Below are 114660 nucleotides of genomic sequence, written 5' to 3'. Positions count from 1 at the left end.
TCGTGACGCCGAAGGGCTGCCGAGCTATGTCGAACCCGCCTACGGCGACATACCAGACTGGGCACCGCTGGAAGAGAACGGCGTGAAATTCGCGGCTCCGATTCTGCAAGGCCAGAAAACCGGCTGGTTCTACGACCACCGCATGAACCGCGCCCGGCTGGCGCCTTACGTCAAGGGCAAGCGGGTGCTGGATCTGTTCAGCTATATCGGCGGCTGGGGCGTGCAGGCGGCCGCGTTCGGCGCCAGCGAAGTGATGTGCGTGGATGCTTCCGGCTTCGCCCTGGATGGCGCCGAACGCAATGCCACGCTCAATGGAGTGGCCGAGAAACTGATTTGCGTGGAAGGCGACGTATTCGAGGCGATCAAGGAACTGAAACTCGTCGACGAACGCTTCGATGTGGTGATCGCCGACCCACCGGCCTTCATCAAGCGCAAAAAAGACCTGAAGAACGGCGAAGCTGCCTACCGCCGCCTCAACGAGCAGGCCATGCGCTTGCTCAACAAGGACGGCATCCTGGTCAGCGCTTCCTGCTCCATGCACCTACCGGAAGATGATCTGCAGAACATCCTGCTCGGCAGCGCCCGTCACCTGGATCGCAACATCCAGCTGCTGGAACGCGGCGCTCAGGGGCCGGACCACCCGGTACACCCGGCCATCGCCGAAACCCGCTACATCAAGAGCCTGATCTGCCGGCTGTTGCCGAGCTGAGCGCGCTCAGACCAGTTCCAGCCTGACCTTATGCTGCCCCAGCAACGCGCCCAGGCCTGCCGCCGGCTGGGCATCGGTGAACAGCCGGTCGATCTCGGCAATGGAGCCTAAGCGAACCATGGCGTTGCGGCCAAACTTGCTCGAATCGGCGGCGAGAAAGACCTCCCGGGCATTGTCGAGAATGGCCTTGGAGGCGCGGACTTCCTGGAAATCGAAATCCAGCAGGCTGCCATCCTCGTCGATGCCGCTGATTCCGACCAGGGCGTAGTCGACTCGGAACTGCTCGATGAAATCCACCGTGGCCTGCCCGACGATGCCTCCGTCGCTACGTACCTTGCCGCCAGCCACCAGCACTTCGAAATCCTCCCGGGTGCTGAGGATTCCCGCCACGTGCAGATCGTTGGTGATGACCTTCAAGGCACTGTGCCTGAGCAGGGCACGGGCGATGGCCTGGGTGGTGGTGCCGATATTGATGAACAGCGAGGCATTGTTCGGTACTGCGCCAGCCACGGCCTCGGCAATACGCTGCTTTTCCTCGCGCATCTGCGCGGCACGCATGGAATAGGCCGTGTTTTCCACGCTGGAATCGGACGCCGCGCCGCCATGGTAGCGGCGCAAAAGGCCGCGTTCGGCCAGTTGATTGATATCGCGGCGGATGGTCTGTGGCGTCACGGCGAAGGCCAGGGACAGTTCTTCGATGCTGACGTAGCTGCGGTCACGGACCAGTTCGAGGATGTTCTGTTGGCGGGTGCTCATGGCTTGTTCCTTGTGCGCGCCGGCGAACCTATCACAGCCAGAAGAAATGCTCACTCATCCTCGTCCACGAGCCAGCGCTGGCTGCGGCGCACCGCCTTTTTCCAGCCAGCAGTGAGCCTCTGGCGCTCCTCGGCAGAGCAGGCCGGCTCGAATACCCGTTCGATCTTCGCCTTGCCGCGCAGCTCGTCAATGCTGCTCCAGAAGCCGGTGGCCAACCCGGCCAGGTAGGCCGCGCCAAGTGCGGTCATCTCCCGCTGCTCCGGCCGCTCCACCGTCGTGCCGAGCACGTCGGCCTGGAATTGCATGAGAAAGTTATTGTTCACCGCCCCGCCATCGACCCGCAGAGACTTGAGCCGCTCGCCGGCGTCCTGCTGCATGGCATCGAGCACGTCGCAGGTCTGGTAGGCGATGGATTCGAGCGCAGCGCGGATCAGGTGATCGGCCTTGACGCCACGCGAGAGGCCGAACACGGCACCGCGTGCATAAGGGTCCCAGTAAGGTGCGCCCAGCCCGGTGAAGGCCGGCACCAGGTAGACGCCATGGCTGTCCTTGACCTTGGTCGCGAAATATTCGGAATCGAACGAATCATTGATCAGCTTGAGTTCGTCGCGCAGCCACTGGATGGTGGAGCCGCCATTGAAGATGGCACCTTCCAGGGCATAGTTGACTTCCCCTTTCGGGCCACAAGCGATGGTGGTGAGCAGGCCGTGAGCCGACTGCACGGCCTTGTCGCCGGTATTCATCAAGAGGAAACAGCCGGTGCCGTAGGTATTCTTGCCCTGACCCGGCGCCACGCACATGTGGCCGAACAGCGAGGCCTGCTGATCGCCGGCGATCCCGGCGATGGGGATGCCGCTGTCATCGCCACAGCCGGGAATGAAGGCATGGCCGTAAACCTCGCAGGAAGAGCGCACCGTGGGCAGCATCGCCCGTGGAATATCCAGCGCATCCAGCAGGCGCGTATCCCATTCCAGCGTATGGATGTCGAAGAGCATGGTGCGGGCGGCATTGGTGTAGTCGGTTACATGCACCTTGCCCTGGGTCATCTTCCAGACCAGCCAGGAATCGATGGTGCCGAACAGCACCTCGCCACGCCGGGCCCGCTCTCGACTGCCTTCGACGTGATCGAGAATCCACTTGATCTTGGTGGCGGAAAAATACGGGTCGATGACCAGCCCCGTGCGCGCCCGAACATGCTCTTCCAGCCCGTCGCGCTTGAGCTGTTCGCAGATCGCTGCGCTGCGCCGGCATTGCCAGACGATCGCGTTATGGATCGGGCGACCGGTCTGCTTGTCCCAGATCACCGTCGTCTCACGCTGGTTGGTGATGCCGATGGCAGCGACCTGCTGATTGGAGATACCAGCCTGGGTCAGGGCTTCGGTCAGGGTCGCGCTCTGCGTGGCCCAGATTTCAATGGGGTCGTGCTCGACCCAGCCCGCCTGCGGATAAATCTGGGTGAATTCGAGCTGCGCCACACTGACGATATTGGCATCACGGTCGAGCACGATGGCTCGTGAGCTGGTGGTGCCCTGATCCAGGGCGACGATGTATTGCTTGTGGTTGGTCCGGGTCATGCCATTGGCCTCTGCGAAGCAAGAAATGATCAAGCCCGGGCCGTTCCGGAAAATCCGGGGCGGCCGCAAACGGGCAGCGAGGAAACATGCATGTCGTTCATGGGCAGCATGCCTTTCTTGTTTCCTTTTTATATTTGTTATCGAGCGTCATAAGGGAATTTTTTCTTTTTCGAAAAACCCTATGCAATACGCTAAGGAATGCCCTGGCCTGCAGGCCGGAGCATGACCGCACCCTGTCATATTCGCTCTCTACGCTAAGGCTCGAATTGCAACGGCTAGCGATCTACCGTTTGTCATACGAAAAAGGCAAAGGTTCGAAAACCCTGGAAACAGCATGGAATTGTTTGTTTTACCGTTCTATCATTTTCAAATACGAAAATAAATATTCGTTTAAACACAGGTACCCATACCATGAGCCGCCTTCAACAGCCTCCAGCAGAACTCTATGATCTCGCCGTCATCGGTGGCGGTATCAACGGTGCAGGTATCGCCGCCGATGCGGCAGGTCGCGGTCTGTCGGTCTTTCTTTGCGAACAGCACGATCTGGCCCGGTATACCTCCTCGGCCAGCAGCAAGCTGATCCATGGTGGCCTGCGCTATCTCGAACACTACGAATTCCGCCTGGTACGCGAGGCGCTCGCCGAACGCGAGGTATTGCTGGCCAAAGCGCCGCATATCGTCAAGCCGATGCGCTTCGTCCTGCCGCATCGTCCGCACTTGCGGCCAGCCTGGATGATCCGGGCCGGGCTGTTCCTCTACGATCATCTGGGCAAGCGAAAAAAACTGCCCGCTTCACGTGGTCTGCGCTTCGGCGCGGACAGCCCGCTCAAGGCGGATATCACCAAGGGCTTCGAATACTCCGACTGCTGGGTCGACGACGCGCGCCTGGTTGTACTCAACGCGATGGCCGCGCGTGAACAGGGCGCTCATATCCAGACCCATACCCGCTGCATTGGTGCCAGGCGCGACCAGGGTGTCTGGGAAGTAAAACTGGAACAGGCCGGCCAGTCGTTCACGATTCGCGCCAAGGCGCTGGTGAATGCGGCCGGCCCCTGGGTCGACCGCTTCATCAAGGACGACCTGCAGCAGAAGGCGCCGTACGGGATTCGCCTGATCCAGGGCAGCCACCTGATCGTGCCGCGCCTGTACGACGGCGAGCATGCCTATATCCTGCAAAACGAGGATCGGCGCATCGTCTTCGTCATTCCTTACCTGGAGCGCTTCAGCATCGTCGGCACCACCGACCGCGAATACCAGGGCGATCCGGCCAAGGTCCGCATTACCGAGGCAGAAACCGCTTATCTGCTGGCCATCGTCAACCAGCACTTCAAACACCACTTGAGCCCGGACGACATCCTCCATACCTATGCCGGCGTACGTCCGCTGTGCAACGACGAGTCGGACAATCCTTCGGCCGTGACCCGCGACTACACCCTGGCACTGTCGGCCGAGACCGGCGAAGCGCCGCTGCTTTCCGTGTTCGGCGGCAAGCTGACCACCTATCGCAAGCTGGCCGAAGCGGCGTTGGCGCAACTCGCGCCCTTCTTTCCCCGAATGGGGCCGGCCTGGACCGCGACAGCGCCCTTGCCGGGCGGCGAACAGATGACCGACCGCAACGCGCTGACCAGCCAACTGAGCCAACGCTATCCCTGGCTCTCCCCGGAACTGGCGGCACGCTGGGCTGGCAGCTACGGCAGCCGGACCTGGAAACTGCTCAAGGGCGTCAACTGCCTCGCCGATCTCGGGGAACATTTCGGCGCGACGCTCTATGCCCGGGAAGTGGATTACCTGCGCGAGCAGGAATGGGCTGAAAATGCCGACGACATTCTCTGGCGGCGCAGCAAACTCGGGCTGTTCCTTTCAGCGGTAGAGCAGGACAAGCTGCGCGCCTATCTGGCCGGAGCGGTCGAACCGGCGGCAGAACCGCTACAAGAATTGGGCTAGAGCTCCGGGGCGCGACATGCAGAGCGCCCCGAACCTGCAGCAGTCCACGTCCCGGTTTCAGCATGCTGGAGCCAGGCAGCGCACTGGCACCCCGCCGGAGCCCCGCGTAAACTGCCTGCATCCATTTGCCGCCCGGCTCGGCGGTGTCATGAGCTCCGTGCCGCACGGGCGGTGATCCCGCTCCGAACGCGGCCTGTCGGCCCGACCCTGCGACAAATTGCATCGCGTCGGCGCTATGCTCAACATAATGCCCAATAAGAGTCCGTCCAAGAACCCGCCAGCCAAGGTCGCCCGACCGCCGCCTGGCAGCTCCCGGGCAGGCTCCCAAACCTGATTAGCTGCAGGAAATATCCATGCCCGACTATCGTTCGAAAACCTCCACCCATGGCCGCAACATGGCTGGTGCCCGCTCCCTGTGGCGCGCCACCGGCATGAAGGACGAAGACTTCAAAAAACCGATCATCGCCATCGCCAATTCCTTCACCCAGTTCGTCCCCGGCCACGTACACCTGAAGGATCTGGGCCAGTTGGTCGCCCGCGAGATCGAGCGCGTCGGCGGCGTGGCCAAGGAATTCAACACCATCGCCGTGGACGACGGCATCGCCATGGGCCATGACGGCATGCTCTATTCGCTGCCCAGCCGGGAAATCATCGCCGATTCCGTGGAGTACATGGTCAACGCCCACTGTGCCGATGCCATCGTCTGCATTTCCAACTGCGACAAGATCACCCCCGGCATGCTGATGGCGTCCCTGCGTCTGAACATCCCCGTGGTGTTCGTCTCCGGCGGGCCGATGGAGGCAGGCAAGACCAAACTGTCTGCCCACGGCCTGGATCTGGTCGATGCGATGGTCATTGCTGCCGACAGCAGCGCCTCCGACGAAAAGGTCGAGGAATACGAGCGTAGCGCCTGTCCGACCTGCGGCTCCTGCTCCGGCATGTTTACCGCCAACTCGATGAACTGCCTGACCGAAGCCTTGGGCCTGGCGTTGCCGGGCAACGGTACCCTGGTGGCGACCCATGCCGACCGCCAGGAGCTGTTCCTGGAAGCCGGCCGCACCATCGTCGAGTTGTGCCGCCGCTATTACCAGGAGGGCGACGAATCCGTGCTGCCGCGTGCCATCGCTTCGCGTCAAGCCTTCGAAAACGCCATGACCCTGGACATCGCCATGGGCGGCTCCACCAATACTATCCTGCACCTGCTCGCCGCTGCCCAGGAAGCCGAGGTGGACTTCGACCTGCGCGCCATCGACGCGCTGTCGCGCCAGGTGCCGCAATTGTGCAAAGTGTCGCCGAATACGCCCAAGTACCATATCGAGGACGTGCATCGCGCCGGCGGGATCGTTGCCATCCTCGGTGAACTGGCACGTGCCGGCCTGCTGCACACCGATGTGCCTACCGTGCACAGCAACACCCTTGGCGCAGCACTGGAGAAGTGGGATGTCGTGGTCAACCAGGACGCGGCCGTGCAGACCTTCTTCAAGGCCGGTCCGGCCGGTATTCCCTCGCAGGAAGCGTTCAGCCAGAACGAACGCTGGGCCAGCCTCGACCTGGACCGCGCCGAAGGCTGCATCCGTAACCTCGAACATGCCTTCTCGAAAGAAGGTGGCCTGGCGGTGCTCTACGGCAATATCGCCCTGGACGGCTGCGTGGTGAAAACGGCGGGCGTGGATGAATCCATCCTGGTCTTCGAGGGCAGCGCCAAGGTCTTCGAAAGCCAGGACGCGGCGGTCAAGGGCATTCTCGGCGACGAAGTGAAGGCCGGCGACGTGGTGATCATCCGCTACGAAGGCCCGAAAGGCGGCCCGGGCATGCAGGAAATGCTCTACCCGACCTCGTACCTGAAATCCAAGGGCCTGGGCAAACAGTGCGCCTTGCTCACCGATGGACGCTTCTCCGGCGGCACCTCCGGCCTGTCCATCGGCCACGCCTCGCCGGAAGCGGCAGCCGGTGGCGCCATTGGTCTGGTCCGCGACGGCGACAAAATTCTGATCGATATTCCCCAGCGCAGCATCAATCTGCTGGTCAGCGACGAAGAGTTGTCCCGGCGCCGCACCGAACAGGACCAGCAAGGCTGGAAGCCAGCCCAGCCACGTGCGCGCAAGGTGACCAGCGCGCTCAAGGCCTATGCCCTGCTGGCCACCAGTGCCGACAAGGGCGCGGTGCGCAACAAGGCCTTGCTGGGCGACTGAATCGCACTCCAGCCCGCCTCGCCAAGCAGAGCCCGCTCCGCCCGGGCTCTGGCTTTTCGGCCCCACAGGCGCACCCAAAGGATTGACCGGCATGGCCATGAACGATGAAAAACGGATATGGGTTGCCACACCGGACGCTATTGCCGAAGTCCACCACCTGCGCATCGAGGTCATCCATGGCGGTAAGCCTGCCTCGGTCATCGTCATTCGTTACCAGGGCCAATACCTGGCCTACTTGAATCGTTGCGTGCATATGCCACGGGAACTGGACTGCGAACACGACATGATCTTCGATGCCGGGACGGAAAAACTGCGCTGCTCCATGCACGGCATCCAGTACGACCCGCTGACCGGCCAGTCACTGAGTGCCATGTGCCCTGGCGAAGCCCTCCAATCCATTCGTCTAAGTGAGGATGAAGTTGGTCTCTGGATTCGGGACAAGCGGGTCAAGCCGTTGGCTACGTAGCCGCTGGCCATAGTGTGGCTCACTCACACCCCGAGAGCCGGTTTTTACCAAACCGGCTCTCGGTTCTATTGAATATTAAAGGGGCATGCTGCGTGCCAGCAGCTTCGCCACGTCCACGCCGCACGGCAAGGTGCCATAGACTCGGCCGCCCTCGCCGAGGCGGCTATGGATAAAGGCATCCGCCACCGTCGTCTCGCCAGCTTCCAGCAGCAGTCCGGCTTGCAGGGTCACGGCCAGTTCCTCGACCAGCCGGCGGGCACGGTAGTGGATCTCGGTCTGGTCGGCCAGCGCCTTGCGCAGCCATTCGATGCGCGCCCGAAGTCGTACATCGCCATGGCCCTCGCCCAACTCGACGAATAGCGCCGCGAAGGTTTCCGGCTCCTTGCCGAGGACGCGCAGCACGTCCAGGCACTGCACATTGCCCGAGCCTTCCCAGATGGAGTTGACCGGTGCCTCGCGGTACAACCGCGGCAGGATGCTCTCTTCGACATAGCCGGCGCCGCCCAGGCACTCGGCGGCTTCGCCGATCATTTCCGGAGTACGCTTGCAGATCCAGTACTTGCCGACCGCCGTGAGCAACCGGGCGAGGCGTCGCTCGCCCTCGTCCTCGCCATGGTCCAGCGCCCGCGCCAGGCGCAGGGTCAGGGCCAGCGCGGCCTCGCTCTCCAGGGCCAGATCAGCCAGTACGTTCTGCATCAGCGCATGCTCGGCCAACACCTGGCCGCCGACCAGACGGTGTGCGCAATGGTGCAGGGCCTGAGTCAACGCCTGGCGCATCAACGCGCTGGAGCCGATCATGCAGTCGAAGCGGGTCAGAGCGACCATTTCCAGGATGGTCCGCACGCCACGTCCCTCCTCGCCAACCATCCAGGCCAGGGCGCCGCGGTACTCCACCTCGGCGGAGGCGTTCGACCAATTACCCAGCTTGTTCTTCAGACGCTGGATGTAGAGCTGGTTGCGGCTGCCGTCCGGACGGTGGCGCGACAGCAGGAAGCAGGACAACCCACCGCTGCTATAGGCCAGGGTAAGGAAAGCATCGCTCATCGGTGCCGAGCAGAACCACTTGTGACCAAGCAGTTCATAAGCCTGTCCCGACCCCGCCGCACCGACCGGCCAGGCGCGGCTGGTATTGGCACGCACGTCGCTGCCGCCCTGTTTCTCGGTCATCGCCATACCGAGGGTGAGCCCGACCTTCTTCTCCATCGGCAGGTTGCGCGGGTCGTACGTGCCGGCCAGCACTCCGGGTAGCCAGTGTTCGGCGATCTCCGATTGCCGCCGCAGCGTTGCCACGCTGGCAAACGTCATGGTCAGGGGGCAGGCTGTACCGGCCTCGACCTGATTGTGCAGGTACATCAACCCCGCGCGAGCGACCTGAGCGCCGGGGCGTGGCTCGCGCCAAGGCAGCGTCGGCAAGTCGTGGGCAATGGCCGTAGCCATCAGCTCGTGATAAGCGGGATGAAAGTCCACCTGATCGATACGGTGCCCGTAGCGGTCGTGGCTGCGGAACACCGGGCGATTTTCGTTGGCAGCAAAGCCCGCCGCCAGCAGTGGCCCACCGGCCAGTGCACCGTAGGCATCCAATCGTGGCTCCGCCCAGTCAGCGTCGTAGCGGCGCAGCCATTCCTGCAGCGGCCGGTCGATGCGGTACAGGTTGGCCCCCTCCAAAGGCGGCACCTGGTTGATCACCTCGTGGGTTTCAGCGTACTGGTGCAGGTCCATGGCGCTTCTCCTCAACGATGCATATCCTGTTGAGTTGAGTGAAGCAGGTGCGGGGCGATAGGCGTGAATACCTCTGATAGAAGGCGGCACTGTCGCCCTCGATCAAGACCGGCACAAGCCGGATCTTTCGTGGGTACCGATAAGGCTTCAATATGAGCACACACCTTGGAGCCAACTATGCCAACCTCGGTCATTTTCAAGATCGGCGTGATCTCCGATACCCACGGGCTACTGCGTCCCGAGGCCATTCAGGCGTTGCGCGGTTGCGACCGGCTGATTCATGCCGGAGACATCGGCAGGCCGGAAATTCTCGACGCGCTCGCAGCCATCGCCCCACTCTCGGTCATTCGTGGCAATAACGACGAGGGTGAATGGGCCAAGCGAATTCCGTTGAGCCTCGATCTACTGATCGGCGGACTGCGGATTCATGTGTTGCATGATCTCAACGCATTCAATCCGGCCAGCCCAGACGTCGACGTGGTGATTGCCGGTCATTCGCACAAACCCACTATCGAAAGAAAAGACGGCGTGCTCTATTTCAACCCTGGCAGCGCCGGCCCGCGCCGATTCAAATTGCCGATCAGCATGGGCTATCTCCATCTTCAGGGAAAACACGTTCGAGGCGAACTGGTAACGCTCGGCTAAATTCAGCCTGCCAGGCGCTCCCAGACTTCGCAGGCATAGGCCGGACGGCCTTCCTCGGCGACATGCTCCACACAGGAAACCCGCTGCCAGGCAGCCTGGTTCCAGTCGGGAAAGAACACATCGCCTTCCGGCGCCAGCGCCACGCGGGTCAGGTAGAGTCGCCCGGCCAATGGCAAGGCTTCGGCGAACAATTGCGCCCCGCCGATCAGCATGATTTCGCTGGCGCCCTGCTCGCGCGCCCATTGCCCGGCGCGGTCAAGGGCATCCGGCAGACTGCTGAAAGCCTCGGCTCCCTCACAATGCAGCCCGACCTGATGGCTGACCACGAGATTCAACCGCCCTGGCAACGGCCGGCCCAGCGAGTCCCACGTCTTGCGCCCCATGACGACCGGCTTGCCAAGAGTGACGGATTTGAAATAACGCAGCTCCGCCGGCAAATGCCAAGGGAGCCGGTTGTCGATGCCGATGACACCGTTTTCAGCAACGGCGACGATCAGTGCGAGAGGTAGGGTCGTATCCATGCTAATAAGGATAGCAGAGCAGCCACCCTCCCGGCGGCCCGAGATGGACAGGATGAAAGGTGGGTTAAAGATCCCAGCGCGTCGTCAGCATCATATTGCGCGGGTCGCCATAGGCTCGCTGAGAATAAAAGCCTATGTTAGTAAAATAATACTTGTCGAACAGGTTGTTGATATTAAGCGTTGTCGACAGATTCTTGGTAATTTGATACTTAGTCATCAGGTTGGCCAGCCAATAAGCATTCTGATGATACTGCTCTGATGCGTAGCCCTTACCCGGATTGCTGACATCTCGCCAAGTTGAACCATGATATTCAGCGCCCCCGCCAATAGTCACTCCATTAAGCTTGCCTGGGAGTCGATAAGTCGTGAAAAGTTTGAATAAATTCTCTGGTGATTCAGTTGATATTTTCTTGTTATTGTCATCTCGCCTGATAACATTATATGTGTAACCAGTTTGAATATTCCAACCAGGTGAAAGTTCTCCAGACAGTTCTATTTCTATACCCTTCGTTTTAGCTTTTAAGGCCTCATAAATTCCTTGATTTTAATCGGCCATTAAACCACTCCCCTTTAATCCCCGCCTCGTAGCTATCTCCTTTATCCGGTTCAAGGACCTTCCCGCTTCGGTCTTTATTGGGGGTAGGCATGAAAATCTCGGTGTAACTAGCGTATAAGGAATAATTGTCGTTAAGATCGTAGACAACCCCAGCGAAAGGCGTCATCTCTCCCGTCTCCCTGGCATTGTTATCGCGAGTCAAGTGATAATTGGTAACCCGGGTGCCCAGGATCAACGACAAATCGTCGGTAGGCTTGAAGCGGAAGGTGGCATAGGCCGCACGCTGCTGGGTGAGCTCGTCTTGACGAGCAGAAACCGAGCCCCAATCCGGTTTCTGGATCTCACCTTTCCATTGGTTGTAATTGGGAATAGCGGTGGTGCCGGATGTTGTATAATCCCACCAGCTCTTGCCTTTCCAATGATTTCGATAATAGCTGACGCCTAAGACTAACTCGTGTTCGCGGCCAAATAATTCGAATGGCCCACTGGCATAAATCTCCCCGGCATGGCTTTTTGTCTTGCCTCGGTATTGGCCTGCAGATAATCCGCTTGAGCCTCCATCTGCTACATCAGGTACTGACCAGGCCGAACCCAGTTCGGCATCATAACCATTGACCTGAAAGGTATAATAAGCTCGTGATATCCAACCGTTATCGTAGTGACGATCCCATTGGGTAAAAAATGACTGGCTGTATTGTTCCCAGGTACTCCATGAGGCGCCGGGGTTAAATGATCGGCTGACATGCACACGGTTACCTTCGGAATCGAATATCGGCACGCCACCCCAGCTCGAACCGGTTGGAATACTTTTATTGTAATCGAACCCCATGGTCAGCAAATCTTGCGGGGAAAGATCGAACTCCATGATTCCGTAATACGCTTTGTTGATACGTTTGTAATGATCCTGGAATGATTGCTTGTCTTGAAAAGAGCCGGCAATCCGGCCTCGGATAGTGCCGCTTTCATTCAACGCATTGCCGATATCCAACTCGGTACGGTAATTATCCCAGGTACCAGCTTCTGCCGTGACATGGCCAGATAAGTAGGCGGTCGGTTTTTTACGGACCAAGTTCAGGGTTGCGCCAGGCGTACCTGCGCCAGTGGTCAAGCCGCTGGCACCTTTGATTACTTCGACACGGTCATAAACGATCATGTCGCTTAAGGTATTACCCGACGAATAGGCAGAGTTACGCTGAATCGGGATCCCATCGTATTGGAAATTGGTAATGGCAAAGCCGCGCGCGTAGTAATCACTGCGCTCACTGTCCAATGTCGACCGAGAAATACCCGGCGTATGGTCCATCACCTTGTCAATATTGGTGAGGTTGAAGTCATCCATATGCTGCCGGGTGACGACGGTGACGGTTTGCGGGGTTTCCCGCGGCGTCAGCACCAGGCGAGTAGCGGTAGCGATTGTTCCGGGCGTATAGGACTTGGTGTTTTCGGTGATGGTGCCCAGCTGGTTATCCACCACAGTCATGGCGTCCAGGTTGATCGTGGAATTCAGCTCCACGGGCTTTTCCAGGGTGACCGTATTGTCATCGATAAAACGCGACACCAGACCGCTGCCGGCCAGCAGCCGGCTCAGTGCCGCGCTGCGTCCATAGCTACCCTGCAGCCCGGGAGAGGCCACGTCACGAGTCAGCTCGCCAGAGACCAGAACCTGGATGCGCGTCGTTCGGGAAAACGCGGCCAGGGCATCATCCAGCGGCTGTGCGGCAATATCGAAATCATAGACCCGGTTTTCCAACTGGCCGGAACCCGCACTTTGGGCCTGTACCGGAACAGGCAACCCGGCACTGCTCAGAGCGATGGCAAGGGCAAGTAGCGAGGGCAACCCTGGTTGCCGCCAGGTAATGCTTGAATCGTGCATGATGCAAAAATCCCTGATGATCGGAGTCATATGGGGCGCAGCACTATTTGCCATACATAAATGGAAATAGTTATTTTTCGCGCCTTCTGAACTCAAGGACGACCGTTCGGGAAAAAACCCTGAAAAATTTCCTGATTTTTTTGTGCAGCCGATCAGGAGGAGACTGTGCGCTCCCGGAGCAATTGCAGATAAGAGGTATAACGCTCGACGCGCAGGCCCAGCGTGTGCTCCAGCGCCTTGAAGACAGCTTCAGGCTTGTCGATCTCGAAGACCCCCGAAACCACATGCGTACGTAGCGCTTCATCGACAATGAAGATATGGCCCGGCCAGTAGCGATTGAGTTCGGCCACCACCTTGGCCAGTGGTTGCTGGCGGAATACCAGTTGCCGCTGCAACCAGGCGAAATCGGTATGCCGATCAAACGTCTCTATCGCCGCTAGATACTGGCCTTGATACCTCACCGACTCACCGGCCTTGAGAGAAACCGGCGGCGCACCATCACCAGACGAGACATCGACCTGCCCATCAGCTGCCTTGATCCGGGTTTCGCCATCCAGCCGCGCCATGCTGAACCGAGTGCTGCGCACCCTGGCCCAGCCGTCGGCGGAATGCACCACGAACGGGCGGTCATGATCGTTGGCAACGTCGAACCAGACCTCTCCCCGCATCAGCCAAACCTGCCGCTCGCCATCGGCCAGATCGACCTGTACGGCGCTGTCGGTATTGAGGTGCAGCCGCGAGCCATCGGCCAACTCTACCAGCCGCAATTCACCGATCGAGGTGACGTAATCGGCGCCTAGGCGGTCATACCAGGGGGTCTGGCTGAAGCCCAGGGCCACAGCCAGCACCAGAACGGCGGCACTGGCCCAGCGCGCCAGGGCGGTACGACGCTTGCGCACCGACCGACGCGGTTCGCCGGCATGCAGTTGGCGAGCGGGCTCATGCAGAGCGCCCAGCAGGTTCTGCACCTCACTCCAGGCCTGCTCGTGCGCTGCGCCCGAGGCAATCCAGGCGGAGCAGGCAGCCCGCTCCGCCGGCGTGACATCCTCGGCCTGCAGGCGGAAATGCCAGTACGTCGCTTCGGCGAACAACGCATCGTCGTTGTCATTGTTCCGGGGATGGTGCATAGCAATTCCATAAGGGCGAGAAGGGCAAGCAACGCCTGGCTTTCGTTCTATCCATGGCTGCCTAGGTGCAGCTGCTGGCCAGGCGTGCCTTGATATGGCTGCGACAATCGATCAACGCCCGCCGCAAGTGGTATTCGACACTGCGCGGAGTGATCCCGAGACAGGCAGCAATGTCCTTATAAGAGTGCTCCTCGATATGGTAAAGCAGAAAAATCTGCCGGGTCATCGCGGGCAGAGCGGCTATGGCATCGCGTAGCAGCGTTTCCTCTTGCAGGTAAGCGAGCTGATCTTCCGCCGTCCGCACAGGACATGGCAGGTCTTCGCCCGGTTCGCCGCTTTCCCGCTGTTCATGACGAATGGCCTGACGCTGGTAATCGCGGATCAGGTTGCTGGCGATGGTGAAGAGAAAAGCCGGCAGATTGTCGATCTTCTGATCGGAAGACATCCGGGCCAGCCGTAAAAACGCTTCCTGGGAGAGATCGGCAGCCACTTGCGAACTCCCCGTGCGTCGGGTGATGAATGCCTCCAGCGCTTTTTTCTGCTCGCCGAATAGACGTATAAGCTGCATATTCCAGGAGGACAAGAGGCACCCAGAGCCAGGAAATCGGATGCCCTCGAACATAACAAAGATGAGACTTATTCGCAATTAATAACTGCATCAAAACAAGCGCCAGAACATCAGCTGTCGTCATCGAATCATCATGTTCCACACACCAAGTCGCCACCGAACCGTCATCGAAACCCGGCAGGCTCATGCTATTCCACCTCAGCAGGAGTCATGTCGATGTCCACCTCCATTCATGTCTTGCGCCATGGCCTGTTGGCCTGCAGCCTGATCATGCCGTTCGCCGCCCAGGGCGAAACCAGCGCCAGCGACACATCCGTGCAATCGGCCATCGACTGGGCCGGGCAGAAAACGCCAGGCCGCCACAAAGGCAAAGTTCCCGACCAGGCCGCACCGCTGGTCGTCGGTCATCGCGGTGCCAGTGGTTATGTCCCCGAGCACACACTGGCATCCTATGCCCTGGCCATTCTGCAGGGCGCGGATTACGTCGAACCGGATCTGGTGATGACGCGTGACGGCAAGCTGGTCGCCCGCCACGACAACGAACTGGGCCTGACTACCGACGTGAAGCAACATCCGGAATTCGCCGATCGCAAACGCACCAAGGAAATCGACGGCAAGCCCCTGGAGGGCTGGTTCAGCGAGGATTTCACCCTGGAAGAAATCAAGCAGTTGCGCGCCATCGAACGGATTCCTAACATCCGGCCCGGCAATGTCCGCCTGGATGGCGCCTTCGAAGTGCCGACCTTCCAGGAAATCATCGATCTGGTGAAGGCCATGCAATTGAGCGAAGGCCGGCGCATCGGCATCTATATCGAAACCAAGCATCCCACTCACTTCCAGCAGCTTGGCCTGGCCATGGAGCGGCCGCTGGTGGATACGCTCAAGCGTAACGGCTATGTCACTGCCAAGGCGCCGATCTATATCCAGTCGTTCGAGGTGGAAAACCTCAAGACCTTGAACAACCTCACGCCGTTGCGCCTGGTGCAGCTGTTCGACGCCGGCCAGCCCTACGATCAGCAGGTAAAAGGTACCGATCTCACCTACGCCAAGATGGCCACCGCCGAAGGATTGCAGAATATCGCCCGCTATGCCGAGGGCGTCGGCCCGGAAAAAAGCTACGTCATTCCCCGCGATGCCAGCGGCAATCTGGGCAGCCCCACGGATTTCGTCCCCAACGCCCACGCGGCCGGCCTGACCGTGCATCCCTTTACCTTCCGTGCAGAAAACAACTTCCTGCCGACCAACCTGCGCAGCAGCGAAAAACTCGACGAGCGCGGTGACATCGATACAGAAATCCGGGCCTTCCTCGATGCCGGTATCGATGGTCTCTTCATCGATCAGCCGGACATCGCCGTGCGTCTGCGTGAGACAATAAGCGAGCAGCATTAGATCTTTCCATCAAATGTGCCACCGGGTGCGCTTGTCGCACCCGGAAACTCGAATCGACCTGCTGCAACGGTTATCCTCATGGCAGTAATCGACATCGAGAATTCTTGTGATCGCGACACCTCCCCCCTCACTGAACGCTTTCGACCGCCTCTGGCTGACCGAAGCGGTCCGTCTGCGCGAAGAACATGCCGGACCGCTGGAAGATGACGAAGCCAATCGCCAGGCTCGCGCCACAGGCGGCGACTTTTCCACCCTCATCGAACACCGCGCACTCTGGCTGGCCCGCCGCGACGGCTTGCTCGAAGCCCTGCGCCACTGGCACCAGGGTGCCAGGCTGGCCGGCATCCTGCTGATCGTGCTGGCGGTCTTCAGCGGTGCCGGCCTGGCCGCGACGGCCCTGGGCGATAGCCAGCGACCGGTCAACGTATTCTGGGCGCTGGGCAGCCTGCTCGGCCTGAATTTGCTGACGTTGCTCACCTGGTTCGGCAGTTCCCGCTTCAGCCGGGATAGCGGCGGCGCCCTCGGTCGCCTGTGGTTGTGGCTGAGCGAAAAATTCGCCCGCGACGCCCATGCCGTGCAACTGGTCCCGGCCCTGCTCGTCGTGCTGCAGGAAAACCGCCTGACCCGCTGGCTGCTGGGTTCTGCCGTCCACGGCCTGTGGTCCGTCGCCATGACCAGTACCCTGGTGACCATGCTGGCGATGCTGGCCACCCATCGCTATGGTTTCGTCTGGGAAACCACCATCCTCAACGACAATACGTTCATCGGCCTGACTCATATGCTCGGTCTGCTGCCCGGACTGCTCGGCTTCGATCTGCCGACAATCGAGCAGATTCGCGCCAGTGGCGCCGTCCATGCCGACCTGGAAAGCGCCCGCCAGGCGTGGGCCAGTTGGATGGTCGGTGTGCTGCTGGCCTACGGCCTGCTGCCGCGCCTGGTGCTCGCTGGTCTCTGCTACTGGCGCTGGCGACGTGGCCGCACAGCGCTGCGCCTGGATCTGCAACGCCCGGCCTTCCGGCTGCTGCGCAACCGCCTGCAACCGGCTGAACGCCTCGGCATCAGTGATCCGGCACCGGCCAGCCTGCCAACGCAGGAATACGCTGTGCGCTCCAGTGCCGGTACCGGCGCGCTACTGGTCGCCATCGAACTGGACAGTACCTATCCCTGGCCACCACAACTTCCCACGGGGGTAGGCGATGCCGGCATTCTCGATGATCGCCAGCAGCGCCGGGAACTGCTCGAGCAACTCACCCGCAATCCACCCGCCCGCCTGGCCATCGCCTGCGATCCGCGCCGCTCGGCAGATCGCGGCACTCTGGCACTGATCGGCGAACTATCGCGCTGTGCCGTCGAGACTCGCGTCTGGCTGCTACCAGCGCCACCTGGCGAACAACTGGACGGTGATCGCCTGAGCGACTGGCGCGAAGCGTTGAATCGCATGGGTATCGTGCATACCGACAGCAACCTGTCGACCTGGCTGGAGAGCGGACATGATTAAACTTGCCGTGGTCGGCCATACCAACGTAGGCAAGACCTCATTATTGCGCACCCTGACCCGCGACGCCGGTTTCGGCGAAGTCTCGCACCGGCCGAGCACGACCCGTCATATCGAAGGCGCACGGCTTTCGGTCGACGGCGAGGCGCTGCTCGAACTCTACGACACACCTGGTCTGGAAGATGCCATTTCCCTGCTGGACTATCTCGAGCGCCAGGAACAGCCAGGCGAACGCCTGGACGGCCCGGCACGGATCGAGCTCTTCCTGAAAAGCAGCGAGGCTCGACACCGCTTCGAGCAGGAAGCCAAGGTGTTACGCCAACTGCTCGCCTCCGATGCCGGTCTATACATCATCGACGCCCGTGAACCGGTGCTGGCCAAATATCGGGACGAGCTGGAAATCCTGGCCATGTGCGGCAAGCCACTGCTGCCGGTGCTCAATTTCGTCGCCAGTGCCAACGGCACACGCGAGAATGAATGGCGTGAAGCCATGTCGCGCCTTGGCCTGCATGCCATGGTGCGTTTTGACAGCGTGGCACCGCCGCAGGATGGAGAACGCCGCTTGTACGAAAGCCTGGCGCTATTGAAGGAAAAGGATCGCCCCATTCTGGAGCGGCTGATTTTCGACCAGGAAGCCCAGAACGCTGGCCGTCTGCAGGCTGGTGCCCGGCTAATTGCCGAGCTACTGATCGACGTGGCTGCCTGCCGACGCAGCGTAGTGGCCGAGCAGGAAGTCGAACGCACGGCTATCCGCGACCTGCACGATGCAGTGCGTAGCCGTGAACAGCGCTGCGTTGAAGCCTTGTTGCGCCTCTACGCCTTCCGCCCGGGCGACGCGACCACTGACGACCTGCCCTTGCTGAATGGTCGCTGGGGTAACGACCTGTTCAATCCGGAAACCCTGAAACAATTGGGCGTACGCGTTGGCAGCGGCATGGCGGCCGGCGCCGCCGCAGGTGCCGGAGTCGATCTGTTCGTCGGTGGCCTGACCCTGGGGGCCGCCACGCTGATCGGTGCCCTGGCCGGTGGCGGCGCGCAGACCGCACGCCACTACGGCAATCGCCTGCTCGGTAAATTCAAGGGCAAACGCGAGCTGACTGTCGATGAAGCCGTACTACGCCTGCTCGCCCTGCGTCAACGCCAGCTACTCGCCGCCCTCACTGCCCGCGGCCACGCGGCCCAGCAGACCATCAAGTTCGATGCCCCGACGGACAAGAGCTGGCAACAGGGCAAGCTGCCCGCTCCGTTGAACCATGCCCGCGCCCACCCTGAATGGTCCTCGCTCAACCCCAGGCCCAAGCTGGAACAGAGCGAGCGCCAGCAGGAACTGGAATCACTGGCAGCGTATTTGCTAAAGCCGGCAAAAGAATGAGTCCATCCATCCAGCTCAAATCATAAAAAAACGGGCTCCAGGAGCCCGTTTTCGCTTTGCGACGCGATCACTGAATGATCGGCCCAATAGTCGAGCAGGAAGCATTACCGGCATACTTCTGCAGGATCGGCAACTGCGGGCGAGCAGCACTGCTTTCCACATCCAGCGACAGTGGGTAATTGACCCACCATGGACCGGCAGCCCAATAGGTCATCGGGATGCAATTCTCGCCGAGATACTTCAGCAGATTATCCATGGACACCATTGCCGACGTTGAGTAATCCGGTACGCCGTGCTCACCCAGGAAGCCACGCAGCTTGTTCTGCTTCAGCCACTCCACAAAGGGTTTGACAAGGTTCACGCCAAGCATCGGGGCGAATGTTTCGGAGCGATCGAAGTAGTTACCGGAAAAATCCTTGTCGATGTACATGTGCGCTTCGTACACCAGCTTGTTGTTGGGATCGCGCATCCAGGGATCTGCAATCAGTTGGCTGTTGAAATCAGGCCAATGGTAGGCGCTTGACCAGCGATCGCCGGCGACGAAAATCCAGCGATTCGTGTCCACCGTACGCACCGCTTTCGCAGCAGCCAGGGCAGCCTGCGGCCAATAGCCATTGGTATCGTGCGGCTCGTTCATCAGACCATAGCCATAGACAGCCGGATGGTTGACCACCTTTTGGGCAATACGCTGCCAGAGATTGGCGAAGGCGCTGATCGGTACGTCACTGGAAGCGATCTGCTTATCGTAGTAACGGTAGTAGTTATGTACGTCCAGGATCACCTTCACCCCATACTTCTGCGCATAATCCAGACTCTGCATGAGGCGCGTCAGCTCGGCACTTTGCAGTTCGGTATTGAGTGTCGGCTGGATACGCTCCCACAGGAAAAACAGGCGAACCAGTTTCATCCCCATGTCCGCATATTTCTTGAAGTACGACTCTTCCGGGTAGATGTAGTGGACACCGTACACACCTGGATACACCGAACCGCTGAAACCAGCACCGGACAGGTTGATCCCCACCATATTGATCGAATTGTCGACAGGCGTCGGCGGGATAGGATTTGAGCCGGAAGATCCACCAATACTTACGGAATTGGGATACCCCACCGTGTTGCCGTCGAGCAGACCGCCGTCGACATAGACGCTCATGCTGTTTCCGACCACGAAGACCATGGTGACCTGACGCACCTGGCCGTCGGCAAACCGGACCGAAGCACCCGGGATGAATGCTGCCTGGTTCGCGGTACTCGATGGAATCGAGAAACCTGCAGAGTTTCTCCACACGCCCTTCAACCAGTCGGAACTGGTGAAATCATTGATACTTGCCGTAATCCCGATTGAGGGCTCAGGGGTTGGGGTGGGCGTTGGCGTTGGCGTTGGCGTTGGCGTTGGCGTTGGCGTTGGCACTGTATCGCTGGATCCAATGCTTACGGAACGGGGATAACCCACCGTGTTGCCGTCGAGCAGACCGCCGTCGACATAGACACTCATGCTGTTTCCGACCAGGAAGACCATGGTGATATTGCGCACCTGACCATCGGCGAATTTGACCGAAGCACCCGGGGTGAATGCCGCCTGGTTCGCGGTACTCGATGGAATCGAGAAACCTGCAGAGCTTCTCCACACACCGTTCAGCCAGTCGGAACTGGTGAAATCATTGATATTTGCCGTAACTGTGGGGGTGGGAGCAGGAGTTGGTTCTGGTACTGGTGTCGGCGTAGGGACAGAGGCTGGACTGGTAGTGGTATTGACGGCATGCGGATGGCCCACCGTGTTGCTGTCGAGCAAGGCACCGTCGACATAAACCCCCAAGTTGTTTCCGACAACGACAACCTGAGTGATCCTGCGTACTTGGTCATCAGTAAATTTAACCGAAACTCCCGGTACGAATGCCGCCTGGGTCGAAGCCGTTGATGAAATCAGGAAACTCGCCGACTGCCTCCCAATCCCTTTCAACCAATCCGAATCGGTGACGCCATTGATGTAGGCCGTAGCAGCTCGGACATCGATAGAGTAACCACTCAAAACTACTATAAGTATTACAGAAATGAAAAATAGTTTACGAACACCCGCAAAGGCATGAATGTACATTCGATTTCTCCAGAACTTAATACAACAAAGGGCGATTTGCCTTTTAAAAAGTCGGGAGCATCGATTTGCTTTAATACGTCGTCCATGAAGCCGCAGCAAATCAAGCAACCAGATAACAGCACGGTCTATTCCGAACTAGAGGACTTGTTGTTCGGGATAAATCGTTGCATGAGGGCGCTTTATAAATGCTGTAGCTAAAATAGTGAATTATTATGGCGTCAGTATTTCGTCAAATCTTCCATGAACGATGACTACTGCCAAGATGTCGACTCGCCATGATGGCTCCTTGACATTTCATTAGGCTGTTGATTTAAATCCTTTCATAGCCAATATTTTAACGTCAAAATACCGTCAAAACAGCCTACAAAATCCGACGAACGGTGAAAAGAAAACAAACGGATTCCCAGGAAATCCATAGGTCATTCCGATCTTCATATTCGGAAAACCAACCCTGGCTACAACAAGGCTTTCAGGCATTTCCATACAGAGCAAAGCAGACATTTCAGAATTTGCCAGGCAGAAATAAACATTAATTTATTGCAACCGAGATGGCTCGATCACGTAGAGCGCCAGGTTTATATCGACAATATTCAGTCATAAACCAGACATGGATCCTGCTTTAAGCGATGGCATCACGCCTGACCATGCGAAAATACGCTTCGTAGAGCCGATACTGATTGGAAGTTCAAGACTGAATCATGACGCCTCAATATCGTGTTTCAGACATTTGAGAGTAAGGCCATCTTTGAAAACAAGAAGCCCGGTATTAATATCCTAACTAACCGGTCAAATAATAATCCTGCCAACCTCTGTATTTCATATAGATCGAACAACTACCTGGTTAATTAGATACTTGCTCTAACGAACCCTATAGCAGGAAAATATTTCAGCTAATCGGCCAGATAATAATTCGATCTATTTATAGATCCGATATCGACCGGGCAACTACCAATCGCAATCAATAGTTGTCCAATCGATTATGTTTAGCAGGAAATTCTGTATCGATAGTTTGTTTGAACATCACCGGAGACTGGACAAAAGACCTTTCCTGTTCGGCTTCGAGACCTCAGGCCGATTCGATCTTCAGCTCACCGCTTACGCAACCCTCAGCCGTTGTGCTCCAACAGATCGTGCAGTTCGACGAACTGCTGGCTCAACTTGTGACGTGGATCGAGGTGGATCAGCGGTATGCAGCTCTGGTGCGATTCACGCATTTTTACCGAACTCATCAGATACACCGGCAACACCGGTAACCCTTCGGCAATCAGTTCGTCGATCATTGCTTGCGGCAGCGATGCCCGTGGCTGGAATTGATTGACCACGATTCCTTCGACTTCCAGTGCTTCGTTATGGTCTTCCTTCAACTCAGCGATCTCATCGAGCAGGCCATACAGAGCCAGACGCGAGAAGCTGTCGCAATCAAAGGGAATCAAGCAACGATCTGCCGCGATCAGGGCGGATACGGTGTAGAAATTCAAGGCAGGTGGCGTATCCAGATAAATCCGGTCATAGTCCTCGGACAACGTGTCCAGCAGTTTGCGCAGCTTGTTGATCTTGTGCTTGGCCTCCAGCTTCGGCTGCAGGTCGGCCAATTCAGCGCAAGCCGTGATCAGGTGCAGGTGCTCGAAAGGCGTTTCCAGTACGGTGGGCCGCGCCTTCTTGGCAACGGGTCCGGACGCGAGGATCTGCTTGAAGAAATCGGCGATACCAGTGGGGATATCGTCGCCTTTCAGCCCGGTCAGGTAATGGCTGGAGTTGGCCTGGGCATCGAGATCCACCAGCAGGGTGCTGTAGCCCTGCGCGGCACTCACTGCCGCCAGGTTGCAGGCGATACTGGATTTACCCACGCCGCCCTTTCGATTGAACACCACTCGCCGCATGGCATCGCTCCTTGTCTCGAATAGTCACCTGCTCCGAGTCTACACAGAGAAGGTGACAAGTCGTGTCGGGATTTTCGATTCAGGCGCGCTCGGAAAAACACGCCCTGCCGTAGGGCAATTGGTCGCTAGCGGAAAATCACACCGCGACCGGAGCCTTGATATGCGGATGAGACTGGTAGTTCTGCAGTTCGAAATCCTCGAAACGGAAGGCGAACAAATCCTTCACGGCAGGGTTCAGGCGCATCTGCGGCAACAGCAACGGCTCCCGTGAAAGCTGCAGGTCGGCCTGCTCCAAGTGATTCGAATACAGGTGACAGTCGCCGCCAGTCCAGATGAATTCGCCGGGCCGGTAGCCGGTCACCTGCGCCACCATCATGGTCAGCAGCGCATAGCTGGCGATGTTGAAGGGAACGCCCAGGAAGATATCCGCCGAACGCTGGTAGAGTTGGCAGGAGATACGACCATCGGCAATATAGAATTGGAACAGCGCGTGACAGGGCGGCAGTTTCATCGCGTCGACCTGCGCCGGATTCCAGGCGGAAACGATCAACCGGCGCGAATCGGGGCTTTTTTCGATCATGTCCAACAGCTTGCCGATCTGGTCGATGGATTCGCCGTTCGGTGCCGGCCAGCTGCGCCATTGATAGCCGTATACCGGGCCTAGCTCGCCGCTTTCATCAGCCCATTCGTCCCAGATGGATACGCCGTTTTCCTTGAGGTAACGAATATTGGTCTCGCCCCGCAGAAACCATAGCAACTCGTGAATAATGGATTTCAGGTGACATTTCTTGGTGGTGACCAACGGAAAGCCTTCGGCCAGATTGAAGCGCATCTGGTGACCGAACACGCTATAGGTCCCTGTACCAGTGCGATCGCTCTTGAAGGTGCCGCACTCGCGCACATGGCGCATCAGGTCGAGATATTGTTTCATCGGGCGGCTCCCGGCAGCGGTTGGCGATGATAGGCCCAGGCGATCAGGCCGGCACCGATCAGGATCATCGGCAAGCAGAGGACCTGTCCCATGGTCAGCCAGCCGAAGGCCAGGTAACCGAGCTGCGGGTCCGGCATCCGGACGAATTCGACGATAAAGCGGAAGATGCCGTAGCACAGCAGGAACATGCCGGAAACGGCCATGGTTGGGCGCGGCCTGCTCGAATAGATCCAGAGGATGGCAAACAATACCAGGCCTTCCAGCACACATTGGTAAAGCTGCGAAGGATGACGCGGCAGTTGCGCCGGATCGGTAGGAAAAATCATTGCCCAAGGTACATCGGTAGGCTTACCCCAGAGCTCGGCATTGATGAAATTGCCGATCCGGCCCATCCCGAGTCCGAGCGGTACCAGCGGCGCGACGAAGTCCATCAGCTCGAAAAAGCCCTTGCCGTTGCGTCGACCGAACAGCCAGCAACACAGCAGGACACCGACCAGGCCGCCGTGGAACGACATGCCACCCTTCCAGATCTGCAGGATCAGCGCAGGATTGTGCAAATAAGCCGATAGATCGTAGAACAACACGTACCCCAGCCGTCCGCCGACAATCACTCCGATAGAGGCCCAGAATACGAGGTCGGAGAGCTTTTCCTTGCTCCAGGTCGGATCGAATGAATTCAAGCGCAGCGATGCCAATGCCCAGGCACCACCGATGCCAACCAGGTACATCAGGCCGTACCAATGCACCTGCAGCGGACCGAGAGAAAAGGCCACAGGATCGATTTGCGGATAGGTCAGCATCCAGCGTTCCTCAGATCAGGAAATTGAGCCCGACGCTGAACAACAGCAGGGCGAAAAGGCGTTTGAGCAATCGCGGCGACAAGCGATGGGCCAGGTTGGCGCCGAAGTGGGCGAAATACATGCTGGTGATAGCGATACCGAGCATGGCGGGCAGATAGACAAAACCAAGGCTCCATTCGGGTAGGCCGGGCTCACCCCAACCGACCACCATGAAGCTGATCGCTCCGGAAATGGCGATTGGCAAACCACAAGCCGAGGAAGTCGCCACGGCTTGCTGTATGGGCATGCTGCGCCAGACCAGAAACGGCACGGTCAGCGAACCACCACCGATACCGAAGATCGCCGACGCCCAGCCAATCAACACACCGGCAATGCCGAGGCCGGTTCGACCAGGCACATCCCGAGTGGACTTTGGCTTTAGCTCCAACGCCATCTGGATCGCTATCAGAATGGCGAAGACACCGATGATCTTTTGCAAGATCGGTCCCTTGATCGCCGCAGCGGTCAGGGCGCCAAGCGCCGCACCGGCGATAATGCCGATGGTCATCCAGAGGACGATGGACCAGCGCACCGCACCTTTGCGCTGGTGCGCCAGAATCGCATTGATGGAGGTGAAAACAATGGTGGCCAGCGATGTTCCCACCGCCATATGGGTCGAGACCGAAGCATCGATGCCCTGGGCAGCGAGGCTGTATACCAGGACCGGAACGATGACTATGCCACCACCGATACCGAAGAGCCCGGCAAACACACCGGCGAAAGCGCCAAGCACCAGGTAAAGCAGCAATTCCATGAACCCGCTCCCTGCAAAAAGACAAACCGGAATGGTAGCGGAAAAAGGAAAAAGTTGTTGCCAGCCTGAAGCGCGGCACCTCAAGCTCAGGAACCAGCCTCCTGCCGGATGAACCCTGTGTGCCTGATCGTTTTCGCCTGGCGTCCGGATCACCCTCTGCCGCTAATCGTCGCCGCCAATCGCGACGAATATCATGACCGCCCGACCTTGCCGCTGGCCCCTTGGGACGATTGTCCTGCCATCGTCGCCGGACGCGACCTGAAAACCCGTGGAACCTGGATGGGGATTGGTCCCGGCGGGCGCTTTGCGGCACTGACCAATATCCGCGACCCCAGGCACCCTGTCGGTCATGCCTCCCGAGGAGCGCTGCCCGAAGGATTCCTGCGCGGCTCGCAGTCGCCGCTGGAATACCTGCAGCAAATCGTCCCGCAGCGACATTGCTATTCGGGCTTCAACCTGCTGGTCGGCGATGCTCATCAGCTCTGCCATCTCAATTCGCAAGAAGGTCTGGTACGGGTCGTACCGCCAGGCCTCCACGGTCTATCCAACGCGACACTGAATACGCCATGGCCAAAACTGCACAAGGCACGCACGACCCTGGCAGGTCATCTGGCCAAATGGCAGCCGGACGATAGGCCGGGAATCGATGCTTTGCTGAACATTCTGGCCGATACTGAACGCGCGCCCGACGAGGAACTGCCGATGACCGGCATTGCGCTGGAACGGGAACGGATGCTGTCGAGTATTTTCGTACTCGGCACGGACTACGGCACCCGCAGCAGCACGATATTGCTACGCCATGCCGGTGGCGCCTGCGAGATCGTGGAGCGCGGTTTCGACAGACAAGGTACCGAGCAGAGCGAAGTGCGCCTGCACTATGCGGCACCTGGCGACACCGCATAGCAAGCGACCGCGCGGCGAGCGCGCTCAGCCTTTGAGCACCGTGCCCGGATTGATCAAACGGCTGAGGCCGAACTCGCGCAGTGCCAGTTGCAGCGTGCTGCGAATGACTTGCGGATTGTCGACGAGCATGACTTTGGTGAGCAGTTCCTTGGCTTCGGCCATGCCAACCTGACGCAACAACCATTTCACTTTGGGCAGATTGGTCGCATTCATCGACAGGCTGTCGAACCCCATGGCGATCAACAGTACCGCCACCGAGGGATCGCCAGCCATTTCGCCACAGATACTCACCGGCTTGCCCTCGGCATGCGCTTCATTGACCACGCGCTGCAAGGCTTCCAATACCGCCGGATGCAGGTAGTCATAAAGACCGGCGACACGCGGGTTGTTGCGATCGACCGCCAGCAGATACTGGGTCAGATCGTTGGAGCCGACCGAAATGAAATCGGCCTGGCGTGCCAGCTCACGGGTCAGGTAGACGGCGGCAGGCACTTCGATCATCACACCCACCGGCGGCATGGGTACATCGACGCCTTCATCGCGAACCTCGGCCCAGGCGCGATAAATCAGCCGCAGCGCTTCTTCCAGCTCCTGCAGGCCGGAAATCATCGGCAGCAGGATACGCAGGTTGTCCAGCCCTTCGCTGGCCTTGAGCATGGCACGCACCTGCACCAGGAAGATTTCCGGATGGTCCAGCGTTATCCGGATACCGCGCCAGCCGAGGAAGGGATTTTCTTCCTTGATCGGGAAATACGGCAGCGACTTGTCGCCGCCGATATCCAGGGTTCGCATGGTGACCGGCAACGGGTGGAAAGCCTGCAGTTGCTCGCGATAGATCGCCAACTGCTCCTTTTCGCTGGGGAAACGCTCCTTCATCATGAACGGCACTTCAGTGCGGTACAGACCCACGCCTTCGGCACCGCGCTCCTGCGCCCGGACCACATCGGCCAGCAGGCCGGTGTTGACCCACAGCGGAATACGAAAGCCGTCGGTCGTCTCGCACGGCAGTCCGCGCAAAAGATCGAGCCCACGGGAAAGCTGCCGGTCTTCCTCCACCAGAGTCTGGTACTGCTGGCGCAGCACGTCGCCTGGATTGGCAATGATCTCGCCACGATAGCCGTCGACGATCAGTTCTATGCCATCGAGCTTGGAATACGGAAGATCGATAGCCCCCATCACCGTGGGGATACCCAGCGCCCGGGCGAGAATGGCGACATGGGAGTTACCCGATCCGAGCACCGACACCAGACCGACCAGCTTGCCGTCCGGCACGTCACCGAGCATGGTGGGCGATAATTCCTCACTGACCAGGATGGTGTTGTCGGGATAGGTCAAGGTCTGTTGGCGCGCCTGCTGCAGGTAGGCCAGCAGGCGCCGACCGATATCCCGGACATCCGAGGCGCGTTCGCGCAGGTAGGCATCCTCCATCAGCTCGAAGCGCTGCACATGATCGCCAACCACCTGGCGCAGCGCCCCCTGAGCCCACTGGCCGGTACGAATGACCTTGACCACTTCGCCAGCCAGCGCACAATCATCGAGCATCATCAGGTAAACGTCGAACAACGCCCGTTCTTCCCGACGCATCTGGTTGGCCAGCTTGTCGGAGAGCATGCGCATATCGGCCCGCACCGATTCCAGTGCAGCCTGGAACAATGCCAGTTCGTCCTCGATTTCCTTGATCTTCTTGTCCGGCACCACTTCCAGATCAGCGGGCGGCAGCACGACCAGCGCCGAGCCGATGGCCGCACCCGGGGCCCCGGCAATACCACTGAAGCGGGTATCCCGGATGACCTTCTTGCCCTGGCGACCAAGGCCGGCAATGGAGCCGGTCGCCTCGGCGTGTGCGATGACGCCGGCCAGTTGCGCGCTCATGGTGACCAGAAAGGCTTCCTCGCCTTCGTCGAAATGGCGGCGCTCCTTTTCCTGGACCACCAACACGCCCAACAGCCGTCGGTGATGGATGATCGGCGCGCCCAGAAACGAGGCATAACGCTCTTCGCCGGTTTCAGCGAAATAGAGGTAGCGCGGATGCTCGGAAGCACGTTCGAGGTTCAACGGCTCCTCGCGGGAGCCGACCAGGCCCACCAGCCCTTCGTTGGGTGCCATGCTGACCTTGCCGATGGCTCGCTTGTTCAGGCCATCGGTGGCCATCAGCACGAAACGGTTGACGTCCTCGTCGAGCAAGTAGACCGAGCAGACCTGGCTGTGCATGGCCTCCTTGACCCTTTGCACAATAATGCCCAGAGCTATCTTGAGGTCCTTGGCAGCGTTGACCTCCTGAACAATCTTGCGCAGCGTGCCGAGCATGCTCAGGGCCGTTTCTCCTATAAATCTCGCACCGTCAGGCGCGGAGCGAGCTCTTTCAAGGCTCGTCGATAAACTTCCCGCTTGAAGGAAACCACCTGCCCCAGCGGGTACCAGTAACTGACCCAGCGCCAGCCGTCGAATTCGGGCTTGCCGGAAAGATCCATGCGCACGCGCTGCTCATCGGAAAGTAGCCGCAGCAGGAACCACTTCTGTTTCTGGCCTATGCACAAGGGCTGGCTGTGAGTACGCACCAGCCGCTGTGGCAGGCGGTAGCGCAGCCAGCCCCGCGTACAGGCGATGATGTTCACATCAGCCTCTTCCAGCCCAATTTCTTCGGTCAACTCGCGATACAGCGCCTCTTCGGGCGATTCCTGCTCGTTGATCCCCCCTTGAGGAAACTGCCAGGCATCCTGATTGATGCGCCTGGCCCACAAGACCTGTCCCGTATCGTTGGTCAGGATGATGCCGACATTCGGGCGAAAACCATCTGAGTCGATCACGGCGCTTGCTCTCGATATCACATAGCAATGCATTGTTCCACAAAAAGGTTGATAGCCGAAAGCGGGGCACATCAGGGTCGATGCTGCTAGATTGTACGTTTGCGTAAAAAGGCACCGACAGGAACGCAAGTAGCAGCGTACGAGGCAGAAAAGGTAGTCTGCTCGGCAAATTTCTGACCAATCGATCTATTTTTACAGGAAGGCGAACCAGCGTCCGGCATGAACGCCTGCGCCCCTGATGTATTCCATCCTTATCGAGTCACGCATGAATAACAGCCGACGCCCGCCCGCGCGCCCCGGATGGTCTTCGCCAGATCGAATTCATTTCGAGCTATCGAAACGGTTGGACTCCGCCGTCGGGCCCATGATACTGGAAGTGGATCTGAGTCTGCAGCGCGGTGAAAGCCTGGCCTTGCTCGGCCCGTCCGGCAGCGGTAAGACGACGCTGCTGCGTCTGCTGGCCGGCCTGCTGCCGGCGGACCGGGGACGCATCGTGGCCTTTGGCCGGATCTGGCTGGACAGTGCGCAGAACATCGAACTGGCGCCACGCCATCGCCGTGCCGGGCTGGTGTTTCAGGACTACGCGTTATTTCCCAACATGAGTGTGCGCGGCAACGTCCGCTTTGCCCTGCCCAAAGGCAGATCCAAGGCGCGAGCCGACGAACTGCTGGAGCTGGTCGGGCTGGCCAGCCTTGCCGAGCGACGACCCGAACGACTGTCCGGCGGCCAGCAACAGCGCCTGGCCCTGGCACGGGCACTGGCAGCAGAGCCGGAGCTGCTGTTGCTGGACGAACCGCTTTGCGCACTCGACGGTACGTTGCGTCGGGAACTGCAAAACGAATTGATCGAACTGCGCCGGCGTCTCGCCCAGACGATGATCATCGTTACCCACGACCCAGGCGAAGCCCTGCGCCTGGCCGAACGGGCCGTGCTTATAGAGGCTGGACAAGTGGTAGCCGATGGCTTGCCGGCCCGACTCTTCGGGCTGGATGCCGGGACGGATGACCACCTGGTTTTGGCCGGACGCGTCATCGGCCAGGAAGCCACCGTCGATGGCAGCCTGCGCTACCTGATCGAAAGCGAAGGGCGGATCTGCCGGGCCCGCGCAGCCGCCGAAAGCTCGATGGAGGTGGGCGACACCGTGTTGATCAGCGCCGGCGAATGGGTCGCGCAGCCGTTGCAGAACCGGAAGGACTCATAGCGAACCTCTGCGAGATTACGCTGCCGCATCGGCCAATTATTCTTTTTTTGGAATAAACCGCACCGAGCGCACATCTCATTGGCATCGATTCAACCAGACAGGATTTAGCAATGACTGATAGCAACCGGACTGGCTTCGGCAATACTGCAGCTAGATTGCTAACCATCGGCGGCCTCATCTCTGCCGTGGCAAGCGCCTTTGCCTGGACCGCCGGCTGGCTCGATCCCACACGGCTGACCCCGCAGCGGCTCATCGATCAGGTGGAACACAATATCGGTGTCCATGCAGGCTATCGCCGCGCCCATGCCAAGGGTATGTGCGTAACCGGTTACTTCGAGGGCAACGGCCAGGCCAGCGCTTATTCTCGCGCCAGCGTGTTTACTGCGGAACGAATACCGGTTCTCGGCCGTTTCGCGACTGCCAATGGCAACCCGCATTCAACGGATGACAGCGTACCGGTACGCAGCCTGGCTCTGCGCTTCGATCTACCCGATGGCCAGCAATGGCGTACCGCAATGAATGCCATTGCCGTAGCCCCCTTCGCGACCCCACAAACCTTCTACGACCAGGCCGTCGCTTCTCGTCCCGATCCGGCGACCGGCAAACCCGATCCTGCCGTCATGCAGGCATTTTTCGACGCTCATCCAGATACTCTGCCCTTCAGAACCTGGATCAAGAGCTTCACGCCATCGTCCAGTTGGGCCAATGGCACCTACAACGGTCTCGATGCCTTTCGCTTGCTCAACGCTCAGGGTAACAGTCAGGCCGTGCGCTGGAGTATGGTCTCCGAACTGCCCTACGCGCCTCTGGCGGACACGGACAAAACCGACCCTGATTTTCTCCACCGGGACCTTCAACGACGCCTGAACCAAGGCGAGCTGCGTTTTCATCTGATCCTCACCCTCGCCGCCGCGAGCGACCCGACCAATAATGCCACCCTGGCCTGGCCTGCCGAGCGGCAGCAGATCGATGCCGGCACCCTGGTGCTGCAACAAGCGATCAGCCAGGATGAAGGTGCCTGCCGCGACGTCAACTACGATCCGACGATTTTGCCGGATGGCATCGCCACTTCGGACGATCCATTGTTGGGCGCCCGTTCTGCGGTGTATTCGGAATCGTTCAACCGCCGGACCTTTGAAAACGCCTCGGCCAGCACGAGTACCCGACCATGAAGAGCCCTGCAACTCACTACTTTCATCCACTCGCCCGGAGCCTGCATTGGTCCATGGCAGTGCTGATCATCGCTATGCTGTTCATTGGCGTCGGTATGGTGGCCTCGGTTTCGCCGCACCACGCTTGGCTCGTTGCCTTGCACAAACCATTGGGCATTGCCTTGCTGGGACTGGCCATGTTGCGCCTGATCGTACGGTTGACGCATTCGACGCCACCCTTACCGACAGACCTGCCCGGCTGGCAGAAACTCGCCGCCAAACTCTCCCATTACCTACTGTATGTGCTGATGTTCGCTCAGCCGCTAGTAGGCTGGGCGATGCTGTCTGCTGGCGGCTACCCGATCATGCTTGGCAGCTCGCTGCAACTGCCACCGTTACTGGCACAGAACATCCAGTCCTATGCCCTGCTGCGCCCGACCCATACCTGGCTCGCCTACCTGTTCTTCGCGACCATCCTGGTGCATGCCGCAGCCGGCCTGTTCCATGGGCTGATCCGCCGCGACGGCGTATTTACCAGCATGACCGGTAGTCGCCACTAATCATTCTGTCGACGATGGATTGCAGGCTTGTTCACGTCCATCGCCATCCAGGAACCGGAGAAGACTCTGGAGAATCCCAAAGTTATCTCCTCTCAGCGAGCAATGCCGTGTCTCTCCAACATCGCAACAAACGCCAGACGCGCGTACTTGGCCAGAAAGCCCTGTACCAGTGTTGTTGCGGCCAGGCCGTGTTTTTCCGCAACAGCATTTGCCTCACCTGCCATACGGCGTTGGGTTTCGATCCATCGCGGGACGAAATATTGCCGCTGGTACCGGCCACCGCGGCAGGTAGTTGGCAAATCGCCGGGAACGAACAGTCACCCCGCTATCGGCGCTGTGCCAACTTCGATACGCCGGCCGGCTGCAACTGGCTGATTCCCGCCGACCACGACGAAACGCTATGCATTGCCTGTCGCCTCAACCGCACCATTCCCGATCTCTCGGTCGAGGGCAATGCCGAACGCTGGCACAAGATCGAAGTGGCCAAGCGCAACCTGATCGCCCAACTGCTGGGTTTGGGTCTGCCGGTGATCAACAAGGCCGACGATCCGCAAACCGGCCTGGCATTCGACTTCCTCGGTACCGATCTACAGGGCAACTCGCCCACAACCGGCCACGCCAGCGGATTGATTACCCTGAATGTGCTGGAAGCCGATGATGCCTACCGGGAGAAGTTGCGCATCCAGATGCATGAACCCTATCGCACCTTGCTCGGCCATTTCCGCCATGAAATCGGGCACTACTACTGGGATCGCTTCATCGCCGATACCCACTGGCTGGAAGATTACCGGCAACTGTTCGGCGACGAGCGCACCGATTACAGCCAGGCCATGCAACGGCATTACCAGCAAGGCGCACCGGCCGACTGGCAACAACACTTCGTCAGTGCCTATGCCAGCATGCATCCCTGGGAAGACTGGGCAGAAACCTGGGCGCATTATCTGCACATGATGGATACCCTGGATACCGCCTTCGGCTTCGGCATGAGCGCCAATAATACCGATCTGGATTTCCAGCCCTTTACCCGCGAGGCACTACACACCCCGGATGATCCGGAAGGCAACGAATTTCTTGCTTTCATCAATGCCTGGATCGAACTGGCAGCGATGCTCAACGAACTGGCCCGCAGCATGGGGCAGCCGGACACCTACCCGTTCATCCTGCCGACAGCGGTCATCGCCAAGCTGCATTTCATCCACAAGGTGGTCAGAAGCAAAGGCGACTCGCCAGTGCTGGCGCGACCGGACTGAACGCACCTGCCAGTCATGCCTCCGTAGCGCACTGGAACACCAGCGCCTTCAACCCACCTTGCGGATCGCAATCGGGGAATTCCGGCGGATTGTCCAGTCGCTCGACGAATGTCAAGGCCGGCGCCTCACAGGCCATGCTCTCGAGCAGAAAATCCGGACCGACAGCGGGATCGTTGATGCAGGCCAGCACCATGCCTTGTTCAGCAAGCAGTTGCGGCAGACGCCGCAGGATCTTCTGGTAGTCCGTGCTCAACACAAAACTGCCTTTCTGGAAGGACGGCGGATCGATGATGATCAGATCGTAAGGGCCGAGTTTCTTCACTTTCCCCCAGGACCTGAACAGCTCGTGCCCGAGAAAATCGACGCACCTGAGATCCTGTCCATTCAGTCGGTGGTTCTCCCGCCCCCGGTTCAACGCCGCCTTGGCCATGTCCAGGTTCACCACCCGCGCCGCGCCCCCAGCCAGCGCCGCCACCGAAAACCCACAGGTATAGGCAAACAGATTCAGTACCCGCTTGCCCGCGCTCTGCTCGCGCACCCAGCGCCGACCGTAGCGCATGTCCAGAAACAGACCGGTATTCTGGTTCTGTCCCAGAGCCAGGCCATAACGCAGGTCATCCTCGCTGATTGTCCATATCCCTTCTGCCTCGCCCAGCAGCCGCTCGGTGGCACTGTCCGACAGATAGCGATGCTGCAACAGCAAGGTATGCGCCCCTGCCTGTCGCCAGGCAGGTGATTCGGCCAAGATCAGCAGCATTTCCCGCAACGCAGCCAGTGCGGATTCGTCTTGCTCTTTGAACAACGCCACCAGCAGCACGCCCTGCAACCAGTCGACCGTGACCTGCTCCAGCCCCGGCCAGCACCGCCCACGTCCATGAAACAGACGACGAGCTTCATTGGGGACAGTATCCAAGGCATCAAGCAGGCGCTGCTGCAAAGTAGCGAGGGTCTCCGGGGTCATTGGCCACCCTCCAGCATCCGAAGGACAAAAGAAATCATTCACCAAGGCCAGTTCGATTTTTCAGTCGCTCAGTGGGCCTGTCCTCGCTGGCTATTGCCACTTGCGTCGGCAGAAAATGACAAATGAACTGGCTACCCTTGCCTGGCAGGCTCTGGATTTCCAGCTTGCCGCGGTGACGCAACAGGACATGCTTGACGATGGCCAGGCCCAGGCCGGTGCCACCGGTATTGCTGGCCCGACTCGAATCCACCCGGTAGAAACGTTCGGTCAGGCGTGGCAGGTGGCCGTTTTCGATACCGATACCGTTGTCCTGCACACACAGGTGCGCACCTTGTTCGTTGCTCCACCAGCGGATGTGGATCTCACCTTCAGCAGGAGTGTATTTGACGGCATTGAAAACCAGGTTGGAAAAAGCACTGCGCAGCTCGGATTCACTGCCCTTGAGCAACAATTTCGGATCGGCTTCGAGCGTGATCCTGTGCTGCTTTTCCGCCGACAGGGAGAGTGCGTCGCTCTTGATCGAATGCAGCATCTGCTCGATTTTCACCGGCTGGTTGCTGGCCGGGTAACTGGTGGTTTCCAGCTTGGTCAGCAGCAACAGATCTTCCAGCAGGTGACGCATCCGCTCGGCCTGCTGCTCCATGCGCTGCAGCGGTTTCAACCAGCGCGGATTGATTTCATCGGCGTGCTCGAGCAGGGTTTCCAGGTAACCGGCGATAACCGTCAACGGCGTGCGTAACTCGTGAGAGACATTGGCCACGAAATCCTTGCGCATCAGCTCCAGCAGGTGCAAATGAGTGACATCGCGCGCCAGCATCAGATGCTCGCCATTGCCGTAGCGGGTCACAGTGATCTGCAGATGCAGTTGGTCGTCGATGGGCGAAGGCAGTTCCAATGGCTCATGGTACTTGCCCTTGTCGAAATACTCCTTGAAGGCCGGATGACGCACCAGATTGGTCACCATCTGCCCAGAATCCTGTGGCGAGCGCAGGCCGAGCAAGGATTGCGCAGCGTTGTTACCCCATTCGAGAACCCCGTTGCTATCCATGAATACCACGGCATCCTTGAGGGCGGCGGTGGATTCCTGCACACGGTCGATGATGGCCTGCAGGCGCCCGCGGATACCTTGCTCGTGGCGCTGCAGCTGGTAAAGGCTATCGAAGACCTCACCCCAGAGACCGCTGGCCTCCGGTGGCGGTTCATCAGACTGCCGCTGCTGCTGGAGCCACCGATGCAAGCGATATAACTGGTAGAGAACCCGGGCCAGATAGGCCGCCAGGAATGCAGCGAAGGACCAGCCGTACTGGCCGCTCAGAATCCCCAGCAGCAGACTGCCTGCCAGGACCAACAGGAGATGGCGCGCCAACCCCATGCGCCAGTTCTGATTCACCGGTTTTGCTCCTCGGACTCGATGCCGCCCGGCATGCACACGGTATCCGGCGGGTTTTGTTTGCGCCGGATCAGCTTTTGGTGGAAAAACGGTAGCCAGTGCCGCGCACCGTTTGCACGAGATTCTCGTAAACCTCGCCGAGCGCCTTGCGCAACCGTCGGATATGCACATCCACGGTACGTTCCTCGACATAAACGTTGCCGCCCCAGACCTGGTCGAGCAATTGACTGCGGGTATAGGCACGCTCCTGATGAGTCATGAAGAACTGTAGCAAGCGATACTCGGTAGGCCCCATTTCGGCCGGCTTGCCGTCGATGGTGACGCGATGGCTCAGCGGATCCAGGATCAACCCATCGACCTCGATGGGCGTTTCGTTGTCGATCGCGCCGGTACGCCGCAACACGGCCTTCAGACGCGCCACCAGCTCGCGGGGTGAAAACGGCTTGGTGATGTAGTCGTCCGCCCCGACTTCGAGGCCCTGGATCTTGTTGTCCTCTTCCGCCTTGGCGGTAAGCATGATGATCGGCGTAGCCATGGTCATCTCGTCCCGCTTCAGGCGACGGGCCAGTTCGATGCCGGAGGTACCGGGCAGCATCCAGTCGAGCAGGATGAGGTCGGGCTGCCGGTCGATGACCAGGGCATGGGCCTGCTGCGTGTTTTCGGCTTCCAGACATTCATATCCTGCCATCTCGAGCGCAACGGCGATCATTTCGCGGATCGGCGCTTCATCGTCGACGATCAAGATGCTCTTGCCATTCATGGATCGATCCTCGGGTCCAATTCTATCTTTATGGATCGGATTAGATAACGGAATTATGACAAGGATGTGACAAAAACAACGGCAGCCATGACCGCCTGACCCCGGTGTGCCGACTCGACGAAGCCGCAACCGGGCGAGCCGGCTCGCTGCGGTGGAACCTTCCTGTTATCGTCAGCTACCGTTCTGCCCTGTTTATTCCCCATGCCTGAATTACCCGAAGTCGAAACGACGCGCCGTGGCATCGAACCGTATCTCGTCGGCCACATGGCCGAGCGTGTGCTGGTCCGCGAGCGCCGCCTGCGCTGGCCGATCCCCGAGGATCTCGATGTACGCCTGTCCGGGCAACGTATCCTGGCGGTCGAGCGCCGGGCCAAATACCTGCTGATTCGTGCCGAGACCGGCTGCCTGATCGTACATCTGGGCATGTCCGGCAGCCTGCGCCTGATTCAAGCAGGGCAGGCGCCAGGCAAGCACGACCATGTGGACCTGCTGCTGGATTCCGGCATGGCTCTGCGCTATACCGATCCACGCCGCTTCGGCGCCTGGCTATGGAGCGAAGATCCCTTCCAGCATGTGCTACTGGCCAGCCTGGGGCCAGAGCCACTAGGTGACGATTTCAGCGGTGATCGGCTGTACCGACTGTCGCGCGGGCGCAGCATGGCGATCAAGCCGTTCATCATGGATAACGCGGTGGTGGTCGGTGTGGGCAATATCTATGCGAGCGAAGCGCTGTTCGCAGCGGGAATCGACCCGCGCAAGGCTGCCGGGAGCATTTCGCGGGCCCGCTATCTGAAGCTGGCCGACGAAATCAGGCGCATCCTGGCTTTTGCCATCGAGTGCGGCGGCACGACCCTGCGGGATTTTGTCGGCGGCGATGGCAAGCCGGGCTATTTCAAGCAGGAACTGTACGTCTATGGCCGCGCCGGTGAATTCTGCAAGTGCTGTGGCGCTACCTTGCGCGAAATCCGCCTGGGCCAGCGGGCCAGCGTGTACTGCGGGCGTTGCCAGCGTTGACAGGCATCACATCGCCAGCAGGCGGACCGCTGCTATAGTCAATACTCAATGCTGGCCGTTTGCCAAGGATCTGCCGTATGAAACCGTTCCGCTCCAATGCCGCTGTCCTGACCATGACTGCCGCACTGCTGGCGCTACCGACCCAGGCGCAGGTCGTCACCCAGAACAGCAGCGGCGACCCGGTCTATATAAGCGACACGCCGAAAGCCTATTCCATGGTTGGCGACCTGTTGGTCGCCCGGCCGTTGCTGATCGGCGCCACCTTCATCGGTACAGTGGCGTTCGTGGTCAGCCTGCCATTCACGGCAGCCAGCGGCGGAGTCGGCAGCGCCGGCCAGGCGCTGGTGCTAGAGCCGGCCGAAGCCGCCTTTGTGCGCTGCCTGGGCTGTACCCGTACCGGCTACGGCGTGGGTGAGTGAGAGGACAGGGACCACCGCCCTCCTTGCCCAGCCTTCAGAAAGTATCAGTTTGCGTTCGCCGGCAATGCCTTGGCAGGATCATCCACCAGTAGGCTGACGCCGACGCCTCGTGGATCACTGGCAGCTTCGACCTTGCCACTTGCCTTGTTCCAGAAAATGACCTGCTGGTTGCCGTAAGGCCGTTCTATCCTTTTCAACGCGTAGCCATTTTTCTCCAGGGCTGCCAGTTGCCGGGCATTGAACGTGCCCTCTTCGTATTCGAGCACATCCGGCAGGTACTGATGATGGTAGCGCGGTACGGCAACCCAGCGGGCGGCCGGCTCGCCTTGCAGATGAGACAGGATCGACAGCAGGTTCATGCTGGGAATCCGGCTGCCGCCGGGCGTGCCGAAGGTGGCAAAGGACTCGGCGCTTTCGATGAAGGTCGGGCTCATGCTGGACAGCGGACGCTTGCCGCCGGAGATGGCATTGGCGCTACTGCCGGCAAGCCCATAGACGTTGCTGCCGGCGATATCAGCGGCAAAATCGTCCATTTCATCATTGAGCAGCACACCCGTGCCCGGCACGGTGAAGGCCGAGCCGAACATCAGATTGAGCGTTATCGTGGCAGCCACGGCGTTACCTTGGGCATCCAGTACGGTGAAGTGCGTGGTGTGCTCGCCTTCGCGCCAGCGTTTGGCCGGTGGCAATTGGCGGCTGGGTGTTGCCTGCTCGGCGTCGATGGTGTCGGCCAGCCCTTTCAGGTAAGCCGCTGACAGCAAGTGCTTGAGTGGCGCCTGAACGAACTCGGGGTCGCCCAGCAAGGCACGGTCGCGGTAGGCGCGGCGCAGCGTTTCCACGACGAAATGCGCACGCTGTACCGGGCCGGCATTTTCCCAGGGCAGGCGCTGCAGCATGCCCAGGCTCTGGGCGATGGCCAGACCGCCGGCAGAAGGTGGCGGCGCGCTGATCAGCTCGCGGCCATCGTCCAGGGCGAAATGCAGCGGTTCGCGTTCGATGACGTGGTACTCGTCCAGATCCTTCTGGGTCCAGATGCCGCCGGCCTGGCGTACGCCGTCCACCAGCCGCCTGGCGAATTCTCCGGCATAGAAGCCATCACGCCCCTGCTCGCCCAGGCGTTGCAGGACAGCGGCCAGTTCCGGCAGGCGCAACCGGTAGCCTTCTGCAGGAATATCGCCGTCAACCAGGAACAGGCGGGCGCTTTCCGGATCGTCGCGCAAGGCTGCCAGTCGCCAACTGGCGCGCTCACGATAAACCTGATCGACCGGGAACCCTTCGCGGGCCAGGCGGATAGCCGGCTTCAAGCTGTCGGCGAAGGGTAGACGCCCACGTCGTTCAGCCAGCTCGACCAGGGCCGCGGGTATGCCTGGAATACCTGTGGCCAGCGGGCCATCCAGCGACAGATCGGGCTGTACCTTGCCGCCTCGGCGATAGAGATCGGGCGTGGCCGCCAATGGGGCGCGTTCGCGGGCATCGAGAAAACGGTAGCGAGTCGTTTCGCCTGTTTCGCGCAGGAGAAAGAACCCTCCCCCGCCGAGACCGGAACCATAGGGCTCGACCACGGCCAGCGCGGCGCTGATGGCCACTGCCGCATCGAAGGCGTTGCCACCGGCGGCAAGAATCTCGCGCCCCGCTTCACTGGCAAGCGGATGAGCGGTGGCCACCGCCTCCTGATCAGGCGGGCGCGCCTGGACCACAAAGCTCAGTGAAAGCAGCAGGACCAGAAAGAGTCCGGGAAATACTTGCACCAACCTGTTGGTGGAACACACAGCGGCAAGTATCCGAATCGCTTCGCTCATCAGGCTTTACCAGTTATCTGCAGGTATTTTTCCATCAATTGTTCCTTGTTCTCGACACGGCTTTCATCGAGCGGAATACAGTCTACCGGGCAGACCTGCTGGCACTGCGGTTCATCGTAGTGACCGACGCATTCGGTACAGAGGCCAGGATCGATGACGTAGATTTCCTCGCCCTGGGAAATGGCACCGTTCGGGCACTCGGGCTCGCATACGTCGCAGTTGATGCAGTCATCGGTAATTTTCAAAGCCATGGGGCAAAACTCCAGCACGTGGCTCGGCCACGGCACAGCAATACGGGACAGGGGCCAGATTGTGCCGTAACCACCTCTGTCGCGCATCCTGCTTGCGCCTGCCGGTCTTGCGTCAGCGTTGGCGGAAACGTTCGGTCAGGGCCGCTGCCACGGCGGGATGGACGAATTTGCCGACGTCGCCGCCGAGGGCTGCGATCTCGCGGACCAAGGTCGAGGAAATATAGGAATAGTGTTCGGAGGGGGTGAGAAACAGGCTTTCCACATCCGGCTCCAGTTGGCGGTTCATGTTGGCCAGCTGGAATTCGTATTCGAAGTCGGATACGGCGCGCAACCCGCGCAGCAGGATATTGGCCTGTTGTTCCTTGGCGAAATGCGCCAGCAAAGTAGTGAAGCCTCGCACCTCGACGTTGGGTATGCCCCTGGTCACTTCGCGGGCAAGTTTGACGCGCTCTTCAAGGGAGAACAGCGGATTTTTCTTCGGGCTCGCCGCCACGGCGATGATGACGTGGTCGAATAACCGCGAAGCGCGCTCGACCATGTCGCCATGGCCTTTGGTGATGGGATCGAAGGTTCCCGGATACAGCACTCGGTTCATCGCGGCGTCCTGACGCAGGCATTAGGGTTTGGATGGTAGCGGCTCAGGGCTGAGGGCGCAAAGCGCAAGAGGCTACCACCATGGTTGGATCGCTTTTCAGCGCTATCGGCTTATCAAGCGGAGGGGAGCTGCTCGCGCTGCCACAGCGCGTAATGCACCTGGCCGGCTTTTTTCTCCCGATGTAACCGCCAGCTGTTCGGCAGGCCGAGCGTGGAAGGTGGTGTTTCGCTTTCGGTGTAGATCCAGGCGCGCTTGGCCAGCCAGCCCCGCTCTTCCAAAAGCTGGCAGCAGGGCAGCAACAGGTTGCGGTTGAACGGCGGGTCGAGAAATACCAGGTCGAACGGGATTGGCGACTGATGCTCCAGGTAGCGCAGGGCATCGCTCTGCAGCAGTTGCCCGTTGCCGCAATGGAGCGTGTCCAGATGCCTGCGCAGGCTGGCGATGGCATTGGCATTGAGATCCAGAGCCAGGGCCATGCCGGCGCCGCGCGACAAGGCCTCCAGATAGAGCGCCCCGCTGCCGGTGAACGGGTCGAGCACACGCGCCCCGGACACATAGGGTGCAAGCCAGTTGAACAGCGTCTCGCGCACGCGATCCGGGGTTGGCCGCAGCCCTTCGGCATCCGGGAAGCCGAAGCGACGGCTGCGCCAGAGCCCGCCGATGATGCGTAACTGGCCCGCTCCGCTACGACTGGCCGCCGCAGGAAGGGAGGATCTGACCATCAATGCTCCGGAACCCCGATGGGCTCTTCGATCGGTTTGTCGCTCGGTGGCGGCAAGGGTTGCTGGTCGACGGTCGGGCCGGCGCTGACGATCACGAAATCGTTCGCCGACAGGTGCCGATTCAGCGCATCTTTCACCTGTTGGACCGTCAACGTCTGGATTTGCGCCATGAAGTCTTCCAGAAAGGTCAGCGGCAGGTTGTAGAAACCGATGCTACCGAGCTGATCAGCGATGTCGGCGTTGCTGGCCATGGACAGCGGGAAGCTGCCGGCGATTTCACGCTTGTTGCGTTCCAGTTCCGCTTGCGTGGGGCCTTGCTCCAGGTAATCGCGAACCAGTTGGCGAACCAGCTCGAGGGTACCTTCGGACTGATCGGCACGGGTCTGCAGGTTGATCATGAACGGACCTTTGGCCGCCATCGGCGTAAAGCCCGAATAGATGCCGTAGGTCAGGCCGCGCTTTTCCCGAACCTCTTCCATCAGGCGCGTGCCAAAGCCGCCGCCCCCGAGAATCTGGTTACCGAGAAACAGTGCCGCATAGTCGGGATCAGCGCGCGTGATACCCAACTGGGCAAACAGCAAATGGGTCTGTTGCGAGGGAAATTCGATTCGGTGGCGCTCGGCTACGGGTTTGGCCGGCTCGGGCAACGGCGGCAATGCCGGACCTTTGGGCAGGGAGCTGGAAACCTGGGCGGCGATGGCCTCGGCTTCCTGGCGATCAAGATCGCCGACCAGCGCAATCACTACATTGCCCGCCGCGTAGGCACGAGCGTAGAAATCCTGCATCTGCTTGATGCCTATGCCCGGAACCGATTCGGGAGTACCGTCGCTCGGGTGGTTGTAGGGATGTGTGCCATAGAGTTGCCTGAACAGATCGTGGCTGGCCAGCTTGGCCGGGTTCTGCTGCTGTTGCTCGAAACCGGCCAGCAGTTGGTTGCGGATACGTACCAGCGACTCTTCAGGAAACGTCGGCTGCCCCAGCACCTGACCGAACAAAGCCAGAGCCGGCTCGCGCTTGTCCGGCATGCTCAGGCTGCGCAGGGAGACCAGTGCCATGTCGCGGTAGGTGCCATTGCTGAAGTCCGCCCCCAGCCCTTCGAAGCCCTCGGCGATGGCCGTCACATCCTTGCCGGGAATGCCTTCGTTGAGCATGGCATTGGTCAGCAGTGCCAGGCCCGGCACATCGCCATCGCGGCTGCTGCCGGCGGCAAACGTCAGGCGTAGGTCGAACATGGGCAGCTCATGCGCTTCGACGAACAGCACCCGAGCGCCTTCCGCAGTTTTCCAATCCTGGATGTCCAGCTTGCGACGAGCCAGGCTGTCCTTGCTCAGGCTGGCTAGGGATTCGAGGCGGTCGGCGGCGACGAAAGCACTCTGGCTGGCGGGTTGGGCCGCAGGCACCGGTTGTTGCACTTCGCTGACGGCAAGCCCGGCATGGGCGGCGAAAATCAGGCCGACGAAGGCGAGTCGCTTATTCATTGGGTTTGCTCTCCAGCGGCAGGACATGCGCGAGGGTCATGCGGGAACGGGTGAAGAAGGTGTTAGCGGCGGCCTGGATATCTTCGGGTGTAACGGCTTCGAGGGCTTGCAGCTCCTGGTCCATCAGGCGCCACGAGAGGCCCACGGTTTCCATCCGGCCGATGGAGGATGCCTGCTGAGTGATGGAATCGCGTTCGTAGACCAGGCCGGCAATGACCTGGGCCCGGACGCGCTCCAGCTCTTGCTGGGTCGGCGGCTTCTGCCTGAGCGCATCCAGTTCGCGCCAGATTCCAGCCTCCACTTCCGCGAGGGTGTGGTTTTTCTGCACGTTTGGCGAAGCGCCGATCACGAACAGGGTATCGCCACGGGTATAGGCGTCGTACCAGGCCGAGACCTGGCTCACCAGCTCTTCGCCGCGCTCCAGATTGGTCGACAGGCGGGCACTGTAACCACCGTCGAGCAACGCCGACAGCAGGCGTAGGGCATTGGCCTGGTGGGCATCCTTGACGGTCGCCAGGCTCGGCACGTTGAAAGCCATCAGCAGGCTGGGCAACTGGGTGCGCACATGCAGAGTCAGGCGGCGCTCACCGGCCTCGTTCAGCTCGAGAGGCTGCTTGGCAACGGGAATAGTGCGTCTCTGCAGCGGGCCGAAATAATGTTCGGCCAGGTTGCGAACGTCGGCGAGCTGGACGTCACCGACCACTACCAGGGTCGCGTTGTTCGGCGCATACCAGGATTGGTACCAGGTTCGCGCATCGTCGATGGTCATGCGTTGCAGATCGCTCGGCCAACCGATGGTGGGGTTGCGGTAGCCGCTGGACGGGTAGGCCAGGCTCTCGAAGCGCTCGAAGGCCAGCGCGCTCGGACGGTCGTCGGTGCGCAGACGGCGCTCTTCGGTCACCACCTCGTGCTCGCGCTTGAACTCGTCGGGCGGCAGGCTCAGGCCGGTCATGCGGTCGGCCTCCAGTTCAAAGGCTACCGGCAGACGATCACGCGCCAGGACCTGGTAATAGGCGGTGAAGTCGGCGCCAGTGAAGGCATTCTCCTCGGCACCCAGCTCGCGCAGGATGCGTGAAGCCTCGCCCGGACCAAGCTTTTTGCTGCCTTTGAACATCATGTGTTCGAGCATATGCGAAAGACCGGTCAGCCCGGAAGTTTCGAAGCTGGAGCCGACCTTGTACCAGAGCTGCGAGACCACCACCGGGGCACGGTGATCTTCACGGACTACCACCTTGAGTCCGTTATCCAGCGTGAATTCATGGGTACGTTGTTCGACGTTCGTGGCTGCCTGCCCCGGCAGGCAGATAGCAGTGAGAAGCAGGGCTACGCTGTAGCGTATCGGTCTGATCATCGGAAAGCCTGTTAGCGGTGGGCGAAAGCGTCTCGCGGACATATGGGTGCCGGCATGGTACTGGCGTGCACCCGTATCAGGCAAAGTACTCTGCGCGAATTCGGCAACTGCTTTGCAATCGCACTTGCGAACCGGCGGGTAAGTCAGCTGCCAGAAATCGAGACCGGTTTTCCGATGGGATGGCCTACGGATCTGCAATGGCCATGCTCGGAAGCTTGGTGGGCTGGCACCAAGCACTGTCAGGATTCACTCGAAACTTGCGTGTCAAGGCACTAGGATATTCCCATTCGGCTGTCGACCTACCCGCCAGCCATCCGCACTCTGAGAAAAGTCCCTGCATGGTTGCTTCAAAAGACGACAAGACACCGCCGGAATCCGACGACAAGAAAGGCTTGTTCGGCTGGCTGCGCAAAAAGCCCCAGGCAACGCCAGCCGATACCTCAAGCGCTGAAACTCAGCCCCACAAGGAACCGGAAGCGGCCACCGTGCCCTCTGTCGGCACAAATGTACCCGCAGCACCGGTCCAGCCTCCGGAAGCTATCGATGTCGATACCGAACCATCCACTGGCAAACCCACCTTCGGCTGGGTCCGCAAGAAGCCGGACGCTTCGCCAGTGGCAGATTCTACCGACGATACCGTGCAGGACGGCACTGCAGCGCCCGAGCCCCCGAGCGCTTCCGCACCGCTAACGTTTGAGCCGGTGACCGAGCTCCAGCTGCCCGCCGAGCGACCTGTTGCCACACAGACCAAGGCCGGCTTCTTCACGCGCCTCAGGCAGGGATTATCGAAGACCAGTGCCAATATCGGCGAAGGCATGGCCGATCTGTTCCTGGGCGAAAAGGCCATCGACGACGATCTGCTGGAAGAGATCGAAACCCGTTTGCTGCTCTCGGATGTCGGCATCGAGGCGACTACGGCAATCCTGCAAAACCTCACCCGGCGCGTGGCACGCAAGGAACTGGCCGACAGTACGGCGTTGTACCGGGCCCTGCAGGAAGAGCTGACCGAGTTGCTGCGACCGGTCGAACAGCCGCTGGCGATTCCCGCCGAAACCCGCCCTTACGTGATTCTGGTGGTCGGCGTGAACGGCGTCGGCAAGACCACCACCATCGGCAAGCTGGCCAGGAAGCTGCAACGCGAAGGCAAGAAAGTCATGCTCGCCGCCGGCGATACCTTCCGCGCAGCGGCAGTGGAACAGTTGCAGATATGGGGTGAACGCAACGATATCCCGGTGATCGCCCAGCATACCGGTGCCGATTCTGCTTCGGTGATCTTCGATGCCGTGCAGGCGGCGGCGGCGCGCGGTGCCGATGTGTTGATCGCCGATACGGCCGGTCGCCTGCACACCAAGGACAATCTCATGGAAGAACTGCGCAAGGTACGCCGGGTCATCGGCCGGCTGGATGCGACAGCGCCTCATGAGGTGCTGCTGGTCCTGGATGCCGGTACCGGGCAGAACGCCATCAGCCAGACCCGTCAGTTCAACCAGGCGGTCGAGTTGACCGGGCTGGCCCTGACCAAGCTGGACGGTACGGCCAAGGGTGGCGTGATCTTCGCGCTGGCCAAGCAGTTCGGCCTGCCGATCCGTTATATCGGGGTCGGCGAGGATATCGACGACCTGCGCACCTTCCAGGCCGAGTCCTTCGTCCAGGCGCTGTTTGCCGGGACTCGGGAATAGACTCGTGAGCAAAGCTACCCGGCAGTGCCCCGCCCCGGTGAAGTCAGCGAACACGCAGCGAGGATGCACCCTGGCATGATTCGTTTCGAACAGGTCGGCAAACGCTACCCCAACGGACATGTCGGCTTGCACGAATTGTCCTTCCATACCGAGCGCGGCGAGTTTCTCTTCGTCACCGGGCATTCCGGCGCCGGCAAGAGCACACTGCTGCGCCTGTTGCTGGCGATGGAACGCCCCACCAGCGGCAAGTTGCTGCTGGCCGGTCAGGACCTGTCGCGCATTTCCAATGCCCAGATACCCTTCTTGCGCCGGCAGATCGGCGTGGTTTTCCAGAACCACCAGCTCTTGTTCGATCGCACAGTGTTCGACAATGTCGCCCTGCCCCTGCAGATTCTCGGCTTGTCGAAACCCCGGATACATCAGCGCGTCCTGACCGCACTGGAGCGGGTCAGCCTGAAGGATCGGGCCCAGCAATACCCTTGCGACCTGTCCACCGGCCAGCAGCAGCGTGTCGGCATCGCCCGCGCCGTGGTGCACCGCCCGGCGTTGCTGCTGGCCGATGAGCCGACCGGCAACCTCGACCCACGCCTGGCAGCGGAAATCATGGGCGTATTCGAAGACATCAATCGGCTGGGAACCACGGTATTGATCGCCAGCCACGATCTGGCGCTGATCGCGCGCATGCGCCATCGCATGCTGACGCTGCAGCGAGGTCGCCTGATCGGCGATGGAGAGGCTGGACAATGAGTGCGACGCGCAACCCCAACCAACAGCCGGCCGAACGGGTCGGAGCCGGGCCCAGAAAAGCTCCCGAGCCGGGCAACGATGGGCCGAGCTTCGGCAGTTTCACCCTGGCCTGGCTGGAAAGCCATCGCGCCAGTCTGATCGACAGCCTCAAGCGCCTGGCCTGGCAGCCCATCGGCAGCTTCTTCACCTGCCTGGTGATGGCCGTGGCCTTGAGTCTGCCCATGGGGTTGGCATTGCTGCTGGATAATGTCGAGCGGCTCGGTGGTTCCTGGCAGCGCGCTGCGCAGATCTCGGTGTTCCTGCGCATGGATGTGGATACCGCTGCCGGCCAGGCATTGCGTGACCAGATCGCAACCATGCCCGATGTGGCCGACGCCGAATGGATCAGTCGCGAACGGGCCCTGGAGGAATTCCAACAGCTTTCGGGTTTCGGCGAAGCCTTGCGCGAGTTGCCGGAAAACCCGTTGCCAAGTGCGGTACGGGTGACCCCGAACGAAGTCGACAAGACTCGCCTGGGTACCCTGCGTGAACGCTTGGCTGCCTTGCCTGGCGTCGAGCTGGCGCAACTGGATCAAGTCTGGGTCGAGCGTCTGAGCGCTATCCTGATGCTTGGCGACCGCTTCGTGTTCGGCCTCGCCATCCTGCTGATCGCCACCTTGCTGCTGGTGGTCGGCAATACCATCAGACTGCACATCGAAAACCGCCGAACCGAAATCGAGGTAGTCAAACTGGTCGGCGGAACGGACAGCTATGTCCGACGTCCGTTTCTCTACATGGGCACGCTCTACGGTATCGGCGCCGGCCTGCTGGCCTGGCTGGTGCTGGCCTACGGCCTGACCTGGCTGAACAAGGCAGTGGTGAAGCTGGCCGGTCTTTACGACAGCGACTTCAGCCTGGCCGGAGTGCCGACCGAGGATGGATTTTCCCTGCTCACAGGCGCTATTCTGCTAGGCTATATCGGTGCCTGGATAGCGGTTGCCAGGCACCTGCGAGAACTTGCACCACGGTAATCAATCTAAAACAAAAACAATGAGTTAACTGGTATTTTTTGAACTCTTCTTCGAATTTGAAGTCTTATTGCGAAGTGCCGTACATGCACTCGCATGCTGGAGGAATCGCATGACAATGTCTCTGCAACCTGTTCAGGCTTTGGTTCCGGGTGCCAACCTGGACGCTTACATGCACACGGTAAACAGCCTTCCGCTGTTATCTGTCGAGCAGGAGCGCGGGCTGGCGGATCGACTCTTCTACCATCAGGATCTCGACGCCGCCCGGCAACTGGTGCTGGCTCACTTGCGCTTTGTCGTTCATATCGCCCGTACCTATTCGGGTTACGGACTGGCCCAGGCCGACCTGATCCAGGAAGGTAACGTCGGGCTGATGAAAGCGGTCAAGCGTTTCAACCCAGAGATGGGGGTACGCCTGGTTTCCTTCGCTGTGCACTGGATTCGTGCCGAAATCCACGAATTCATCTTGCGCAACTGGCGCATCGTGAAGGTGGCGACCACCAAGTCGCAACGTAAGCTGTTTTTCAACCTGCGCAGCCAGAAAAAGCGCCTGGCCTGGCTGAACAATGATGAAGTGAATGCCGTCGCCGAAACTCTTGGGGTCGACCCCAAGGAAGTGCGTGAAATGGAAAGCCGGCTGACCGGCCAGGACATGGCCTTCGATCCGGCCACCGATGCCGATGACGACAGCGCTTATCAGTCGCCGGCGCATTATCTGGAAGACAGCCGCTACGATCCGGCCCGTCAACTCGAAGATGCGGACTGGAGTGACAGCTCCAGCAACAATCTGCACGAGGCTCTCGAAGAACTGGACGAGCGTAGCCGGGATATCCTGCAGCAACGCTGGCTGGCCGAGGACAAGGCGACCTTGCATGAGCTGGCAGCCAAGTACCATGTATCCGCCGAGCGGATTCGTCAGCTGGAAAAAAATGCGCTGAACAAGCTCAAGGGTTCGATCCAGGCTTGATCGGCCAGTTCATGAAATCAGGAGGGCCCGGCATCATATGCCGGGCCTTTTTCGTTTTGCGTTGCCAGTATGCTTAGATGCCTTTCAGTACCTTGTCCAGGGCCTTGAGCAGTTGTGCATCGCTGATCGGCTTGTGCAGCGCGGCGATGTAGCGGTCAGCCATTGGCAAATCACCGATATCCGCCGAGATGATGACGATGGGTAAGGTACTGATTAGCGGGTTGGCACGGATTTCCTCGATCAACTCTTTGCCATTGCCGTCCGGTAGGTGCAGGTCCAGTGTCATGGCCAGGTAGGTTTCCTGGGTGAGCCGTTCCCGGGCCAGGCTGAGGCTCTGGACCCGATCCACCGCATAACCGGCGTTACCGAGCATCAGGTGCAGCAGCCGACCGGTATCCGGCTCGTCCTCCACAATCAGGAACCGAGCACGTCCCTGATCGCCATCGCGGGTATGGTTCTGGATGGGTAGCTCGAACCAGAATGTCGTGCCCCGACTTGGTGCCGTATCGAAACCGATAGCGCCGCCCATGCGTTCGACGAGCTCCTTGCTGATGGCCAGGCCAAGTCCGGTTCCACTTTTCTGACGACTGGCCGAGCCATCGGCCTGGGCAAAGCGCGTGAAGATCCGGTCGATGAACTCTTCAGGAATACCCGCCCCCTGGTCGGTCACACTGATCCTGACCCGGCTGGCTCGGGTCGTACCGATGCTGCAGGCTATGCGTACCACGCCGGCAGTTGGCGAGTTCTTGATGGCATTGGACAGCAGATTCGACAATACCTGTTGCAAGCGCAGGGTATCGACCACCACCTGGACAGTGGAGTCGGGCAATTCATTGTCGAAACTGAAGTGGACGCCATGCTGTTCAGCAAACGAATAGGTGTTCTTCAGCGTTTCCTCGATCAGAGGCAATAGCTGTTGCTGGGTTAATTCGAGGGAGAGCTTGCCAGCATCCATCTTTTCCATATCCAGCAGATCGTTGATCAGATGCGTCAGACGTATGCTGTTTTGATAGGCGATCTCCAGCAAAGGCTGTATCTCCTGAGGGATCTCACCAAGCGTACCGCTGGTGACCAGGCCCAGGGCACCGTAAATGGAAGTCAGCGGCGTGCGCAATTCGTGGCTGACGGTGGAAACGAATTCTTGTTTCATGCGTTCCACGCGCTTGCGCTCGGTCAGATCCATCATAGTGCCGCTCAGGCGTACAGCCTTGCCATTCTCGTCACGCAGGATGTATCCGCGTAAAAGAATCGGCAGCGTATCGCCCTGCTTGCGACGCAATGGAAATTCGGTAGTGAAGTGCTGTTGTCCGGAGCGCAGTATTTCGCTCAGTTTCGTCTTGGCCTTGGGCAGGTCGTCCGTTGTCACCATTTTTTCCCAGAGTCTGGTCTGGAACGTCAGTTCGTCTGGCTGGAAACCGAGCATCTGCCAGGCACGTGGCGAGGCGTAGAAGTTTTCAGTCTGCAAGTTGGCATCCCAGAGGCCATCGTCGCTACCCTTCAGGGCCAGAGCCAGGCGTTCTTTGCTTTGACGCAGCGCTTGACGATTCTGGCGGATGTCTTCCGTCATGCGTAGCGCCATGGCTTCGGCTCGCTGATGCCGGGATGTGAGGGCAAAGATCAGGCAGAACAGCAGTAGGCTGAGGGTGCCACCCAGAAATGCAATCAGCGGATCGTACATGGCGAGGCCGGATTCGAATCCCGGCAGACTGGCCAGGCGCAGGGTCCAGACCGTGCCATAGACATCCAGCGTGCGGGCTATCGAAAACTGGGCCTGCCGATTAGAGGCGTTGCCGATACGCGTATCGAAAATCTTCTTCAGCGGATCTTCCAGGGTTCCGGCATAAATGATCAGGTCGAGACTCAGACCGGCAGCACCACTGATATCCTGCATCAGGTCACCGACCCGATATGAGCTGAACATGAATCCCTGCAATGCCTCTTCTCGCTCACGTGAAGTCTGCAAGGGCCGACCGAGCGCATAAATAGGCAAATAAAGGATAAGCCCCGCCTGCGTCCTGTCTACAGGGTTGAGCAGGGTGAGTTTGTCGGTGATGCTGGTCCGGCCCGTTTCCAAAGCGCGGCGCATGGCCTCACGGCGTGTCGGTTCGGCGTACATATCGTAGCCGAAAGCATTCACGCTTCTATTCTGGGCAGGCTCCAAGTAAGTGATGGCAGTGTAGAACGGGCGCTCGCCGGCAGGGTGAATATCAAAATCAGCTATACCACCACTGATACGGGTTCTGGCAACGAACGTTTCCCGCTCGGCGGGAAGTACGCGCTGACTGAACCCCATGCGCTGGATGCCAGGGTAGTTCTTGTCCAGCTGCAGCCGTTCGACATAGGTGTGAAACTGATTCCACCCGATATGAGGTACGGCATCGAACAGGCCGGCGGCACCGAGCAGAATCTGTTCATAGGTCCCCAAGCGCTTGCCAATGGAGTCGATCACCTTGTCAGACAGTACCTCGAACTGTCGCCTGGCGACCTCTTCCCGCTGGAGGCGCAGGTTCAGTTGAAACGCCAACTGCACGAGTAACGTGAGTACGAGCACGAGCCAGGCCGTTGCGTTGCGCAGGCTGAATAGTTGGCGAAAAGTACTCTTGCGGGACTTGCTCATAGTCGGCATCGTTATGGCGAAAGCGGGATCTATCCAAGTATGGATACAGATAGTGTCGAAGGAATCCCGCTCGTATAACAAGTGCCGTTGAGCTTACGGCTATTGCGTATGGACCTGCGCAGAACGCTTGGGTAGCCTGTCGACCGCCGGTCTTGCGGCCATGGCCGATTGTCCGTACTGCATGCTTGCGGTCGACTGCCAGACGATATTCACCGCCGGTTGCGGCCGCCCAAAACCGTAACCCTGACCAAGATCGCAATGATGTTCGAGCAGAAAGGCCGCCTGCTCGGGGAGTTCGATGCCCTCGGCGACCACGCGCAGGCCGAGATTGTGGGCCAGGGTGATGACCGAGCGGGTGATCGCGACATTGCCGGCATCGTGCGGCAGGCCCTTGACGAACCCCTGATCCAGTTTGAGTTTGTGGACGTTCATGCGCTTGAGGCGCTGCAGTGAGGAATAGCCTGTGCCGAAATCGTCTATCGCCAGGGAGACCCCAAGCTTACGCAGGCGATCCAATTGGATCATGGCGCCTTCGGCGTCTTCCATCACCGCGCTCTCGGTGATTTCCAGGATCAATCGGTGCGCTGGTAGACCGGTCCGGGCCAGAATCTTGGCCACCTGGATATCCAGCTCGCCGCGATGAAACAGACGGCTGGAAATATTCACCGAAATAAAACACAGGTTCCGCCCTTCATTCAGCCATGCCTGTGTCTGACGACAGGCCTGCTCCAGAATTCTCCGATCGATGGCGGCGATCAGCCCAGTTTCCTCGGCTACCGGAATGAAGCGTGCTGGCGATATCAAACCCTGTTCGGGGTGCTGCCAGCGTGCCAGGGCTTCGAAGCCGACGATTTCCCCGCTTTTCAGGTCATGGATCGGCTGGTAATAGGGAACCAGTTGCTGCTGTTCCAGCGCCTGACGCAGGGAGGTGGCCAGTTGAACGCGTTCGCAGGCCTGACTGGTAAGTTCCTGGCTGTAGAAAGCATAGGTCGAGCGGCCGTTGGCTTTGGCCTTGAAGAGTGCCGAGTCGGCATTGCGCAACAGTTGTTCGATATTTTGCGCATCGTATGGATAAAAGGCGATACCGATACTGGCGCTGATGAAAAGCTCCTGTTCCTGCAGGATGAATACCTGATTCAGATCGGCAAGAATTCGCTGGGCCAGGGCTGCTGCACGCTCGGCCGAACACTGCTCGACCAGCAGAGCCAATTCGTCGCCATCGAGCCGGGCGAGCACCATGCCGTTGCTCTGGCAGCGATGCAGGCGAGCAGCGAATTCCTTCAACAAGGCATCGCCGGTGTTGTGCCCGAGGCTCTCATTGATGTTTTTGAAGTGATCGAGATCGATCAGTAGCAAGGCACCGCCAGCTTTGCTGTCCATCGTCAGCGATCGCTCCAGCTGTTGTTTTGCCAGTTCGAGAAACAGCAGGCGGTTGGGCAGATCCAGTAGTTGATCGTAATGGGTCAGATAAGCCAGATCCTCGCGGGAGCGCTTGAGCAAGGTGACATCGGAAAATACCCCGATGTAATGGGTAAGCCGGTCGTTGTCGTCATAGACGGCGCGGATAGTCTGCCATTGCGCATAAAGCTCGCCGCTTTTGCGGCGGTTCCATATTTCCCCGCTCCAGAACCGCCGTTCGCTGAGGGCATGCCACATATCCTGGTAAAAATCACTGTTGTGCAGGCCCGAGGAAAACAAGCTCGGAGTTCGTCCCAAGACTTCACTTTCTGCATAACCGGTAATATGGCCGAGCGCGGGATTGATATGGGTAATGTGGCGCTCGGCATCAGTAACAATCACCCCTTCCAGGGTGGATTCGAATATCGCCGCAGCATTGCGCAGATAGATTTCCTGCAGGGAACGGGCTTTGCGCTGGTGCTCCATGCGCGATGCATGACATCGCCCCACCACGTACAGCAGTAGAGCCGTGAACAGGACGGAAGTGCAACTCCCGATGACCTGAAGCGTATGGATATCGAAAGCGTTTTTCAGCAGGCGCTGCAGTAGAAGATCAGTCGAGAAAACCCATAAGAGTGCCAGCACGCAATAAACCAGACACAGGACCAACAGCTTCGTATGTATTTTTTTCATGTCCAATTACAAATACAACCGATACTTCGTGCTGACGATTATCGACCAGGTAACCTGCCGTTACCTTGACTTGGCTTGGGACTATCCGCATATTTTCGTTAGTTGTCCAGACGGTCAATAAATCGATTACCGCCAAGTTGCTGTACCTGCTGGCGAATCCAGGCGGCGCGCGAATTGACATAGGTACTGGGATGTCCGGCGCTCCAGACTCGCGGATTAGGTAGCACGGCGGCCAGCAAACTGGCCTGACGGCTGGACAAGGCGCTGGCATCAACGCTGAAGTGATGCCTGGCCGCAGCTTGGGCACCGAAAATACCGACATCCCATTCGACGCTGTTGAGATAGATTTCAAGAATTCGCTGCTTGGACCAGAACAGTTCGATCAACAGGGTGAACCAGGCTTCGATTCCCTTGCGCAGCCAGCTACGGCCGGACCACAGAAACAGATTCTTGGCCACCTGCTGGCTGAGGGTACTGGCGCCACGCAGCGAACCACCCTGCTCGTTATGGTTGAAAGCCGCGCGGATCGCATCCGTATCGAACCCCCGGTGATCGAGGAATTTCTGATCCTCGGCAGCAATCACCGCCATCTTCAAGTCGTCGGGTAATTCGCTCCAGGGACGCCAGATATGCTCGATATCGATGGGTTTCCTCTCGATCCAGGATTCGATCTTGCGCTCGATCATCAAGGCGGTTACCGGCGGCGCAAGCCAGCGCAACGGCAGTACCAGCAGTACGGACAAAGCTATCAGGCACAGCAACAGCAGGCAAAAGCCTCGAAACAGTCGGGATCGAAACATGGCAGGCATGGTTCAGGCACACGAGAAAAAGAATATGGACAGCTCCCCGCCGATCGATTGCGGCATCATCGGTAGTCCGCAACCGTACGTCCGGTCGGTAGACTCGGAGATCATTTTCACCTTCTCTGCGCTTTGGAGTGCCAATGGTCCGTTCCTTTTTGCTACTCGCTGCTTTCTTCGGTTTCACCGGTGTCGCCCTGGGGGCTTTCGGGGCCCATGGCCTGAAGGACAAGCTTACCCCAGAGTACCTGGCGATTTTCCAGACAGCGGTACACTATCAGCAGATTCACGCCCTGGCGCTGCTTGGTATCGCCGTGGCGGTACAACGCACACCCACAGCACTGCTGGCCTGGTCGGGAAGCCTGTTCTGCGCGGGTATCCTGCTGTTTTCCGGCAGTCTCTATCTGCTGACCATGACCGGCGTCGGCAAACTTGGGATCGTCACGCCGATCGGCGGTCTGGCCTTCATGGCCGGCTGGCTGTGCCTGGGGCTGGCAGCCTGGCGCCTGGCCTGACCAAGCGCACGGGCATGGCTTGGTCGGGCGTCGGCTTAGGGCTAGAATGAAAGCCCTTTCGCAACGATGACGATCAGCATGCACATCCAGTTGAATGGCGAGCCCTACGAGTTGCACGCCGACCAGACGCTGGCCGATCTGCTCGAACGCATGGAATTGGGCGGACGCCGCGTGGCGGTCGAGCTGAACCTGGAAATCGTCCCGCGTAGCCAGTATGCCGATACTCGGCTGTCCGAAGGTGATCGAATCGAAGTAGTACACGCCATCGGTGGCGGCTAGCCGGTTCCGCTACGTCAGCACCTTGCTTACCTGACCGCCCGGCGAACTTTCGCCTGTCCATTCCCGACCACGAGGAATCGCCCATGTCTTCTGCCCCCATCGATAAGCCCTTCACCTTGGCTGGCCGTACCTTTGCGTCACGCCTGCTGATCGGTACCGGTAAGTACAAGGATCTCGAGCAAACCCGCCTGGCCATCGAAGCCTCGGGCGCGGAAATCGTCACCGTCGCCGTGCGCCGCACGAACATCGGGCAGAATCCCGGCGAGCCAAACCTGCTGGAAGTGATCGACCCTGCGCGCTATACCATCCTGCCCAACACCGCTGGTTGCTATAACGCCGAGGAAGCGGTGCGGACCTGCCGCCTGGCACGCGAGCTGCTCGACGGCCACAAGTTGGTCAAACTGGAAGTGCTGGCCGACCAGAAGACCCTGTTCCCCAATGTGATCGAGACCCTCAAGGCTGCCGAAGTATTGGTCAAGGACGGCTTCGACGTGATGGTCTATACCAGCGACGACCCGATCATCGCGCGCCAGTTGGCGGAAACCGGCTGTATCGCCGTGATGCCGCTGGCCGGTCTGATCGGCACGGGCCTGGGCATCTGCAACCCTTACAACCTGCGCATCATCCTTGAAGAAGCCAAGGTGCCGGTGCTGGTGGATGCCGGTGTAGGTACGGCATCCGATGCCACCATCGCCATGGAACTGGGTTGCGAGGCAGTATTGATGAACAGCGCCATCGCCCATGCCCAGAACCCGGTACTGATGGCCCGTGCCATGCAGCACGCCATCGAGGCCGGACGCCTGGCCTACCTGGCCGGGCGCATGCCGAAGAAACTCTACGCCAGTGCCTCGTCGCCGTTGGAAGGCTTGATCCGATAATCCGGGCTGATGGCCCCAGAGGCCGGGCGAATTGTGCGCCCGGCCTTTTTTCTGTCGATATACAAAAGGTCTTTCATGAGCGACGTTTCACAAACCGCCGGGCAAGATACACCGCGCCTGCGCACCATCAAGAGCTTTGTCATGCGTGCTGGACGCGTGACAGAAGGCCAGCAGCGCGGCCTCGAACAGGGCTGGCCCCGCTTCGGCCTGGAACCAACCGACGGCCTGTGCGATTTCGACCAAATCTTCGGACGCCAGGCACCACGCACGTTCGAAATCGGTTTCGGCATGGGGCATTCCACCCTGGAAATGGCGGCCAACGCACCGCATGAAGACTTCATTGGCGTCGAGGTACACAAGCCCGGCGTAGGAGCGCTACTCAGTGGCATGCTGGTGCAGGAATTGACCAATCTACGCATTTACAGCTGTGATGCCTTGGACGTACTGCGCGAATGCGTGCCCGATGCCACCCTGGATCGAGTGCTGTTGTTCTTTCCCGACCCCTGGCACAAAAGTCGCCACCACAAACGCCGTATCGTCCAACCGGCCTTCGCCGAACTGGTGCGACTAAAACTGAAGAGCGGCGGTGTGCTGCATATGGCCACTGACTGGCTGCCTTATGCCGAACACATGCTTGAGGTGATGAATGCCGCACCGGGCTATCGCAACCTGGCCGAAGACGGATGCTATGTGCCTCGTCCGCCAGAGCGCCCCATCACCAAATTCGAACGCCGAGGTGAACGGCTGGGGCATGGAGTATGGGATTTGAAATTCCAGCGTGATTGAAAGCCGCGCAGGATGAAAAGCAGAAACACCCCTTGATTCAACATCGGCAATGTTTCGAATCACCACTTGCAGCCCGTGAACAGGACCACTGACGATGCAACCAGATAACCTCAATTGATGATGACATGGACTGTTAGCGCCTGACTCCTTCCAGCCTGGCCGCGGTGCTAGCTTCAGCAATGAAGTTCTGCACTGCAGGGATCAAAATATCCCGCCCTGTCTCCACGGCCACGAAATGAGTGGCTCGTGGAATATGAAGAGAGGACCGAAGCGGAGAGTTTTTGAGAGCCAGGTAAAGGGCATCGGCGCCGGATGGCGGCGTCACCGCATCCCATTGACCAACCACAATGAATGTGGGAACTCGAATATCTTCTGGGTTATAAGGAAGCTTTCCGGCTCCCCAGTATTCCCGGGCGTCGGCCACTACGCCCGTCGGCGACCTGAATTTGGCGGGGCTGGACTTGGCTGCCGCTGGTTGGGAAGCCAGCAATGCCTTTTCCCAGACATCACGATCCTGCGCAGGAAAAAGGTTGGCGCGTTCATTCTGTGGTGCACCGTTCTGAAGCTTATTGAGCGAATCCTCAAACGTCCAGTAAGCCCATGGACCAAGCTGGGACGATGGTTGAGTGGACGATGGGGAGCGCGGCCAGACTGGACCCAGCAAAGTCAGGCTCTGAACGGCATCGACATGCGCTGCCGCATAGGAACCCGTGATCACTGTGCCCCAGGACCAGGCTATCAGGTTGACGCTGTCAACATGGCGATGAGTGCGAATGAAATCGATGGCAGAGGCGATATCTGCCACGGCTTGCTGGGTCGTAGCGAACGGAGCGCTATTCTCTCCCGCCTTGGCCACGTCATCAGGCACACCGGAACGACCATATCCGCGTACATCCACGAGCCAGACGTCGAATCCATCCTCGACCAGGGTGTCTGCCCAGGATCCTTTGCCCACTGCTATGTCAAATACGGTTTCCGCTGGCTGACTGGCACCGTGCACAAAAAGTACTGTTTTCGAAGCATTGAACTGATTTTTTTCAGGATCATGCTTGTTTCTCAGGAAAATTTTCAATCCAGCATCAGCACCTGGAATGGTGTAATCAACGGCCTCGACTCTCGAAGATGGCGATTCATGTATCGGACTGGGGGTAGCGGCACCTGCAGTGGCAAGGAAACTTGATAGGCCAAGAACGGCAAGCACATTTTTTATAGTCAAAGTCATGAAACACCAATTTTGAATAAATGGAATAAATGCTAGAAAATGACGACAAAAGCTGTCTTTCTGCTGTCAAATCCAGTGTTATCCGTCAAGTATTGTTCTTGAAAGGAATTTATTGATATATCCATATTTGAAACTTTTGCCTTGAATCGATGAATCTTCGGGACCTGCCCTGCGCGGCTTTTCCCAACGGCTTGCGGCTCGTCACTGTCAGCACCCGCACTGGGCTGATGAGCCTTGATGTAGCGGCCATATTGCATTGCGCGTGAGTCGGGGCATTGCAAAACGTCAACAGCCCCTACTATCAGGGAGAAATAGAATTTCTATCTGGATTTACGAAAGGACTCACGCATGCAAGCGCTGCGCATGCCAGTAGCAAAGCCGAGACGCTGTAAATCAGCACAGGAGAAACCACGGGAAGTAGCGCTCCCGCAAGTATTGGGCCTGCTCCTGCCCCGATATCACGCCACGTAGCGCGCGACGCGAGCGCCTGGACTCTCCCTGGGCCAGAAGTACGACGAGCTACGATAGGAGCCATCAAGGGTAATTGCAGCGAGCGCAATATCACGATGCTCGCTGCGCAGCCCCAAAGCCAGCCAGCACCAAACCCGATCAGCGCAATGCTGGTCAGCAGAGACAGAGTGACCAGGACTTTCTCGGGGCCAAATAGCTCGGCCAATCGGCCACCCGCCGGACTCAACAGCATTTCGCCAAGGTAGCGCATGGCGAGCAAGAGACCGACGGCCACTACAGCTCCACCAGGCAGCGAGTCCCTGCCTAGATAAGACAGCCCAATAATGAACAAGCCGTCTAGCGTCAAGCCTTCTAAAAATGACCATGTATCCAAGCTGTTAGGGATACGAAAACCGCGAGCTTGCTGCGGAACAGGATGCGGAGCAGAAGGCAATTCCCGTGTGACCACCAAGGCAATCAGCGAGATACCAGCGAGCAGAACAAAAATGCTTCGAGGTCCAAACGCTTCAGCAAGAACTGCTCCTATAGGCAGGGCCAAGGCTGGCCCCATGGCGATGATGGCTCTTGACCTACCGGTTCGACGTGCGGCGCCATCCAACTCAGCCGTAGCCAGCACCTGGGTCGAAAGATTGAGCGCAGCATAAGAAAGCCCCCAAAGCAGTCGAAGTGGAAGCAGCATCCAAAAATTCGAGAGCGTGGCATGACCGATGGCACATATAGCCGCGACGGCTACTGCCAATGTGCAAGTGAGGCGATCACCTTGACGGGCATAAAACCTTGCCACCCAGCCGTAACCGGCAATACGAACCAGACGATTGGCGGCTAATAACACTCCCGCCTCGGCAATCGTGACACCAAATTGTGCCGCATACAGAGGCAACAGCAAGTAGAGGAGTGTATCCACCGGCAGCACCATCCCCAATACCGCAGATGCGCTATGGGAATGTCTGTCAGTCGGAGATAAACCTTTATTGAGCATCTGCCATACCCATCGCCTCGATTGCTAAAAAATTATGCAATTCGCGATGTTGGCATGTGAAATATATAAAAAAACCAATTTAAAATTTTTCGATCTATTTCTGATTAACGCCCCTATTGGTCGATACCCCAGCCTCGACCTCCAACGCTATCGAATAGAGCAATCGCCGGCCGCCACCTGGGTGGTGTGGCCGGCAAACAGCTTAGTGGTCTTCGCCTTGACTGTGCTTGCCGCCCTTATGCTCGGGCATCACAGCCAGCTTGCCATCCACTGCGCGGCACGTACCGGAGAAGCTTTTGCCGTCCGGCCCCTTGAAGGAAGCCGTGTCGCCAGCGCTCTTGCCGCTACAAGCCTCGACAGCCGCTGCTGATGGAGCCATGCGCTTGCGCTCGGGCATTGCGGCCAGCTTGCCATCTACGTCATGGCAGGTCGCAGACATGGTCTTGCCATCCGGGCTAGATATGGAAACCTTGTCACCAGCAGCTTTGCCTTCACAAGCCGTATAGGCTGCCGCGGGTGGAGCCATATGCTTGCCGTCGTGGGATGAATGGTCAGCAGCCATTGCCAAGGGAGTTGCCAGGCAGGCCAGCAGTGCAACGTACAGGGGCTTGAGCATGGATCACCTATTTTTATGACAGATTGGTCTATCAATAGAAGCACAAACCCATGCAATAGTTCGGGCCTTTACCCTCTCTGTACATTTTTATGCGAGCTCGCAGCATTCGGAAAAGCCGTTAAGCTGGCGCAATGGCTTCCAGGCAGTGGTTATCACGATGGCTCTTGGTTAAAATTTGCGAGTGGAGATGGCATTCCTCCTTTAACCGCCCCTGGGGCTGATGATGCCTACGTGAACCCTGGACAGGGCACGTAGGTTTGCGTCCTGTCCAATCCTACAAGGACAGGATCATGACTTTCTTCTACCAACTTTTCCGCTCGCCAAACACTTATCGCTCCGTCGCTACCCACTTCACTGGACGTGCGGAGGGCCTGTAGTCATGCTGAAATCATTGCTCGCCATCGCCCTGGGCGCGACGCTCGGTGCCTGGTTACGCTGGGCGTTGGGCCTCAAGTTGAACTCGCTGTTTCCCAGCATTCCGCCCGGTACCGTGGCGGCCAACATGATCGGCGGCTATATCATCGGCCTGGCCATTGCCTTCTTTGCGGTGACGCCTAATCTTAGTGAAGAATGGCGCCTGTTTCTGATTACCGGCTTCTGCGGAGGGCTGACAACCTTTTCGACGTTCTCGGCAGAAACCTTGACGCTGATTCAACAAGGACGGCTCGGTTGGGCCATAGCCGCCATTTTCCTGCATGTCACCGGCTCACTGGCAATGACAGCCGCCGGGTTACTCACTTTTCAACTGCTCAATGGGCGCTGAAGGAGAATCGTCATGCAAGGCTATCTAGTGATTTTCTTTACCCAACAGAACCGCCAGCATCACGGGCACATGCTCGGTGACTGGCTAATCAAGCTAGCCAAGGAATTGGGTCTGCGCGGCGCTACATTGTCCGCCGGCATAGAAGGCTTCGGCCATATCGGCAAGCTGCATTCGGCATGCTTCTTCGAGCTGGCCGACCAGCCAATCGAAGTACGGCTGGCTGTGACAGCGGATGAATGCAATCGCTTATTCGCCCGCCTGGAACAAGAGGATATCGCGCTGTTTTATATAAAGACGCCCATCGAGTTGGGCTTCGCTGGTAAACAGGCAGTCCCCTCTGGCAATTCCGCAGAGCCACGTACCGATCAAGAATGAGGCGAAGTCTGGTCCCAGAAAGCCCATTGAAAAATGTCTGGTGTCAAGCTTCAGTGCAGTAGTGAAAAAGGTCATGCAGGGCAAGAAGTTAAGCCAGACCTCGAATAATACTGCACTTGCTCGACGCTTCATTCGCCAAGGGCCACATAGGTGCATCACCACGCCAAACGATGGGTGCCCCATGGCCGATGAACAGCGTGTGACCAGCCGCTACCGGCGCAGCGTCATGCTCGATGACGGCATGGGGTTCTCGCTGGCTGGTGATTGAACGGCGGCGGACACTATCCGCGGTCGCGCCAATCAATGATACGCCCAACCCGTTTGCCGACGGCGCAAAGTCGTATGCGCTCGACGCTAACAAGGCCAAACAGCTTTGGGCGAAAAGCGAGGAATTGATCAGCGCTGCGTCGTGAAGGTTATCGCGCACATCTGAACGCAATAATCCATTCCACTTTCGTGCTCGAGCAGACGGCTCTCAGGACTGTGCCGAGGGCCACTGGCAGCCGTCTGGTTGTGGGCTTTCAGCGAGAGAGCAAGCCATTGTCGCGACCGCAGAGAGCTTGATCCGGCCTGCTTTTCTCCGCGATTCACAAGAGGCTGCGTAAGCGGATGAGCATGCTTCTCTCCAAGTCGAACAGTCAGGGAACTGTCATGCAACGTTGACTGCATCAAGACGTCAGGGGTCGATCGATGCCACCCCGTATCTTCCTTTCGTCAGCTTGCACAAGCGCTTTTCCAGAGCCACAAGATTGAGTGCATCGTGGCGATGCCGGACAAGTTGGCGCCGCGAAAACGGTCTTTTCGTCGAATAACGCAACAACAGCAACAATAACCCTTCAGCCGTGGCGAACCCTGGCTCGTTACCCACGAGATCGCGAAACAACCTCTGGGCGTTCTGGGTACTCACCTCGAACTGAGGCTCGATGCATTTGCCATTGAGCTCATAGAGAAATACGCCAAGGTGCAATGCCGCCGAAATGGCAGGGTCGGCCTGCGCACTCATCTTGCCGCAATCGATGGCCCGCAGCGGTGCCTCAGGAACAGGCGAAACCAGAACATTGCAAGGATGAAGGTCCAGGTGCTGAATACGCGCATCGCGAAAGGCTTCGAGCATGTCGGCCAGCTTCCGTAACAGAACCTCGCGCGACGCTGCATCGCCGGATTCACGCCAGACGGCATCGAAAGGCTGCCAATCCGTCAGATACTCTTGCAACAAGATCTGCTGGACGGGAAGGCCGTATCGAAAGTATTCGCCGAACGCAAAAGTCTGGACCCCATGAATCGTTCGCTCATGCAAAGCCAGATTGTGAGCCAGCTCCGCCGTGCCATGGTTGAATCCAACCAACAAGTTGCTGCCACCCAGCAGTCCCCCAAGACGCTTGCGCGATACCAACGCCATCTGCTTGGCAAAATACAGTGAAGTTCCCGAGCAATCGCTTAGCGCAAGCCGGTAAGCGCGCCGGGCTTTAAGCGCTTTTTCGCTTAATAAAGTGATTCCGTCGGCTTCTTTCTTCCAAAGGAATCGATCAAGCATTCGAGCGGGTTGCTTGGCAGCTTCGTCAAGCAACCACCAACGCCAACCCGACTCTGAGAACATCACCGGTCCATGAAATTGGCGCGTCAGAAATCCAGGTCTTAAGCGGCGCATGCTGAAGTCTCTCTACCCGAAAGCAACCCGTACTGTATGGGCAACCAGTACGTGTCAATTTTTTAGAATTTATTCGAGTGGAACCTTACATTTATTCCGCAATTTATTTTCAATATCTTATCGAATGAATAGTGAATTTCTTACAACCTGACAATTAAGGCAAAAACAGCTGTAACAAGTCGTTGAGAAACAGCTGCCCCCTGGGTGTGGCGATCAGGCGTTGCGGGTCGCTTTCCAGCAATCCGCGTGCCTCGGCAGCCTGGCGGTGTTCAGCAAGCTGTTGCAGCGGCAGGCCCGTGCGCTGGCTGAACAATATCGCGGGTACGCCTGCCGTCAGGCGCAGCGCGTTCATCAGGAATTCGAAGGGCAGATCGAGCGCTTCCAGCCGCTTTTCTCCGGCCTGGAATGGCTTGGCCGGGTTCAGATAGTCCTTCGGCTGCCGCACCTTCCAGGTCCGCACGATGCGCCCATCCGGCGTACTCAATTTGGCGTGGGCACCTGCGCCGAGGCCGAGAAAGTCACCGAAGGTCCAGTAGTTCAGGTTATGCCGTGCCTGACGACCAGGCTGGCTATAGGCCGAAGTCTCGTACTGGCGATAGCCGTGTTCGGCCAGCAGTTTCTGGCCAGCCTCCTGGATATCCCAGAGCGTATCGTCTTCGGGCAGGATGGGTGGCTGGCTCCAGAACACCGTATTCGGTTCCAGAGTCAGTTGATACCAGGACAGGTGCGTCGGCTGCTGAGCGATGGCAGTGTGCAGATCGCTCAACGCATCGTCCAAGGTCTGTCCGGGCAAGCCGTGCATCAAGTCCAGATTGAAGTTTTCGAAGCCGGCAGCACGCGCCATACCAGCCGCACGCACGGCTTCCCCACCATCATGGATGCGCCCGAGCGCCGCGAGCTTGGCGGCCTGAAAGCTTTGCACGCCGATGGACAGGCGATTGATACCAAGGCTGCGATAGTCGCGGAACCTGGCCTGTTCGAATGTCCCCGGATTGGCCTCCAGGGTGATTTCGACAGCGTCGGCAAACCCGACCTGGCGTTCGAGCCCGTCCAGAATCCGCTCCAGCGCCCCGGCGGAAAACAGGCTGGGCGTACCACCGCCAAAGAACACCGACCCCAGCCGCCGTCCCTGCACATGCTGCAGATCCGCCTGCAGATCCGCCAGCAATGCCGCTACATAATCGGCTTCCGGCAAGACGCTGCCCGCCGTATGTGAGTTGAAATCACAGTAAGGGCATTTGCGAATGCACCAGGGAATATGGATATAGGCCGCCAGGGGCGGCAAACTGCCGAGGGGGTTCTTGCCGGAAGCGGACAGGACGAGGGTGTTGCCTTTTCGTCCAGCGGGCAGTCCCGAACCTTCGGCAGCGTTCATGCAATTCCCAGCCGCCTTCTGAGTATTTCCATCGCTTTTGCCCGATGACTGATCCGGTTCTTTTCCGCTGCCGGCAGTTCGGCGCTGGAACAATCGCGCTCGGGAACCCAGAACAATGGATCGTAGCCGAAACCCTGCTCACCGCGCGGAGCATGCAGGATGCGGCCATGCCAGAGTCCTTCGCAAAGAATCGGCAGCGGATCTTCGGCATGCCGCAACAAAGCCAGCGTGCAGACGAATTGCGCATCGCGTTCGGCATCCGGCAGACCCTGTAGCGCGGCAAGCAGTTTGGCGTTGTTCGCTGCATCACCCTGGCCATCGGCATAGCGCGCCGAGTAGATGCCGGGCGCACCGCCCAGCGCAGCCACTGCCAGGCCGGAGTCGTCGGCCAATGCTGGCAGGCCGGAGACGCGAGCGGCATGCCGAGCCTTGAGGATGGCGTTCTCGATAAAGGACAAACCGGTTTCTTCCGGTTCGATGGCACTGAAATCGCTGACCGGCCGGACACGGATATCCTTGCCCAGCATGGCCTGGAGCTCCTTCAGCTTGCCGGCGTTATGGCTGGCCAGCACCAGCTCGGTGATTGGCTGCATCTGAAGCCTCCTGGTCGGGTAGTCATTCAGCGCTGCTTTGCAGCGCCGGCGATACGATAGATGCCGATTTCACCGAACATATTCGGCCATAGACGGCTGGCCGGTCCGTGGCGGTGCTTGTGATCCACGGCCAGCCGCTTCTTGACCTCGATATGCAGCTCACGGCAGAGATTCTCGAAATCTTCGAACGTGCAGAAGTGGATATTCGGCGTGCTATACCAAGTATAGGGCAGGAATTCCGAGACCGGCATGCGGCCCTTGCTGGCCAGGTACCAGCGGCAGCGCCAGTGGCCGAAGTTGGGAAAGGTAATGATGCATTCGCGGCCGACCCGCAGCATTTCCTTGAGTAGCTGGTCAGGATAATGTACTGCCTGCAGCGCCTGGGTCATGATTACCACATCGAAACTGTCGCTGGCGAAGTTGCCGAGCCCCTTGTCCAGATCCTGCTCGATAACGTTCACGCCACGCTCGATACAGCGGGCAATATTGTCCGGGTCGATTTCCAGCCCGTAGCCGCTCACCTGTTTGTGCTCGCGCAGCCATTCCAGCAGGTCGCCATTGCCACAACCGAGGTCGAGCACCCGGCTACCGGGCCTGATCCATTCCTGGATGATGTCCAGATCGGCACGCATGCTCACACCTCGATCCGCTTCAGGTAATTGTGGAGCGCCTGCAAGTAGCGCGGAATCGGTAGCAGAAAGGCATCGTGGCCTTGCGGTGCGTCGATCTCGACATAGCTGACGTTCTTGCGCGCAGCCACCAGCGCCTGGACGATTTCCCGCGAACGGGCCGGGGAAAAACGCCAGTCGGTAGTGAACGACATCAGGCAGAAGTCGGCGCTGGCCTTGGCCAGGTCGCCCAGTTCGAAATAGTCCAGCGCCTTGGTCATCAACAGGTAGGTATTGGCGTCGAAGCGCCCGGAAAACTCTTCACCCTGATAGCGCAGGTAGCTTTCGACCTGGAATTCCACACTGTTGAAGTCATAGTTGAGCTTGTCGTTCTTCAGATCGCGGCCGAATTTGGTTCCCATGGCGTCGTCGGACAGGTAGGTGATATGACCGACCATCCGTGCCAGCATCAGGCCCCGCTTGGGGATACCTTCCGGATAGTCGGTGTCGGACAGGATCGCCTGGCGCGCCACTTCGTTGAAGGCAATGTTCTGAGCCGACAAGCGTGGAGCGCTGGCGATCGCCAGACAGTGACGGATACGCTCGGGATAACCGATGCTCCAGTGCAACGCCTGCATGCCGCCGAGGCTGCCACCGATCACTGCAGCCCATTGCTCGATACCCAGCCGGTCGGCCAGACGCGCCTGGCTGTTCACCCAATCCTCGACAGTGACCATGGGAAAATCAGCGCCGTAGGGCTTGCCGGTCGCTGGGTCCACAGTGTTCGGCCCGGTGGAACCGTTGCAACCTCCCAGGTTGTTCAAGCTGACGACGAAGAAACGGCTGGTGTCAATCGGCTTGCCGGGGCCGATACAGCTATCCCACCAACCGGGCTTGCGCTCGTCCAGGCTATGGTAGCCGGCAGCATGATGGTGACCGGATAGGGCATGGCAGATCAGTACCGCATTACTGCGTTCCGGGTTCAGTGTTCCATAGGTCTCGTAAATCAGTTGGTAGTCGGTAAGCGTGCGGCCGCAGGCAAGTTCCAGAGGCGCTGTGAACTGCGCGACCCTGGGGCTCACCAGACCGACAGAGTCGGCGGCAATGGCAGTGGGCATCGATCCTGCTCGAAGGGAAAAGAAGGCGGTAAATTCTACTTTATTTAAGTATTTACTTGATTGTTTATTGCAGCGAACGGCCCTGCCCGCTTGTCCAGACAGGGTCAGGCAAGCGGGCAAGAACCTAAAAGTGAGCTTTCGCTCAGATAAGCCGACGCAGCAGTTCCGGCATATGACTCATGATAGCCAGGTTGTTGATTACCAGCATTTCCAGCAACTGCAACGCGAGAAAGGCGAAGATTGGCGAAATATCCAGCCCACCCATGCTCGGCAGCAGACGGCGGAAGGGCATCAGTACCGGCTCGCAAATCTGGTTAATCAACAGCGCCGCCGAGTTATGGGTGTGTGGGGCAACCCAGGAAAGGATCACACTGACGATCAGGGTGAAATAGAAGATTTTCAAAAACAGCCCGGTCACGCCGATAATGGCCCAGATCAACAGGCTCACTGGATTGCCGGTGCTACCGTAGGCCAGCAGCAGCAGCAGGGCCATCAGCAGCATCTGGACCAGTAGCGCCAGGATCAACGAGGCCAGGTCGAGGCCACCTATGCTCGGGATGATCCGGCGCAGCGGACGCAGCAGGGGATGGGTGGCGTGCACAATGAATTGGCTCAAGGGATTGTAGAAGTCCGCACGCACCAATTGCAGAATGAAGCGCAACAGCACGATCAACAAATACAGGCTACCCAGCGTCTGCAGGATGAGAATGCCTGCACTGTCTAATCCGATCATCAATATCTCCTTGTCATTTACTCAGTTGCTCGGCAAGTTCGGCCGAGCGTGCCGCGGCAGCGGATAGTGCTTGCTGTACCAGCGGCTCGAAGCCACCGGCCTGGAAGGTTTTGATTGCCGCTTCGGTAGTCCCGTTCGGCGAAGTGACGCGGCGGCGCAGTTCACTGGCTTCGAGCGCGCTCTCGCAGGCCATGCGCGCCGCGCCCAGGGCAGTCTGGCGCGCCAGCAGGGCAGCAGTTTCGCGGGGCAGGCCAAGGCGCTCGCCGGCAGCGGTCATGGCCTCCAACAGCAGGAAGAAATAGGCCGGGCCACTACCGGAAACGGCGGTAACGGCATCGAGCTGTTGTTCCGCGTCCAGCCAGAGAGCCAGGCCGACCGCTGACAATAACTGCTCGGCCTGCCGGCGCTGCTCGGCATTGACCTGCGCATTGGCGTACAGGCCACTCACCCCCTGGCGCAGCAGCGAAGGGGTATTGGGCATGCAGCGCACGATGGCTCGGGCCGCCGTACCGGCGCCGAGCCAGCGTTGCAGACTGGCGCAAGTGATGCCGGCGGCGATGGAAACGATCAGCGTCTGATCGGGCAACTGCGCGGCCAATTCCCGGCAGACGGCTTGCATGACCTGCGGTTTTACCGCCAGCACCACGATATCGGCGCCGGCCACGGCTTCGGCGTTGTCGGTAAAGGTGGCGATACCATGCTCGCTGGCGAGCCGTTCAAGCTTCTCGGTGCTGCGATTGCTGGCGCGGATGGCATCCGCCGCGACACCTTGCGCACGCAGGCCGCCGATCAGGCTGGCAGTCATGTTGCCTGCACCGACGAAAGCGATGCGAGGATTGCTCATTGTGTGGATTCCTTTAAGGGTAATGGCGCTCACCGAACAGGGCAGTGCCGATGCGCACCCAGGTGGCGTCCTCGGCGACAGCGGCTTCCAGATCCTGGCTCATGCCCATGGAGAGCGTATCGAGCGGCAGTTCGGCGCCCAGTCGTTCATAGAGAGTACGTAGCCGGGCGAAGGCGGCGCGCTGTTCGGCCGGATCGTCGCTCGGTGCGGGAATGGTCATCAACCCACGCAGATGTAGGTTGGGCAAGGCGGCAATGGCACGCGCCAATGCAGGTGCTGCTTCTGCCGCGCAGCCGGACTTACTGTCCTCGCCGCTGACATTGACCTGCAGGCAGACATTCAGCGGCGGCAGGTGCGCCGGCCGCTGCGCGGACAAGCGCTCAGCGATCTTCAGGCGATCCACCGAATGCACCCAGGCGAAGTGCTCGGCGATTGATCGGGTCTTGTTCGACTGGATCGGGCCGATGAAATGCCAGGTGATCGCCAGATCGGCGAGTTCGGCTTGCTTGTCGAGCGCTTCCTGCAGGTAGTTCTCACCAAAATCGGCCGCGCCGGCTGCAAACGCATCACGCAGGGAACCTGCCGGCTGGGTCTTGCTGACCGCCAGCAGTTTCACCGTGCCGGAATCTCGTGCCGCAGCTTGCGCTGCTTCACGGATGCGCACACCGACCTTTGCAATGTTTTCCGCTATTGTGGACATTGATCCGTCCCGCCACCCGGGGTTTGTACGAAGGAAAAGCGTTCGTGTTCGGCAATACCGTGTCAAGGATGGCCAGGCTACTTATTTGCTCATGGCGAACTCCGCTACCTCGCGCAGCCGTCCGGTTGCGGCCCGACCTTCGCTCGACGACTTTCCGTATGGACCAAAGGTCTGCGCGGCATTCTACCTGCTTGCTTGTAATTGGGGAGTCCCATGGATATTACCGAACTGCTGGCCTTTAGCGCCAAGCAAGGGGCATCGGATCTACACCTTTCCGCTGGCCTGCCGCCGCTTATTCGTGTCGATGGCGATGTGCGCCGGATCAATCTGCCGCCGATGGAACACAATCAGGTGCATGCGCTGATCTACGACATCATGAACGACAAGCAGCGCAAGGATTACGAGGAACAGCTCGAAACCGATTTTTCCTTCGAAGTACCTGGCGTGGCGCGTTTCCGGGTCAACGCCTTCAACCAGAACCGTGGCGCCGGTGCGGTATTCCGGACCATTCCCTCCCGGGTGCTGAGCATGGAAGAGCTCGGCATGGGCGAGGTGTTCCGGCGCATCAGCAGCGTGCCGCGCGGGCTGGTACTGGTTACCGGGCCGACCGGTTCGGGCAAGTCGACCACTCTGGCGGCGATTCTCGACTACATCAACAGCAACAAGTACCACCATATCCTCACCATCGAGGACCCCATCGAATTCGTCCACGAATCGAAAAAGTGCCTGGTCAACCAGCGCGAAGTGCATCGCGATACCCTGGGCTTCGCCGAAGCCCTGCGCTCGGCCCTGCGGGAAGACCCGGACATCATCCTGGTGGGCGAGATGCGCGACCTGGAAACCATCCGCCTGGCGCTGACCGCAGCGGAAACCGGTCACCTGGTGTTCGGCACCCTGCACACCACCTCGGCCGCCAAGACCATCGACCGGGTCGTGGACGTGTTTCCCGCCGAGGAAAAATCCATGGTCCGCTCGATGCTTTCGGAATCGCTGCAGGCAGTGATTTCCCAGACCCTGCTGAAGAAAATCGGCGGCGGCCGGGTGGCAGCCCACGAAATCATGATCGGCACCCCGGCGATCCGCAACCTGATCCGCGAGGACAAGATCGCGCAGATGTATTCGGCAATCCAGACCGGCGGCTCGCTGGGCATGCAGACGCTGGACATGTGCCTCAAGACCTTGTTGAGCAAGGGGCTCATCAGTCGCGAAAGCGCCCGCGAAAAAGCCAAGATCCAGGACAATTTCTGATTTCGCCGCCGGCGGCCAGGCTTTCTCGGCAACCGCCATTACCCTTGGGAGGAGAATACTTGTGGAGTTCGATAAGCTGCTGCGCCTGATGGTGGAGAACAAGGCATCCGACCTGTTCATCACGGCAGGGATTCCACCGTCGCTGAAGGTCAACGGCAAGGTCGTGCCAGTGAACAAGACGCCACTATCGCCTGAAATCACCCGCGAAACCGTACTGGGCTTGATGAACGACCGGCAGCGCCATGAATTCATCGAAAATCACGAGTGCAATTTCGCCATCAGTGCGCGGGGCATCGGCCGCTTTCGGGTCAGCGCTTTCTATCAGCGCAACATGGTCGCCATGGTGCTGCGGCGGATCGAGGTCAACATCCCGACCCTTGAGGATCTTCACCTGCCTGAAGTGCTCAAGGACATTGCCATGACCAAACGTGGCCTGGTGCTGTTCGTCGGGGCCACCGGTACGGGTAAATCCACATCGCTGGCCGCCATGGTCGGCCATCGCAACCGCAACAGCAGCGGCCACATCATCACCATCGAAGATCCTATCGAGTTCCTGCATCAACACCGCAGTTGCATCGTCACCCAGCGCGAGGTGGGGCTGGATACCGAATCGTTCGAAGTGGCCTTGAAAAATACCTTGCGCCAGGCACCGGATGTGATCCTGATCGGCGAGGTGCGTACCCGGGAGACCATGGACCATGCCGTGGTGTTCGCCGAGACCGGGCATCTGTGCCTGGCTACCCTGCATGCCAACAACGCCAACCAGGCCCTGGATCGGATCATCAACTTCTTCCCGCCGGACCGGCACAACCAGGTATGGATGGACCTGTCACTCAACCTCAAGGCCATCGTCGCCCAGCAGCTTGTGCCCACGCCGGATGGCAAGGGTCGGCGTGCCGCCATCGAGGTTTTGCTCAACACGCCCTTGGTCGCCGATCTTATCCGCAAGGCCAAGGTGCATGAGCTCAAGGATTTGATGGCGCGCTCGACCGAGCATGGCATGCAGACCTTCGACCAGGCGTTGTATGAGCTTTACCGGCAGGGCGAGATTACTTACGAAGATGCCCTGCGGCATGCGGATTCGGCCAACGATCTGCGCCTGCTCATCAAACTAGGACCGGAAGCCGCAGGCGATTCTGCCGACAAGCTCGATGGCCTTTCCCTGCAAATGGACGAAGACGATCCAGGTCGACATTTTCGCTGAAGCGAGCGGTGTGCCCGCCGGCGAATGCAGGGTCAGGCCCGGCACGATCCCGGCCAGTCCAAGCGATCACGCAGCAGAAATGCCGCTTCGGCGCGATTGGCTGCGCCAATCTTGCGCAACAGATTGTGAACATGGCTTTTGATTGTGTGCGGGCTGAGAGACAGCTTGGTGGCGATCTCGGCGTTCGACAGGCCCTTGCTCGCCAGGCCGAGAATCTCCCTCTCGCGCATGGTCAGGGCGGTCCTGGCATTGGTCGGTTGCTGTTGCGCCCGCCGCCACTGGGCGAGCAGATATTCCATCAACCGACGCGGCAGCCAGTCACCGCCAGCCAGCAAGGTGCGCGTACCAGCCAACAGTTGCTTGGGTGAGGCGTTGCCATAGAACACGCCACGGATTGCAGGATATTGTTCGGCCAGTTGCTCGGCTTGTTCCGGTTCGACATTCACCAGGGCAACGGGAACATCCGGCGGCAGCGTGCCGATCAATAGCGACAGCTGTTCCATTGTGCCCTGGGCGGCGTCGAGAAATAACAGATCGGTATCCCGTAGCTTGGCGCTGGAGGGATCGGCAAGAGTTAGCCGAAGACTGGCCTGATCACCCAGGGAGCGTTGAAATAGCTGCTTCAACAGCTCATTGCCCGTGACCAGAATAATGGCTGAATAAGCACTTTGCGCGACTGCTGCTTCCATGTGTTATGTCCTGATTGGTCTTGTCTGGCGTGCAAGAAAACCATTTACAGAACATTCAGGACATCATCAGGCATTTTTGGTTCGCCGCTGGCGATGAAAAGCATCGTATTTTTTCGCCTTTCGATTCACAGGGTTAGATGATGAAAGAGCGGCCGCAGCCACTCTTTATCATTACACCCGGTGAATGATCGATTAGAACAAGACCCGGCTGCGGATGGTACCGTTGACTTGCTGCAGCTTGTGCAGGGCCAGGTCGGAGTAAGTCGCGTCCACGTCAATCACTACGTAGCCGACTTTCTCGTTGGTCTGCAGATATTGTCCTGACACGTTGATGTCATTTTCGGCGAAGATTTTATTGATTTCGCTCATCACGCCTGGAATGTTGCGATGGATATGCAGCAGGCGATGCTTGCCGGGGTGAGACGGCAAGGCGACCTCCGGGAAGTTGACCGAAGATACGGACGTGCCATTGTCACTGTACTTGACCAGCTTTTCCGCCACTTCCATACCGATATTGGCCTGCGCTTCCATGGTCGAGCCGCCCACATGCGGAGTCAGGATCACGTTGTCGAGGCCGCGCAGCGGGCTGACGAATTCATCCTTGTTGGAACGCGGCTCCACCGGAAACACGTCGATGGCAGCGCCGTTCAGATGCTGGTCCTTGAGGGCAGCAGCCAGAGCATCGATATCCACCACGGTGCCACGCGCGGCATTGATCAGGATGGCACCTTTTTTCATGGCCCGGATTTCCTTCTCGCCGATCATCCACTTGGTGGCAGCGGTTTCCGGTACATGCAAAGTGACGATATCGCTTTCGCCGAGCAGTTCGTAGAGATTGCCCACCTGGCTAGCGTTGCCTAGTGGCAGCTTGGTGACCACATCATAGAAGGACACCCGCATGCCCAGACCCTCGGCCAGTACGGATAACTGGGTACCGATGGAGCCGTAGCCAATGATGCCGAGCTTCTTGCCGCGGATCTCATAAGAGTTGGTCGCCGTCTTGAGCCAACCGCCGCGATGGCTGATAGCATTCTTCTCGGGGATCCCGCGCAGCAGCAGGATGGCTTCGGCCAGGACCAGTTCGGCTACCGAACGGGTATTGGAATAAGGCGCGTTGAACACCGGGATGCCGCGCAAGCGCGCCGCATCCAGGTCGACCTGGTTGGTGCCGATGCAGAAGCAGCCGACTGCAATCAGCTTGCGGGCTGCCTCGAAGACCTCTTCAGTAAGCTGGGTGCGCGAACGAATGCCGACAAAATGCGCGTCAGCGATCTTTTCCTTCAATTCGGCATCCGGGATCGAGCTGGCAATGTACTCGATATTGGTATAGCCAGAGGCCTTGATGGTATCCACGGCCGTCTGGTGGACGCCTTCGAGAAGAAGAAAGCGGATCTTGCTCTTGTCGAGGGAGGTTTTGCTCTTGTCGGGGGAGGTCTTGCTCATCTGGGATCGAACCTTGTGAACCAAAGAGAAGGACTGGGCGCCAGCAACAGGAAAGCGTCTGGAAACGCGCGGAAGACGGGCGGTTCGGGAGCTGCCGAGGCACGTTGCGAAAGGCCGTATGCTAGCATACGGCTCCTGCGAATCACCCTGGCCCCGGTTGAAGGGCCTTCAGGGTGATCATGAACCGAACGAGAGTTACCGCCATGATCGACGCCGTCCTGATCGACGAACTGAAAACCCTGGTCGAACCCGGCAAGGTGCTGACCGACGCCGATTCGCTGAACACCTACGGCAAGGACTGGACCAGGCAGTTCGCTCCGGCCCCTGCGGCCATCGTCTTCCCCAAGAGCATAGAAGAAGTCCAGGCCGTGGTGCGCTGGGCCAACCAGCACAAGGTTGCCTTGGTGCCATCGGGCGGCCGTACCGGGTTGTCGGCAGCAGCGGTGGCAGCCCATGGTGAAGTCGTGGTGGCCTTCGACTACATGAACCGCATCCTCGCGTTCGATGAAGTCGATCGCAGCGTGACCTGCCAACCGGGCGTGGTCACCGAGCAACTGCAAAATTTCGCCGAAGAAAAGCGCTTGTACTATCCGGTGGATTTCGCTTCTGCCGGTTCCAGCCAGATCGGCGGCAACATCGGCACCAACGCCGGTGGCATCAAGGTGATCCGCTACGGCATGACGCGCAACTGGGTGGCCGGCCTGAAAGTGATTACCGGGGCCGGTGAGTTGCTGGAGCTGAACAAGGGCCTGATCAAGAATGCCACCGGCTACGACCTGCGCCAGCTGTTCATCGGTGCCGAAGGTACGCTGGGCTTCGTCGTCGAAGCAACCATGCGCCTGGAGCGCCAGCCGAAGAACCTGACCGCCATGGTTCTCGGCCTGCCCGATTTCGATGCGCTGATGCCAACCCTGCACGCGTTCCAGAACAGGCTGGACCTGACCGCCTTCGAGTTCTTCTCCGACCGCTGCCTGGACAAGATCCTCGCCCGCGGCGACATCCCGGCGCCCTTCGAAAGCCATTGCCCCTTCTATGCCCTGCTGGAATTCGAGGCACTCAGCGAGGAAGTCGCCAATGCCGCACTGGAGCTGTTCGAGCATTGTGTCGAACAGGGCTGGGTGCTCGACGGCGTGATCAGCCAGAGCGAGCAGCAACTGAAAAACCTCTGGCGTCTGCGCGAGGATATTTCCGAGACCATCGCCCCGTTCACCCCGTACAAGAACGATATCTCGGTCACCGTTTCCCGCGTGCCGGCCTTCCTCAAGGAGCTCGACGCCATCGTCGCGGCGAACTACCCGGACTTCGAGGTGCTCTGGTACGGCCATATCGGCGATGGCAACTTGCACCTGAACATCCTCAAGCCGGACAACCTGTCCAGAGACGAATTCTTCGCCAGGTGCGCCACCGTCAACAAGTGGGTGTTCGAAACCGTCGAGCGTTATAACGGTTCGATTTCCGCCGAACACGGTGTCGGCATGACCAAGCGAGACTATCTGGGCTACAGTCGTTCAGCGGCTGAAATCGCCTGTATGAAAGCAATCAAGGCAGTATTCGACCCGAATGGCATCATGAACCCCGGCAAGATCTTCGTCTGAAAACAGAACCCTGCGGAAATGGTCGGCTTTTCACAAGAAAGCCGGTAGCCGGCAAGACCCGACAACGGGCTGGCAACCAGCTTCCGCCAACCCAGGAGCCTGCAATGAGCTACCAGCACCAGTACAGCGACGGTACCCGGATCCACTACCCACTAGGCAAAGTGGTCTGCGTTGGCCGCAACTACGCCGAGCACGCCAAAGAGCTGAACAACCCGGTACCGAGCGAGCCTATTCTGTTCATCAAGCCTGGCAGCTGCGTCGTTCCGCTGGAAGGTGGATTCGCCATCCCGGCCGGGCGCGGTTCGGTGCATTACGAGGCCGAAATTGCCGTGCTGATCGGCAAACCACTGTCGCGCGAGCCCAGCGAGGAAGAAATTCTCGATGCCATCTCCGGTTTCGCGCCGGCCCTGGACCTGACCCTGCGCGACGTGCAGGCCAGACTCAAGGAAAAGGGCTACCCGTGGGAGCTGGCGAAAGCGTTCGATGGCGCCTTCGTACTGGCGCCGTTCATTCCCGGCGATACTTTCCAGAACCTGTCCGACATCGGCATCCGCCTGCTCATCGATGGCCAGGTACGCCAGGATGGCAACAGCCGCGATATGCTCTATCCGATCCTGCCGCTGATCCGGCATATCGCCGGGCATTTCAGCCTGCAACCAGGTGATGTGATTTCCACCGGAACGCCAGCCGGCGTCGGCCCATTGAATTCGGGCGAGAAACTGGTACTGGAACTGGTCGGGCAATCCCGCTTCGACAGTCAGGTGCTCTGACTCTCTCCGTTTGGCGCGGTCGCTCCTGGCGAGCCGCGCCAACACTCTGCATTCGGCCTTTTTGATTGCTGACCAGCCAGCATTAAGTTCGGCTTAATCTTGTTGATGGCATCTTTGCTCCATCATCCCTATTGGAGTGCCTATCCATGCGTTTCGCCTTCAATCTCAAATCCTCTCTGGCAGTGTTCGTATTACTGGGTGTCCTGCTCTCCATCACGATCACGGCTCAGAAGTCCCGTCTGTTCGAGCGTGCCTGGTTCAACCTGCGCGAATGGCGGCATGCCGACGATTGGCAGGCCCGTTCGCTCTGGCTGCCGGATTACCGGGTAGTGGTGGAAGGGCGCAAGATCGAGGGGATCGACGAAAATCTCTCGGCGTTGACCTACGACCCTGACCGCAAAAGCCTGTTCGCCATAACCAACGGCCAGCCGCGTATAGTTGAACTAGCGCTCGACGGGCGCCTGCTGCGCAGCATCGAACTGGTCGGCTTCAGCGATTGCGAAGCCATCGAATACATCGCTCCGGGTGTCTATGTGGTTGCCAATGAGCGCGAGCAACGGCTGCTCAGGGTAACGCTGGACGACGACACCCGCAGTATCGATGCCAGCCATTTGCAGCAAATCACCTTGGGTATCGACAACGATGGCAGCAACAAGGGTTTCGAAGCGCTCGGCTATGATCGCGTACGACAGCGTCTGTTCGTCGGCAAGGAACGAGATCCGGTGCGCATCTATGAAATCGACGGTTTTCCGTTCAGCCCGACGTCCAAGGCTCGTTTCGTCCATGTGAACGAAAACCGCCGGCGTGATGCTCGCCTCTTCGTCCGTGACCTATCCAGCCTGAGTTACGACCAGGGTAGTGGCCACTTGCTGGTACTTTCCGACGAATCACGGCTGGTACTGGAGCTGGACGCAAAGAACCGACCAGTCAGCACCCTGTCGTTGAGCGGTGGGCAGCATGGCCTGCGCTACAGCGTGCCACAGGCCGAAGGACTGACGATAGACGAGGAAGGCTCGCTGTATATCGTCAGCGAGCCGAACCTGTTCTACGTATTCAAAAAGACCGGGCAAAACAGCGATTAGCGCTTCAGCGTTTTCACCCCCGCGGCCGTGCCGAGCAACAGCAGGTTGGCTGGCCGAGCGGCGAACAGGCCGTTGCTGACCACACCGACGATATTGTTGATTTTCTCTTCCAGCTCGCGAGCGTTGCGGATGTCGAGATTGTAGACATCGAGGATAACGTTGCCGTTATCGGTGAGCACACCTTCACGATAAACCGGATCGCCTTCCAGAGCGACCAGCTTGCGGGCCACATGGCTGCGCGCCATCGGAATAACCTCGACTGGCAGCGGGAACTCCCCGAGCTGCGGCACCAGCTTGCTCTCGTCGGCGATGCAGATGAAAGTCTGCGCCACTGCCGCAACGATTTTCTCGCGCGTCAGCGCAGCGCCACCACCTTTGATCAGTTCGAGGTTCGCGTTGGCTTCGTCGGCACCATCCACGTAGAACTCCAGCTCGGCTACCGAATTCAGGTCGTATACCGGAATGCCATGCTGCTGCAGGCGTGCGGCGGTCGCCTCGGAACTGGCCACGGCACCGTCGAAGTCCATTTTGTACCTGGCCAGCGCGTCGATGAAGAAGTTGGCGGTGGAGCCGGTGCCGACGCCGACAATGCTCTTGGCGGTGAGCTGCGGAAGGATATGGTCGATGGCGGCCTGCGCCACTGCCTGCTTGAGCTGATCCTGGTTCATGGGCTATTCCGGTCAGGAAATTCGGGCCGCAGATTATAGCCCCGTCGACGCCAGGCATGTCTGCGCACAAAGACCGTCGATTGCGTCCGTACCGCGCTTTCTGGCCGGCGTACGCCATGCAGAGTACACTCGGCGGTTCCGCTCGCCAGCCTGTCAGACTCCGCCGATGCTCGAACAATACGTCAAGAAGATCCTCACTTCCCGCGTCTACGACGTAGCCGTAGAAACGCCTCTGCAACCTGCCCGGCAGCTATCCGAGCGCCTCGGTAACCGAATCCTGCTCAAACGCGAAGACCTGCAACCGGTGTTCTCCTTCAAGGTGCGCGGTGCCTACAACAAGATGGCGCAGCTTTCGCCCGAAGAACTGGCACGTGGCGTGATCACCGCTTCAGCCGGCAACCATGCGCAGGGTGTGGCGCTGGCGGCGCGCCAGCTGGGTATCAAAGCGACCATCGTGATGCCACGCACGACGCCCGAGTTGAAGGTGCAGGGCGTGCGTGCCCGGGGCGGCAAGGCTGTGTTGCACGGCGATGCCTTTCCCGATGCGCTGGCGCATGCGCTCAAGCTGGCCGAGGAAAAGGGGCTTACCTACATTCCCCCCTATGACGATCCCGACGTCATTGCCGGCCAGGGTACCGTGGCGATGGAAATTCTTCGCCAACATCAGGGCCGCATGGACGCCATCTTCGTCCCGGTGGGCGGTGGTGGGCTGGTCGCCGGGATTGCTGCCTATATCAAATACCTGCGCCCGGAAATCAAGGTGATCGGTGTCGAACCCGACGATTCGAACTGCCTGCAGGCAGCCATGGCCGCTGGCGAGCGTGTGGTGCTGGGACAGGTCGGCCTGTTCGCCGATGGCGTCGCCGTGGCCCAGATCGGCCAGCACACCTTCGAGCTCTGTCGGCGTTATGTCGACGAAGTGGTCACGGTCAATACAGATGAGATCTGCGCAGCGATCAAGGATATCTACGACGATACCCGCTCGATCACCGAACCGGCCGGAGCGCTGGCGGTGGCCGGAATCAAGAAATATGTGGAACGCGAAGCAGTGAGCGGGCAAGTGCTGGTAGCCATCGATTCCGGCGCCAACATCAATTTCGACCGCCTGCGCCATGTAGCGGAGCGGGCCGAACTGGGCGAGCAACGCGAGGCGATCATCGCCGTGACCATTCCCGAGCAGCCGGGTAGCTTCAAGTCCTTCTGCGAAGCTCTCGGCAAGCGGCAGATCACCGAGTTCAACTACCGCTACGGCACCGGCAGCGAAGCGCATATCTTCGTCGGCATCCAGACCCATCCCGAGCTGGACCCGCGTGCGGCACTGCTGGAAAACCTGCGCGGTAAAGGCTTCCCGGTGCTCGACCTGACCGACAATGAGCTGGCCAAGCTGCACCTGCGGCATATGGTTGGCGGGCATGCCACGGGTGTCAGCGACGAGATGGTGCTGCGTTTCGAATTCCCCGAGCGTCCCGGTGCGCTGTTCAACTTTCTCGATAAGCTCGGCGGACGCTGGAACATCTCCATGTTCCATTATCGCAACCATGGCGCGGCCGACGGCCGGGTGGTCGCCGGCCTGCAAGTTCCGCTCGACGAACGTCATCTGGTAACGGCTGCACTGACGAAAATCGGCTACCGCTACTGGGATGAAAGCGAGAATCCAGCTTATAAACTGTTCCTGGGTTGACCGTCAGGCTCTATGATTCGCAGCTTTTTCGGAGCCATCCATGCGTCGCACAACCCTCACCGCCCTGCTCGGCCTCGGTGCTTCCATCCTGGCGATCGTGTTTACCGGAGCAAAGCCGGAGCCACCCAAAACCTTCAGCGAAGCCAAGAAGATCGCCGAGACGATCTATGAAAAGCGCCCGATCACCTTCTATTGCGGCTGCCATTACGACGGCAACAAGGTGAATCTGGCCAGTTGTGGCTACAAGCCACGCAAGCAACCCACCCGTGCGGCGCGTCTGGAATGGGAGCATATCGTGCCGGCCTGGGTAATCGGCCATCAGCGCCAGTGCTGGCAGCATGGCGGACGCAAGAACTGCTCGGCCAACGATCCGGTGTTCAGCGCGGCCGAAGCCGATCTGCATAATCTGGTGCCAAGTATTGGCGAAGTGAACGGCGATCGCTCCAACTATGCATTGGGCATGCTGGAGAAAAAACCGAGCCAGTACGGCGCCTGCCAGATGGTAATCGACTCCGAACAGAAAACCGCCATGCCGCCGCAAGCGGTACGCGGCGCTTCGGCGCGGATCTATCTGTATATGGCCGACCGCTACAAGCTGCGACTGTCCGCGCAGGACCGCAAGACCTACGAAGCCTGGAACCGCATGTACCCGGTCAACGAGTGGGAGCGCTGGCGCAACCGGCAGGTCGGCTGCGCCATGGGCTGGGGCAACCCCTATGTCGGCCCGCTCGATCCAAAGGATTGCCCCGGACAGGGTGTCGTCCGGCGCATCCTGGACCTGCTGCGGGAAAAGCTGAAAATCTAGCGGCCTGCAGCTTGCCGCTAGCGGTCTTCCCTCAATGAAATCACCTTCCAGCCGCGCTTTTCGGCTTCGACGCGCAAGGTCGGGTCCGGGTCGACCGCCACGGCGTGCGTGACACGTTCCAGCAAGGGCAGGTCGTTGTGCGAATCGCTGTAGAAATAGCTGTCGTGCAGGTCATGACCGGTTTGCGCCAGCCAGCGTTCCAGGCGGGTGACCTTGCCGGCCTGGTAGCAGGGCACGTCGGTGACCTGGCCGGTATAGCGACCATCGCGCATTTCGCATTCGGTGGCGAGCAGGATTTCGACGCCCAGGCGGGTGGCGATGGGACCAGTGATGAAGCGATTGGTGGCGGTAATGATCATCACCAGATCGCCAGCCTCCTGATGCTCGCGCACCAGCCTCTCGCCCCTGGCCAGGATGATCGGCTCCAGATGATCGCGCATGAACTCCCGATGCCATTCGTGTAGCTGGTGCATGTCGCTACGACTCAGAATTTCCTGGCAAAACGACTGATAGGCCAGCACATCCAGCCTACCGGCCTGGTAATCCTGATAGAAGCCATTGTTGCGTGCCCGGTAGGCTTCGGTGTCTACCAGGCCCCGATTGCAGATGTATTCGCCCCAGGCATGGTCGCTGTCGCCGGCCAGCAGGGTGTTGTCGAGATCGAATATAGCCAGACGCACGCTGAACCTCGGTCGGTTGGGAAAAGGCAGAGCATAACGGCTCCAGGAGAAAAGCTGGAGATCGACCATCAGGCGAAGGTATTCGTTATCACCCTTGGATGGTTCTGCTCGGTGGTGTCTATGAGCACGGCAACGGCGCGACTCGCATCAAGTTGCCGCCAACGCCATATGGCAATATACCGCGTGTCGCCGAAGGGGCACGGCTCGGACTGTCCGGCCCTGCAGCGATTTCCAATATCGATGAATGGAGTTCACGAATGTCCCTCTCTGGCTTTTCCGGCCTGCGCCGTTTGCTCGGTGTGGCTGTATTGATGCTGGCTGGCAGCATCTGGCAGAACGCCACTGCCGAAACCTTGTCGGTCGCCGCTGGCGCCGGCTACAAGCGACTGATCAGCGAACTGGCCACGGCTTTCGAACATAGCTCGGGAATCCGGATGGAATATCATTTCGGCAACCTGGGGCAAGTCCTGACTCAGGCGGTGCAAAGTGATCAGTTGTCGATGATCTTCGGTGACCAGAGTTATCTGGAAAGCAATAACCGGCTGAAGTTTTCCCGCTTCTTGCCGGCGGGTCGTGGCCGACTGGTCATTGCCTGGCCGACCGATAAGACCCTGGAAAAGGCAGAGGATCTGGCCGAACCGGCTTTTCAGCGAATCGCCATCCCCGATTTGCGCTATGCCATCTATGGCAAGGCCGGCAGCGAATATCTCGAGCGTAGCGGTCTGGTGGCGCAACTGCATGCCAACCTGCTGACCGTCGCCACCGTACCCCAGGTCTCGGCCTATCTGGTCAGTGGCGAGGTGGATGCCGGTTTCATCAACCTGACCGAGGCAATCGGCATACGCAATCAGATCGGTGGCTACCTGGAGCTCGACCCCGGGTTATACGACGAGATTCGCATCGTCGGCGGAGTCATTGCGGGGCGGGAGAAGCTTGCTGGCGTCAGCGAGATGGCTGCATTCCTCGAAACGTCGGAAGCCAAGACCATTCTCGCCAGGCATGGACTATAAAAGCCGGCATGAACGACATCGCGACGGTACTAACCGAGCCACACGTCATTCACGCGCTGTCCCTGACTGCCAGGGTGGCGCTTACCACGCTGGGTATTCATCTGATCCTGGGCCTGCTGCTTGGCTATGCGTTATCGCGGCCCCGCTGGTTCGGCCGGGAGCTGGTCGATCTGCTGGTGACCTTGCCATTGATGTTCCCGCCGGTCGCCACTGGCTTTCTGCTGCTGATGTTACTTGGGCGGCGCGGGCCTGTTGGTGGCTGGCTGGGCACCTACTGGAATACGGAAGTGGTGTTCTCTTTCAGCGGCGTGCTGATTGCCTCGGTAGTCGCCGGCCTGCCGCTGGTGGTCAAGCCGGTCCAGTCGGCGCTGGAAAATGTCTCCGGCCGGCTGGCCGAGGCGGCGCGGGTCTTGGGCAAGAACGAATGGCAGATCTTTCTCCGGGTATTGCTGCCCAATATCCGCCGGATACTGATCACCGGCCTGCTGCTCGCACTCGGTCGCTCACTGGGCGAGGTCGGTATCACCCTGATGATCGGTGGCAACGTCAGTGGCCGCACCTCGACCATTTCTCTGGAAATCTACAATTCGGTCAGCAGCGGCGAATTCGAGCGAGCCGCTGTGCTCTCGTTTCTGCTCGGGCTGGTCTCGCTGGGGCTGTTCGCCCTGTTGCGGTATCTGGGACGTGCCAGGCCGGTACTCGAAAACCCGATATAGATCGCAGGTTCACGGATTTCTCGTCAGCTGCGCACAGCGCGCCTTCACCAAGGCATACAGCTGCTGGATCGCCGGTGAGAACTGCTGGCGATGCGGACAGACCAACTGCAACGGCGCCGGTTCACCGCCGCACTGCTCGAGCAGAACCTGCAAACGCCCTTCACGCACGTCCTGGCTGACGTCGAGCCAGGATTTGTAGGCAATACCTTCGCCGGCCAGCGCCCAGCGCCGAACCACTTCGGCGTCGTCGCTGATCATCGATCCGGATACCACTACCTGGCGCTGCGTACCGTTTTCCTGGAATACCCAACGGTCGTGAACCCGGCCACGAATCTGGAACAACAGGCAACGATGTTGTGCCAACGCCGTCAGGGTTGCGGGCTGTCCGTGGTGTTCGAGATAGGCCGGTGCAGCCACCAATACCCGCTGATTGTCCGGGGCCAGAGGCAGGGCGATGAAGCTGGCGTCCGCGATTCGGCCGTAACGGATCGCCGCATCCACCGGCGCGCGGAAGACATCGGCAATCTGGTCCGACAGCAATACCCGCAGGGACAACTGCGGATGGTTGCGCCGCAAGTCGCTCAGCCAGGGCAACAGCAGGTTGCGACCGAAATCAGAGGGCGCAGCGATCTGCAGGGTCCCCTGGAGCTCGGTCTTTTCCCGCTGGAGGCACTGCTGCGCTTCATGCAGGGTATCGAGCATCTTGCGCGCATAGGGCAGGTACTGCTCGCCTTCGGCGGTCAGGCGCAGGCTGCGGGTCGAGCGGGCGAACAGGCGGATATCGAGTTCGCGCTCCAGACGCTTGATCGCCGCGCTGACCTGTGCCGGCAACAGATTCATTTCACGCGCCGCGCCGGAAAAGCTGCCGTGCGCAGTCGTGCGTACGAACAAGGCGAGGTCTTCCAGACGGATCATTTACACTCCTTGAGTGAAAGTGTTGCATGGTCCTATGGCTTTTTACCCGCCTCGATGCACGCGACCATGATCCCCGGCTATCGTGTAGACAAACCACTAGAGAGTTCCAGAGCGATTCAGGGAGATCAAGTATGAAAGCTATCGCCTACCCCCAGCACGGCCTCGCCATCGACGACCCACGTGCGTTGATCGAAATCGAACTGCCCAGGCCCGTACCGGGGCCGCGTGACCTGCTGGTAGAAGTCCGCGCCGTCTCGGTCAATCCGGTCGATACCAAGGTCCGCCGGAACATGGCGGTTAGCGAACCGCGTGTGCTTGGCTGGGATGCCGCCGGCATAGTGCGCGAAGTCGGCGCTGCGGTCAGCCTGTTCAAGCCGGGCGATGAAGTGTTCTACGCCGGATCGCTCACCCGTACCGGCAGCAACAGCGAGTTTCAACTGGTGGACGAACGCATCGTCGGCCACAAGCCAACCGCGATCGGTTTCGCCCAGGCGGCTGCACTGCCACTGACGTCCATCACGGCCTGGGAACTGCTGTTCGATCGGCTCGCCATTGCCGAAAACGGCGGCGATGGCGCAACGCTGCTGATCGTCGGAGCGGCGGGTGGCGTCGGCTCCATGCTGACCCAGCTGGCCCGCCGTTTGACCCGGCTGCAGGTGATCGGCACGGCGTCGCGACCAGAAACCCGCCAGTGGGTCCACGCGCTGGGGGCGCATCAGATCATCGACCATCATCGTCCATTGGTGGAAGAGCTCCAGCGTATCGGCATAAAGGAAGTCGACTACGTGGCCAGCCTGACCCATACGGATGCGCATTATCTGCAACTGATCGAAGTGTTGAAGCCGCAAGGCCATCTGGCCCTGATCGACGACCCCGAACAGCTTGACGTGGCGCCCATGAAACGCAAATGCCTGGCGTTGCATTGGGAATTCATGTTTACCCGCTCGCTGTTCGAGACGGCCGACATGATCCGCCAGCACGAACTGCTGGAGCGCGTTTCCATCCTGATCGACACAGGTGTGCTGCAAACCACCCTGAGCGAACACTTCGGGACCATCACCGTTGCCAATCTGCGCCGCGCCCACGCCTTGCTGGAAAGCGGCAAGGCAAAGGGAAAAATCGTGCTAGAAGAATTTTGACGCCCGGGCACGCAACCCGAACAGCTGACAAAGAGACAAGTGCTCAATCAGGCAGCCGCAGCAGTCCACCTGATATCGCGTCATACTTGAGCGCTGCGATGGGCAGCGCAGGCAAGCGGGAACCGTTATATCAGGCGTGACGCGCCCCCGGTCACGGCTGACCGGAGAAGTGCCGCAAGCATACAGGGCACCCCGGATGCAAAAGATCGGGCGACGGTGAAAGTCCCGGGAATTACCGAAACAAATCGGTTTATATCCACGAACCGGAATCGTTCCTCTTGCATAAAAAAGGTACAGCCTTCATCTTGCGGACGTAACCTTCACTCATCGACGCATCCATGGACCCTTCTCCCAGCTCGACCCTCACCTATTACGCCGATATCGGCCTGCTGTTGTTCGCCTTCTTCCTCGTCCTGCTCAACGGATTCTTCGTTGCAGCCGAGTTCGCCATGGTCAAGCTGCGCGCGACCAAGGTGGAAGCCATCGCTGCCCGGCACGGCTGGCGCGGCAATATCCTGCGCAAGGTACACGGCCAACTGGATGCCTACCTGTCAGCCTGTCAGCTAGGCATTACCCTGGCATCGCTAGGGCTCGGCTGGGTCGGCGAACCGGCTTTCGCCCATCTGCTCGAACCCTTGATGGTCAAGCTGGGCATCACCTCGGAAGCGCTCATCCATAGCGCTGCCTTCATCGCTGCCTTTTTCATCATTTCCTACCTGCATATCGTGATCGGCGAGCTGGCACCGAAATCCTGGGCGATCCGCAAGCCGGAATTGCTGTCGCTATGGACGGCCGTTCCGCTGTACCTGTTCTACTGGCTGATGTTTCCTGCGATCTGGCTGCTCAACGCCAGCGCCAACGCCATCCTGCGCATCGTCGGCCAGGGTGAGCAGGAAGGACTCCACGAGCATCATTACAGCCGCGATGAGCTGAAGCTGATCCTTCACTCCAACCGCGCCCACGATCCAACCGACCAGGATATGCGGGTGCTGGCTTCGGCAGTGGAGCTGGGCGAGCTGGAAGTAGTGGACTGGGCCAATTCCCGCGAGGATCTCGTCTCCCTGGAGCGTAATTCACCGCTCGATGAAGTGTTCAGCGTCTTCCGTCGACACAAGTACAGTCGTTATCCCGTCTATGACGAGGCCACCAACGATTACGTCGGCGTGCTGCATATCAAAGACCTGCTGCTGCACCTTTCCCTGCTGGAAATGCTGCCCACAGCGCTAAAACTGGACGATTTGCTACACCCGATCGAGCGTGTTTCCAAGCACATGCCGCTGTCCGAGCTGCTGGACCGCTTCCGCCAGGGCGGCTCGCATTTTGCGCTGGTCGAGGAAGGCGACCGCAAGGTGATCGGCTATCTGACCATGGAGGACGTGCTGGAAGCGCTGGTCGGCGATATCCAGGACGAGCACCGCAAGGCCGAGCGCAGCATCCTCGCCTATCAGCCCGGCAAGCTGCTGGTACGCGGCGATACCCCCCTGTTCAAGATCGAACGCCTGCTGGGCGTGGATCTGGACGATATCGAGGCGGAAACCCTGGCCGGCCTCATCTACGAAACGATGAGAAAAGTCCCGGAACCGGACGACGTGACCCAGGTTGCCGGCCTGCGCATCATCGTCAAGAAGATGAAAGGACCGAAGATCGTCCTGGCAAAGGTGCTGAAGCTGGACTGAAAAGGCCATTCAGTCTCGAGTAAGGCTTTATCGCTCAAGCTTTTTCTTTGCGTTTACCTGCAACCTGTGGCCTGCCACCTTATTCTCCCCCCACCGCGAAGTTCGGCAGGCTATCCACCGCCTGGGCGAACTCGAAGGGGATGGATAACAATTCCCCACCGACGTTGCGCTGCACGACGAAGTGCAAGTGCGGCCCGGTGCTGTTGCCGGTATTGCCGGAGCGCGCGATAGGTTGGCCAACCTCGACCAACTGGCCTTCCCGAACGCTGACCGAGCCGTGCATCAAGTGCAGATAGACACTCATCGTGCCATCGTCATGCAGCACGCGCACGAAGTTGCCGGATGGGTCACGGCCTTTGCCGCTCTGGTCGTTTTCGATCTTCACCACCGTGCCGGCGCGCGCGGCGACGATCCGTGTCCCTTCCGGCATGGCGATATCCAGCGCGTAACGGCCCTTGGGCGTGAAGTGGCTGTACTGGCCGTTGGCGCCCTGGGTCAGGCGAAACGGACCACCCCGCCAGGGCAGGGGGTAGCGGTAGGCCGAAGGCTGCAAACGCGGGTCCCCCAGCGAATGGTGCAGTTTCGGCGTATAGAACATCGGCTGGCTTGCATCGCGGGGCATCAGTGCGGCCAGGCGGACCCGGCTGCGTGGAGCCAGTACCAGATGGATAGGCTTGCCTAATGCACCGTCGACATTGCGCACGTTGGTGAGCTTGAACTCGACATTCACCGGCGCAAACAAATCGTTACGCACCGAGAGAATTTCGCCATCGCCTTGTTTGCTCGTTTCCAGGCGAACCTGAGTATCGAAGCGCTCGACCATGCGATCCCGGAAGACGAATATCTGCGCACCGGATACGGGGCGATCACCATAAGTCACCACACCGTTGGCGTCGGTGTACTTGTAGATGGTCAAGGCAGGGGTTGGAGTGGCCAGTACAGCCAGAAAACCGAGAAGAAGGATTCGCTTCAGCATGACTGCAATCTGAAGGTTGAAAATTCGCAGCGGACACTAACAGCGCCATCAGCTCCAGGCGAGCGACCGACGCTCCCAATGTGAAGTCGGTCGTTCTTTCACCGTTTTTCAAGACGCCCAAAGCGTCATGCCCATCGGCCATGCTGAATCAGTCATTACCGCACAACCCAACCAAAGTCAGCCAACCAGTCGCCCAAGGCGATCTAGACTATCTACCGTAAATCACTGAAAGATCTTATCCGTAAACAAGGAACCCGCATGTCCAAGCGCTCTCTCTTCGCCCTGCTCGCCTTTGCCAGCCTGCCCCTGTTCGCCGTCGCCGACGACGAGCCGACCACCAAGCAAGTCATGCAGGAAAACAAGTCCGCCATCCAGAATCGGATCGCCGACATCGACTATCGGCGCAAGCAGATCGTCGAGGCCAACATGAATCTGTCTGCCCAGGAGGGCGAGGCATTCTGGCCGATCTACAACACCTATCGCACCGAGGCGGACAAGCTGAGCAAGGAGGCCATCGCCCTGATACTCGACTATGCTCGCGTCTACGATACGGATTCGGTGAATGACGAAACCGCCGCCAAGCTGCAGAAAAGGCTGCTCGATCTGCAGGACGATCGCCAGGAGCTGAAAGAAAAATATGCCAAGCGTATTGCCAAGGAAGTCTCGCCGAAGCGCTCACTGCGCTTCCTGCAAATAGAAGATCAGCTCGACGCCATCAGCCTGCTGGCCAACACTCGCGATATTCCACTGGTCGAGTGACCGCTGCCACCCCGAATCCTTGCCTCAAGGCCTTGGATTTCGGGTGAAGCGGGGTGTCTGGCTATCGGCACCCCGCTTCAAGGCAGACTCCCGGTTCAGGGATGACCTGCATGGCTGCAGAGACTCCCTGGTATCGGCACAAGGCCCAGCTCAAGCCTTGTCTTGCAGGATGCCCTCGACCTCTTTGCGCTTTTCTTCCATTTTCATATGACGGACATCGGTGCCACGAATCAGGTAGATGACCAGCTGGGCGATATTGCGTGCATGGTCACCGATCCGCTCCAGTGAACGCAGTGCCCAGATCACGTTGAGCACGCGAGAGATCGAGCGCGGGTCTTCCATCATGTAGGTCGCCAGTTCGCGCAGGGCCGTCTTGTACTCGCGGTCGACATTCTTGTCGTACTGCACGACCGACAATGCCAGTTCGGCGTCGAAGCGGGCAAAGGAGTCCAATGCTTCCTGCACCATCTTGCGCACCTGCTCGCCGATATGACGAACCTCCACGTAGCCACGCGGTGCCTCGCCCTCCTCGCTCAGCAGGATGGCGCGTTTGGCAATCTTGGTCGCCTCGTCGCCGATCCGCTCCAGGTCGATCACCGATTTGGAAATGCTGATGATCAAGCGCAGATCCGACGCCGCCGGCTGGCGCCGGGCGAGGATGCGTACGCATTCCTCGTCGATGTTGCGCTCCATCAGGTTGATCTGGTCATCAATGTCCCGCACCTGCTCGGCCAGCCCCGAGTCAGCCTGGATCAGCGCATTGACGGCATCGTTCACCTGCTTCTCGACCAGACCGCCCATGGCCAGCAGATGGCTGCGAACCTCTTCCAGCTCGGTGTTGAACTGCTGGGAAATATGTTGCGTGTGGCTGTCTTTGTTCATCGTCAAAACTCCAAGAGCCGTTGAAGACTGGCGGCTGAAGGCTGGACGAAAAAGCCGCTTCGCCCAACCTTCAGCCGCCAGCGCCTTTGATCGTGCTGTTACCGTTAACCGTAACGGCCCGTGATGTAGTCTTCCGTCTGCTTCTTCGCCGGATTGGTGAACAGCGTATCGGTGTCGCCGTATTCGATCAGCTTGCCCATGTACATGAAGGCCGTGTAGTCGGACACCCGCGCTGCCTGCTGCATGTTGTGGGTGACGATGACGATGGTGTACTTGGATTTCAGCTCGTAGATCAGCTCCTCGACCTTGAGCGAGGAGATCGGATCGAGCGCTGAGCTGGGTTCGTCGAGCAGCAGTACTTCCGGCTGCACGGCGATGGTACGAGCAATCACCAGGCGCTGCTGTTGGCCGCCGGACAAGCCCAGTGCCGACTCGTGCAGGCGATCCTTCACTTCGTCCCACAGCGCTGCGCCCTTGAGCGCCCATTCGACGGTTTCGTCGAGCACGCGCTTCTGCTTGATACCCTGGATGCGCAGACCGTAGATCACATTCTCGTAGATGCTCTTGGGAAACGGATTGGGCTTCTGGAATACCATGCCGACCCGCCGGCGCAGATCGGTCACATCTTCACCTTTGCGGTAGATGTTGTGACCGTCGAGATTGATCTCACCCTCGATGCGACAACCGTCGACCAGATCGTTCATCCGGTTGAAACAGCGCAAGAGCGTGGACTTGCCGCAACCGGACGGACCGATGAAGGCCGTCACGCGCTGCCGGGAGATCGGCATGCAGACATCGAACAGCGCCTGCTTGTGTCCGTAGAACAGGTTCAGGTGATTGACCTGGATGGCTACCGACTCGCTTTCCAGATTCAGATTGCGCTTGTCCCGCCCGAGAGCGGAGATGTCGATGCCGTGGCTGGACATTTCTGACATGAGAATACCTCCGTAGGTCGCTGGAGGCTGGCGGTTGGACGAAAAAGCGACTCGTCCAGCCTCCAGCGCGTTATCCGACTCCTGGTTTAGTGGTCCAGAGCTTTGTACTTTTCCCGCAGGTGGTTGCGGATATAGACCGCCGACAGGTTCAACAACGCGATAACCAGCACCAGCAGCAGTGCCGTAGCGTAGACCAGCGGACGCGCAGCCTCGACATTGGGGCTCTGGAAACCGACGTCGTAGATATGGAAGCCCAGGTGCATGATCTTCTGGTCCAGGTGTAGGTACGGGTAGTTGCCATTCAGTGGCAGCGACGGTGCCAGCTTGACCACCCCGACCAGCATCAGCGGCGCTACTTCGCCGGCAGCACGCGCCACAGCCAGAATCAGGCCAGTCATCATCGCCGGGCTGGCCATGGGGATGACCACGCGCCAGAGGGTTTCCGACTTGGTCGCGCCAAGCGCCAGCGAACCTTCGCGGATCATCCGCGGGATGCGCGCCAGACCTTCTTCGGTAGCGACGATCACCACTGGCAGGGTCAGGATCGCCAGGGTCACCGATGCCCACATCAGGCCCGGCGTGCCAAAGGTCGGTGCCGGCAAGGCTTCGGGGAAGAACAAGCGATCGATGGAGCCGCCCAACACGTAGACGAAGAAGCCCAGGCCGAACACACCGTAGACAATTGCCGGTACGCCGGCCAGGTTGTTCACCGCAATGCGGATTACGCGGGTCAGCCAGCCTTGCTTGGCATATTCGCGCAGGTAGACGGCCGCGACCACCCCGAATGGCGTGACGATCACTGCCATGATCAGGGTCATCAGCACCGTACCGAAGATCGCCGGGAAGACCCCGCCTTCGGTGTTCGCCTCGCGTGGCTCGTCGCTGACGAATTCCCAGAGCTTGACGAAATAATGGCCCAGTTTCGCCGGCAGCGACATGGCGTTCGGCTGGAAGGCGCGCACGATCTTGGCGACCTGGATTTCCTGCTCGCGACCATCGGTAGTGCGCATCGTCATGCTGTCGCGGGACAACTCGCGGTGCAGTTCCGTCAGTTGCGACTCCAACGCCTGGTAGCGGATATCCCATTCGGCCCGCCGGGCCTGGAGATCGGCTTCGACAGCCGCATCCAAGCGGCCTTTCAGTTCCAGCGAACGACGCTCCAGACGCAGTCGTTCCAGGCCATGGTTGATATGGCCGATGTCGCCCCGTTCAAGAATGGCGAGTCGCTCGATCAGTTCGTTGGTTCGCTCGATACGCTTCAACAGCTCGGGCATGATTGCGGCGCCTTCGGCAACCACCTGGCCGTTTTCCTTGAGCGCCAGTGGATAACCGTAGAAATTGCCCCACTCGCGGCGCTCCAGGACGACCAGACCATCCGGTTTCTGCTGATTGCTCAGCCATTCGCCGATCAGCCAGGTGAAATCGGCGCCGTAGATTTCCCGGTTGCCGACCTTGAGCAACTCGCGGGTCATGAATTCACCACCCACGGCTTCTACCGGCAGGCCGGAAGCAGCCAGGCGCGCACGCGGCACCTGTTCCGCCTCGACCACCTCGCCGGCAATCAAGCGGCTCTCCTGACCCGGCACACGGTATTCAGCCTCGATGACATCAGCTGGCCAGAAATGCCCCAGGCCGCGTACGGCGATCAACGACAGCAGGCCCAGCGTCATGAGTACGGCGATGGTCACCGCCCCGGCATTCATCCAGATCCAGGGGGCACCGCTCCTGAACCAGGTTTTCAGGTCTTTCTGCTTTGCGGACATAAGCTTCCCTGCCTCAGAGCGATGCATATTTGCCGCGCAGACGCTGACGAATCAGCTCTGCCAGCGTGTTCATCACGAAAGTGAAGGTCAGCAGTACCAGTGCCGCCAGGAACAACACGCGGTAATGGCTGCTGCCAACTTCGGATTCGGGCATTTCCACCGCGACGTTAGCCGCCAGGGTGCGCAGACCTTCGAAGATATTCATATCCATGATCGGCGTGTTGCCGGTGGCCATCAGCACGATCATGGTCTCGCCGACCGCACGGCCCATGCCAATCATCAATGCCGAGAAGATGCCCGGGCTGGCGGTGAGAATCACCACGCGGCTCAGGCTCTGCCAGGGTGTGGCACCCAGCGCCAGCGAGCCCAGGGTCAGGCTCCGGGGGACGCTGAAAATGGCGTCTTCGGCGATCGAATAAATGTTCGGGATCACCGCAAAACCCATGGCCAGCCCCACTACCAGGGCATTGCGCTGGTCGAAGGGAATGCCCATGTCGTTGGTCAGCCACAGGCGCATGTCGCCACCGAAGAACCAGTTTTCCAGGTAACCGCTCATGGACAGCGAGAAGAAGCCCACCAGCAACACCACCGGCATCAGCAGCGCGCTTTCCCAACCGTCCGGCACTCGCAGGCGCAGGCTTTCCGGTGCACGGCTCCATAGCCAGGCGGCGCACAGGATACCGAGCGGCGTCAGCAGCAACAGGCTGAAGATGCCTGGCAGGTTGCTTTCCACATAGGGCGCCAGAAACAGGCCGGCGAAGAAACCGAGGATGACCGTCGGTAACGCTTCCATCAATTCGATGACCGGCTTGACCTTGCGGCGCATCGTCGGCGCCATGAAGTAGGCCGTGTAGATCGCCGCGCAAATCGCCAGCGGTGCAGCCAGCAACATGGCGTAGAAGGCTGCCTTCAGGGTGCCGAAGGCCAGCGGCGCCAGGCTCAGTTTGGGTTCGAAATCGGTATTGGCCGCAGTGGACTGCCAAACGTAGCGCGGCTGGTCGTAGCTCTCGTACCAGACTTTGCCCCACAGGGCACTCCAGGAAATTTCCGGGTGCGGGTTGTGGATATCGATCCGGCGGAATTGCCCGCCGTTTTCCACCAGCAGCAGATCGGCGCGCGGCGACAACGTACCGAGCGCGGTGTTTTCAGCATCCGTGATCGGCTCGACCAGCAAGGTGCGGTGGGCGGTACTATGGAAGATACCCAGATTGCCCGCCGAATCCAGCGCCAGGAAACCCTTGCGGCGCTGTTCGGGAATGATCTGGACAATCGGCTTGCCCGCCAGGTTGAAGCTGCGGATCAGCTTCAGTTCGGGTTTGCCGTTGGCATCGCGCACCATGAACCACTGGCCGATGGTACCGGCCGAGTCGCCAACCATCAGCGAGATCCCGCCCAGCAGCGGACTGGCAGTGGTAACTGCGCCCGCACTGGTCAGCGTGTAACGGCCGTTGAGCTGCTTGCGGTTCAGGTCTATGACGTTCACGTGCGTGTTGCCATGAAAGGCATACAGCCATTGCTGGCGCGGATCGACCAGGATGCTTTCGATAGGCTCGGCCAGTTGCGGCAGCTCCAGACGTTCCTCATCGATGCTGGTCTCGCCGGTCAGCAGATTCTCAGTGCTGGAAAGGCTCAGCGCATGCAACTGAGTGCCGGTCGCAGCAGCCAGCACCAGAGAGGAACCATTCACACTGAAACCGATCTGTTCGAGCGGACGCCCCTGCGTGTCGAGGCTGATGGGTACCTGGCCGAAAGGATAGGAAAGCTGCGGAGTGATGGCTCTGCGATTATCTGGATAGGTGACCTTATAGTCATGCTGGACCACCAGCGCCTGACCGTTGCTCAGGCCGAGAACCAGACGATGGCTGCCGGGCGTATCCTCGCCGAACGAAACGACTTGGGTACCCTCCGGCAACGGCAGGGCCATGCGGGCGATGGATTCACCGCTGGTGACATCGAAGAACTGTATCTGACCGTCCTTGCCCAGGCGCATGGCGACCTGATTCTGCTCTTCCACGCTCAGCAGCAAGGGCTCGCCGGCCGCCGCCAGCCAGGCCGGCTTGATCGATTCATGGGAGGCGATCTTCGCCCCTTGAAACATCGGCATCACCACCTGCCCAAGATAGAAGAAGATCAGGGTAATGGCCGCCAGGACAGCCATTCCACCGATGGTGATATACCAGCGAGCGAAGCGGTCTTTGAGCGTGCGGATCCGGCGTTGGCGCCGCAGGGCCGGCGTATTGAAATCCAGCCGGTTGGTGCTTGGCCGGGCATCCATGTGTTCGTTAGCCAGGTTAGTCATGCCAAAAGTCCCAGGCTGGATTCGGAATGGTCGATGTAGATCGGGTACATGACAGAAAAGTTACAGTACTCAAGCATGAAAAAGCCCCCTGACATCAAGGATGCCAGTGGGCAAAACGCTGGCCCCATCGCTGCCGATGGGGCCGGGTCAGACATTATAACCCCAGGTCTTTCAGGGTCTTGTCGACTACTTTCTTCGGCAGCGGAATATAGCCGTCCTTGACGACCACTTCCTGGCCTTGTTTGGAAAGCACCAGCTTGGCGAATTCAGCTTCGAGCGGGCTCAAGGGCTTGTTCGGCGCCTTGTTCACATAGACATAGAAGAAGCGGGCCAGCGGATACTTGCCGGACAGGGCATTGGCCTCGCTGGCCTCTTCGATTTCCCCACCTTTCTTGGCCACCAGCGGCACGGCGCGCACGCTGGCAGTGCGGTAACCGATACCCGAATAGCCGATGGCATTGACGGTGCCGGAGATGGACTGCACCACCGAAGCCGAACCCGGTTGCTCGTTCACGTTGGCCTTGAAGTCACCCTTGCACAGCGCTTCTTCCTTGAAGTAGCCGTAGGTACCGGAGACCGAGTTACGACCGAACAGCTGGATCGGCTTGCTGGCCCATTCGCCGCTCAGGCCCAGGTCGCCCCAGGTCTTGAGGTCCTTTTCGCCGCCGCACAGACGGGTATTGGAGAAAATTGCATCGACCTGTTTGATATCCAGGCTCTTGATCGGGTTGTCCTTGTGGACGAACACGGCAAGGGCATCGATGGCGACCGGAATCGCGGTCGGCTTGTAGCCATACTTGTGCTCGAAGGCCTGCAGCTCGTTATCCTTCATCGCGCGGCTCATCGGACCCAGGTTGGCGGTCCCTTCGGTCAGTGCCGGCGGCGCGGTGGAAGAACCGGCGGCCTGGATCTGCACATTTACGTTCGGATAGGTGCGTTTGAACTCTTCGGCCCAGAGCGTCATCAGGTTAGCCAGGGAATCGGAGCCGACACTGGAGAGGTTGCCGGAAACACCGGAGGTCTTTTCATAGCTCTTCAGCGCCGGATCGACGGCGGCGCTGGCACTGGCAGAGACAATCCCGGCTGCGACGAAAGTCAGGGTCGCCATCAAACGGTTCAGCTTCATTCACCTTGCTCCTTGCGGGGATGTAACAGGTCATTGGCAGCCAGTATCGGCAGGCCCCGTGAAGACTCTATGACCGAAATATGACAAAAAGATTACAGCCGACCGGCACCCCGGGCACGGGCAGGCATGTCGCCAGCCAGTCGAAGGTTCAGGCACGACGAACCGGCTCTGCATGCAGCAATTGCGTCGCACAGTCATCGCCTTACTGGCACAGAGCCTGGTTGTCAGGCACCCAGGCGAGCGAACAATCCCACCAACTCTACCTGCCGTTCAGTCTCGGTCTTGCGGAACAGGCTGCGCAGTTGGGTGCGTACGGTATTGATCGAGATACCCAGGCGTGCAGCGCATTCCTCGGGGGGAAGGCCCTGAGCGATCAACTCGGCCAGCCGGATCTCGGCCGAGGTCAACCGAAACAGGTCGACCAGCAATTGCATTCGGGGCCGATTCTCCAGCAGGGCAACCATCACCAGTGGCTTCTGGAACGGCAGATTGAAGCGGGTCTCGGCATTCACAGGCGTGATCAGTAACTCGCGGCACCCGTTATCGGACAGACGCAACCAGCCAGCCCGAGCGGGCCCCTGCTTACCGCCAGCGACCTGGATCATGGCCCTCAGCACGCTGGCGGACTGACGCGCCAGCAGCTGGTTCTGGCGCAGATACAGGGGAAATGCCGGCTCGCGCAAATGCTGCTCGGCGGCATGGTTGCAAAAGAATAGTTGGCCTTGGGCATCCACCAGCCAGAGTGGCGTCCGGTGCTGGTTCAGCAGTAGATCACGTTTGCCGATGCCCAGCTCCAGTTGCTGGACATGCTCGAACAAACGCCCGGCCATCACCAGATGACGGGATAGCCGTTGCAGCAGTTGCTGCTGTTCCTGGCCCGGCACAGCGGCATTGATGGCTGAAAGCAGGGATAGATAGGCTCCGCGATTGTCGAGTTCATACAGCTTGATGCAGGAAATTCCACCCATGCCATAAGGCCTCATGAAATCCTGATAGAACTGGTCGCCGGCAATACGCCTGGCCCCGAACTCCTCGACATCGTGATACCAGTGTCCGGCACGGCGAGGAGCCATGAAATTCCGACAGGGATCAAGCGTTGCATAGTAGGTGTTATAGGCAGCCACGGCATCGATCGGGCAGTGCCCGACATCTATCCGCGGCATCTCGCCGGTTTTACTGTTCCAAAACAAAATAGTGGAATGAGCTCGCCCCGTCGCCGATGCCAGACTCGCCAGTAGTCGCACCCAGGCCCCTTCGTCCAGCACGCACTCGTAAGTAAGAGCAACCAGCTCGTCGTACTGCATTTCCTTGTTCAAAGCGCTCTTCCCTGGCTTTCGTAATGTTTCTTCAGTCCTTAATGGCGTGTCGCGATTGCCCAGTGTATGTCCATCGGGCAATCGCGCATGCCGACAGAGACCAGATGCCAGTACCCGTATCAACCCTGGTCAGCATTTCCCTTTACGGCTTCAGAACACACGACAAGCGAGTCTGCCGGTCCGGCACAACGGCTGCATGGCGATGATAGTGTGCCGCTGAGTCTACACTCGGCAGCAGGACCGCTATATTCATGGGGTATGCTTGGCTGCCGCTTCGATTATCGCGACCCATGCCGCAGTGAATCAAACAGTGATTTCCGGAAAACCGGTGCTTTCCGGCAGTTGAACTGTCTTCGAATGCAAGAGACCAAATCGACGGACGGTCTGTCGCCGCCAGTCACCATAACGAGTAGAGGAAAACACTCATGCGTATCGCCACTTGCCTGCTGAGCAGCGCCATCGCCCTGACCCTGTCGTCCGGCATGGCTTGCGCTGCAGAAGAACTCACCGGCACGCTGAAGAAGATCAAGGACTCCGGAACCATCACCCTTGGCCACCGCGACGCCTCCATTCCCTTTTCCTACCTGGGCGGCAGCTCGCGCGAGCCGATCGGTTATTCCCATGACCTGCAACTGAAGGTCGTCGAAGCGCTGAAAAAACAGCTCGATGCACCGAACCTGAAACCCCGCTACACGCTGGTCACCTCGCAGACGCGGATTCCGCTGGTACAGAATGGCACCGTCGATCTCGAATGTGGCTCCACCACCAACAACCTGGAGCGGCAGAAGCAGGTGGACTTTTCTGTCGGCATCTTCGAGGTCGGTACTCGTCTACTGACCCAAAAGACTTCCGGCATCAACGATTTTCCCGATCTCAAGGGCAAGAACGTAGTGACCACCGCCGGTACCACCTCCGAGCGAATACTGCGCTCGATCAACACCGAGCAGAACCTGGGCATGAAGATCGTCTCAGCCAAAGATCACAGCGAGGCGTTTTTGATGCTCGAATCCGGCCGCGCCGTGGCCTTCATGATGGATGACGCCCTGCTCGCCGGAGAAATGGCCAAGGCGCGCAAGCCCGATGACTGGGCCGTGGTCGGCAAGCCACAGTCTCACGAAATTTACGCCTGCATGCTGCGCAAGGGAGATGCAGCCTTCAAGAAAGCGGTCGACGATGCCATCATCGCCACCTACACGTCTGGTGAGATCAATGACATTTATGCCAAGTGGTTCACCCACCCGATTCCACCGAAAGGCCTGAATCTAAATTTCCCCATGAGCGACGAGCTCAAGCAATTGATCGCCGAGCCAAGCGATAAATCCGCCGAAGAGCTGTAACCCGCCTTTGCGTGCCGGAATACGCCGGCGCGGTATTCACCTTTGCGTCTGATTGGAGGGAAACCCCCATGGATTACAACTGGGACTGGGGCGTCTTCTTCAGGGAAACCACCTTCGAACCCGGCGAGATCTACCTCGACTGGTTCATCTACGGACTCGGCTGGACCATCGCCATTGCCCTGGTCGGCTGGGCCATCGCCCTGCTGCTGGGCTCGCTGCTCGGCGTGCTGCGCACCGTGCCGAACCGCTGGCTGTCCGGCATCGCCACCGTCTACGTGGAAATCTTTCGCAATGTGCCACTGCTGGTGCAACTGTTCATCTGGTACTTCCTGATTCCGGATTTGCTGCCCGAGCCGCTCCAACAATGGTACAAACTGGACCTCAGTCCGGCCGCCTCGGCCTATTTGAGCGTGGTCATCTGCCTGGGCCTGTTCACTGCAGCACGGGTCTGTGAACTGGTCCGCACCGGCATCCAGGCGTTACCCAAAGGCCAGAGCTCCACTGCCCTGGCATTGGGCTTCCGGCTGCCGCAGATCTATCGCCAGGTGCTGCTGCCACAGGCGTTTCGCATCATCATTCCGCCGCTTACGTCGGAATTTCTCAATATCTTCAAGAATTCCTCGGTAGCCTCGCTGATCGGCCTGATGGAACTACTGGCACAAACCCGGCAGACGGCTGAGTTCACCGCCAATCTGTTCGAAGCCTTCATTCTCACCACGCTGATCTACTTCAGCCTGAACATGAGCCTGATGCTGCTGATGCGCTATGTGGAGAAAAAAGTCGCCGTGCCGGGACTGATCGCCATGGGGGGCAAGTGATGGACTTCAGCCCGATCCCCAATGAACTCCCGGCCATGTGGGAAGGCATGCAACTGACGCTGAAGATGACCGTTCTTGGCGTGCTGGGCGGCGTTCTGTTCGGCACCCTGCTGGCGCTGCTGCGGCTGTCGCACAACCGGCTGCTGGCGGGAATCGCGACCGGCTACGTGAATATCTTCCGCTCCATTCCGCTGCTGCTGGTGATCATCTGGTTCTATCTGGCAGTGCCTTTCGTACTGCGCTGGATCACCGGCGCGGATACGCCAGTCGGTGCCTTCGCCTCGTGCCTGACAGCATTCATCATGTTCGAGGCAGCGTTCTTCTGCGAGATCGTCCGCGCCGGCATCCAGTCGATTCCCCGGGGCCAGGTCAGCGCGGCCCAAGCGCTGGGCATGAGCTACGGGCAGAGCATGCGCCTGGTGATCCTGCCCCAGGCATTTCGCAAGATGACGCCACTGCTCCTGCAGCAGAGCATCATCCTGTTCCAGGATACCTCGCTGGTGTACAGCGTGGGCTTGATGGATTTTCTCAACACAGCCCGCTCGCGTGGCGACAACATCGGCCAGCCTCATGAATTCCTGATCTTTGCCGGCCTGGTGTACTTTCTCATCAGCTTCGCCGCTTCGCGGTTGGTCAAGCACCTGCAAAAAAGGCTAGCGGTATGATTTCTATCGATAAAGTGAGCAAATGGTACGGTGACTTCCAAGTCCTGACCGATTGCACGACCCAGGTCCAGAAGGGTGAAGTGGTCGTGGTCTGCGGCCCGTCCGGCTCCGGCAAGTCCACACTGATCAAATGCATCAACGCGCTGGAGCCGTTCCAGAAAGGCGATATCGCGGTCGACGGCGTCTCGCTGGCCAACCCGAAGACCGATCTGCCGAAATTACGCGCGCGGGTGGGCATGGTGTTCCAGCACTTCGAACTGTTCCCGCACTTGTCGATCATCGACAACCTGACCATCGCACCAGTCAAGGTGTTGGGCCGCGACAAGACAGAAGCGGTCGCGAAAGGGCATCAACTGCTCGAACGGGTTGGCCTCAAGGATCACGCCAGCAAGCATCCCGGCCAGCTTTCCGGCGGCCAGCAGCAGCGTGTGGCCATCGCCCGGGCACTGGCGATGGACCCGATCGTGATGCTGTTCGACGAACCGACTTCGGCGCTGGACCCGGAAATGGTCAACGAGGTGCTGGATGTGATGGTGCAACTGGCCCAGGAAGGCATGACCATGATGTGCGTGACCCACGAGATGGGCTTTGCACGCAAGGTCGCCAGCCGCGTGATCTTCATGGACCAGGGAAAGATCATCGAGGACTGCGCCAAGGAATCCTTCTTTGGCGATACCACTGCGCGCAGCGAACGTGCCCAGCAGTTTCTCGCCAAGATCCTGCAGCACTGAGCAAGACGGAGGCTGGACGGAGGTTCAGCCTCAGCTCTTCAACCGGAACGGGTTGAAGTTGGTATCCCGGTCGTAATAATCCTCGTTTTCCTTGTGCTTGAGAAAGGCGACGACCCGGTAGGTCACCGGCGTCATCACCACTTCCCAGGCCGTCTTCAGGACATACTGCGCCACGATCACCGTCAGCAATTGATCGTTCGGCCAGATACCGGCAAAGGCGATCACATAGAACAAGCTCGAATCCACCAGCTCGCCACATAGGGTCGAACCGATGGTGCGCATCCATAAGGATCGTCCTTGCATCCAGACTTTCATGCGCGCCATCACATAGCTGTTGACGAAACTGCCACACCAGAACGCAATCACCGAACCGGCCACGATGCGCGGCGTATTGCCGAACACCGCCTCCAGATGCACCTGATAGCCGGCATTGAACGGATCGGCAGCAGAGGGCAACACCAGCACGGTCGCCGACATGAACGCCGCGAACACCAGCGCGGCAAAACCCGCCCAGATCACACGCCGGTCACGGCCATAGCCATACACTTCGGTGAGTATGTCGCCGAAAACGTAGGAAATGGGGAAAAACAGCACACCTGCGGCAAAGGTGACAGTACCCAGTAACGGCAGCGTCACTTGCGCCACCTTGGCCGCCCCGATGAGGTTGGAACACAGCAACACCGCGACAAACGCGGCCATCACGAAGTCGTAGTAGCGGTAAGTGGGGCCAGAGGCTGCCATGGATGTCATCCGAGTCGGTGATGCTGCGTTTCTCACCTTACGTTACGTTTGGAGCCACCAAACATGGCGGCTCGCGCCTTGCCTTATACAAAAATGGGCTCGGCGCGGCCGTGTCGGTAGCGTCAACAGGCCCTAACGCACACTGCAATCGCCTGAAGCCACCAAGGGCCTCAGGTGCCTAAGGCTAGATCAACCCCACTTGGTATTGCTTTGTGGCCAGTTCGGGTAATTGCGCTTCTCCGGTGCCGGCGGGAAGTACTGATACAACCAGGTTTCACTCAGGGCACGGTCGGCGGTGCGGATGAACAGGCGCATATTTACCGGCTCGACACTGTCGTCGGTGGGATACCAGTCGAACAGCACTCGATAACCCTTTGTATCGGGAATCTTCAGGACATGGAAATCCTGGGTTCGGCCATTGGAAACGCTCAGCACCGGCTCGATGGCCGTTCCTTCGGGCAAGAGTTCCAGCCCACCACCGGTGAAATCGATGGAAAAACGCCGAGCCCAGACATGCGGGTAATGTTCGCCAGGCGCCCAGCCTTCGACGAAACCACCTATGCCGGAACGGGTGGAATGGACCTGCGCCAACGGGGTTCTGACCGGTGGCAGGTCGCTCCAGTGCAGCTTGTAGCCGAAATTCAGCGACTGTCCGGCCTTGACCGGCTCCTTGGGCGTCCAGAAGGACACGATGTTGTCCAGGGTTTCGCCGGTAGTGGGCAACTCCAGCAGCGAGATCGCACCCTCACCCCATGGGGTAGTCGGCTCCACCCACAGGCTCGGGCGGCGGTTGTACCAGTCCACGGTGTCCTGGTAGGTGCGGAAATCGTGATCGGTTTGAACCAGCCCGAAGCCCTTGGGGTTGGTGTCGGTGAACGTATTGAACTGGATGTGTGGCGGATTGTTCAACGGCCGGCAAATCCATTCCTCGTTGCCGCGCCACATGGCCAGGCGATCCGAATCGTGAATTTCCGGATGCAGCGTGTCGCACATGCGGCGCTCGTGGCCGCCACAACTGAACATGCTGGTCATGGGGGCGATGCCCAACTGGGTAATGTCGCGGCGTGCATTGAGATGCGCGTCGATGGCCATCACTACCCGGTCGGCCAGGCAATCGATATCGAAGGCATAGGCACCCGTGACACTGGGCGAATCCAGCAACGCATAGACGGTAAAGCGCGTGCTGCGCGGAGCCGGCTGGACGAACCAGAACTTGGTGAAATCCGGAAACTCCTCAGGCTGGTTGGAATAACTGTCGATCGCGACACCGCGCGCCGACAGCCCGTACTGCTGAGTCTTGTCCACTGCGCGGAAATAGCTGGCACCGAGGAAGGACACGATATCGTACTTGTCGATCTGCGGTGCCTTGAACACTTTGAATCCGGCAAAGCCCAGATCGCCCGTCAATTGGGACTTATCCACACCGCTGTTATCGTAATTGAACAGATCGGGACGGAAGTGTACTTCCCGCGCTTCGCCAGTCCTGGGGTTGACGTTGTACATCCGAACCGGCTGCCTGAAGCCCATGCCGACATGGAAGAACTGCACATCAAGCTGGCCTTGCAGCTCGTTCCACAGTGAGCGGTTGGAATCGTACTGAATAGCGTTGAACTGCAGTGGAGTCATGCCGGCCAGGGTCGGCGGCAGCGTCTGGCGAGTATCGACATAAGGCTGCCCGGCGAGCGCCTTGGCCTGGGCCTTGAGGGTCTCGAAGTCGAAGCGCTCGGCTTCGCCATTGGCCGCGTCGGGAGCTTCTTGTGCCAGGATACTTCCAGCATAGAAAGTGCCAATCGGCAAACCAGTGTAAGCCGCCAGGGCCATGGATGTTTTCAGGAAATCTCTACGATGCATAAAAAACCTTTCGAGCCAGTGTGACGCATCCGGACGACATGCCTGTACTCCGTCTTTATTCTCGATGCCTGCTCCTGAGACCGGAGCGGCCGACATCAGGCTGGGTCCAGCGCTATGGGCTGGGAAACTGATGGACAGTAACGGCAAAAGTTCTGCGAGTGCGCTGATATAGCACATTCGAAGCGCGCTGCATGCCCCCAGGTGCCCGGCCCTGGCATCATTGAAACAGGATGTTTCATGCGGAGGAAAGATAAACCTTGAAGTGCGGCCCATTTATCGGCAGAAAGATATCATCTAGCCATTATTAGCCATCTGATTTAAATTTAATGAAGCCAATAGAAAAGCATTATCCCGGTATTTCCCCCAGGAGCCGATAGGATAATCGTGGTTTCTACCGGCGCGGCAGGTACCGTCGAGCAGTAGCAGGGAGATGAATCATGCAGTATCGACCCAACAACCCACTGTATATGCCTGGTTTTGGTGCTTTTCACCGCCAAACCCGTTGCGGGCGGATTCACTTCATAGCGGGAGGTGCGGCATGATTCGCGCCCTGTCATTGGCAGTAATAGCGCTGGCACTGGTCTATTTCACCGGCTGTTTCGTTGAAGAAAAAATGGACCCCATGTTCTGGTCGCAGGACACCCGCCTGATTGGGCTGCTGTTCGGCATCCCGCTCGCCTTGATGGCAATGAGCCTTTCCAATCTACGAGACGATCACCAAGGGCACGCGAAAGGCAATCCGCACGCCTGATTCGATTTCATGGCCGACAACAGAACCGGCCTTTCAATTTTGCTTTGACGTTTCTCTGCAAAGGCCAGACGGAATCATTTCTCGTCTGGCCTCTTTTTTGGCCCTTCGCAACACCGTGGAAAGCACGATCCACCTTTCCGGGACACGCAACAGACCCGATCCGTTTCGCGCCAACCGATCACGCCACCGGCCTGTCGTACAAGTTTCATGAAAGATTTCCGCTCCCGCCGGGTCTGAGGATCATTACCGACGATTCGCCAGCGATTCCCGGAGGTGGGCCTTGAGCGACAGGAAAAACAGCCGCAGCAACCAAGCCAGAGGCAAGCCGAATACGTCGCACGAACGGGAAACTTTACTGGCGCAGCTCGTGGCCTTGCACGAGGAAATGCAACGCACCCCGCTGCCAACCGGAACGGCAGGCATACATCCGACGTATGCCGAAAGCGCCCGCAACCTGTTGAGTTACCTGGCTCTGCGCCGCCACGATATCAGGCCGCTGCAGATCCGCCTGGCCCGCCAGGGACTTTCCTCGCTGGGTCGTTCGGAAGCCAGCATTGACGTCGCCCTGAGCGATGTCATCGGGATACTGGAGTGCCTGATCCGTGGCGAAACGCAATCACGGCCGGCACAGACGCTGAATATGGAGCAGGCCGAGCGCCTGCTCGCCGAACATACCCGCGCCCTGTTCGGTAATCCACCCGCCATGCGCGACGTACGGATCATGGTCACCATGCCCACTGAGGCAGCCTGGAACTACGCCATGATCCATGACTTGCTGGCGGCCGGCATGAACTGCATGCGCATCAATTGTGCCCATGACGATGCCGCCACCTGGCAAAAAATGATCGAGCACTTACGGCATGCGGGAAAGACCCAAGGCAAAGCTTGCCAAATCATGATGGACCTGGCCGGCCCCAAGCTGCGCACCGGAAACATCGACCCCGGTCCCGCCGTGCGGCGTATCCGTCCCAAACGCGATAGCTTCGGCAGAGTCACGCACCCGGCGCGGGTCTGGCTCAGCGCCGAAGAAGACCCCACGCCTGCGCCTGCCCCAGCCGATGCCTGCCTCCAATTACCAGGCGAGTGGCTGCATCGCCGCAAGATCGGCGACACCCTGACGCTGCGCGATGCCCGCAAGTCCAGGCGCCGCCTGCACATTGTCGACGCCAGCGCCGCCGGCTGCTGGGCCGAGCTACGCAAGACCGCCTATGTCATTCCCGGCCTGCCACTACGCCTGCAAGGCGGCAAACGTGGCGACAAAGCCCGCATTGCTCCCTTTGCGTCGGGTGAGCAGACGATTTCCCTGTGGGCAGGCGATACCCTGATTCTTACTCACGACATGCAGCATGGGCATCCCGCCACGCTCGACAGCAGCGGCCAGGTACTTACCCCGGCCACCATCGGCTGCACCCTGCCGGAAGTCTTCGCGCAGGTGCGCGCCGGCGAACCGATCTGGTTCGACGACGGCAAGATCGGCGGCGTGATCGAATCAGTCAGCGACGCGGCGCTGCGGGTTCGCATCGAGCATGCACCGGACGGCGTCAAACTGCGCAGCGACAAAGGCATCAACCTGCCGCAGACCAAACTCGAACTCGACGCTCTGACCGCAGAAGACCGGCAGGCACTGAATTTCGCCGCACGCCATGCCGATGTCATCGAGCTGTCCTTCGTCAATCGGGTCGCGGACGTGCACATGCTGTTCGAACAGCTCGAACGCTTGGATGCCAGCGACCGCGGCGTGGTGCTGAAAATCGAGACCCGTTGTGGCTTCGAAAATCTCCCCGCCCTGCTACTGGCCGGCATGCACAAGCCGCGCTTCGGCGTGATGATTGCCCGGGGCGATCTGGCCGTGGAAAGCGGTTTCGAACGGCTGGCCGAATTACAGGAGGAAATCCTCTGCCTCTGCGAAGCGGCGCATGTCCCGGTCATCTGGGCGACCCAGGTGCTCGAAACGCTGGCCAAGACAGGTGCGCCATCGCGAGCGGAAATCACCGATGCCGCGATGGGCGTTCGCGCCGACTGCGTGATGCTCAACAAAGGCCCGCATATACTGAAAGCCGTCCATACGCTGGACGACCTGCTACGGCGCATGCGCGCCCATCACAACAAAAAGCGGGACCTGTTGAGAAAACTACAGGTGGCGCATCAACCGGCACTGGCCGGAACCGGTACGGACCAAGCCACCTGAACGCAAAACGGCGGAAAATGCCCTGCCCGCTGCGTTTCACTCCTTCGTGCGCTGCCGAATGGCATCCAGCAGGTGTCTGGCCAGGGCTTCGTAATCCTCGTCGAAGTGATGGCCACCAGGCAGGCGCAACGTTTCACCGGGCGCTCCGGGCAGGGTGCAACCGCTGTCGTCGGCATCCTCGCTGCCATAGACACAGAACACCTTCTGCGCCGGAATTTTCGCCAGCTCCGGACCGATGACGGTTTCCTCGCCGGCCTGGCCCAGCCAGCCCTGGACCTCGATCTCGAAACTGCCAGTGCGCGCCAGGGCCAGCAACAGCATGGCCTGAACCTGCTCTTGGTCTCGCGCCGGCAGCCGGTTGTAGACAATCGGCAGGATATCCGCACCGAAGGAATAACCGGCCAGGACAAAACGCTTCGCGCCCCATTTGTCACGATAGGTCTGCATCAATTGCTCAAGATCGGCCGTGACCTGCTCGGGGCTCTTGTGTTGCCAGAAATAACGCAATGCATCGATTCCTACCACCGGGTAACCCTGGCTGGCCATGTATTGCGCCGAAGCGCGATCCAGATCGCGCCAGCCGCCGTCCCCGGAATAGAAGAAGGTAACGAGATCAGATGGCTTCGCGGCCGGGACTTCGATCACCGGAACCGGATCGCCCTGCCCCTGCAGGGAACGCTTGAGCTGGGTGAAGAGAATCTGCACCAGTGGTGTGCCGTAGTTGCCGATCACGTTTTCCGTACGCGGCTGGTCTCGGACGAAGCGGGAAGTATCGGGATCAGGGTTTTCATTCCAAGCCGTGACCCATTCGCCGTGTGTGGCCGAGGTCGGTAGCGGATTGGCGGAACAGTCCGGCCTGGCCAGGGAAAAACCGACCGAGATCGCCCTGGCCTTGTCGTTGCCCTGCGTCGATAGCCAGCGCCAGGCGTAGGCCGCGCCGTTGTCGATCCCCGCTACCAGGTCCGGCGTAGCACCCAGCAGGTCGATGCTGGCAGCGATTTGCCGTTGTTGCGCGGCACAGTCATCCGCCGGGAAGACCAGTTGCACAGCCCGCGCCTGATTTTCTTCGGCCAGGCTCGCCATCTGCTCGTCGCTCAGTCGCAGGGCTTCGGTCGCAACGATCAGAACTCGCACGGCGGGATCGTTGGCGGGAATGGCAAGCATCATGGGACTGCCGTCGGGGCCTTTGCGGTGCTCCAGGCGGGCTTCGTGCGGCAGCCAGAAATAGAAGAACAGCGCGGCGAGGACAAGCGCCACAAGCGGAACGAGCAACGGCCAGCGAAACTTCATGAACATATTCTCAGCGTTTTACCAATCCAGTGAGGCCACCCGCGATCAGGGCAGCGGTATCGGCCATGGCCACCAGCGGATCGAGGCCGGCCGGCACGGCGAGATAGCGGGGCTCCCAGTATGGCTGGAATTTCTCCTTGAAGCGGCGCAATCCCTGGAAATTGTAGAACTGCTCGCCACGCTGGAACACCAGGGCGCCGAGCCGCTGAGACAAGGGCGCGCCACGGCGCGGCTGCAGGCCGGAGAGCGGCACCATGCCCAGACTGAACTGCGTGTAGTCGCGGGATTTGAAATGCAGGATCAGACCGAGCATCAAGAATTCCATGGTCAATTTTGGTGCCTGCGGATGCACCCGCATCAGATCCAGGCTGGCCAGTTCGGCCATATCGGTCTCCAGCAGATTGGCGAAGGCTACCGCCCGGCCCTGGAAACGCACGACCGCGATCCGGAAGCGATTCAGATAATCCGGTGTGAAACGGCCCAGGGAAAACCCCTTTTCGCGCACCTGTTTGCCGATCAGCCAGGCATCGGAAATCACTTGCAATTCCTCCAGCGGTGCCTGACCGGGTTCGTGGAACTCCAGCTGTAAACCGTCGCGCAGGCCACGGCTGCGGATGTAGCGCAGATCCTTCATCTCCTTGCCTTTGTTTTCCAGCTCGAAGCTGCGCAGATCGACCCGCGCTTCCTCGCCCAGTTTCACCGCGATCAGGCCGATGTCCATGTACAGCGGCAGGTTCTCAGGCCGGACCTGATAAAACACCGGCCGCGCGTGATGTAAATCGCACAGATCACGGAACTGCCAGACCAGCTCAGCGCGCACCTGGCTCGGCCCGATGGGGTCGAACAGTGCAATCATGCTGCGGCCCTGGCGCGCATACATCAGAAAAGCCTGGCCCGCAGGATCGAACAGCAGTGCCTTGTCGCCGCTCAGTGCCAGGCCGCCGTCCGGCTGGCAGGACTGGCGGACGATCGCAGCGGCCTTGTCCAGCGCTTGCGTACACGGCACCGGAATGACCGGCGGCCGGGCCCGCAGCAGCCAACTCAGCATCAGCACCGCCAGCAACAAGGCACTGCCCAGGGCCGCCCGCAGGCCGCGGGGCGCATCGCCATCCAATTCGAATTGCCACCAGAGCTGATTGCTATAAGGCACACTCTGATAGGCAAACAATAAAAGCCAGATCGATGTCGCCACCACGCAACTACTGGCCAGCAGATACAGCGGTGCCAACGGTTGCACCATCAGCCGGCTGGGCCGGTAGAAGGCCGGTCGGAACAGCGCCAGCAACGCGGCGATGACCATCGTGACGATGGCCTCTTCCCAGTCGAAGCCCTTGAGCAGGGACATCGTTGCACCGACCAGCAAGAGCACGATGGTCAGTGCCCAGGCGGCGGAGAGCCGGCGCCACAGACCATTGGCCAGGACCAGGCAGAACACCCCTACCAGACTGGCGATGAAGTGCGAGGCCTCGATCAGCGGCTGGGGAACCAGAAAGCTCAATGCCTGCAGGCGGCTATCAATGGATGGGGTCACCCCCGAGAACAGCAGTACCACGCCAGCCAGAAATACCAGCAGTGACAGGATCGGCGCCGCCATGCCGGAAGCCAGTTCCACCGCCTGCCTGGCGGATAGCAAGCGCCGGGCCTCGGCAAAGAGCAGCATCAGGCACGCGATCAGCAATGGCAGCAGGGTATAGATCAACCGGTAGAGCAGCAGGGCCGCGGCCAGCGCCGCCGTCCCCAGCTCGTTGGCGAAAGCTGCCAGCAGGACGGCTTCGAACACCCCCACGCCACCGGGTACATGGCTCAAGACACCGGCGACCAAAGCCAGCAGATAGACGAGCAAAAAGACACCGAACGGCGGGTTGGCCGGCAGCAGCAGATAAAGCACGGCAGCGGCGGCAGCCACATCGATCACGGTAATCAACAGTTGCAGCGCGGTCAGGCGCAATCCCGGCAGGCGCACGTTCAGCGAGCCGATCTTGCACAGCACGCAGGCCGAGGCCGGTTGCTCGGGCTGGCACCAGCGCCGCAACGCGAAAACCAGCAAGGCATAACCCGCCAGCAGGAGCGAAGCGACCGTCGCGATCAGCGTTTGCGGCAGATGCAGGACCAGCGCCGTGCCCGACAGGTCACTCAACGCCGCCAGCGCCGCCAGCAGCGGCAAAACGCACCCCAGCGACAGGCTGGCGAACAGCGATATACGCATCACCTCGCCAGTACCCAGGCCATGGCGCGAATAGCTGCGCAGGCGCACCGCACCACCGGACAGCATGGCCAGCCCCACTGCATTGCCGATGGCAAACGCGCCGAAGCCTCCTGCCATCAGCACCTTCCACGGCAAGGACACGCCGGCATAGCGGCACGCCGACCATTCGTAGCCGAGCATGGCGACGAAACCGATGACCGTCATCAGCACTGCACCGAGTAGCGCCCAGCCGGAAACCGACGTCAAAGCGTCGAGCAGCGCCGGCAAGTCAATTTCGTGCAGCAGATGGAAACAGGCAACCAACGCCAGCCCGAACACCACGAAAATCGCCACCATGCCGATAAGTCTGCGGTGGTTATGCAATCGTTGAAACAGCGATGGCTGAGGCGAAGCGGAAGAAGAAGAAATAGTGGGAGGGATGCTCATCGGTTGACCTCTGCAACGGGCCTCCCTTCTAAGTAATAACCTTGCCTGAATGCAAGAGCGGCGGAGAAAATCCATGGCTTTCCGGCATGGCCCGTGCTGCGTCAATCATAATAGAAGCGGCACGCACTGTTCTTCGTCTGGCACAAGGCGCGCCCCTCCTGTCGCAGGACCTGTGGACGCTGATCGGTCTGCTACAGCTTTTACCTGATTATGCTTTACCGCCCGCCCGCACCACTGAAATATCTCCTCACAGCACCGCTCAGACCGCTTTTTACGGGTTTTACGTTGTTTTTTCCTGGGCGAGGTAAAAGCCGAACCGGAGTAATTTGATGTTTTTTTCACCAACCGTTCACATCGAAACGACAGAAGCGGGAGCAGACTTCCCCTGTCTTCCGAATTACCCCCTCCTGGCCGCCGACAAGCGGCCTTCTTTTTGCCTGCGGACTTCCTGACCAATGGCCGGAATCAAAGGGGAACGACCACGCTATTGCCTTTGTCGTTGCAGCTAATACCCACCGGCAACACAGCAAACAGTTTCTGCGTCAGTGCCCGGATAAAGTTTGCAAGACATCAAGACATAGATAGCCCCGCACTTAGCCCTGACGAGGGTATGCTGGGGACCGATCTTTCGCTGTCGGGACGACCGATCACAGTCCCCTACAGACCGCTAGTTTTCAGGAGAACGGATTAGTGCGTAGAACTTTCGCAACCATGGTCGGAGCTCTGCTCGCTTGCACGGCCACGCAAATACTGGCCACAAACGAGGCAGACACGGAAACAGAAATCCGTTGGACCACCTTCGGCGTACCACACATCAAGGCAGCCAACGAACGGGGGCTCGGCTACGGCATCGGCTACGCTTACGCACGTGACAACCTTTGCCTGCTGGAAGAGGAAATCGTCACCGCACGCGGCGAGCGTTCGAGATTCTTCGGCCCCGATGGCAAATCCTCGGCCCGGATCGCCAATGTCCCCTCGGATTTCTTTTTCCGCTGGCTGAACGACGACGCTGCCGTGGAAGGCTTCTGGGTTGCCCAGCCCGTCGCGATTCAGCAGTTGCTGGAGGGCTACGCCGCCGGTTTCAACCGTTACCTGAACGACACTCCCGAGGCTGAACAGCCGGCCGCCTGTGCCGGCAGCGACTGGCTGCGACCGATTGCCAGTGCAGATTTGATTCGCCTCGCCCGCCGCCTGATTGTCGAAGGCGGCCTCGGCAATTTCGTCGAGGCGTTGATCGCCGCCGCCCCGCCGGGGCAGGAGCAGATCGCCAGCACCAATCTGCACCTGGACTTCGCCCAGGCGGCCCGCCGCCGCGCGCAATTCGGCGAGCAGACGGGCAGCAACGCCGTAGCCATCGGTAGCGACCTGTCGGACAACGGCAAGGGTATTCTGCTCGGTAATCCGCACTTTCCCTGGTCCGGTGCGGCCCGCTTCTACCAGATGCACCTGACCATTCCCGGCAAGCTCGACGTCATGGGTGCCGCCCTGCCTGGCATGCCAGTCATCAACATCGGCTTCAACCAGCATTTCGCCTGGAGCCACACGGTCGATACGTCCAGCCATTTCACCCTGCAGCGCCTGCAACTGGATCCCCAGGACTCTTCTCGATATCTGGTCGACGGCCAGTCCCGGCCGCTCGAAAAGCGCATCGTCAATATCGAAGTACGCAACGAGGATGGCATGCTCGCCAATCTCGAACACACGCTATATCTGTCCGAATACGGCCCGCTGCTGAACTGGCCCGGCCTGCTCGGTTGGGACGACAAAACGGCCTACGCCCTGCAGGACGCCAACCTGGACAATACTCGCGCCATCCAGCAGTGGGTGGCGATGAACGAAGCGACCAGCCTCGCCGAGTTCAAGGCCTCCATCGAACGGCTGCAAGGTATTCCCTGGGTCAACACCCTGGCAGCCGATGACCGGGGCCGGACGCTGTACATGAATACCGCAGTGATGCCGAACGTAACCCTCGAACAGACCGCCGACTGCCTCGACAAAGCCATGGCCAAAGAAGGCCTGCCCGTGCTGGACGGCTCACGCAGCGCCTGTCGCTGGACAGTCGACAAGGAAGCCGCGCAGCCTGGCATCATGCCCGTCAGCCAGCAACCGGTTCTTGAGCGCAGGGACTTCGTACAGAACTCCAACAGCAGCGCCTGGATGACTAACCCCGCCGCACCGCTGACCGGCTTCTCGCCGCTGATCAGCCAGGCCAAAGAGCTCAATCCGAGAACGCGCTTCGGCCTCACCCAACTAGCCCGCCTGGCCAAGGGCAAGATTACCCCGCAGCAACTGGAACACATGGTGACGGCCAATCAGGTCTATATGGCCAACGTCCTGATGGCCAACCTGTTGACCCTGTGCCAGGCCGACCAGGCGCCGCAAGATGTCTGCACCAGCTTCCATCGGTGGAATCGCCAGGCCAACCTGGGCGACAACGCCCGCGCCCTGCTCTATTTCCAGCGTTTCATGACGCATTTCCAGGAAATTCCAGCAGCCTGGCGCGTTCCTTTCAATCCCGCCGATCCGATTGGCACGCCGCGCGGTATCCTGCTGAGCAAGCCGCACGTCAAAGAACAGGTTCTGCAGGCACTACACATCGCGCGCGATGAAGTGAACGAACTGGGCATCGCGGAACACGCCGCTTGGGGCGAGGTGCAGAAATCCTCCCGTGGCGACGAACAGATCCCGATTCCCGGCGGCGGCAGCAACCTGGGGGTTTACAACGCCATTGAAAGCCAGCCCGAAGGCGACAGCTATCTGGAGGTCATCGGCGGCAGCAGCCATATCCAACTGGTACGTTTCACCGACGCAGGGCCGCAAGCACGCGGCATCCTGTCGTTCTCGCAATCCGCCGACCCTACCTCGTCACACAACCGCGACCAGACTTTGCGTTTCTCCCGACAGCAATGGCACACCCTGCCATTCACCGAAGAGCAGATAAACGCCAGCCTGTCCGCACCGGTCCTTTTGCTCTCCGAGTGAGATGCCAGCAGCGCGGGAGTCGCCTGGCTCCCGCCCTTGCGCCAGCCACAGGAGAATCCCTCCAGCCAGCGACGTTCAACCCAGCAATTCGACCGACAGCCGCCTGAAGCACACCGCATCGCCATGATGCTGCAGTACCAGATGCCCCTGCGGCGCACGGGCGAAATCGGGAAAATCACCGAACTCGCTATGCGCGATGCACTGGCGCAAGGCCGGATCATCCAGATCGTAGGCCAGTACCTGACGGTCTTTGAGCCAGTGCTCGACCCGATTGCCTCGCACAATCACCTGCCCGCGCAAGAAATGGCCTTCGCGCAGGTCGGTGGCGAGCCAGGGCGGCAGCAACTGGCATAGCGCACCGTTGCTGGTCGCCGGATTGCCGCCAGCAGGATGCCGAGCGTCGTCGAGCAATTGCATTTCCGGCCCGCTTTGCCAGGCTTCCTGAGCCGCCTCATCGACCCGGTACAGCACCCCGGAATGGCCACCGGCAGGTAACCGAAACTCGAAACGAAAAGCAAAATCCCGATAGCACTCTCGGGAAATCAGGCCGACCTGCGGCGCTCCGGCGATCGCCCAGAGCTCTTCGCCGGCATAGCGCCAACTGGCCTCGGGGAATTGTTGTCCTTGCCAGGCACGCCACTGGTGTGCATCGAGCCATGTCTTCGTGGATACCATCTCAACCTCAACCAGGTAGTTACTGCTTGCATCTCGGCCAGCGATAGCCGCAACCATTCAGGCCCGGGGCATCCGTGGGGTCATTTGAAATTACGACTGAATGACAGCGATCAGGTTCGCCAACCTCCGGTCAGTGGTGTCTTGCCACATGGAAACACCGCAACAACGAGTGGACTAAGCTCAAGGTAGTCCATTCCGGCAGAGGAGAACTGCGATGCGTATCGCGATCAATGGTTATGGCCGCATCGGCCGTACGGTGACCCGGGCCCTGTTCGAGCGAGGCCTGGACAGCGAAATCCAGATCATTGCTATCAACGACCTCAGCGAGGGCAAGACGCTACTGCAGCTGACCCGCTTCGACTCCACATTCGGGCGTTTTTCTGGTGAAGTATCGCTACAGGATGATTACCTGACGATTCGCGATCAGCCGATCCGCCTGCTGCGCGAACCGGAACCGGGCAAGCTGCCCTGGAAAGAGCTGGAAATCGACGCGGTGCTGGAATGTACCGGCCACTTCAAGCATCGCCTCGAAGCGGAAACTCACCTCAAGGCCGGCGCCAATCGGGTATTCGCTTCACACCCTTTGGACCATGCCGACCTGACGGTGGTGTACGGCGTCAACCATCAGCTTCTGGGTGGCCAACAGGTGATCTCCAATGCCTCCTGCACCACCAACTGCCTGGCACCGGTGGCCAAGGTGCTGCACGAGGCGTTTGGCATTCGCCAAGGCCTGGTCAATACCGTGCATTCCTACACCAACGACCAGAGCTTGCTGGACAAGCCGCACAAAGACCCCTACCGCGCCCGCGCCGCCGCATTGTCGATGATCCCAACCACCACCGGCGCGGCCAAGGCCATCGGCTTGGTACTACCGGAACTGGCCGGACGGCTGGATGGCCTGTCGATACGCGTACCGACCCCGGACGTCTCGCTGCTGGACCTGACCTGTACCGTCGAGCGTGCACCGGCCAACGCCGAGGCCGTCAATCGCCTGCTACAGGAAGGTGCCGGACAAATGCCCAAAGATGTAATGGAATGCAACGAGCTGCCGCTGGTTTCCAGCGACTTCAAAGGGTATCCAGTGTCCTGCGTGGTGGACCTCAAGCACACCCGCGTGCAGGGCGACCTGGTCAAGGTCCTGGCCTGGTACGACAACGAATGGGCCTTCGCCAATCGTATGCTGGATGTGCTGAGAATCTGGTAAGAAGAGCAGGAGATAGCTTCATCCGTACAGAAATGATCTGCCTGGGTGGAGCTATCGGAGAAGCGCCGAACCAGAATGGTCGGTTTTCCGGCACCCCGACCGCTTATCCGCCGCGGTCGTCGCCAAGTGAAGTGAAGCTCTACGCAGTATCGAGGTCAATCCTCGAATACCCGGGTGGAAGTCCTCACGAACCCCCAACCAATCATGATCGTGGGCAGAGTCATGGCCGGCGACATACCCATGGTTTCGTAAAGAACAAAACAGAAAGGCAGTGCCAGAAGTAGCACAAAAAAGGCCAGCATGAGTTCTTTGAGCCAGGCCTGTTGCGATTTGGGAGTAATCTTCGGTATCTCGAGCTTTTTCATGGTTTTCTACTCTTTTTGTAAGAGGATTTCACTGCTGCCCTCAAGATACGTAACAAAATAATACAAGCCAAAGCATCTTGAAACAAACAGCGTCCCGATGGAACCCATGACTCGAAAGTGTCAACCAAATCGATCCGACACAATTTGGCCCCGGTCAACGATTCGGTATTCGAGTCGAGCCCCGGAAACAAAGAGTGAAAAGCAAAAGCCGCAACGGGACCCATATTCTCCAGACCAGAACCCGGCCGGGAAAATCCAGACGCAATTTTTGGGCGCAAGTCAACCGATAAACGGGCACACCACCAAGGCTACCGGGCAGCTACAGCCCCTTCCCCCAAAATAACTGGCGAGGCCTTGACCTCTTCAGCAAAACGGATTTGACCTGCTGGCGAGCCCCCAAAGCGGTTATTAAAAAGCCTACTTGAACAACAAAAAATTCTTTTTATTAAAAAAGTATTTATTGCAATTACACTTCCAATAATCTTTCCTGCCTGTTTTTGTTGTTTAAACAACAAAAAATACACAAATTAACCGTGACTTTTTCTTGTTTCATTGATAGTTTCCAGGCAAAACAAATCCAACGCCGTGGAGCCCGCCATGCATTCTCGCATCATCGAAGTAACCGAGC

General features: G+C 59.4%; 100 protein-coding genes, 2 pseudogenes and 1 riboswitch (1 of these 103 only partly in view). Of the genes and pseudogenes, 46 read left to right on the top strand and 56 right to left on the bottom strand.

Annotated features, from left to right (window positions below; translation table 11 throughout):
• A protein-coding gene (locus FHR87_RS09145) for a class I SAM-dependent rRNA methyltransferase (protein WP_183166419.1) crosses the window boundary here: on the top strand, window positions 1–709 show its 3' portion. The gene continues 485 nt to the left of window position 1, outside the view; 709 of the gene's 1194 nt are visible here — the last part of the coding sequence; its start codon lies beyond the left edge, outside the window; its stop codon occupies window positions 707–709.
• Window positions 710–715: 6 nt separating this feature from the next.
• Here FHR87_RS09145 and FHR87_RS09140 read toward each other — a convergent pair whose 3' ends face one another.
• Together FHR87_RS09140 and glpK are read right to left on the bottom strand one after the other, a co-directional pair.
• Window positions 716–1465 (bottom strand): DeoR family transcriptional regulator, encoded by a 750-nt coding sequence (locus tag FHR87_RS09140; protein ID WP_183166418.1) that lies wholly within the window; start codon window positions 1463–1465, stop codon window positions 716–718.
• Window positions 1466–1515: 50 nt separating this feature from the next.
• On the bottom strand, window positions 1516–3039 hold the full coding sequence (glpK, locus tag FHR87_RS09135; RefSeq protein ID WP_183166417.1) for a glycerol kinase GlpK: 1524 nt from the start codon (window positions 3037–3039) through the stop codon (window positions 1516–1518).
• A 411-nt stretch (window positions 3040–3450) separates the two neighbouring features.
• Here glpK and glpD point away from each other — a divergent pair, with 411 nt between their 5' ends.
• From glpD to FHR87_RS09120, 3 genes are all read left to right on the top strand, one after another.
• Window positions 3451–4983, top strand: coding sequence for a glycerol-3-phosphate dehydrogenase (glpD, locus tag FHR87_RS09130; RefSeq protein ID WP_183166416.1), 1533 nt, complete (start codon window positions 3451–3453; stop codon window positions 4981–4983).
• Between the two features lie 353 nt (window positions 4984–5336).
• Entirely contained in the window at window positions 5337–7175 is a 1839-nt protein-coding gene (gene ilvD, locus FHR87_RS09125) for a dihydroxy-acid dehydratase (protein WP_183166415.1), read from the top strand.
• A gap of 91 nt (window positions 7176–7266) precedes the next feature.
• Window positions 7267–7641, top strand: coding sequence for a Rieske (2Fe-2S) protein (locus FHR87_RS09120; RefSeq protein ID WP_183166414.1), 375 nt, complete (start codon window positions 7267–7269; stop codon window positions 7639–7641).
• Between the two features lie 75 nt (window positions 7642–7716).
• Here FHR87_RS09120 and FHR87_RS09115 read toward each other — a convergent pair whose 3' ends face one another.
• Window positions 7717–9360, bottom strand: coding sequence for an acyl-CoA dehydrogenase family protein (locus FHR87_RS09115; protein ID WP_183166413.1), 1644 nt, complete (start codon window positions 9358–9360; stop codon window positions 7717–7719).
• A 177-nt stretch (window positions 9361–9537) separates the two neighbouring features.
• Between FHR87_RS09115 and FHR87_RS09110 the strand changes: the two genes are divergently transcribed.
• Window positions 9538–10005 carry a metallophosphoesterase family protein gene (locus FHR87_RS09110; RefSeq protein ID WP_183166412.1) on the top strand — a complete coding sequence of 156 codons (468 nt, stop codon included), beginning with the start codon at window positions 9538–9540 and terminating at the stop codon, window positions 10003–10005.
• A 2-nt stretch (window positions 10006–10007) separates the two neighbouring features.
• On the opposite strand, the gene FHR87_RS09105 is transcribed toward FHR87_RS09110, so the two are convergent.
• The 4 genes and pseudogenes from FHR87_RS09105 to FHR87_RS09090 all read right to left on the bottom strand — a co-directional run bounded on the left by FHR87_RS09105 (window position 10008) and on the right by FHR87_RS09090 (window position 14650).
• Entirely contained in the window at window positions 10008–10526 is a 519-nt protein-coding gene (locus tag FHR87_RS09105) for a dihydrofolate reductase (protein ID WP_183166411.1), read from the bottom strand.
• Between the two features lie 64 nt (window positions 10527–10590).
• Window positions 10591–12955, bottom strand: a pseudogene (locus tag FHR87_RS09100) (TonB-dependent siderophore receptor).
• Between the two features lie 152 nt (window positions 12956–13107).
• Window positions 13108–14082, bottom strand: coding sequence for a FecR family protein (locus tag FHR87_RS09095; protein ID WP_183166410.1), 975 nt, complete (start codon window positions 14080–14082; stop codon window positions 13108–13110).
• 61 nt (window positions 14083–14143) lie between these two features.
• Window positions 14144–14650: an RNA polymerase sigma factor gene (locus FHR87_RS09090; RefSeq protein WP_246335927.1), complete on the bottom strand. Its 507-nt coding sequence runs from the start codon at window positions 14648–14650 to the stop codon at window positions 14144–14146.
• Between the two features lie 216 nt (window positions 14651–14866).
• On the opposite strand from FHR87_RS09090, the gene FHR87_RS09085 reads away from it, so the two are divergent.
• From FHR87_RS09085 to FHR87_RS09075, 3 genes are all read left to right on the top strand, one after another.
• Window positions 14867–16039, top strand: coding sequence for a glycerophosphodiester phosphodiesterase (locus tag FHR87_RS09085; RefSeq protein WP_420826736.1), 1173 nt, complete (start codon window positions 14867–14869; stop codon window positions 16037–16039).
• 106 nt (window positions 16040–16145) lie between these two features.
• The gene (locus FHR87_RS09080; RefSeq protein ID WP_183166407.1) at window positions 16146–17537 is read left to right on the top strand and encodes a DUF2868 domain-containing protein; all 1392 of its coding nucleotides are present in this window, start codon (window positions 16146–16148) and stop codon (window positions 17535–17537) included.
• Window positions 17530–18906 carry a GTPase/DUF3482 domain-containing protein gene (locus FHR87_RS09075; protein ID WP_183166406.1) on the top strand — a complete coding sequence of 459 codons (1377 nt, stop codon included), beginning with the start codon at window positions 17530–17532 and terminating at the stop codon, window positions 18904–18906. The genes FHR87_RS09080 and FHR87_RS09075 overlap by 8 nt, the downstream gene beginning before the upstream one ends.
• Before the next feature lie 67 nt (window positions 18907–18973).
• Here the strand turns inward: FHR87_RS09075 and FHR87_RS09070 are convergent, their stop codons facing one another.
• From FHR87_RS09070 to FHR87_RS09050, 5 genes are all read right to left on the bottom strand, one after another.
• Window positions 18974–20998 carry a glycoside hydrolase family 5 protein gene (locus tag FHR87_RS09070; protein WP_183166468.1) on the bottom strand — a complete coding sequence of 675 codons (2025 nt, stop codon included), beginning with the start codon at window positions 20996–20998 and terminating at the stop codon, window positions 18974–18976.
• A 1106-nt stretch (window positions 20999–22104) separates the two neighbouring features.
• The gene (locus tag FHR87_RS09065) at window positions 22105–22878 is read right to left on the bottom strand and encodes a ParA family protein (protein ID WP_183166405.1); all 774 of its coding nucleotides are present in this window, start codon (window positions 22876–22878) and stop codon (window positions 22105–22107) included.
• Window positions 22879–23014: 136 nt separating this feature from the next.
• A complete protein-coding gene (locus FHR87_RS09060; RefSeq protein ID WP_183166404.1) occupies window positions 23015–23809 on the bottom strand; it encodes a thymidylate synthase in 795 nt (264 codons plus the stop codon).
• Window positions 23806–24609, bottom strand: coding sequence for a prolipoprotein diacylglyceryl transferase (gene lgt, locus FHR87_RS09055; protein WP_183166403.1), 804 nt, complete (start codon window positions 24607–24609; stop codon window positions 23806–23808). The genes FHR87_RS09060 and lgt overlap by 4 nt, the downstream gene beginning before the upstream one ends.
• A gap of 10 nt (window positions 24610–24619) precedes the next feature.
• The gene (locus FHR87_RS09050; protein WP_183166402.1) at window positions 24620–25402 is read right to left on the bottom strand and encodes a sulfite exporter TauE/SafE family protein; all 783 of its coding nucleotides are present in this window, start codon (window positions 25400–25402) and stop codon (window positions 24620–24622) included.
• 117 nt (window positions 25403–25519) lie between these two features.
• Here FHR87_RS09050 and FHR87_RS09045 point away from each other — a divergent pair, with 117 nt between their 5' ends.
• Window positions 25520–26305, top strand: coding sequence for an NRDE family protein (locus FHR87_RS09045; RefSeq protein WP_183166401.1), 786 nt, complete (start codon window positions 25520–25522; stop codon window positions 26303–26305).
• 24 nt (window positions 26306–26329) lie between these two features.
• Here FHR87_RS09045 and ptsP read toward each other — a convergent pair whose 3' ends face one another.
• Both ptsP and FHR87_RS09035 read right to left on the bottom strand, forming a co-directional pair.
• The gene (gene ptsP, locus FHR87_RS09040) at window positions 26330–28612 is read right to left on the bottom strand and encodes a phosphoenolpyruvate--protein phosphotransferase (protein WP_183166400.1); all 2283 of its coding nucleotides are present in this window, start codon (window positions 28610–28612) and stop codon (window positions 26330–26332) included.
• Between the two features lie 17 nt (window positions 28613–28629).
• Window positions 28630–29112 (bottom strand): RNA pyrophosphohydrolase, encoded by a 483-nt coding sequence (locus FHR87_RS09035; protein ID WP_183166399.1) that lies wholly within the window; start codon window positions 29110–29112, stop codon window positions 28630–28632.
• A 265-nt stretch (window positions 29113–29377) separates the two neighbouring features.
• On the opposite strand from FHR87_RS09035, the gene FHR87_RS09030 reads away from it, so the two are divergent.
• The 4 genes from FHR87_RS09030 to FHR87_RS09015 all read left to right on the top strand — a co-directional run bounded on the left by FHR87_RS09030 (window position 29378) and on the right by FHR87_RS09015 (window position 33274).
• Entirely contained in the window at window positions 29378–30313 is a 936-nt protein-coding gene (locus tag FHR87_RS09030; RefSeq protein ID WP_183166398.1) for an ATP-binding cassette domain-containing protein, read from the top strand.
• 110 nt (window positions 30314–30423) lie between these two features.
• Window positions 30424–31485: a catalase family peroxidase gene (locus tag FHR87_RS09025; RefSeq protein ID WP_183166397.1), complete on the top strand. Its 1062-nt coding sequence runs from the start codon at window positions 30424–30426 to the stop codon at window positions 31483–31485.
• Window positions 31482–32024 carry a cytochrome b gene (locus tag FHR87_RS09020; RefSeq protein ID WP_183166396.1) on the top strand — a complete coding sequence of 181 codons (543 nt, stop codon included), beginning with the start codon at window positions 31482–31484 and terminating at the stop codon, window positions 32022–32024. Before FHR87_RS09025 ends, FHR87_RS09020 begins: the two co-directional genes overlap by 4 nt.
• Window positions 32025–32131: 107 nt before the next feature.
• Window positions 32132–33274, top strand: a complete 1143-nt coding sequence (locus FHR87_RS09015; RefSeq protein WP_338021241.1) for a zinc-binding metallopeptidase family protein — start codon at window positions 32132–32134, stop codon at window positions 33272–33274.
• 13 nt (window positions 33275–33287) lie between these two features.
• Here FHR87_RS09015 and FHR87_RS09010 read toward each other — a convergent pair whose 3' ends face one another.
• The 3 genes from FHR87_RS09010 to phoB form a co-directional block, all read right to left on the bottom strand.
• The gene (locus tag FHR87_RS09010) at window positions 33288–34235 is read right to left on the bottom strand and encodes a class I SAM-dependent methyltransferase (protein WP_183166394.1); all 948 of its coding nucleotides are present in this window, start codon (window positions 34233–34235) and stop codon (window positions 33288–33290) included.
• Between the two features lie 34 nt (window positions 34236–34269).
• On the bottom strand, window positions 34270–35625 hold the full coding sequence (gene phoR, locus FHR87_RS09005; protein ID WP_183166393.1) for a phosphate regulon sensor histidine kinase PhoR: 1356 nt from the start codon (window positions 35623–35625) through the stop codon (window positions 34270–34272).
• Window positions 35626–35695: 70 nt separating this feature from the next.
• Window positions 35696–36385 carry a phosphate regulon transcriptional regulator PhoB gene (phoB, locus tag FHR87_RS09000; RefSeq protein WP_183166392.1) on the bottom strand — a complete coding sequence of 230 codons (690 nt, stop codon included), beginning with the start codon at window positions 36383–36385 and terminating at the stop codon, window positions 35696–35698.
• A gap of 201 nt (window positions 36386–36586) precedes the next feature.
• Here phoB and mutM point away from each other — a divergent pair, with 201 nt between their 5' ends.
• Both mutM and FHR87_RS08990 read left to right on the top strand, forming a co-directional pair.
• Complete coding sequence (gene mutM, locus FHR87_RS08995) at window positions 36587–37399, top strand: bifunctional DNA-formamidopyrimidine glycosylase/DNA-(apurinic or apyrimidinic site) lyase (protein ID WP_183166391.1); 813 nt, start codon at window positions 36587–36589, stop codon at window positions 37397–37399.
• A 77-nt stretch (window positions 37400–37476) separates the two neighbouring features.
• Window positions 37477–37818, top strand: a complete 342-nt coding sequence (locus FHR87_RS08990) for a multidrug transporter (protein ID WP_183166390.1) — start codon at window positions 37477–37479, stop codon at window positions 37816–37818.
• A 44-nt stretch (window positions 37819–37862) separates the two neighbouring features.
• On the opposite strand, the gene ggt is transcribed toward FHR87_RS08990, so the two are convergent.
• From ggt to FHR87_RS08960, 6 genes are all read right to left on the bottom strand, one after another.
• Window positions 37863–39617, bottom strand: a complete 1755-nt coding sequence (gene ggt, locus FHR87_RS08985) for a gamma-glutamyltransferase (RefSeq protein WP_183166389.1) — start codon at window positions 39615–39617, stop codon at window positions 37863–37865.
• A complete protein-coding gene (locus FHR87_RS08980) occupies window positions 39617–39868 on the bottom strand; it encodes a YfhL family 4Fe-4S dicluster ferredoxin (protein WP_183166388.1) in 252 nt (83 codons plus the stop codon). Before FHR87_RS08980 ends, ggt begins: the two co-directional genes overlap by 1 nt.
• Before the next feature lie 112 nt (window positions 39869–39980).
• On the bottom strand, window positions 39981–40463 hold the full coding sequence (coaD, locus tag FHR87_RS08975) for a pantetheine-phosphate adenylyltransferase (protein ID WP_183166387.1): 483 nt from the start codon (window positions 40461–40463) through the stop codon (window positions 39981–39983).
• 113 nt (window positions 40464–40576) lie between these two features.
• Window positions 40577–41185: a 16S rRNA (guanine(966)-N(2))-methyltransferase RsmD gene (gene rsmD / locus FHR87_RS08970; RefSeq protein WP_183166386.1), complete on the bottom strand. Its 609-nt coding sequence runs from the start codon at window positions 41183–41185 to the stop codon at window positions 40577–40579.
• The gene (locus FHR87_RS08965; protein ID WP_420826735.1) at window positions 41185–42663 is read right to left on the bottom strand and encodes a M16 family metallopeptidase; all 1479 of its coding nucleotides are present in this window, start codon (window positions 42661–42663) and stop codon (window positions 41185–41187) included. Before FHR87_RS08965 ends, rsmD begins: the two co-directional genes overlap by 1 nt.
• The gene (locus tag FHR87_RS08960; RefSeq protein ID WP_183166384.1) at window positions 42656–44014 is read right to left on the bottom strand and encodes a M16 family metallopeptidase; all 1359 of its coding nucleotides are present in this window, start codon (window positions 44012–44014) and stop codon (window positions 42656–42658) included. The genes FHR87_RS08965 and FHR87_RS08960 overlap by 8 nt, the downstream gene beginning before the upstream one ends.
• 338 nt (window positions 44015–44352) lie before the next feature.
• On the opposite strand from FHR87_RS08960, the gene ftsY reads away from it, so the two are divergent.
• The 4 genes from ftsY (at window position 44353) to rpoH (ending at window position 48414) form a co-directional block, all read left to right on the top strand.
• Entirely contained in the window at window positions 44353–45693 is a 1341-nt protein-coding gene (ftsY, locus tag FHR87_RS08955; RefSeq protein WP_183166383.1) for a signal recognition particle-docking protein FtsY, read from the top strand.
• 75 nt (window positions 45694–45768) lie between these two features.
• Entirely contained in the window at window positions 45769–46440 is a 672-nt protein-coding gene (gene ftsE, locus FHR87_RS08950; protein ID WP_183166382.1) for a cell division ATP-binding protein FtsE, read from the top strand.
• Entirely contained in the window at window positions 46437–47450 is a 1014-nt protein-coding gene (gene ftsX, locus FHR87_RS08945) for a permease-like cell division protein FtsX (protein WP_183166381.1), read from the top strand. The genes ftsE and ftsX overlap by 4 nt, the downstream gene beginning before the upstream one ends.
• Window positions 47451–47559: 109 nt before the next feature.
• On the top strand, window positions 47560–48414 hold the full coding sequence (rpoH, locus tag FHR87_RS08940; RefSeq protein WP_183166380.1) for an RNA polymerase sigma factor RpoH: 855 nt from the start codon (window positions 47560–47562) through the stop codon (window positions 48412–48414).
• Window positions 48415–48487: 73 nt separating this feature from the next.
• Here the strand turns inward: rpoH and FHR87_RS08935 are convergent, their stop codons facing one another.
• The 3 genes from FHR87_RS08935 to mtgA form a co-directional block, all read right to left on the bottom strand.
• Window positions 48488–51031, bottom strand: coding sequence for a hybrid sensor histidine kinase/response regulator (locus tag FHR87_RS08935; protein WP_246335925.1), 2544 nt, complete (start codon window positions 51029–51031; stop codon window positions 48488–48490).
• Window positions 51032–51130: 99 nt separating this feature from the next.
• A complete protein-coding gene (locus FHR87_RS08930; RefSeq protein ID WP_183166467.1) occupies window positions 51131–53113 on the bottom strand; it encodes an EAL domain-containing protein in 1983 nt (660 codons plus the stop codon).
• A gap of 107 nt (window positions 53114–53220) precedes the next feature.
• Complete coding sequence (mtgA, locus tag FHR87_RS08925; RefSeq protein ID WP_183166378.1) at window positions 53221–53922, bottom strand: monofunctional biosynthetic peptidoglycan transglycosylase; 702 nt, start codon at window positions 53920–53922, stop codon at window positions 53221–53223.
• Window positions 53923–54065: 143 nt separating this feature from the next.
• Between mtgA and FHR87_RS08920 the strand changes: the two genes are divergently transcribed.
• From FHR87_RS08920 to trmB, 4 genes are all read left to right on the top strand, one after another.
• The gene (locus FHR87_RS08920) at window positions 54066–54437 is read left to right on the top strand and encodes a DUF423 domain-containing protein (protein ID WP_183166377.1); all 372 of its coding nucleotides are present in this window, start codon (window positions 54066–54068) and stop codon (window positions 54435–54437) included.
• Between the two features lie 78 nt (window positions 54438–54515).
• Complete coding sequence (thiS, locus tag FHR87_RS08915; protein WP_183166376.1) at window positions 54516–54716, top strand: sulfur carrier protein ThiS; 201 nt, start codon at window positions 54516–54518, stop codon at window positions 54714–54716.
• An 83-nt stretch (window positions 54717–54799) separates the two neighbouring features.
• A complete protein-coding gene (locus FHR87_RS08910) occupies window positions 54800–55594 on the top strand; it encodes a thiazole synthase (RefSeq protein ID WP_183166375.1) in 795 nt (264 codons plus the stop codon).
• Between the two features lie 75 nt (window positions 55595–55669).
• Entirely contained in the window at window positions 55670–56380 is a 711-nt protein-coding gene (trmB, locus tag FHR87_RS08905) for a tRNA (guanosine(46)-N7)-methyltransferase TrmB (protein WP_183166374.1), read from the top strand.
• A 133-nt stretch (window positions 56381–56513) separates the two neighbouring features.
• Here the strand turns inward: trmB and FHR87_RS08900 are convergent, their stop codons facing one another.
• The 4 genes and pseudogenes from FHR87_RS08900 to FHR87_RS08890 form a co-directional block, all read right to left on the bottom strand.
• Window positions 56514–57602, bottom strand: coding sequence for an alpha/beta hydrolase (locus FHR87_RS08900; protein ID WP_246335915.1), 1089 nt, complete (start codon window positions 57600–57602; stop codon window positions 56514–56516).
• Between the two features lie 149 nt (window positions 57603–57751).
• Window positions 57752–57850, bottom strand: a pseudogene (locus FHR87_RS19170) (IS5/IS1182 family transposase); the annotation flags it as partial.
• A gap of 53 nt (window positions 57851–57903) precedes the next feature.
• Complete coding sequence (locus FHR87_RS08895; protein WP_183166372.1) at window positions 57904–59052, bottom strand: MFS transporter; 1149 nt, start codon at window positions 59050–59052, stop codon at window positions 57904–57906.
• A gap of 202 nt (window positions 59053–59254) precedes the next feature.
• Window positions 59255–59668: a hypothetical protein gene (locus FHR87_RS08890; RefSeq protein WP_183166371.1), complete on the bottom strand. Its 414-nt coding sequence runs from the start codon at window positions 59666–59668 to the stop codon at window positions 59255–59257.
• A 174-nt stretch (window positions 59669–59842) separates the two neighbouring features.
• A riboswitch (Fluoride riboswitch) is annotated at window positions 59843–59905 on the top strand.
• Window positions 59906–60047: 142 nt separating this feature from the next.
• Between FHR87_RS08890 and crcB the strand changes: the two genes are divergently transcribed.
• The 3 genes from crcB to FHR87_RS08875 are packed head-to-tail and all read left to right on the top strand — an operon-like array spanning window position 60048 to window position 61074.
• Window positions 60048–60431 (top strand): fluoride efflux transporter CrcB, encoded by a 384-nt coding sequence (crcB, locus tag FHR87_RS08885; protein ID WP_183166370.1) that lies wholly within the window; start codon window positions 60048–60050, stop codon window positions 60429–60431.
• Window positions 60432–60443: 12 nt separating this feature from the next.
• A complete protein-coding gene (locus FHR87_RS08880) occupies window positions 60444–60806 on the top strand; it encodes a DUF190 domain-containing protein (RefSeq protein ID WP_183166369.1) in 363 nt (120 codons plus the stop codon).
• A 40-nt stretch (window positions 60807–60846) separates the two neighbouring features.
• Window positions 60847–61074: a hypothetical protein gene (locus tag FHR87_RS08875; protein ID WP_183166368.1), complete on the top strand. Its 228-nt coding sequence runs from the start codon at window positions 60847–60849 to the stop codon at window positions 61072–61074.
• A 408-nt stretch (window positions 61075–61482) separates the two neighbouring features.
• Here the strand turns inward: FHR87_RS08875 and FHR87_RS08870 are convergent, their stop codons facing one another.
• From FHR87_RS08870 to FHR87_RS08835, 8 genes are all read right to left on the bottom strand, one after another.
• Window positions 61483–62340 carry a lipopolysaccharide kinase InaA family protein gene (locus FHR87_RS08870; RefSeq protein WP_246335907.1) on the bottom strand — a complete coding sequence of 286 codons (858 nt, stop codon included), beginning with the start codon at window positions 62338–62340 and terminating at the stop codon, window positions 61483–61485.
• Window positions 62341–62608: 268 nt separating this feature from the next.
• Entirely contained in the window at window positions 62609–63829 is a 1221-nt protein-coding gene (hemW, locus tag FHR87_RS08865) for a radical SAM family heme chaperone HemW (protein ID WP_183166366.1), read from the bottom strand.
• Window positions 63826–64422, bottom strand: coding sequence for an RdgB/HAM1 family non-canonical purine NTP pyrophosphatase (gene rdgB, locus FHR87_RS08860; protein WP_183166365.1), 597 nt, complete (start codon window positions 64420–64422; stop codon window positions 63826–63828). The genes hemW and rdgB overlap by 4 nt, the downstream gene beginning before the upstream one ends.
• Window positions 64423–64448: 26 nt before the next feature.
• Window positions 64449–65054, bottom strand: coding sequence for a methionine biosynthesis protein MetW (gene metW, locus FHR87_RS08855; protein ID WP_183166364.1), 606 nt, complete (start codon window positions 65052–65054; stop codon window positions 64449–64451).
• 2 nt (window positions 65055–65056) lie between these two features.
• Window positions 65057–66148, bottom strand: coding sequence for a homoserine O-succinyltransferase MetX (metX, locus tag FHR87_RS08850; RefSeq protein ID WP_183166363.1), 1092 nt, complete (start codon window positions 66146–66148; stop codon window positions 65057–65059).
• A 142-nt stretch (window positions 66149–66290) separates the two neighbouring features.
• Window positions 66291–66881: a YggT family protein gene (locus tag FHR87_RS08845; RefSeq protein ID WP_183166362.1), complete on the bottom strand. Its 591-nt coding sequence runs from the start codon at window positions 66879–66881 to the stop codon at window positions 66291–66293.
• 13 nt (window positions 66882–66894) lie between these two features.
• Window positions 66895–67725: a pyrroline-5-carboxylate reductase gene (gene proC, locus FHR87_RS08840; RefSeq protein WP_183166361.1), complete on the bottom strand. Its 831-nt coding sequence runs from the start codon at window positions 67723–67725 to the stop codon at window positions 66895–66897.
• Window positions 67726–67738: 13 nt separating this feature from the next.
• Window positions 67739–68425 carry a YggS family pyridoxal phosphate-dependent enzyme gene (locus FHR87_RS08835; RefSeq protein ID WP_183166360.1) on the bottom strand — a complete coding sequence of 229 codons (687 nt, stop codon included), beginning with the start codon at window positions 68423–68425 and terminating at the stop codon, window positions 67739–67741.
• A 213-nt stretch (window positions 68426–68638) separates the two neighbouring features.
• Between FHR87_RS08835 and FHR87_RS08830 the strand changes: the two genes are divergently transcribed.
• Window positions 68639–69673, top strand: coding sequence for a type IV pilus twitching motility protein PilT (locus FHR87_RS08830; protein WP_183166359.1), 1035 nt, complete (start codon window positions 68639–68641; stop codon window positions 69671–69673).
• Window positions 69674–69734: 61 nt separating this feature from the next.
• Window positions 69735–70877: a PilT/PilU family type 4a pilus ATPase gene (locus FHR87_RS08825; RefSeq protein WP_183166358.1), complete on the top strand. Its 1143-nt coding sequence runs from the start codon at window positions 69735–69737 to the stop codon at window positions 70875–70877.
• Between the two features lie 32 nt (window positions 70878–70909).
• Here the strand turns inward: FHR87_RS08825 and FHR87_RS08820 are convergent, their stop codons facing one another.
• Window positions 70910–71566 (bottom strand): helix-turn-helix transcriptional regulator, encoded by a 657-nt coding sequence (locus tag FHR87_RS08820; protein WP_183166357.1) that lies wholly within the window; start codon window positions 71564–71566, stop codon window positions 70910–70912.
• Window positions 71567–71758: 192 nt separating this feature from the next.
• Window positions 71759–73009, bottom strand: a complete 1251-nt coding sequence (gene serA / locus FHR87_RS08815; RefSeq protein WP_183166356.1) for a phosphoglycerate dehydrogenase — start codon at window positions 73007–73009, stop codon at window positions 71759–71761.
• A gap of 203 nt (window positions 73010–73212) precedes the next feature.
• Between serA and FHR87_RS08810 the strand changes: the two genes are divergently transcribed.
• The 3 genes from FHR87_RS08810 (at window position 73213) to FHR87_RS08800 (ending at window position 76456) form a co-directional block, all read left to right on the top strand.
• Window positions 73213–74604 (top strand): FAD-binding oxidoreductase, encoded by a 1392-nt coding sequence (locus FHR87_RS08810; RefSeq protein ID WP_183166355.1) that lies wholly within the window; start codon window positions 73213–73215, stop codon window positions 74602–74604.
• A 104-nt stretch (window positions 74605–74708) separates the two neighbouring features.
• The gene (locus FHR87_RS08805; RefSeq protein WP_183166354.1) at window positions 74709–75374 is read left to right on the top strand and encodes a fumarylacetoacetate hydrolase family protein; all 666 of its coding nucleotides are present in this window, start codon (window positions 74709–74711) and stop codon (window positions 75372–75374) included.
• A gap of 146 nt (window positions 75375–75520) precedes the next feature.
• On the top strand, window positions 75521–76456 hold the full coding sequence (locus FHR87_RS08800; protein WP_183166353.1) for an SdiA-regulated domain-containing protein: 936 nt from the start codon (window positions 75521–75523) through the stop codon (window positions 76454–76456).
• Here FHR87_RS08800 and rpiA read toward each other — a convergent pair.
• Window positions 76453–77124 (bottom strand): ribose-5-phosphate isomerase RpiA, encoded by a 672-nt coding sequence (gene rpiA, locus FHR87_RS08795; RefSeq protein ID WP_183166352.1) that lies wholly within the window; start codon window positions 77122–77124, stop codon window positions 76453–76455. The two genes, FHR87_RS08800 and rpiA, sit on opposite strands and share 4 nt — an antisense overlap.
• A 166-nt stretch (window positions 77125–77290) precedes the next feature.
• Here rpiA and ilvA point away from each other — a divergent pair, with 166 nt between their 5' ends.
• Both ilvA and FHR87_RS08785 read left to right on the top strand, forming a co-directional pair.
• Window positions 77291–78805, top strand: coding sequence for a threonine ammonia-lyase, biosynthetic (gene ilvA / locus FHR87_RS08790; protein ID WP_183166351.1), 1515 nt, complete (start codon window positions 77291–77293; stop codon window positions 78803–78805).
• 40 nt (window positions 78806–78845) lie between these two features.
• Window positions 78846–79610 carry an endonuclease gene (locus tag FHR87_RS08785; protein WP_183166350.1) on the top strand — a complete coding sequence of 255 codons (765 nt, stop codon included), beginning with the start codon at window positions 78846–78848 and terminating at the stop codon, window positions 79608–79610.
• A 17-nt stretch (window positions 79611–79627) separates the two neighbouring features.
• On the opposite strand, the gene FHR87_RS08780 is transcribed toward FHR87_RS08785, so the two are convergent.
• Window positions 79628–80290, bottom strand: a complete 663-nt coding sequence (locus FHR87_RS08780) for a histidinol-phosphatase (RefSeq protein WP_183166349.1) — start codon at window positions 80288–80290, stop codon at window positions 79628–79630.
• A 257-nt stretch (window positions 80291–80547) separates the two neighbouring features.
• On the opposite strand from FHR87_RS08780, the gene modA reads away from it, so the two are divergent.
• Window positions 80548–81300 carry a molybdate ABC transporter substrate-binding protein gene (modA, locus tag FHR87_RS08775; protein WP_183166348.1) on the top strand — a complete coding sequence of 251 codons (753 nt, stop codon included), beginning with the start codon at window positions 80548–80550 and terminating at the stop codon, window positions 81298–81300.
• An 8-nt stretch (window positions 81301–81308) separates the two neighbouring features.
• On the top strand, window positions 81309–82016 hold the full coding sequence (gene modB, locus FHR87_RS08770; protein WP_183166347.1) for a molybdate ABC transporter permease subunit: 708 nt from the start codon (window positions 81309–81311) through the stop codon (window positions 82014–82016).
• Between the two features lie 9 nt (window positions 82017–82025).
• On the opposite strand, the gene FHR87_RS08765 is transcribed toward modB, so the two are convergent.
• Entirely contained in the window at window positions 82026–82931 is a 906-nt protein-coding gene (locus FHR87_RS08765) for a LysR family transcriptional regulator (RefSeq protein ID WP_183166346.1), read from the bottom strand.
• A gap of 131 nt (window positions 82932–83062) precedes the next feature.
• Between FHR87_RS08765 and FHR87_RS08760 the strand changes: the two genes are divergently transcribed.
• Window positions 83063–84070, top strand: coding sequence for a zinc-binding alcohol dehydrogenase family protein (locus FHR87_RS08760; RefSeq protein ID WP_183166345.1), 1008 nt, complete (start codon window positions 83063–83065; stop codon window positions 84068–84070).
• A gap of 338 nt (window positions 84071–84408) precedes the next feature.
• Window positions 84409–85746, top strand: a complete 1338-nt coding sequence (locus FHR87_RS08755; RefSeq protein ID WP_183166344.1) for a hemolysin family protein — start codon at window positions 84409–84411, stop codon at window positions 85744–85746.
• Window positions 85747–85825: 79 nt separating this feature from the next.
• Here the strand turns inward: FHR87_RS08755 and FHR87_RS08750 are convergent, their stop codons facing one another.
• The gene (locus tag FHR87_RS08750; RefSeq protein ID WP_183166343.1) at window positions 85826–86722 is read right to left on the bottom strand and encodes a peptidoglycan DD-metalloendopeptidase family protein; all 897 of its coding nucleotides are present in this window, start codon (window positions 86720–86722) and stop codon (window positions 85826–85828) included.
• Window positions 86723–86980: 258 nt separating this feature from the next.
• On the opposite strand from FHR87_RS08750, the gene FHR87_RS08745 reads away from it, so the two are divergent.
• Entirely contained in the window at window positions 86981–87481 is a 501-nt protein-coding gene (locus FHR87_RS08745) for a transcriptional regulator (protein WP_183166342.1), read from the top strand.
• Between the two features lie 150 nt (window positions 87482–87631).
• Here the strand turns inward: FHR87_RS08745 and phoU are convergent, their stop codons facing one another.
• The 6 genes from phoU to FHR87_RS08715 form a co-directional block, all read right to left on the bottom strand.
• Window positions 87632–88363, bottom strand: coding sequence for a phosphate signaling complex protein PhoU (phoU, locus tag FHR87_RS08740; protein WP_183166341.1), 732 nt, complete (start codon window positions 88361–88363; stop codon window positions 87632–87634).
• Window positions 88364–88467: 104 nt separating this feature from the next.
• Entirely contained in the window at window positions 88468–89298 is an 831-nt protein-coding gene (pstB, locus tag FHR87_RS08735) for a phosphate ABC transporter ATP-binding protein PstB (RefSeq protein WP_183166340.1), read from the bottom strand.
• An 86-nt stretch (window positions 89299–89384) separates the two neighbouring features.
• Window positions 89385–91061 carry a phosphate ABC transporter permease PstA gene (gene pstA / locus FHR87_RS08730; RefSeq protein ID WP_183166339.1) on the bottom strand — a complete coding sequence of 559 codons (1677 nt, stop codon included), beginning with the start codon at window positions 91059–91061 and terminating at the stop codon, window positions 89385–89387.
• Between the two features lie 13 nt (window positions 91062–91074).
• Window positions 91075–93360, bottom strand: a complete 2286-nt coding sequence (locus tag FHR87_RS08725; RefSeq protein ID WP_183166338.1) for an ABC transporter permease subunit — start codon at window positions 93358–93360, stop codon at window positions 91075–91077.
• A 154-nt stretch (window positions 93361–93514) separates the two neighbouring features.
• Window positions 93515–94486, bottom strand: a complete 972-nt coding sequence (locus FHR87_RS08720) for a phosphate ABC transporter substrate-binding protein PstS family protein (protein WP_183166337.1) — start codon at window positions 94484–94486, stop codon at window positions 93515–93517.
• A 224-nt stretch (window positions 94487–94710) separates the two neighbouring features.
• Entirely contained in the window at window positions 94711–95802 is a 1092-nt protein-coding gene (locus tag FHR87_RS08715) for a helix-turn-helix transcriptional regulator (RefSeq protein ID WP_246335906.1), read from the bottom strand.
• A gap of 425 nt (window positions 95803–96227) precedes the next feature.
• Here FHR87_RS08715 and FHR87_RS08710 point away from each other — a divergent pair, with 425 nt between their 5' ends.
• The 4 genes from FHR87_RS08710 to FHR87_RS08695 all read left to right on the top strand — a co-directional run bounded on the left by FHR87_RS08710 (window position 96228) and on the right by FHR87_RS08695 (window position 99353).
• Window positions 96228–97139, top strand: coding sequence for a glutamate/aspartate ABC transporter substrate-binding protein (locus FHR87_RS08710; RefSeq protein WP_183166336.1), 912 nt, complete (start codon window positions 96228–96230; stop codon window positions 97137–97139).
• Between the two features lie 68 nt (window positions 97140–97207).
• Window positions 97208–97957 carry an amino acid ABC transporter permease gene (locus FHR87_RS08705; protein WP_183166335.1) on the top strand — a complete coding sequence of 250 codons (750 nt, stop codon included), beginning with the start codon at window positions 97208–97210 and terminating at the stop codon, window positions 97955–97957.
• A complete protein-coding gene (locus FHR87_RS08700; protein ID WP_183166334.1) occupies window positions 97954–98622 on the top strand; it encodes an ABC transporter permease subunit in 669 nt (222 codons plus the stop codon). Before FHR87_RS08705 ends, FHR87_RS08700 begins: the two co-directional genes overlap by 4 nt.
• Window positions 98619–99353 carry an amino acid ABC transporter ATP-binding protein gene (locus FHR87_RS08695; protein WP_183166333.1) on the top strand — a complete coding sequence of 245 codons (735 nt, stop codon included), beginning with the start codon at window positions 98619–98621 and terminating at the stop codon, window positions 99351–99353. The genes FHR87_RS08700 and FHR87_RS08695 overlap by 4 nt, the downstream gene beginning before the upstream one ends.
• Window positions 99354–99383: 30 nt before the next feature.
• Here the strand turns inward: FHR87_RS08695 and FHR87_RS08690 are convergent, their stop codons facing one another.
• Window positions 99384–100094, bottom strand: coding sequence for a queuosine precursor transporter (locus FHR87_RS08690; RefSeq protein ID WP_221189784.1), 711 nt, complete (start codon window positions 100092–100094; stop codon window positions 99384–99386).
• Window positions 100095–100283: 189 nt separating this feature from the next.
• Window positions 100284–101945, bottom strand: a complete 1662-nt coding sequence (locus tag FHR87_RS08685) for an OpgD/OpgG family glucan biosynthesis protein (protein ID WP_183166331.1) — start codon at window positions 101943–101945, stop codon at window positions 100284–100286.
• Window positions 101946–102483: 538 nt separating this feature from the next.
• Between FHR87_RS08685 and FHR87_RS08680 the strand changes: the two genes are divergently transcribed.
• Window positions 102484–102696: a hypothetical protein gene (locus FHR87_RS08680; protein WP_183166330.1), complete on the top strand. Its 213-nt coding sequence runs from the start codon at window positions 102484–102486 to the stop codon at window positions 102694–102696.
• A 280-nt stretch (window positions 102697–102976) separates the two neighbouring features.
• On the top strand, window positions 102977–104884 hold the full coding sequence (locus tag FHR87_RS08675) for a pyruvate kinase (RefSeq protein ID WP_183166329.1): 1908 nt from the start codon (window positions 102977–102979) through the stop codon (window positions 104882–104884).
• 36 nt (window positions 104885–104920) lie between these two features.
• Here FHR87_RS08675 and FHR87_RS08670 read toward each other — a convergent pair whose 3' ends face one another.
• Window positions 104921–106174, bottom strand: a complete 1254-nt coding sequence (locus FHR87_RS08670; RefSeq protein ID WP_183166328.1) for a virulence factor family protein — start codon at window positions 106172–106174, stop codon at window positions 104921–104923.
• 10 nt (window positions 106175–106184) lie between these two features.
• Window positions 106185–108806, bottom strand: a complete 2622-nt coding sequence (gene mprF, locus FHR87_RS08665) for a bifunctional lysylphosphatidylglycerol flippase/synthetase MprF (RefSeq protein ID WP_183166327.1) — start codon at window positions 108804–108806, stop codon at window positions 106185–106187.
• Between the two features lie 711 nt (window positions 108807–109517).
• Between mprF and pvdQ the strand changes: the two genes are divergently transcribed.
• Window positions 109518–111788 (top strand): bifunctional acylase PvdQ, encoded by a 2271-nt coding sequence (gene pvdQ / locus FHR87_RS08660; RefSeq protein WP_183166465.1) that lies wholly within the window; start codon window positions 109518–109520, stop codon window positions 111786–111788.
• A gap of 75 nt (window positions 111789–111863) precedes the next feature.
• On the opposite strand, the gene FHR87_RS08655 is transcribed toward pvdQ, so the two are convergent.
• On the bottom strand, window positions 111864–112463 hold the full coding sequence (locus tag FHR87_RS08655; RefSeq protein ID WP_183166326.1) for a 3-keto-disaccharide hydrolase: 600 nt from the start codon (window positions 112461–112463) through the stop codon (window positions 111864–111866).
• Window positions 112464–112677: 214 nt separating this feature from the next.
• On the opposite strand from FHR87_RS08655, the gene gap reads away from it, so the two are divergent.
• The gene (gene gap / locus FHR87_RS08650) at window positions 112678–113667 is read left to right on the top strand and encodes a type I glyceraldehyde-3-phosphate dehydrogenase (RefSeq protein WP_183166325.1); all 990 of its coding nucleotides are present in this window, start codon (window positions 112678–112680) and stop codon (window positions 113665–113667) included.
• Window positions 113668–113822: 155 nt separating this feature from the next.
• On the opposite strand, the gene FHR87_RS08645 is transcribed toward gap, so the two are convergent.
• Window positions 113823–114032 (bottom strand): hypothetical protein, encoded by a 210-nt coding sequence (locus FHR87_RS08645; RefSeq protein WP_183166324.1) that lies wholly within the window; start codon window positions 114030–114032, stop codon window positions 113823–113825.
• Window positions 114033–114660 lie beyond the last annotated feature (628 nt).

Source organism: Azomonas macrocytogenes (genome assembly GCF_014191985.1).
Classification (GTDB): Bacteria; Pseudomonadota; Gammaproteobacteria; order Pseudomonadales; family Pseudomonadaceae; genus Azomonas; species Azomonas macrocytogenes.
Note: the sequence above shows the minus strand (reverse complement) of the source record. Positions and strands in the feature narration are given on the sequence as shown.

Excerpts from the sequence above, each read along its gene's own strand:
- FHR87_RS08845 (WP_183166362.1), bottom strand. The coding sequence starts at position 66,881 with ATGATCGGATTAGACAGTGCAGGCATTCTCATCCTGCAGACGCTGGGT.
- glpK (WP_183166417.1), bottom strand. The coding sequence starts at position 3,039 with ATGACCCGGACCAACCACAAGCAATACATCGTCGCCCTGGATCAGGGC.
- FHR87_RS08680 (WP_183166330.1), top strand. The coding sequence starts at position 102,484 with ATGATTCGCGCCCTGTCATTGGCAGTAATAGCGCTGGCACTGGTCTAT.
- ftsE (WP_183166382.1), top strand. The coding sequence starts at position 45,769 with ATGATTCGTTTCGAACAGGTCGGCAAACGCTACCCCAACGGACATGTC.
- FHR87_RS08960 (WP_183166384.1), bottom strand. The coding sequence starts at position 44,014 with ATGATCAGACCGATACGCTACAGCGTAGCCCTGCTTCTCACTGCTATC.
- pstA (WP_183166339.1), bottom strand. The coding sequence starts at position 91,061 with ATGTCCGCAAAGCAGAAAGACCTGAAAACCTGGTTCAGGAGCGGTGCC.
- FHR87_RS09110 (WP_183166412.1), top strand. The coding sequence starts at position 9,538 with ATGCCAACCTCGGTCATTTTCAAGATCGGCGTGATCTCCGATACCCAC.
- FHR87_RS09140 (WP_183166418.1), bottom strand. The coding sequence starts at position 1,465 with ATGAGCACCCGCCAACAGAACATCCTCGAACTGGTCCGTGACCGCAGC.
- hemW (WP_183166366.1), bottom strand. The coding sequence starts at position 63,829 with ATGAACGCTGCCGAAGGTTCGGGACTGCCCGCTGGACGAAAAGGCAAC.
- FHR87_RS08920 (WP_183166377.1), top strand. The coding sequence starts at position 54,066 with ATGGTCCGTTCCTTTTTGCTACTCGCTGCTTTCTTCGGTTTCACCGGT.
- ptsP (WP_183166400.1), bottom strand. The coding sequence starts at position 28,612 with ATGCTCGGCACGCTGCGCAAGATTGTTCAGGAGGTCAACGCTGCCAAG.
- FHR87_RS08810 (WP_183166355.1), top strand. The coding sequence starts at position 73,213 with ATGATCGACGCCGTCCTGATCGACGAACTGAAAACCCTGGTCGAACCC.
- gap (WP_183166325.1), top strand. The coding sequence starts at position 112,678 with ATGCGTATCGCGATCAATGGTTATGGCCGCATCGGCCGTACGGTGACC.
- FHR87_RS09085 (WP_420826736.1), top strand. The coding sequence starts at position 14,867 with ATGTCCACCTCCATTCATGTCTTGCGCCATGGCCTGTTGGCCTGCAGC.
- FHR87_RS09025 (WP_183166397.1), top strand. The coding sequence starts at position 30,424 with ATGACTGATAGCAACCGGACTGGCTTCGGCAATACTGCAGCTAGATTG.
- FHR87_RS08965 (WP_420826735.1), bottom strand. The coding sequence starts at position 42,663 with ATGAATAAGCGACTCGCCTTCGTCGGCCTGATTTTCGCCGCCCATGCC.
- FHR87_RS08685 (WP_183166331.1), bottom strand. The coding sequence starts at position 101,945 with ATGCATCGTAGAGATTTCCTGAAAACATCCATGGCCCTGGCGGCTTAC.
- rpiA (WP_183166352.1), bottom strand. The coding sequence starts at position 77,124 with ATGAACCAGGATCAGCTCAAGCAGGCAGTGGCGCAGGCCGCCATCGAC.
- FHR87_RS08820 (WP_183166357.1), bottom strand. The coding sequence starts at position 71,566 with ATGGAAGCAGCAGTCGCGCAAAGTGCTTATTCAGCCATTATTCTGGTC.
- FHR87_RS08830 (WP_183166359.1), top strand. The coding sequence starts at position 68,639 with ATGGATATTACCGAACTGCTGGCCTTTAGCGCCAAGCAAGGGGCATCG.
- mutM (WP_183166391.1), top strand. The coding sequence starts at position 36,587 with ATGCCTGAATTACCCGAAGTCGAAACGACGCGCCGTGGCATCGAACCG.
- FHR87_RS08890 (WP_183166371.1), bottom strand. The coding sequence starts at position 59,668 with ATGCTCAAGCCCCTGTACGTTGCACTGCTGGCCTGCCTGGCAACTCCC.
- ftsX (WP_183166381.1), top strand. The coding sequence starts at position 46,437 with ATGAGTGCGACGCGCAACCCCAACCAACAGCCGGCCGAACGGGTCGGA.
- metW (WP_183166364.1), bottom strand. The coding sequence starts at position 65,054 with ATGCGTGCCGATCTGGACATCATCCAGGAATGGATCAGGCCCGGTAGC.
- mprF (WP_183166327.1), bottom strand. The coding sequence starts at position 108,806 with ATGAGCATCCCTCCCACTATTTCTTCTTCTTCCGCTTCGCCTCAGCCA.
- FHR87_RS08720 (WP_183166337.1), bottom strand. The coding sequence starts at position 94,486 with ATGAAGCTGAACCGTTTGATGGCGACCCTGACTTTCGTCGCAGCCGGG.
- modA (WP_183166348.1), top strand. The coding sequence starts at position 80,548 with ATGTCCCTCTCTGGCTTTTCCGGCCTGCGCCGTTTGCTCGGTGTGGCT.
- FHR87_RS08805 (WP_183166354.1), top strand. The coding sequence starts at position 74,709 with ATGAGCTACCAGCACCAGTACAGCGACGGTACCCGGATCCACTACCCA.
- ftsY (WP_183166383.1), top strand. The coding sequence starts at position 44,353 with ATGGTTGCTTCAAAAGACGACAAGACACCGCCGGAATCCGACGACAAG.
- ilvD (WP_183166415.1), top strand. The coding sequence starts at position 5,337 with ATGCCCGACTATCGTTCGAAAACCTCCACCCATGGCCGCAACATGGCT.
- FHR87_RS08690 (WP_221189784.1), bottom strand. The coding sequence starts at position 100,094 with ATGGCAGCCTCTGGCCCCACTTACCGCTACTACGACTTCGTGATGGCC.
- phoU (WP_183166341.1), bottom strand. The coding sequence starts at position 88,363 with ATGAACAAAGACAGCCACACGCAACATATTTCCCAGCAGTTCAACACC.
- mtgA (WP_183166378.1), bottom strand. The coding sequence starts at position 53,922 with ATGTTTCGATCCCGACTGTTTCGAGGCTTTTGCCTGCTGTTGCTGTGC.
- FHR87_RS09050 (WP_183166402.1), bottom strand. The coding sequence starts at position 25,402 with ATGGAATTGCTGCTTTACCTGGTGCTTGGCGCTTTCGCCGGTGTGTTT.
- FHR87_RS08760 (WP_183166345.1), top strand. The coding sequence starts at position 83,063 with ATGAAAGCTATCGCCTACCCCCAGCACGGCCTCGCCATCGACGACCCA.
- FHR87_RS08670 (WP_183166328.1), bottom strand. The coding sequence starts at position 106,174 with ATGAAGTTTCGCTGGCCGTTGCTCGTTCCGCTTGTGGCGCTTGTCCTC.
- FHR87_RS08910 (WP_183166375.1), top strand. The coding sequence starts at position 54,800 with ATGTCTTCTGCCCCCATCGATAAGCCCTTCACCTTGGCTGGCCGTACC.
- ilvA (WP_183166351.1), top strand. The coding sequence starts at position 77,291 with ATGCTCGAACAATACGTCAAGAAGATCCTCACTTCCCGCGTCTACGAC.
- serA (WP_183166356.1), bottom strand. The coding sequence starts at position 73,009 with ATGAGCAAGACCTCCCCCGACAAGAGCAAAACCTCCCTCGACAAGAGC.
- FHR87_RS08745 (WP_183166342.1), top strand. The coding sequence starts at position 86,981 with ATGTCCAAGCGCTCTCTCTTCGCCCTGCTCGCCTTTGCCAGCCTGCCC.
- FHR87_RS08655 (WP_183166326.1), bottom strand. The coding sequence starts at position 112,463 with ATGGTATCCACGAAGACATGGCTCGATGCACACCAGTGGCGTGCCTGG.
- rpoH (WP_183166380.1), top strand. The coding sequence starts at position 47,560 with ATGACAATGTCTCTGCAACCTGTTCAGGCTTTGGTTCCGGGTGCCAAC.
- FHR87_RS08870 (WP_246335907.1), bottom strand. The coding sequence starts at position 62,340 with ATGCTTGATCGATTCCTTTGGAAGAAAGAAGCCGACGGAATCACTTTA.
- FHR87_RS09060 (WP_183166404.1), bottom strand. The coding sequence starts at position 23,809 with ATGAAACAATATCTCGACCTGATGCGCCATGTGCGCGAGTGCGGCACC.
- FHR87_RS09065 (WP_183166405.1), bottom strand. The coding sequence starts at position 22,878 with ATGCGGCGAGTGGTGTTCAATCGAAAGGGCGGCGTGGGTAAATCCAGT.
- FHR87_RS08990 (WP_183166390.1), top strand. The coding sequence starts at position 37,477 with ATGAAACCGTTCCGCTCCAATGCCGCTGTCCTGACCATGACTGCCGCA.
- FHR87_RS08710 (WP_183166336.1), top strand. The coding sequence starts at position 96,228 with ATGCGTATCGCCACTTGCCTGCTGAGCAGCGCCATCGCCCTGACCCTG.
- FHR87_RS09030 (WP_183166398.1), top strand. The coding sequence starts at position 29,378 with ATGAATAACAGCCGACGCCCGCCCGCGCGCCCCGGATGGTCTTCGCCA.
- metX (WP_183166363.1), bottom strand. The coding sequence starts at position 66,148 with ATGCCCACTGCCATTGCCGCCGACTCTGTCGGTCTGGTGAGCCCCAGG.
- FHR87_RS08765 (WP_183166346.1), bottom strand. The coding sequence starts at position 82,931 with ATGATCCGTCTGGAAGACCTCGCCTTGTTCGTACGCACGACTGCGCAC.
- coaD (WP_183166387.1), bottom strand. The coding sequence starts at position 40,463 with ATGAACCGAGTGCTGTATCCGGGAACCTTCGATCCCATCACCAAAGGC.
- pstB (WP_183166340.1), bottom strand. The coding sequence starts at position 89,298 with ATGTCAGAAATGTCCAGCCACGGCATCGACATCTCCGCTCTCGGGCGG.
- FHR87_RS08705 (WP_183166335.1), top strand. The coding sequence starts at position 97,208 with ATGGATTACAACTGGGACTGGGGCGTCTTCTTCAGGGAAACCACCTTC.
- trmB (WP_183166374.1), top strand. The coding sequence starts at position 55,670 with ATGAGCGACGTTTCACAAACCGCCGGGCAAGATACACCGCGCCTGCGC.
- FHR87_RS09090 (WP_246335927.1), bottom strand. The coding sequence starts at position 14,650 with ATGCAGCTTATACGTCTATTCGGCGAGCAGAAAAAAGCGCTGGAGGCA.
- FHR87_RS08695 (WP_183166333.1), top strand. The coding sequence starts at position 98,619 with ATGATTTCTATCGATAAAGTGAGCAAATGGTACGGTGACTTCCAAGTC.
- FHR87_RS08880 (WP_183166369.1), top strand. The coding sequence starts at position 60,444 with ATGCAAGGCTATCTAGTGATTTTCTTTACCCAACAGAACCGCCAGCAT.
- modB (WP_183166347.1), top strand. The coding sequence starts at position 81,309 with ATGAACGACATCGCGACGGTACTAACCGAGCCACACGTCATTCACGCG.
- FHR87_RS08895 (WP_183166372.1), bottom strand. The coding sequence starts at position 59,052 with ATGCTCAATAAAGGTTTATCTCCGACTGACAGACATTCCCATAGCGCA.
- FHR87_RS08750 (WP_183166343.1), bottom strand. The coding sequence starts at position 86,722 with ATGCTGAAGCGAATCCTTCTTCTCGGTTTTCTGGCTGTACTGGCCACT.
- FHR87_RS08800 (WP_183166353.1), top strand. The coding sequence starts at position 75,521 with ATGCGTTTCGCCTTCAATCTCAAATCCTCTCTGGCAGTGTTCGTATTA.
- FHR87_RS08900 (WP_246335915.1), bottom strand. The coding sequence starts at position 57,602 with ATGACTTTGACTATAAAAAATGTGCTTGCCGTTCTTGGCCTATCAAGT.
- FHR87_RS09010 (WP_183166394.1), bottom strand. The coding sequence starts at position 34,235 with ATGACCCCGGAGACCCTCGCTACTTTGCAGCAGCGCCTGCTTGATGCC.
- proC (WP_183166361.1), bottom strand. The coding sequence starts at position 67,725 with ATGAGCAATCCTCGCATCGCTTTCGTCGGTGCAGGCAACATGACTGCC.
- FHR87_RS08755 (WP_183166344.1), top strand. The coding sequence starts at position 84,409 with ATGGACCCTTCTCCCAGCTCGACCCTCACCTATTACGCCGATATCGGC.
- FHR87_RS08835 (WP_183166360.1), bottom strand. The coding sequence starts at position 68,425 with ATGTCCACAATAGCGGAAAACATTGCAAAGGTCGGTGTGCGCATCCGT.
- FHR87_RS09115 (WP_183166413.1), bottom strand. The coding sequence starts at position 9,360 with ATGGACCTGCACCAGTACGCTGAAACCCACGAGGTGATCAACCAGGTG.
- FHR87_RS09070 (WP_183166468.1), bottom strand. The coding sequence starts at position 20,998 with ATGTACATTCATGCCTTTGCGGGTGTTCGTAAACTATTTTTCATTTCT.
- FHR87_RS08725 (WP_183166338.1), bottom strand. The coding sequence starts at position 93,360 with ATGACTAACCTGGCTAACGAACACATGGATGCCCGGCCAAGCACCAAC.
- glpD (WP_183166416.1), top strand. The coding sequence starts at position 3,451 with ATGAGCCGCCTTCAACAGCCTCCAGCAGAACTCTATGATCTCGCCGTC.
- lgt (WP_183166403.1), bottom strand. The coding sequence starts at position 24,609 with ATGCTGACCTATCCGCAAATCGATCCTGTGGCCTTTTCTCTCGGTCCG.
- FHR87_RS09020 (WP_183166396.1), top strand. The coding sequence starts at position 31,482 with ATGAAGAGCCCTGCAACTCACTACTTTCATCCACTCGCCCGGAGCCTG.
- phoB (WP_183166392.1), bottom strand. The coding sequence starts at position 36,385 with ATGAATGGCAAGAGCATCTTGATCGTCGACGATGAAGCGCCGATCCGC.
- FHR87_RS09120 (WP_183166414.1), top strand. The coding sequence starts at position 7,267 with ATGGCCATGAACGATGAAAAACGGATATGGGTTGCCACACCGGACGCT.
- ggt (WP_183166389.1), bottom strand. The coding sequence starts at position 39,617 with ATGAGCGAAGCGATTCGGATACTTGCCGCTGTGTGTTCCACCAACAGG.
- crcB (WP_183166370.1), top strand. The coding sequence starts at position 60,048 with ATGCTGAAATCATTGCTCGCCATCGCCCTGGGCGCGACGCTCGGTGCC.
- FHR87_RS08645 (WP_183166324.1), bottom strand. The coding sequence starts at position 114,032 with ATGAAAAAGCTCGAGATACCGAAGATTACTCCCAAATCGCAACAGGCC.
- thiS (WP_183166376.1), top strand. The coding sequence starts at position 54,516 with ATGCACATCCAGTTGAATGGCGAGCCCTACGAGTTGCACGCCGACCAG.
- rdgB (WP_183166365.1), bottom strand. The coding sequence starts at position 64,422 with ATGCAGCCAATCACCGAGCTGGTGCTGGCCAGCCATAACGCCGGCAAG.
- FHR87_RS08785 (WP_183166350.1), top strand. The coding sequence starts at position 78,846 with ATGCGTCGCACAACCCTCACCGCCCTGCTCGGCCTCGGTGCTTCCATC.
- rsmD (WP_183166386.1), bottom strand. The coding sequence starts at position 41,185 with ATGGTCAGATCCTCCCTTCCTGCGGCGGCCAGTCGTAGCGGAGCGGGC.
- FHR87_RS09075 (WP_183166406.1), top strand. The coding sequence starts at position 17,530 with ATGATTAAACTTGCCGTGGTCGGCCATACCAACGTAGGCAAGACCTCA.
- pvdQ (WP_183166465.1), top strand. The coding sequence starts at position 109,518 with ATGGTCGGAGCTCTGCTCGCTTGCACGGCCACGCAAATACTGGCCACA.
- FHR87_RS08980 (WP_183166388.1), bottom strand. The coding sequence starts at position 39,868 with ATGGCTTTGAAAATTACCGATGACTGCATCAACTGCGACGTATGCGAG.
- FHR87_RS09095 (WP_183166410.1), bottom strand. The coding sequence starts at position 14,082 with ATGCACCATCCCCGGAACAATGACAACGACGATGCGTTGTTCGCCGAA.
- FHR87_RS08935 (WP_246335925.1), bottom strand. The coding sequence starts at position 51,031 with ATGAGCAAGTCCCGCAAGAGTACTTTTCGCCAACTATTCAGCCTGCGC.
- FHR87_RS09105 (WP_183166411.1), bottom strand. The coding sequence starts at position 10,526 with ATGGATACGACCCTACCTCTCGCACTGATCGTCGCCGTTGCTGAAAAC.